This window comes from Sorangium sp. So ce1504, from assembly GCF_051521635.1.
Taxonomy (GTDB): Bacteria; Myxococcota_A; Polyangia; order Polyangiales; family Polyangiaceae; genus Sorangium; species Sorangium cellulosum_B.
This window is the reverse complement of sequence record NZ_CP150365.1, coordinates 9,237,236-9,352,578: the sequence shown is the minus strand read 5'-3', so window position 1 is coordinate 9,352,578 and position 115,343 is coordinate 9,237,236. Positions and strand designations below refer to the sequence as shown.

Here is a 115,343-nt window from a genome sequence, read left to right as displayed (position 1 = left end):
TCGAGATACCGCTCCCGGGTCTCCGGATCCGCGCTGTCGGCCGCCTGGACGAGGGCGACGCCGCCGTAGAAGTGGAACGGCGGGTTGCCCTGCCAGCCGGCGATCCCGATGATGGTGGGGTTCGCCTCCATCGCCAGCGCGGCGGCCCCCGCGTAGTCGCCCTGGAACACGCGCAGGAAGAGGCGGTAGAAGATGGTGAAGAAGAGCGAGGCCTGGTTGTTGACCTGCACCGCGCTGTCGACGAGCTCTTTGATCTGGACCCACTCGCCGGCCAGCTCCGTCGGCCCAGGATCCGGGCTCATGAGGTTCTCGCAGATCTGGCCGACGCAGGAGACCATCCAGGTGATGAAATTCCACCTGTCGAACTTCCTGATGGGCAGCAGCGACTGCGATTCGGCCTTGATCTCGGCGAGGGGGCGGCCGAGCAGGAGGGTCGCCGTGTTCGCGTTGGTCATGCAGTAGAAGGTCCAGACGTACTGTCCTGTCTCCAGGCCGGCATGGATGCCGGAGAACAGGACCTCTCGCCCCTTCTCGTAGCTCGTCTGCCAGTGCATGACGAACGCGCCCCACATGCAGGCGAGGATCGGGTCGTTCCGCTTGTCCGGATAGCGCCGGAGGATCTCGCCCGCGGCTTCGCCGAAGGCGTAGCCGAGCGGGATCCGGCCGCTGACGCACAGGATCTGGCCGAAGACGACGTAGGCGAAGACCGAGCTTTGCGAGACGCCGTATTGCACGGTGTCTCGCAGGATCTTCATCACGCAGAAGCCGAAGTTGTTGCTCGCGAGGAAGTAGCAGGACGAGATCATCTCCTCCAGCACGCTGTGCAGGACGGCGACCTCGGGGTCGGCGAGCCGCGGCAGATCGCAGAGCGACTCCATCGATCGGCCGTCGAGGAACCTGAGCGTCGCTTCGACGTCGCCGGCGACCGCCTCGTCTGACGGGAAGGGCGGGAGATCGATCCCGAAGGCGCGCAGGGCCACGAGCCCCTCCTCGAGGGCGGCGTGCAGATCGGCCTTGAGGATGTGGACCCGCACCTTGAGCCCGTGGGCCCGCGTCTTGTCGAGCCGGCTCCTCGCGTGGACCACGGCCCCTTCCAGCGTGGGGAGGGCGTCGTCCGGGCGGCCGGAGAGCCCCTGCATGAGGCCCATCTTCGTGGTGAGCGCGAAGCTGAGCTCGTACTCCGTCGCCCACGGATCGCCGGGGAGCCTGGCGATGCCCTCGGCCAGGTACTTGAGCGCGGCGTCGAACGCCGCGCTCTCCTCGGCCCGCTCGGCCGCGGCGAGGTTCATCCGCGCGAGATCGACGCGGGCCGCGGGGTCCTGGATCAGGTCGCCGGCGAGGTTCAGGTGGTTCACGACGTCGAAGAGAGAGCGCGCGTCGGACCCGAGCTGCTGCCGCAGGAGCACCCCGATGCGGTGGTGGAGCCCCGGCCGCTCCTCGACGGGGATCATCGCGTAGGCGGCCTCCTGGATCTTGTCGTGGACGAAGCGATGGCACGCGCCGTCGCCCGCGATGAGCTCTTCCCTGAGCGCCGGCTCGACGCGCCCGTAAAACTCGTCGATGGAGCACTCGCTGACGGTCGAGAGCGTGCCCAGATCGAAGCGGTTGCCGAGGGCCGCAGCGAGCCTGAGCGCGTCCTGCGCGGCGGGGGGCAGGCGGCGGATGTTGCTCCCCATGAGGTCGAGGACGTTATCCGTGTACTCGAGGGCGCGTATCGCCGCGAGATCCCACGACCAGCGGCCGGCCTCATCGAAGGACAGCGCGCCGCTGTCGTGGATCGATTTGAGGAAGCGCTTGATGAAGAACGGGTTTCCGCCCGTCTTCTTCAGCACGAGGGCCGCGAGCTGCGCGCAGTCCGAGCGCCCGAGGCTGTCGCTGATGAGCGCCTTGACGTGCGGTAGCTCGAGCGGGGTGAGCACGATGGGCTCGATCTCGACGCCGCTCTTCCGGAGCTCGTCGACGGCGCGGATGAAGGGGTGCGCGGGGCTCACCTCGTTGTCGCGGTAGGCGCCGCAGAAGAAGAAGGCCCCGAGCCCCTCGGCCTCGAGCAGCGCGTTGACGAGGCTCAGGCTCGCGGCGTCGATCCACTGAAGGTCGTCGAGGAAGAGGACGATGGGGCGCCCCTGCCCCGTGAAGGCGGAGACGAAGCGCTGGAAGGTGAGGTTGAGGCGGTTCTGCGCCTCGACGGGGCCGAGGGAGGGCACCGGCGGCTGCTCGCCGATGAGGAACCCGAGCGCGGGGAGGACCTCGCAGATGACCTGCGCGTTGCTCCCCAGCCCCTCGATCATCGCCGCTCGCCAGCGCGCGATGCGCTCCTCGCTCTCGGACAGGATCTGCCGGAGCAGCGCGTCGAACGCCTGGAGCACCGGGCCGAGGGGCCGGTCCCGATTGAACTGGTCGTACTTGCCGGTGATGTAATAGCCCTTCTCGCGCGCGAGGGGCTTCAGGATCTCCTGCACCAGGGACGACTTCCCGATGCCGGAGTAGCCCGAGACGAGGACGATCTTGCGCGTGCCGCCCAGGACTCCGAAGAACGCCTCCGTGAGGCGCTCGATGCTCTCTTCACGACCATAGAGCTTCTGGTGGATCTGCAGCAGGTACGCGGCGTCGCGCTGGCCCAGGTCGAAGCGATCGAGCTCGCCATGGTCGAGGCGCCGCCGACACTCGTGAAGGTCGGCGAGGAGGCCGCTCGCGGATTGATAACGGTTCTCCGCGTTCTTGGAGAGCAGCTTCATGACCACATCGCCGAGCGCGGCGGGCACGGCGGCGCTTCGCGCCGCGGGGTGCTCGGGGATGTGGGCGATGTGGGCGTGGATGAGCTCGAGCGGGTCGCTCGCCTGGAAGGGGACGGCCCCGGTGAGCATGCGATAGTAGAGCACGCCGAGCGAGTACAGATCGGAGCGGTGGTCGACGCTGCGGTTCATCCGGCCGGTCTGCTCGGGCGAGATGTAAGGGAGCACGTCGGAAATGACAGCATCGCTGTAGAGCGACTCGCGCTCCCGCGTGACCGCGGCGTCGACCCCGTAGTTCAGGATCCGGGCCTGACCGTCGCCAGAGACGAGGAAGCTCTTCGGCCTGACGGCGCCGTGCACGATCCCGTGCCCGTGCAGCACGCGCACCGCCTCGGCCATGGAGATGGCGAGCTCAAGGCACCTGTCGACGTCGAGGCTGCCGCACGCCGCGAGGTAGTTCTCGAGCTCGTCGCCGGCGGTGTCCTTGAGGACGAGGACGAGCTCCCCGTCATGCTCCTCCAGGCCGTAGACCTTGACGACGCGCTCGGACTCGATTCGCGCGATGTGCTTGTATTCGTGCTTGACGCGGGCGCGGTCCACGATGCGCGACCCGCCCGCGCCGAGCACCTTGAGCACCACGGGGGCGCCGTCGTTCTCACGGACGGCGCGGTATCGGGCGGAGTCGCCTTTCGGATCGAAATGGCTGACGGAGTGGTAGCTGGGTAGAGTGAGCATCACCGAATCGCAGAGGTGCCGCGCTGGCCGGCAGGTGCTTGGAGGGGAGACAGCGACCCTCCCTCACCGTGCTGGCGGGCGGCAGGGCAGTAGCGGTCTTGCCACGACGAGAGCCGAAGGTGGCTGACGGAACGAAGGCAGGAAATAGCAGAGCCTGCTTCGGCGTTTATCGGAGCCAGTCGACCCCCCCGAACTCCGAGTCATCAAAAAAATTATCACAGCGCCAGCGCGCCGGGCAAGGGCGACGGAGCGAGGGAGGTGCTCGCGAGCGCTCCTGCTCCTAAGGCTCGCCGGGCATGACGGGGCGTCGCGGGCGAGCCGGCCCAGGATTGCGCCGCCGTTTCCCGTGGCAAAGCGCGGTCCTTTTGCCACCATCGCAAATCGGCCGGCGCCTCGGGGCCGCTCCGGCGCTCGACCCTTCCACATATGTCTGATAGCCCACGTTACTGCGTACTGGAAGTGCTCCACCGAGGTGCGGATACGATCCTCTATCACGCGAGACGCGAGGAGGACGGCCTGCCGGTGGTGCTCAAGGCCCTGCGGCGCGACCACGCGAGCCCGCGCGCCCTGGGGCGCCTGCAGCACGAGCTCGAGATCGCCAGGGCGCTCGAGTCGCCGGTCGTCGTCAAGGCTTACGGGATCGAGACGTTCCGCGACCAGGTGACCCTGGTCCTGGAGGACTTCGGTGGCCGCTCGCTCGACCGGGGCCTCGGCGGCCCCATGCCGATCGAGCGCTTCCTGCCCCTGGCCATCGGCTTCGCCGGCGCGCTCGCCGAGCTCCACCGGCGGCACGTCATTCACAAGGACATCAAGCCCCAGAACCTGCTCCACAACCCCGACACCGGCGAGGTGAAGATCACCGATCTCGGCATTGCCTCCCTCTCGCCCCGCGAGGCCGACGAGCTCGCATACGACGGGCTCATCGAGGGCACGCTCGCGTACATGGCGCCCGAGCAGACGGGCCGCATGAACCGCTGGATCGACGAGCGCACCGACCTTTACTCCCTCGGCATCACCTTCTACGAGATGCTGACCGGCACCTTGCCTTTCCATGCAAGCGACCCCGTCGAGTGGGTCCACTGCCACATCGCCCAGGCGCCGCGGCCGCCGCACGCGCTCGTCCCCTTGATTCCCCTGCAGCTGTCCGCGATCGTGCTCAAGCTGCTCGCCAAGGCCGCCGAGGCGCGCTACCAGAGCGCGCTCGGCCTGCGGTACGACCTCGACCGGTGCGTCGGCCGGCTGCGCGCGAGCGGCACCATCGAGGCCTTTCCGCTCGGCCAGCGCGACGTCCCCGCTCGGTTCCAGGTCCCGCAGCGGCTCTACGGCCGCGAGCGCGAGCTCCAGGCCTTGCTCGCCGCGTTCGGGCGCGTGGTCGCGAGCGGCCGGCCCGAGCTCGTGCTCGTGTCGGGCTACTCGGGCATCGGAAAGTCGTCGCTCGTCGCCGAGCTGCGCAGGCCCATCGTGCGCGAGCGGGGCTTCTTCCTCTCCGGCAAGTTCGATCAGCTGAAGCGCGACATCCCCCTCCACGCCTTCATCCAGGCCTTCCGGGCGCTTTCGCGGGAGATCCTGTGCGCGAGCGAGGAGCAGGCCGACCGCTGGCGGCAGCGCCTCCGCGAGGCGCTCGGCCAGAACGGCGGGTTGCTCGCCGACCTGCTCCCCGAGCTCGCGCTGCTCCTCGGCCCCCAGCCGCCCGTGCCCGAGCTCCCGCCCGCCGAGGCGCAGAGCCGGCTGCACGCGACGCTCCAGCGGTTCGTCGCGGCGTGCGCCCAGAAGGAGCACCCCGTCGCGCTGTTCCTCGACGATCTTCAGTGGGCCGACGCGGCCAGCCTCCAGCTGCTCGAGCAGCTCGCCACCCGCGCCGACGCCGCGCACCTGCTGCTGATAGGCGCCTACCGCGACAACGAGGTCGGCCCCGCGCACCCGCTCCGGCTCACGCTGGCCGAGGCGCAGAAGCACGGCGTCCCTGTCGACGACATCGCCCTCGCGCCGCTCTCTCCCCCCCACGTCGGCGCCCTCGTCGCCGAGGCGGTCCACGCCCCGGCCGCGCCGCTCTCCCGGCTCGTCTACGAGAAGACCGGAGGCAACCCGTTCTTCGTGCTCCAGTTCCTCATCACCCTGCACGAAGAGGGGCTCATCACCTTCGACGCCGACGAGGGCGCGTGGCGGTGGGACCTCGCCGCCATCCGCGACCAGGGCTTCACCGACAACATCGTCGAGCTGATGGTGGGCAAGCTGAAGCGGCTCCCCGTTCCCACGCGCGACGCCCTCAAGCTCGCCGCGTGCCTCGGCAGCAGCGCGGACCTCGACGCCCTCGCGATCGTCGCGAGCCGCCCGGCGGAAGAGCTCCGCGAGGCGCTCGAGGAGGCCGTGCGCGAGGGGCTGCTCGTCTGCCGGAGAGGGTCCTCCTACCGCTTCCTCCACGACCGGGTGCAGCAGGCCGCTTATTCGCTCATCCCGGCGGGACAGCTGCCCGAAGTGCACCTCCGGATCGGCCAGCTGCTCCTGAAGGCACGGCGCCCGGAGGAGCGCGAGGACGCGCTCTTCGACATCGTGGACCACCTCAACCGCGGCGCCGTCCTCCTGCGTTCCCAGGCGGAGCGCGACGAGCTCGCCGCCCTCAACCTCCGCGCCGGCAGGAAGGCCAAGGCCGCCGCCGCCTACCAGTCCGCCGCAGCCCTCTTCGCCGCCGGCATGGCCCTCCTCGCGAAAGATCCCCGCGAGCGCTGGGAGACCCGGTACGAGCTGACCTACGACCTGAGCCTCGAGCGTGCGCGCGCCGCGTACGTCACCGGCGGTTTCGAGGAGACCGAGCGGCTCCTCGAGGAGCTCTTGGAGCACGCGAAGACCAAGATCGAGCGCGCCGCCGTCGTGGAGCTCGCGGTCGTCTTCTACCAGACCCGCGGGCGAAGCGACCACGCCGTGGAGATCGGGCTCTCGTGGCTCCGCACCTGGGATATCGATCTTCCGCCCCATCCCACCGAGGCACAGGTCACAGAAGAGATCGAGAGCGTCTGGCAGGCCCTGCGCGACCGTGCGATCGAGGATCTGCTCCACCTGCCCCCCATGGAGCACCGGGCGAGCAAGCTCCTGATGGCCGTGCTGCACGGCGTGGCCGGCCCCGCGATCTTCGTGGACCAGGACCTCCACTGCCTCGCCATCGTTCGCATGGTGAAGCTCAGCCTGCGCCACGGCAACGCCGAGAGCTCCGCCCATGCCTATGCGGCCTTCGCGCGGATGCTCGGCCCGCGGCTCGGGCGATACCGGGAAGCGTACCTGCTCGGAAAGGTCGGCCACGACCTGGCGGACAGGAGCGGCCTCCTCACCCTGAAAGCGCTGGTGTTCACCCTCTTCGGACAGCACGTCGTCTTCTGGACACGCCACTACCGAGAGACAACTCCGTACACGCGCGCCGGTTTCAGCGCCGCGGTCGAGTCCGGCGACCTGAACATGGCGTGTTTCAACTGTATCTGGGCCCCGCTGTTCCAGCTGCTCTCCGGCGGGCCGCTGGAGGACGTGCTCCACGAAGTCGAGGAGCGCCTCGGCTTCGTGCGCAGGACGCGCTACGCGTTCGCGCACGGACCCCTCCTCAGCGGCCACGCCATGATCCAGACGCTGCGAGGGAGGCCGGTCGGCTACGCGACGCTGGACGGCTCTGATCTGGCCCCGTCGGCCTTCGAGGCGCGGCTCGACGAGGGCGAACTGCGGGGCGCTCGCGGCCTCCATTACAGCATGAAGGCCCAGGCGCTCTTCGTGCTCGGCCCTCCCGGAGAGGCGCTCGCCGCGGCGACGCGCGTGATCGTCGACCACCCCCTCAGGACCGAGCCCTCCGCGCTCATCGCCGAGAACTGCTATTATTACGCGCTGGCGCTCGCGGCCGTCTCGTGCGACGCGCGCGCGCCGCACGAGCAACACGGGGCGCGGCCATCCCCGGCAGAGGAGCTCCCCGCGGGTCTACTCGACTGCGAGCGGCAGCTCGGCGAGTGGGCCTCGAGCTGCCCCGACAACTTCTTCCACAAGCACGCCCTGATCCGCGCCGAGATAGCCCGGCTCCGCGGGCAGGAATCGGAGGCGGTGCGGCTTTACGAGCAGGCCATCGGGTCGGCGCGGGAGGGCGGCTTCGTCCAGCACGAGGCCATCGCCTGCGAGCTCGCCGCTGGGTTCTACCGCGCGCGCGGCCTGCCCACGCCCGCCGTCGCCTACCTGCGAGACGCCCGCGCCGCCTACTTTCGCTGGGGCGCCCACGCCAAGGTCGAGCAACTCGACCAGCGCTATCCCCACCTCGTGGAGCGCAGGCCGATCGCGCCCACCGTCACCTTCGCCGTCCGGGCCGAGCAGTTCGACGTCCTGTCCGTCGTCAAGGCCTCTCAGAGCATCTCCGGCGAGCTCAAGCTCCCGCGCCTGCTCGAGATGCTCCTGCGCACGGTGATCGAGCACGCAGGCGCCGACGAAGGCCATGTGCTCCTGATCCGGGAGGATCGCATGTCGACCGCGGCGGCGATCGCCGCGTCCGGGGGCGCGGCGCGCCTGTTCGACGCGGGCGAGGCGCCGGGGGCGCTGCCGCAATCCATCCTCAACTACGTCCTTCGCAGCCACGAGCGCGTGCTGCTCGACGACGCAACGGCCAAGCACACGTTCTCCGAGGACGAGTATTTCACGGAGAAGAGGCCGAGGTCGGTGCTGTGCCTCCCGATCATGCGGCAGGCCCGGCTGCTCGGCGTGCTCTACCTGGAGAACGGGCTCGTGGCCGGCGCGTTCACCCCAGGGCGGCTCAGCGTGCTCGAGCTGCTCACCTCGCAGTCGGCCATCTCGCTCGAGAACGCCATGCTCTATGCCAAGGTCGAGCAGGAGAACGCCGAGCGGCGGCGGGCGGAGCAGGCGCTGAAGGCCAACCAGGCGACGCTGCAGGCCATCGTCGACAACTCCGCCGCGGCCATCTACCTCAAGGATCGCGAGGGCCGGTATCTGCTTGCCAACCGCCAGGCGGGCAACCTTCTCGGCCTGCCGAGCGATGAGCTCCTTGGAAAGACCGACGCCGAGCTCTTTCGCAATGCGTGCGTCGAGGTGCTCCAGACCAACGACCGGCGGGTGCTCGACGCGGGCGAGCCGCTGGAGTTCGAGGAGGAGACGCTGGTAGAAGACGATCAGCGCACCTTCCTGTCGGTCAAGTTCCCTCTCGGCGAGGAGGTCATGCCCGGCGTCCTTTGCGGCATTTCCACCGACATCACCGAGCGCAAGCGGGCCGAGATCGCCGAGCGCTTCCTCGCCGAGGCGAGCCGCAAGCTGATGGCCCTCGGCTACGGCGCGACCCTCGAGAGCGTGGCGCACCTCGCGGTCCCCGAGCTGGCCGACCGGTGCGTCATCGACGTGGACCTCGCCCAGGGCACCCCTGGATCCACGGTCACCGCGGTCACCGCGGGCGTGCCGGCCGAGCTCGCCGGCGCGGTGATCGAGGCGCTGCGGCCCCTGGCAGCGACCGCGCCGGACCGGATCGAGGTGGGCGACGTCCGCGTGGCGCCGCTCCTCGAGCGGCTCGGCGTTCACTCCTTCCTCCGCGTCCCGCTCCTCGCGCGCGACCGGCGCTTCGGGGTCATGACCCTGCTGGCGACCGCGCCCGGGCGCCGCTATCGGCCCGCCGACCTGTGGCTCGCCGAGGAGCTCGGCAGCCGCGCCGCGCTCGCCCTCGACAACGCGCGCCTGTTCGCCGAGGCCCAGCAGGCGATCGAGCGCCGGGACGAGTTCCTCCTCGTCGCCTCGCACGAGCTCAAGACCCCGCTCACCTCGCTGACGATGCAGGCCCACCTCCTCGCCCGGCTATTGCCTCGCTACCGGCGCGCGGAGATCGCCCCGGAGCGCATCGACGCCGCGATCCAGGTCCTCAACCGACAGATCGCGCGGCTCGCCCACCTGGTCAACGAGCTGCTCGACGTCACGCGCCTGAACGCAGGCCGGTTGACCCTCTCGCGAGCGCCGGTCGACCTGGCGGCGGTGGCGCGCGAGGTCGTCGAGCGGATGCACCAGCAGCTCGACGACGCCCGCTGCCGCGCCGAGCTCGATCTGGACGAGCCCGTGGTCGGGCGCTGGGATCCTTCTCGCATGGAGCAGGTCCTCATCAACCTTCTGTCCAACGCGATCAAGTACGGCGCCGGGGGCCCCATTCACGTCGCCGTGCGCCGCGAGGGTGATCGCGCGTTGCTCGTCGTCCGCGATCACGGCATGGGCATCGCCGAGGCCGATCAGGCCCGCATCTTCGAGCGCTTCGAGCGCGCCGTCTCTGTCCGCAACTTCGGCGGCCTCGGCCTCGGCCTCTACATCGTTCGATGGATCATCACGGCCCATGGCGGCGCCATCCGCGTCGAGAGCGCGCCGAGCGCAGGCGCCGCGTTCATCGTCGAGCTCCCTTTGCTCCCGGCAGAGGCCGAATCGGACACGGCGAGAGGATCCACCTCGCCGTGACGGCGTGGGCGGCGATAGGCAGCGGGTCCTTCGCGCTCCTCTTCCGGGTGATTGGCGTCTTCCAGCGATCCCGTTTTTCCGCCCTGCCAGCTCGGAATGGCTGTACGGTGGCGCCCGTGAAAATGCGCCTCGCTGCCATTCTCCTCCCGTGCTGCGCTGCTGCTTCGCTCGTGGCGTGCGGTCAACCGGCTCCGCCGGCGGCCGCCCCGCCCGCGCAGGCGCCCCCTGGTGCGAGCGGCGTGGCGCCTGCTCCGGTCGTGAGCCCGGCGCCCGCCGAGCCCGCGCCGACCGCGGCCCCCGCTCCGGCGAAGACGTGCAGCGAAGCGCAGGACATCGAGACCTGCGAGACCGAGTGCGCGGCGGGCAAGGCGGCCGCGTGCGAGACGCTGGGCGACCTCCACGCGAAGACGGAAGACAAGGCGACCCCGGGGTTCTCGCTCGGGTCTGCGCTGCGGGCGTTCGGCGAGGCGTGCAAGCTCGGCGCGAAGAGCGCGTGTGACAAGCGCGAGGTACACCTGAAGGAGCTCCGCGTCGCGTGCCAGAAGAGCGCGAAGAGCTGCTTCGCGCTCGGCCGTGCGCTCTCGAGTCAGGACGGTCACGACAAGGAGGTCGACGAGAGCTTCGACCGCGCCTGCAACGCAGGAGAAGTCGCCGCTTGCGAGGAGCGCGGCGAGCTGCACATGGACCTCGAGCCCGCGAAGATTCACGCGGCGATCGCCGAGAAGGCGCTGGATCGAGCGTGCGCGAGCGGCTCGGTGAGCGCGTGCTGTTCGCTCGTGAAGGTCTACACGGACACCGACCGCGAGAAGAAGGCCGACGCGGCGAAGGCGCGGCTCGAGGCCGCGAACGGCAGGTCGCAGCAGGGCCGGATCGCGTGCGACGTCTTCCGCCTGGGAGGCAAGCCCAAGGTGCGGGTGATCGCGAAGGCAAACGCGGAGAGCGCGAAGGCCTTGAGCAAGCAGGAGATCGCTTTGCTCGAGGAGGTGCTGTCGCGCCGGGTGCCGTATTGCTACGCCGAGCCGCCGAAGAGCCCCGCCGAGCTCGATATCGAGCTCAGCCCGGATAGCGCCGCCAAGCTGGGCGGCTACACGGGTGTCGACAGCGATCAATGCGTGAGCCGTATTGTGGAGAGAATCCACCTCGCCGGCACGACCCCGCGCCGCGCCCGCTTCGCGCTCAGCTTCGAAGCCGCCAAGTAACGTCCGTTGCCCGCGAGGAGCCGGCGTTTGACCGAGGCCCTCGGGCTGGCTCACGGCGGCCCAAGATGTCGTGCGTTCTCGGGCAGCACGTCACCGACCTCGCGCGTCTGCAGAGGACCACGCTGGCTCCGACCGAGCAGATCGCCTTCGTCGTGATAGGCGCCGTCGAGAGGGCGCGTGCAGGTGTGGGTTCAATCGGAGGCGAGGCGCTGTCAGTCGTCGAAGCCGAGGTTCACCGGCCGCTGCGGGAGCGTCTTGGCCAGCGACAGCTCCGTGGTGGGCACCGTCGTGCCGACCGCGTACGCCTCCGGCTTGCTCCCCGCGAGATTCCAGCCGGCCGGGCTGGCCACCGCGTTCTGCGCTGTCGCCACGGGCTCACTCGCTCGTGCGTCCAGCGGCCCGGCCCCGAACAGCGCGGCTGCGGCGAGGCTGCCGAGAATCGCCTTTTCGATGCGCATAACGATTCCTTTCTGCGCAGACCCCGTCCGCGCGCCCTGCGCCTCATCTTGCGAGGTGCTCGCCGTCGACGAGCGGACGCTTCCCTGCGCGGATACCAAGCATCTCCTGGTGCCCAGCGGAGGACCGGTCAAGTTGCCCAGCGCGCCGACCTTGAGTCGTCGAGCATCACGATTGGATTCATCGGGTTCGTCGAAGCAGGCTCGGGTATGTCGAAGGCGAGAGTCGGGCGGGCGCCTCCAACATGATCAGCCACGCTGCGCGGCCTGCGCTATCGAGCAGACCCCGGCGTCATCGCCCCCTTGCTCGGGCCGCCCCGGCGCTCGAGGTGGCAATTCCGCGGCGGTGCGCCTACCCGAGCGCTGAAGAGCAGACAATAGGCCACCACGCGCGCGCCCGCTGGCCGCGCCTTCGAGGCCGCCTCGACAGGGGGCTGGCTCGCGGCGCTCGCGGGCGCTTTGCGCAGCGCCCGCCGGCTGGAGCAGGGGCAGTCGCCCCCACACGCCTCACCGCGTCTCATCACCTCTGCCCAGGCCATTCGTCGCGCCGCCGCGGCGTTCCCGCATGCCGCGCGACGCCGCCCCCGGCGGTCGAGCCCGCCCCCCCCAGCGCCGGGCCCCGATCCCCGAGCCCATTTGGGAAACGCTCCTGTTACCTTGGGCAGCGCTCCGCAGCGCACTGCGGGCGCAGATTCGACGGAAGCGCCGGCACGCCGGCCCCTTGCTCCACCGCCAGCCGAGGTCCGGATCCACATGCAGCAGGACACGAAGAGCGCGCGCGTCTCGTTCCGTATCGACAACCTCGAAGCCGCGCTCGAGCAGGGGATCGACAACGAAGCGGCCGCGCTCGACGTGCTCGTGGCCGCGGCGGCCAAGGGGAGCCTGCACCCCGAGCTCTGGGCGAAGCTCCACGAGACCTCCGCCCGCCACGACCGGTTCTCCGAGCTCGCGTTCGCCTACGAGCGCCTCGTCGGCGAGCGGCGGTTCGGGATGCTCCCGCAGGCCGCCCAGGCCGAGGTCCTCGTGCGCGCCGCCGAGTTCCTCGCCGACTCCTTCGGCGACCCCGGCGGCGCTCGCCCCTACCTCGAGCGGGCGCTCTCCGTGCTGCCCTCGCACCAGGAGTCCTTCTTCCGGCTCGAGCGCATCCTCCAGGAGGCGAACGAGCCGGCGAAGCTCGCGGACCTCTACGCCCTCGCGGCGGGCCACCGCCCGGACCGCGCCGAGCAGCTGTCGCTGCTCCGCCGCGCGTTCGAGCTCGTCGACGTCAACGGAAACGGCGCGAGCGACGAGGAGCGCGCGATCAAGCTGCTCCAGCAGATCCTCAAGGTCGACCCCGCCGACGCCTCGGCGCGCTGGGAGCTCGAGGCGCGCTACGCGCGCGCCGGGCGGCACCAGGAGATCGCGAGGATGCTCGAGCAGGCGCTCACCGCGGAGGCGCCCCCGCCCGACGCGCTCGAGATCCGCGCGCGGCTCATCGATCTCTACAGCGGCCCGCTCAAGGAGATCGAGCGGGCGCTGCCGCACGTCGAGGAGGTGCTCGCGCAGGACCCGGGCCACGAGGCCGCCCTCCGCGCCGGTGAGGCCCTGCTCGCGCGCAAGACCGTCCTCGTGCGCGCGGCCGCGGCGCTCGAGGCGGCCCACGCGCGCCGCGGGGACGCCCCGGAGGCGGCGCGGATGATGGCCCTCCAGATCGAGAACCTGCGCGGGCCGCGCCGCGTCGAGGTGCAGAAGCGGCTCGTCGAGCTGCAGTTCCAGCGGCTCGGCGATCTCGCGTCGGCGTTCTCGCTGTCGGAGCAGATCCTCGCGGTCGACCCGTCCGACGAGGCGGTGCGCGAGCGCTTCGTCGCGCTCGCGTCGGCGCTCGACCGCCAGGCCGACGCGGCGCGCGTGCTCGTGCGCGCGTCGGCCGGCGCCAAGGACAAGCCGCTCAAGGCCCGCATCGCCGCCGAGCTCGGCGAGCTGTACGAGGGCCTCGGGGACGGCAGGAAGGCGCGCGCGTCGTTCCAGCAGGCGCTCGACGGCGAGCCCGACGACGCGGCCGCGCGGCGCGCGGCCCGCGGGCTCGCGAAGCTCTGCGAGCGCGAGCGCGACGCGCGCGGGCTCGCGGGCGCGCTCGAGCGGCTCGCCGAGGCCGAGCCGGAGGCCGAGGCGCGCGAGGCCGCGGCGGAGCGGCTCGCGCGGCTCTACGAGGAGGAGCTCGGCGACGCCGCGGGCGCGATCGCGGCCTACCGCAGGCTCGCGGAGTCGGGCTCCTCGCGCGAGCCGGGCGCGCTCGCCGCGCTCGAGCGGCTGTACGAGGCCACCTCGGCGCACGAGGGCCTCGCGTGGGTCCTCGAGCGGCGCGCCGAGGCGGAGCCGGACCGCCGCGCGGCGCGGGAGCTCGCCTTCCGCGCGGCCGAGCTGCGCACCCGGCTCGCGGATCTGCCCGCCGCCGTCGCCGCCTGGCGCCGCTACCTCGCGGCGTTCGGGCCGTCGCGCGAGGCGCACGCGCGGCTCGTCCCGCTGCTCGAGCAGGAGCGGCGCTGGGCCGAGCTCGAGGCGCTCCTCGAGGCCGAGGCGGAGCTCGCGGCCGGGCAGGACCGCGCCTCGGTGCTCGCCCGGATCGGCGCGATCCGCATGGCGCGGCTCGACGATCCGGCCGGCGCGATCGCCGCGTACCGCGAGGCGCTCGCGCTCGATCCGACCGACCGACCGAGCCGGCTCGCGGTCGAGAAGATGCTGGGCGCGCCCCCGGGCAACAGCGCCGCCGGCGCGGAATCGTCGCGGCAGAGCTCCCACCTGCTGCTGACCGACGATCAGCGGCTCGCGGCCTGCGCGGTGCTGGAGCCGATCGCGCGCGCAGAGAAAGCGGCGCCGCTGCTCGTGCGCGTGCTCGAGACGAAGGCGGAGCTCGGGCCCGTCGCGTGGGCCCCCGGCGCGTCCGCGCCGACGCCGGCCGACGTGTCGGGCAGGCTCGCGGCGCTCGAGGAGGCCGCCGCCGTGGCCGAGCGCGAGCTCAGGGACCCGAGGAAGGCGCTCGATCTCTCGGCGCGCGGGCTCTCGCTCGCGACCGCGTACGCGCCGGAGCGGCTCGCGCGGTGGGTCGCCGAGGTCGAGCGGCTGACGGAGCACGGCAGCGAGTCCGCGCGCCGCGCGCCGGCGCTCGCGGGGGCGCTCGGGGATCGCGCGGTGGACAGCCCGGCGCTGTCGCACCTCGCGCGGCGCGCGGGCGAGGCGCTGCTCGCGAGCGGCGACGTGACCCAGGCGCTCGCCCTCTACCGCCGCGCGCTCGCCTTCGAGCCCTCGTCGCTCGATCTCATCGCGCGCGTCGACGCGCTCCTGCGCGAGCAGGGCAGCCCCGAGGAGCGGCTCGCGCTCTACCGCGAGGCGCTCGCGCAGCCGTGCGCGCCCGCGCGGCGGCGCGAGCTCCTGCACGCGATCGGCACCATCCAGCGCCGCGACGTCGGCGACCTCGCCGGGGCGGCCGCGACCTACCGCGCGGCCATCGAGGACGACGCGGGCGACGACGCGGCGTACGAGGCGCTGCTCGATACGTACGCGGCGGGCGGCGCGTGGGGCGCGCTCTACGGCGCGCTGGCCGAGCGGCTCCCGGGCGTGGCGCCCGACGCGCGCGTCGCCCACGAGCTGCGCATGGCGGACGCGGCCGCGAGGGGCGGGCAGGTCCCGAGCGCGGTCGCGCACTACCGCGCGAGCCTCTCGAGCGGCGCGGCGCTCGACGGCGCTGCGCTCGCCGCGATGGAGGCGCTCGCGCTGTCCGCGGGCGACCCGGCGCTGCTCCGCGAGGTGCTCGATCGGCGCGTCGCCGCCGCGGGCGATCCCCTGGACGAGGCGCTCTGGCTGGAGCGCCTCGGTGAGCTCGCGGCGTTCGGCATCCGCGCGGCCGACGCACGCGACGCGCCCGACGCCGCGCGCGCGGCGGACGCCCCGGCGGCGCAGGCCGCTCCGGGCGACCTCGACGCCGCGGTGACGGCCTGGCAGCGCGCCGCCGGGCTCGCCGAGGGGCCGCTCGCGGATCCGGAGCGAGCGCAGAAGCTCTACGAGCGCGTGCTCTCCGTCGCGCCGAAGCACCGCGACGCCGCCGCCCGCCTCGCGGCGCTCTACCGCGGGCAGGGGGCCTGGGCCCGGCTCGCGGCCGTCTGCGAGGTCCTGCTCGACACCGCGGCGTCCGACGACGAGGCGCTCGCGGCGCTCGCGGCGCTCGAGGACGCGGCGATCCGGGCGCGCGCGACGTCGCGCTTCGTCGACGCCGCGCTCGATCTCCGCGATCGCATGAGCGCCGAGGGGGAGGGGGGCGCGGCCGCCGGCAGGGCGGCGGCGCGCGCCCGGGCGATCGAGGCGGCGCTCGCGCGCGTGCTCGCCGCCGATCCCGAGCGGCAGGACGACGCCGCGTCCGTCTACCGGCGCCTGCTCTCGCCCCACGACGACGGCGACGCCGCGCTGGGCGCGCTCGACGCCGCCGCCCTGGAGGCGTTCCGCGCGTTCCTCGCGCAGAGCCCCGACACGCTCGCGCGCCGCGTGGACCGGCGCTGGCTCTTCACGCTCCTCGTGGAGCGCGGGCGCGAGGGCGAGCGCCCGAGGGCGCTCTCCGCGTGGGCCGCGTGGGAAGAGGAGATCGGCAACCGCGCGGCGGCCGCGGCGCTCTACGCCCGGCTGCTCGAGGCGGATCCCGAGAACGACGACGCGCTCGCGGCGCGGGGGCGCCTCCTCGCCGAGGTGGGCGATCACGAGGGCGCGGCGGAGGTGCTCGCTGCGCGCCGCGACCGGAGCCAGGGCAGCGCGCGCGTCGCGCTCGACGTCGAGCTCGCGACGCTCCTCTTCGATCGGCTGGATCGGCCGGCGGACGCGCTCGACGCGGTCGCGCCCGCGATCGAGGCCGGGACGATCGAGCCCGCGGTGATCGAGATCGTGCAGCGCGCGCTCGGGCGCCCCGAGACGCAGGCGCGCGCGGCGCTCCTCCTCGAGCGCGCGTGCGACGCGCTCGACGATCCCGAGGCGCGCGTCGCGCTGCTGGAGGCGCTCCTCGCGAGCTCGCCGGCGGACGCCGCGCCGGGCGCCCTGCTCGACGCGGGCAGCCTCGCGGCCGCGCAGCGCGCCGCCGTCCGCCGCGGCTGGTTCGAGCGCCTGCTCGATCACCACGACCACGACGCGCCGCGCGGCCTCGGCGTCGCCCTGCGCGCGGTCTCGGAGCTGCCGGGCGAGCTCGCCCTCTGGGATCGGCTCGAGGAGCTCGGCCGCCGGGCGAAGCAGCCCGAGCGCGTCGCGGCCGCGCACGCCGCGGCGCTCGACGCGGGCGCGGCGCTCCCGCCCGACATCGTCGAGGAGATCGGCCGGCGGGCCGTCGAGCACCACGAGGAGTGGTTCGACGCGCCGGAGGCCGCCCTCGCGCTGCTCCGCCGGCTCGTCGAGCTCGTGCCTGGCTCGCTCTGGGGCTTCGAGCGGCTGAAGCTCGCCTACAACGCGGCCGAGCGCTGGGAGGACCTCTTCGCGCTCTACGACGCGATGCTCGAGCGCACCTCGGCGGCCGACGAGCGCGTCTTCCTCCTGGAGGACGCCGCGGCCGTCGCGCGTGACCTCGCCGGCGACGGCGAGCGCACGATGCGCTACCTTGAGCAGCTCCTCCCGCTCCAGGACGACGCGCGCACCCGCGCCGCGCTCGAGCGGCTCTACGAGCGGCACGGCAGGCACCGCCCGCTCATCGATCTCCTGTCGGCCGAGCTGCCGAGGCTCTCCGGCGACGCCGCGGATCGGCTCCGCGAGCGCGTCGCGCTCCTCTGGATCGAGGGCGTCGGCGACGCCGCGTCGGCGCTCCCCGTGGTCGAGAAGCTCCTCGACGCGCCCCCGGAGCCGCGCGCTGTCCGCGCGGCGCCGCGCCCCGTCGACGCCTTCGCGCTGCTCGAGCGGATCCTCGGGGGGCTGCCGCCCGAGCAGGCGCCCGCCGGCGAGGCCGGCGCGCTCGCCGCGCGGCAGCGGTCGGCCGCGCTGCTCGCGAAGCGCTACCGCGAGGAGGCGAGGCCCACCGACCTCGTGCGCGTGCTCGAGATCCAGCTCGAGGGCGCCGACGCCGGCGACCGCCCGGCGCTGCTGCGCGAGATCGTGCGGCTGCGCCGCGACGCCCTCGGCGACGAGCCGGGCGCGTTCGCGCGGCTCGCCGAGCTCGTCGAGCTCAGGCCGTCGGAGGCCGGCGATCGCGCGGAGCTCGCGGAGCTCGCCGAGCGCCTCGGCCGGCACGACCGCCTCGCCGAGGTCCTCGCCGCGGCCGAGCCGCGCGCCGGCGACGCGCGGCAGGCGCTCTCGCTCGTGCGCGACGCCGCGCTCCTCCGCCGCGACCGGCTCGGCGACGCCGACGGGGCGATCGCGCTCTTCCGCCGGCTCTTCTCGCTCGCCGAGGCGAGCGGCGACGCGGAGTCCGCGCGGGACGCCGCCCGCGCGCTCGATCGGCTCTTCGCGGAGGCCGACCGCGTCGTCGAGCGGTGCGACGTGCTCGACACGCTCGCCGCGATCGAGACGGACCCGGCGGCGCGGCGCGAGGCCCTCGGCGAGCTCGCGCGGCTCGCCTCCTCGCGGCTCGGCGACGAGGCGCGGGCGATCGCGGCGTATTCGGCGCGCCTCGTCGACGACCGCCAGGATCTCGCGGCGCTCGACGGACTCGCGGCGCTGCTCGAGGAGGGCGGGCGGTACCGCGAGCTCACGGCCGTGCTGGAGCGCCGCGCGGCCGTGCGCGGCGGCGCGGGCGGCCGGCGCGATCTCGGGCGCGTCGCGCGGCTCTTCGAGCGCGAGCTCGGCGACGCCGACGAGGCCATCGCCACCTGGCGCCGCATCCGCGAGGAGCTCGCGCCCGACCCGGAGAGCGGGGACGCGCTGGCCGCGCTCTACACGCGCGCGGAGCGCTGGGGCGACCTCGTCGCGCTGCTCGAGGTCGAGGCGTCCGCGGCCGGCGCGCTCCCCGGCGGGGCGGGCGCGGCGCGCAGCGTTGAGCTCTTCCAGCGCCTCGGCGACACGCACCGCGATCGCACGCTCGCGTGGGAGCTCGCCGTGAAGGGCTACCGCCGCGCGCACGAAGCCGAGCGGGACGCGCGCCGCGCGGGCGTCGAGGGCGGGGGCGGGGAGGGCGAGTGGGGGGCGGCCGAAGGGGGCGAGCGGGACGCGCGCTCGCCCGCGCCGCGCGCGGGGCTCGAGGAGCTGCTCCGCCGCATCGACCCGGCGTCGGCCGAGCACCGCGGCGCGCTGGTCGCCGCCGTCGGCGCGTTGCTCGAGATCTGCGCCGACGCGGACGACTGGCGCGGCCAGATCGCGCTGCTCGAGCCGCGGCTCACCGCGGCCGGGACGGACGCCGAGCGGGTCGCCATCCTGAAGGCCTCCGCGGCGCTCCTCGAGGAGCGAGGCGACGATCGGGAGGGCGCCTTCGAGCTCGCCTTCCGCGCGTTCCTCCTGTCGCCCGGCGCCGAGCCGCCCGAGGGCCTCCTGCGGCTCACGGACCTCGCGGGCCGCTGGCACACGATCGCCGACGCGCTGCCCGAGCTCGAGCGCCGCGGCGACGTCCCTGCCGCCACGCTCCGCGACCTCACGGCCCGCGTGGGCCGCTGGCACCGCGACGCGCGCGCCGACGAGGAGGCCGCCGAGCGCGCGTTCGAGCGCGCGCTCCTCCACGACCCGGCGAACCGCGCGATCCTGCTCGATCTCGCGGAGCTCCTGCGGCGGCGGCGCGGGCCCTCGCTCGTCCCGACGCTGCTCCGGCTCGCCGCGGCGACCGGGCACGACCTCGCCCTCTACCGCGAGGCCGTGGAGGCGGCGCGCGACGCGGGCGACGCGGCGCGGGCCCGCGAGATCGCGGCGGAGCTCCTCGATCTCGCCGTGCAGCGCCTCGTCGACGAGGAGGAGCAGCCCCCTGCGCCCGGCGCGTGGCCGGCCTCGCGCGCCGCCCTCTGGGCGATCGACGCGCTCGTCGGCATGCTCGCGGGCGCGGGCGACAGGCCGCAGATCGTCGCGCTGTGCCGGCGCGGCGCCGCGCTCCCGTTCGCGTCGAGCGAGCGGCGCCGGCTGCTGCGCGTCGCCGCCGAGGCGGCGGAGCCCGGCGAGGCGATCGCCCTCTACGGCGGGCTGTTCGCGGACGATCCGACGGACGAGCCGGTCGGCGAGAGCCTCGCCGCGCTGCTCCGTGCGGCCCGGCGGCGCGAGGAGCTCGTGCGCCTGCGCGAGCTGCAGATCGAGGTCTCTGGCGATCTCGATCGCCGCGTCGCGCTCCGCTACGACGCCGCGGAGCTCCTCGCGGACGCCACGCGCGCGTCCGAGGCGATCGCGCTGCTCCGCCGGAACCTCGCGGAGAGCCCGGGGCACGGCGCGTCGATCGACAGGCTCGCCTCGCTCCTCGAGGCGGGCGGGCTGCACCGGGAGCTCATGCTGCTCCGCGAGGAGCAGGCGGCCGCGCGCGGGTCGGCGGACGCCGGCACGGCGGCCGCCGAGCTCTGGCTCCAGGCGGCGTCCCTCGCCGAGCACGAGCTCAACGAGCCCGAGCGCGCGATCGTCAGCTACCGCCGCGCCGCGGACATCGGGTCCGTCGAGGCGCTCGACGCCCTCGCCCGGCTGCTCGCGCGCCGCGGCGAGCACGCGGCCGCCGCCGAGGCGCTCGAGCGGCTCTGCGCCGGCGCGGCGCCCGAGGAGCTGCACCAGGCGGCGCTCCGCCTCGCGGACGCGTACCTCGCCGCCGGCGAGCCCGATCGCGCCCGCGCCGCCCTGGAGCGAGCGCTGCCCCGCGCCGCGCAGCCCGCGCCGCTGCGCGAGCGGCTCGCGTACCTCTACCGCGCGTCGGGCGCGTGGAGCGCCCTGGCCGCGCTCATCGCGGGCGACGCCGCGCGCGCCGACGAGGCGCCGGCCCGGCTCTCGCTCCTCCGCGAGGCCGCGGACCTCTACCTCACGCGCGGCGGCTCGCCCGCCGCCGCGATCCCGCTGTTCGACGAGGCCATCGCGCTCGCGCCGGACGACCTCTCGCTGCGCCTCGCGCGGAGCCGCGCCCTCTCCGCCGCCGGCAGGACCGACGACGCGACCGCGGCCCTGCGCGGGATCATCGCCGACTTCGGCGCCCGCCGCCCCAAGGAGCGCGCGCTCGTCCACTACGAGCTCGCCCGCGTCGCGCTCGCCACCGGCGATCGCGCCCGCGCGATGGCGGAGTTCGACCTCGCGCTGCGCGTCGACCCCGCGCACCCCGACGCGCTCCACGGCCTCGCCGGCCTCGCCCTCGAGGACGGCCAGCTCGAGCGCGCGCACCGCGCCTACCGCGCGCTGCTGCTCGTCGCGCGCCGGCCCCGTGACGAGGGCGAGGGGCTCGTCGGCGCGCGGCGCAGCACGATGCCGCCGATGCGCTCCAGCGTGGGCCTCCCGCCTTCCACCTCGTTCAGCCGGGCCGAGGTCCTGCTCGCGCTCGGCGAGATCGCGCGCCGGCAGGGGGCGCCCGAGCGCGAGGCGGAGTACGTCGAGTCCGCCTTCGAGGCGGCGCGCGAGAGCGACGCCGAGCACGAGAAGCTCCTCGCCGCGCTGCGCGCCCGCGGGCGCCACGACCTGCTCGCGCGCGCCCTCGAGGCGCGGCTCGCCGGCCCTGCCGAGGGGCCCGCCGAGGACGCCGCCGCGGCGCTCGGCGAGCTCGCGTCGCTCTACGAAGGCCCGCTCGATCGCCCGGAGCTCGCGCTCTCGGCCCGCCTGCGCGCCCTCGATCTCACCCCGGGCGCCGGCGCCGCGCACGACGCCGCCCTCGAGCTCGCGCGCCGCTCGGGCCAGACGCAGCGGTACCTCGATCTCGTCGAGCGGCTCGTCGCCCGGGCGGCCTCCGAGCCGTACGAAGTCGCGCTCCTGCTCCGCTTCGGCCGCGCCCTCGAGCTCTCGCCGGCCGATCAGGAGCGCGCCGCTGCCGTCTACCGCCGTGCGGAGGCGAAGATCGCGGCCGGCGCGCCGCCCGCGGGCCGCGACGCGGGCGCCGACATCGAGCAGCTGTGGAGCTCGCTCGAGGCCATCTACGCGCGCCTCGGCGATCGCGCCGCGCAGGCGGACGTGCTCGGCAAGCGCATCGGCCTCGCCGACGCGCCGGCCGCTTCCACGGGCGGCGCGGATCGCGCCGGGCCGCGGTACCGCCTGGCCGCGCTGCTCGCCGCGGACGCGGCGGACGTCGATCAGGCGATCTCGCTCCTCGAAGAGGCGCTCGACCTCCACGCCGATCCGGACCGGGCCGAGGCGATCCTGCGCGACGCGCTCCGCACCGATCCGAGGAACCCGCGCGCGATCCGCCTCTTCGAGCGCCTCGCCCGGCAGAGCGGGCGGCCGCGCGCCCTCGTGGACGCGCTGCTGCTCCTCGCCGAGATCGAGGGCCCCGGCGTCCTCGAGGAGGCCGTCCGCACCGCCCGCGCGCTCGGCGATCGCGGGCTGGCCGAGTCGATCCTGCTGCGCATCGTCGGCTCGGGCGCGCGATCTTCGTCCGGTTCGTCCGGTTCGTCCGATTCGTCCGATCCGTCCGGCTCCGCGTGGGCGCTCGTCGCGCTCGCGGAGCTCCGCGAGGAGGCCGGCGATCTCGCGGCCGCCGCGTCGCTCTGCGAGCGCGCCGCGCGCGCCTCGGCGCCCGAGGAGGAGCGCGCGCTGCTCCTGCACGCCGCGGAGCTCGCCGCCGGCCCGCTCGCCGACCTCTCCCGCGCAGCGCGCCTCTACGAGGAGCTCCGCGCCCGCGAGCCCGCCGAGCGCGAGATCTGGACGCCCCTCGCCGGCGTGTACCGGCGGAGCGGCGACGCGGCGCGCCTCTCCGCGCTGCTCGAGGAGACGGCGCACCTCGTCGACGATCTCTCCGAGCGCTGCGCGCTGCGCCTCGAGCGCGCGCGCCTCCTCGCGCGGGAGTCGCCGGAGGAGGCGGCGGTCCTGCTCCGCGACATCCTCGACGAGGATCCGACCCAGGTGGAGGCCGCCATCCTCCTCGCCACCATGCTCGAGGAGGCCGGCCGCACCGACGAGCTCGGCGAGCTCTTCGCGCTGCAGCTCGACGCCGCCAAGGATCGCGCGGACGTCGCGTTGATCGCGTCGATCTCGATGCGCCTCGGCGCCCTCCTCGAGCAGCGCGGCGACGATCGCGGCGCGCGCGACGTCTACCTCGGGGCCGCGGACTGGGACGGCGCGAACCGCGACCTGCTCCGCGCGCTCGTGCGCCTCAGCCGGAAGCGCGACAACGCGGAAGACCTCATCGACGCGCTCGAGAAGCTCCTGCGCACCGAGCAGGGCGCCGAGGCGGCCCAGCTCGCCCTGGAGCTCTCCGAGCTGCACGGCGCGCGCGGCGACGACGCCGCGGCGGAGGCCGCCCTCAAGGCCGGGTACGCCGTCTACCCCGCGAACGACCGGCTCCGCGAGGAGCTCGCGTCGCGCTACGCGGCCCGCGAGGCCTGGCACGCCCTCGCCGAGCTCCACGTGCTCACGGCGCACGGCGCCGACGGCGACGAGGCGCGCGTCGAGTCGCTCTGCCGCGCCGCCGAGATCCTCCGCGATCGCGCGGGCGACGCCGCGGCGGCGGCCGAGCTCCTCGAGCGCGCCCTCCGCGTCGCGCCCGGGGATCGCGACGTCTTGATCGCGCTCATCGACGCGTGCGGCGCGGTCTCCGATCACGCCCGCGCGGCCCGCGCGCTCACGGCGACGCTCGAGGCGAGCCCGGACGACCCGTGGCTCTACCGCGCGCGGGCCGAGATCCACGGCGCGCTCGGCCAGGGCGACCGCGCCGTCGCCGATCTCGAGCGCGCCTACGCGCTCGGCGGCGCCGAGTACGCCAGCGAGCTCGTCGCCGAGCTCGAGCGGGCGCTCGGGCGCGCGGCGGCGCGGTCCGCCGAGGCCGAGGCCGCGGGCGCGCCAAGCGAGGCCGCGGCGGAGGCGGCGGGCGCCGCCTCGCCGCGCGCGCTCCGGCTGCGCCTCGCCGAGATCCTCGCGCGCTCGGGCGACGTCGAGCGCGCGCGCGCCCACCTCGGCGATCTGCTCCACGCCGACTCCAAGGACCGCGCCGCGCTCAAGGCGCTCGCCGGCCTCGAGGAGTCCGCCGCGCGGTGGGACGCCGCGAGCGCCGTCTACCGCAGGCTCATCGCGCTCGAGGAGGGCGACGCCCTCGTCGCCACGGCGCTCCTCCTGGCCGGCGCCTGCGCGCGCGCGGGCCACCTGGGCGACGCCCGCGGCGGGCTCGAGCGCGCGCTCCGCGCCGCGCCGGGCAACGCCGAGATCCGCGACCGCCTGCGCGCGCTCTACGCCGAGATCGGCGCGAACCGCGAGCTCGCCGCCATCACGCTCGAGGACGCCGCCGCGGCGTCCGACGTGGCCGGCCGCTTCACGCTCCTCGTCGCCGCCGGCCGCCTGCTGCTCGATGTCGGCGACGCCGCGCAAGCGGCCGCGGCGCTCCGGGAGGCGCGCTCCCTGCGCCCCGAGGACAACGAGGTCGCCCTCCTGCTCGTGGACGCGCTGATCGCCGCGGGCGACTCGAGGGAGGCGCGCGCGGTCACCGCCGAGCTCATCGTGGCTGCCAAGGGGCGCCGCTCGCGGCACCTCGGCGCCGTCTACCACCGCGTCGCGCGGATCGAGGACGCCGAGGGGAATCTGCACGAGTCGCTCACGGCGCTCACGAGGGCGCTCGAGAACGATCCTCAGAACGGCGAGATCGCCATGGAGCTCGGCGAGAGCGCGCTCGGGCTGGGGGAGGAGGACATCGCCGCGCGCGCTTACCGCGCGGTCACCCTGATGAAGATTTCCCCCGAGCCCGGCGAGGGAGGCACGACGCCCGCCGCGCGGGCGCTCGCCTATTACCACCTCGGCGCGATGGCGCTCGCGGCCGGCGACCGCCGGAAAGCGCGCCTGATGCTCGACAAGTCCGTCTCGGAGGACGGCTCGCTCGAGGCAGCCCGGGCGCTCCTCGACGAGCTGCGCGCCGGCTGAGGGCCTGTCCGGCGCGTCTCCGCGGGTATGCCCAGGTCGCGGCGGCCGCCTCCGCGGCCGCCCCAGGCGGCGCGCGCAGGACGTGAAGCGCGTAAAACCGCGCGACTCCAGGCGTTTTTTGACGCTCTCCGGACCGCGACGGCGCCGCGCCGCCGCCCTTCCCGGCGGCTGGTTCCCCCTCTGGCGCGCCGCTCCGGCGCGGTCTTTCAGGGGTCCGCGCGATGCCCCGTCTCAGAAATCGCTATTTCTCCCCGCATTTTTGTCTTTTTTTGTCCTGTGCCGTGTGTAAGGTTCACTGAGGCTGTGCGCGGCGAGGTGTCGCGCGCGAGCTCATGTCCGAGGAGAGTGCCATGGCAAGTAAGAAGACGGCCGGGGGCGGCGCGAAGAAGACGTTGAGCAAGAGCGGCCTGATCCAGGCCATCACCGAAGCTGCCGGTGATGAGCTGAGCCGCAAGCAGGTCAAGAACGTTCTCGAGTCCCTCATCACGATCGGTCATCGCGAGCTGAAGAAGTCGGGCGTGTTCACGCTCCCCGGCTTCGCGAAGTTCCGGGTGGTCAAGCGCCCTGCGACGAAGGCGCGCCAGGGGATCAACCCGTTTACCAAGCAGCCGATGACCTTCGCCGCGAAGCCGGCGAGCAAGTCGGTCCGCGCTCGGCCGATCAAGGCCATCAAGGACGCGCTCCTGTAGTCTTACGGGATCTCCCAGCGGAGCGCAGGGCGGCCACGGCGACGTGGCCGTTCTTGCTCCATGGCCCCGGCGCGCCATCGCCGGGGCGGCGGTGGGCGTCCAGCGCGCGCACCGGGGGGGCGCGCGCGGCGCGCCGGCAATGCGCGCTGCCGGGGGGGCCGGGCGGCTCGACGCCGCCGCCGCCCCCGCGGCGAGGTCAGCTCACTTCTTGCGGCTGTAGGCCTGCGCCGCCACCGGTCCCGAGCCGGTGCGCGCCTTGACAACCAGCTTGGCCGTCGCCGCGATGGGGAACGGCCATTGGTAGCAGCTCTGCTTGGCTCCGATGGCGGCAGTCGGGCCGGTGTCGGAGTCGACAGCGAGCACCGGTTTCAGGTTGAACGCAGCGAGCCCTGGCTGTCCTCCGGCGTTCAGGTCGATCTCCAGCTGGATGTCCACCTCGGTGACGGTGGGGAGCGCCTGCGCCAGGAACGTGTAGCAATTGCCCGGCTGGAGCATGAAGGTCTGCCCAGAGGCCGTCTGTCCCTCGGGCACCACGCTGCAGACGGGCGCCCCTTCCGGCTGCATCTTCGGCGCCTCGCCGGCGGCGCGACCCTGGAACATGGTGGTCATCGCGAGCGACTGGACTCCATCGCAGGGCGCCACCGTGGGCACCGCGACCGGGGGCAGGCCGGCGTCCGGGGGCGGCACGGACGCTGTCGGCTGCGGGGGCGGCGGCGTCCCCGCGTCCGGGGCGTCGTCCGCGAACTCCGACTCCTTGCTGCTGCCGCCGCAGCCCAGCGCTGCCACCGACAGCGCCAGGAGCACTGCTGAACCCAACGACCTACCCGTCACCGTCATCTGCGGCCTCCTCGCGCACAGCCCTGCCGCATGCCGCGGCCCCTCGTTGGGACAGCTGTGCTCGCGGCGCTCATACACCCGCCAGGGGGCGGGGGCTATGCGCGAGGCGTCTTGCGCGGCTGCGCCGGCGGCGCAAGCCCGCTGGCAAGCCGGCGCGAGCGTCCGAGTGTTCGCGCCGTCGCGCCGCTCAGCCGCCGGGCTCGCCCACGAACTCGCGCAGGATGCACATGCGCGCAATGAGCAGCGCCTCGGGTCGGATCGCCTGATCGAGGTACGCGGCGGAGTTCGCCTCCACAAGCGACTCGCGCAGCATCCCCTGCTCCAGGAACGTGACCGCGCGTCCGAGGTGCAGCCGCGCCCTGTCGGCCGCGAGCCCCATGCCGGCGCTCGCCAGCATTTCTCGTTCCAGGAACCACTGAGCAAACTCTCCGGGACGATCGAGCTTCGCTCGGGAGCCGTGGTCGGTCATGCCGTAGGCTACCTCACTTTTTGACCCGAGCCAGCCGCGCCTGGCCGCAATAACCCGGGAAATCATGGCAGAAGCAGCATCAATCCGTCGGATGGGCGCGATGAAAGCGAGGGCGTGCCACGTCCAAAGCGACATCCGGCGGACGGACCTGGAGCCCGGTTGAGCGGGCTCCGGGGGGGCGCGCCGGGGAGCTCCCGCGAGCGACCCGTTGCGTCGCGAGCCCGTCAGTGAGATTGAACGCGGCGTTCTGCCGGAAATTCGAGGAGGTTCTTTTGCTCCGTACGATTGGCGTCCTGTCCGCCCTGGTCCTCACCGCCGCCCTCGCTGCTGGTTGTCAACAGCGGGAGGCGTCCACGCCGCCGAGCTACGCGAACCAGCCCCCGCCCGGCTACTACCAGCAGCCCGGGTATCAGCAGCCGGGGTATCAGCAGCCCGGCTACCAGCAGCCGGGGTATCAGCAGCCCGGCTACCAGCAGCCCGGGTACCAGCAGCCGGGGTACCAGCCTGCTCCGACCCAGCCTGCCCCGACGCAGCCCGCCCCCACGCAGCCTGCCCCGACGACGACGCAGCCTGCCCCGACGGCGCAGCCTGGCGGCTTTCCCTGGCCGTTCCCGCTCCCTGGCCAGCAGACCACCGGCGGGCAGCAGCCGGCCCCGAGCGGCGGGAGCAGCTCCGGCAGCGCGTCGGCGATCGATCCGAACCTCGCCTCCGCCGCGACGATCCCGCTGAACAACCTCGCTGCGACCGAGGCGCCCGGCATGACGAAGGAGGGAGGGCCGATCGCGGGGCAGTTCAGCGCCGGACAGACCCTCGAGCAGCAGATCCAGCTGATGCCCGGCAAGTGCTACACGATTGTCGGCGTCGGCGCGGGGATCACCGAGCTCGACATCAGCCTCGTCGCGCTGACCCCGATCCCGATGGGCTCATCGGTGCTGGCGCAGGACAACTCGAGCGGCGCGAACGCCGCGCTCGGCGGTCGGGGCAACTGCTATCGCTGGTCGCTCCCCGTCGGCATCAACGCCAAGTACATCGTGAAGGCCACCTCCGGATCGGGCGTCGCCGCCGCGCAGCTCTACGTGAAGTGACGGCGCCAGGACGCCGAGGACGCCAGGAGATCGCTCTCCCCGGCGTCCTCGGGTATCGGCCACAAAAGCGCCGAGGACGCCAGGAGATCGCTCTCCGTGGCGTCCTCGGTCGCAGCGCCGTGGCTCGCCGCAGGGCCGGCTAGAGCCGGATGCCGGGCGCCGGGAAGCCGCGGCAGAGCTCCGCGACCTCGGCGGCGATGCGCGCGATGCGCGCCTCGTCGTTCACGTTCTGCGCCACTTCATCCATCCACGCCGCGAGGCGCTCCATCTCGGCGACGCCCATCCCGCGCGACGTCACCGCCGGCGTGCCGATGCGGAGCCCCGACGGGTCGAACGGCTTGCGCGGATCGAACGGGATCGAGTTGTAGTTCGCCACGATGCCCGCGCGATCGAGCGCCTGCGCGTACGGCTTGCCCGCGATCCCCTTCGGCGTCATGTCGATCAGCAAGAGGTGGTTGTCGGTCCCGCCGGTGATGAGCCGGAAGCCGCGCGACTCCAGCGCGCGCCCGAGCGCCTGCGCGTTCACCACGATCTGCTTCGCGTAGGCCCGGAACCCTTCCTCCGAGGCCTCCTTCGCCGCGACCGCGATGGCCGCGGTCGTGTGGTTGTGCGGACCGCCCTGGAGGCCGGGGAACACCGCCTTGTCGATCGCGCCCGCGTGCTCCTTCTTGCAGAGGATCATCGCGCCGCGCGGGCCCCGGAAGGTCTTGTGCGTCGTCGACGTCACCACGTCGGCGATGCCCACCGGCGACGGGTGCACCCCCGCGGCCACGAGCCCCGCGATGTGCGCGATGTCCGCCGCCAGGATCGCCCCCACCTCGTCGGCGATCGCCCGGAACGCGGCGAAGTCGAGCGTGCGCGGGTACGCCGTCGTCCCGCACCAGATGAGCTTCGGCCGGTGGGCGCGCGCCAGGTCGCGGACCTGATCCAGGTCGATGCGGTGATCGCTCTCGCGAACCCCGTACGGGACGCTCTTGAAGTACTTCCCGGTGATGCTCACCGACCAGCCGTGGGTCAGGTGCCCGCCCGCCGGCAGGCCGAGGCCCATGATCGTGTCGTTCGCCTGCGCGAACGCGAGGTAGACGGCCAGGTTGGCCGGGCTGCCGGAGTAGGGCTGCACGTTCACGTGGTCGGCCCCGAACAGCTTGGCCACCCGCGTCCGCGCGAGCTCCTCGACCACGTCGACCTGCTGCTGACCCTCGTAATACCGCTTGTGCGGGTACCCCTCGGAGTACTTGTTCGTCAGCACCGAGCCCGTCGCCTCGAGCACCGCCCGAGACACGTAGTTCTCGCTCGCGATGAGCCGGAGCGTGTCCGCTTCCCGCCGCTCTTCCAGGCGGATCAGCTCGGCGATCTCCGGATCGACCTCGTTGAGTGCCCGCAGGCCCTGCACTTCGCTTGTCGCGCTCATACCTCGAACTCCCCGCGTGTGAGGATGTCGGTGACGCGCCAGAGGAACGAGTTCGCCAGCACCCCGTCGATGATGCGGTGGTCGTACGACAGCGCGAGGAACATGACCGGATGGATCGCGATCGAGTCCTCCTTGTCCTTCGTGACCACCACGACGCGCTTCTTGATCTCCCCCATCCGGAGGATGCCCACGTTCGGCTGCGAGATGATCGCGCCGCCGAAGAGGTTCCCCTTGAGGCCGGGGTTCGAGACCGTGAAGGTCGTGTTCGCGAGATCGTCGGCCGTGATCTTGCCGGACTTCGCGCGCCCGGCCAGCTCGTCGATGCTCCTCGCGATGCCCCGCAGCGACAGCTCGTCCGCGTGCTTGATGCTCGGGACGATGAGGCCGCCGGGCGTGTCCACCGCCACGCCGAGGTTGACGTCGCGCAGCACCACGTACGAGTTCTCGAGCACTCGAGCGTTGAACTCCGGGTGCTCGCGCAGCGCGCGGACGGCCGCGGCGCAGATGAAGGACAGGAACGTCAGCGACACGCCCGCCCGCTTGAACTCGTCCTTGTGGAGGTCGCGCAGCTTCGACGTCTCGTGAAGGTCGACCTCGGCGACCGTCACCACGTGCGGCGACGTCACCTTGGAATAGACCATGTGGTCGGCGGTGATGCGGCGGCGCCGGCTGAAGGGCACCACCTTGTCGCCGGGCTTCGGGGAGTAGGGCGGCACCTTGTACGCGCCGTACCCGACGCCGGGCACCGGCGGCACGAACCCGCCGCTCGCCTGGATGAGCTGCGAGAGCTCCGCGGCCGCGCTCGCCGGCTGGGCCGCCGCGCTCGGCTGAGGCGCCGGCTCGGCCGACGCGCCGTGCGCCGCGCGCATCACGTCGTCGCGGGTGATCCGGCCGTGATCGCCTGTCCCGTGCACGTCGCGCAGGTCGACGCCCGACTCGCGCGCGAGCTTCTTCGTCGACGGGCTCGTCAGGGGGCGGGCGCTCTCGTCGTGTCCGTTGCTGCCGGGCGCCGGCGCGGCGGGCCGCGCTTCGGACGCCGCCGGCGCCGGCGGCGCGCTCGCGCGCTGGGCCGTCGCCTGGGCCTCGCCCTGCGCCGTCTCGTCGATCCGACAGAGCAGACCTTCCTTGGCGACGACGGTGCCCTCGGCCACCGCGATCTGCGAGACACGACCCGCGACGGGCGCCGGGATCTCCGTGTCGGCCTTGTCGGTCGCAACCTCGAGCAGCGGCTGCTCGCGCTTGACGAAATCGCCCTCGCGCACGAGCCACCTCGAGACGGTTCCCTCGACCACGCTCTCACCGAGCTGTGGCATGCGGACTTCGACCATCGCTTCTCGCGCCTCCAACGCGCGCCGCCGTGAGCGCCCGTTTCACCTCTCCGGGCAAGGCGGCACGGTCGTATACGCCGCCCGCCCTTCGAGAGCAACGACACAGTGTTCGTCCGGTGTGTATCCTTTTTGTGGGTCGCGTCGGCGCGTCGGCGCGTCGGTTGCGTCGGTTGCGTCGGCTGCGTCGGTCTCGGCCACGGCGAGCCGCCTCCACCGAGGCCAGGGCGGCTGGAATCGTATGTCGACGCACGTAGACGCTGGCGGGCCCCTGCCGGTACAAGGGCCCCGTGCGTGACGCCGCGCCGGATGCGACCGCAGCCCCCGCCCCCCTGGCCCCCTCGAGCGAGAGCGCGCGCGAGCTCCTCGCCGCCGGGCCGCCGCGCGTCGTGGGTGCGCGGGCGATCCGGGCGGCCTCGCTCGGCGTCATCGCGTTCCTGCTGCTGCAGGTGCTGACCTACGGCTACGGCCGCGATCAGGGCATCTACGCCATGGTCGCGCGCGCGGTGCTCGACGGCGGCATGCCTTACCGCGACGCGTTCGACTTCAAGCCGCCCGGCATCTTCCTCATCTACGCGCTCGCCCGCGCCCTCTTCGGCCCCGCGCAGTGGGGCATCCGGGTCCTCGAGGTACTCGGCCTCGCCGGCATGTGCCTCGCGATGGCGTCGCTCGCCGCCCGCCTCTTCGGCGACCGGCGGATCGGGGTCGTCGCCGCGGCGCTCGCCGTGCTGGTGCACGCCCAGCTCGAGTTCTGGCACACGGCGCAGCCCGAGTCGTTCGGCGGCATGCTCACCATCGCCGCGCTGCTCGTGGCCACGCCGCGCGGCCGCGACGGCGCGCCGCGCCCGGCGCCCCGCGGCGCCGCGCTGGTCCTGTCGGGCGCGCTCTTCGGCGCCGCCGGTCTCCTCAAGCCGCCCCTCGCCGGGGGCGGCGTCGTGCTCGCGGTCGCGCTGGCCGCGCCCGCCCTCGCGGAGCTCGCGCGGCGCGCCTCGGAGCGGGCCGCCGTGCAGCGCTGGATCGGCGCCGGTCCGACCGCGCTCCAGGGCGAGCCGGCGCGCTCTGCGCCGCATGCGCCCGGGCCGGTCCGCTCGACGGCGACCGCGCTCCTCTGGGCGGCGCTCCGGCCCGCCTTGCTCATCGCGCTGGGCGGCGTGCTCCCCGTGCTCGCCTGCGCCGCCTGGTTCGCGCTGAGGGGCGCGCTCGGCGATCTGTGGGAGGTCCTCTTCGTCTTCACGCCGCACTACACAGCGCTCGGGTGGCGCGGCGCGAGCGTGCTCGGCATGGCGTGGTACGGCGCCTGCGAGTGGCTCGTCCACTACTCCGGCCCGCTCGCGTTCGGCCTCGCTTGCCTGGTCGCGCTGCACCCCGAACGCCACGAGCGGGCGGGCGTGGCGCTGCTCTCGGGCGTGATCGCCATGCACCTCGTCGGCGTCGTGATGCAGGCGAAGTTCTTCCCCTACCATTACGGCGCGACGTGGCCGCTCACCGCGATGCTCGCCGCGCTCGGCCTCTGGAAGGCGTGGCAGCGGTGCACCCGGTCCGGCGCGAAGGCGGCCGCGGCGGCGCTCCTCGCGGCGCTCGTCGCGACCGCCTTCGCTCGCTCCGCGACCAAGGACGTGGCCGACGACTACATCGAGCGCTGCGCCAAGCGGATCGCGGTGCTCGCCACGGGCGCGAGGGACCAGGCGCGCCTCGATCGCCTCGCGTCGGTCGCCGACGTCAACGCCGCGGCGAACCGGGAGGTCGCCATGTGGCTGCGCGAGCGCGTCGCGCCGGGGCGCCCCGTGTTCGTGTGGGGCTTCGAGCCGGTGATCTACGACCTCGCCGATCGCCCGCCGGCGACGCGCTACCTCTACAACGTCCCGCAGCGCGCGGCGTGGGCCCGGCAGGAGGCGCGCGACGCGCTGATGCGCGACCTCGCCGCGAGCCCGCCGGCCGCGATCGTGGTCGAGCGCCACGACGTCTTCCCCTCGGTGACCGGCGACGTGATCGACTCGCGCGGCACGCTGAACGGGTTCCCTGAGCTCGCGGGGCTCATCGAGGAGCGCTACGAGCTCGCCGCGAGCATCGAGGATTTCGAGATCCACCTCGAGCGCTGAGCCCCGGAGCCCAGCGCCGGGCGGCGGCGGCGCGGCGCGCTGCCAGCTGCGCCGCGCCTTCAGGGGCAGGGGAGGGTGTTGGGCCTGCGAGGGGTGGGCGCCGCCGCCCCGAAGCGGCGGCCGTCGCGGAGGCCGTCGGCGCAGCGCTGGATCGACTGCGCCTGCGACAGCGCGGAGGTCGCGCCCTCGCTGACCTGGACGCGCCCCGGAGCGCTGGAGATCAGTGAGCTCAAGAGCTGCGCGTCCGGCTCGGCCGCCGGTCCGTAGACAAGCGCGTCGATGAGGCGCGCCGCCGTGGCCGGCGTGGACGTGGGGAACTCCGCGGGCAGCCCCTGGTACAAGGCGACCGCGTCCGGGCCGTTCTGCAGGGTGTTGGTCGGGAAGACGAGGGCGGGCGTCGGTTGGACGCCGCTGGTGCCGACGAGCAGGAGCCCGCCCACGTCCGTCGTGCCGTCGAGCTCGATCGCGCGGTAGGAGCCATCGGTGGCCCCGCTGTAGAGCACGAGCGTGTAACCGGCGAGGCTCACGTACCGCCAGCCCGTGCTGATCTCGATGAACTCGAGCACGTCACCGCTGTCCGCCGTGTGGGCGTCGACCTCGTTGATCTGGAGCTGGATCACCGTCACCGGGAACGACGTCCACCGCGCCCCCGGCCGGCTCACGACGATGTCCCCCGGGCCGATCGGCGTCGCGCCCGAGAGCGCGGGGATCGTGATCTGCGTGTCGGAGTCGATCGTGAAGGGCTGCGCCGCGAAGCCCACGGTCACCGTCGTCGCCCCGGTGAAGCCGGAGCCGGTGAGCACGAGCGCGCCGCCGACGGCGATGATCGGATAATCGACGGAGGTCACCCTGGCCGGCGCTCCGCACGCAGGGCAGGCGCTGCCGCCGCAGTCGATGCCGCCCTCGTCGCCGTTTTGCAGGCCGTCCTCGCACGAGGCGGCCTGGCAGACGTAGTCGATGCAGACCTCGGTCGGGCAGTCCGAGCCGACGAGGCACTGCACGCAGACCCCGGCGGGGTTGCACAGCCCGCCGTCGGCCAGGGAGCACCATGTGCCGGTCTCGACCGGGTCGTTGATCGGCGAGCCATCGCGGCAGGAGTCGACCGTGCACTGGCTGTGGTCGTCGCGCAAATCGTCGTCGTCGTCGACCTCCGTGACCGCGCCGTCACCGTCGCAGACGCGTTCGCGACAGTCGCCGGCCATCTGCACCTTCACGGGCGTCCCCGAGGCCACGGGCTCGGTCGCGCATCCACCGTCGATGCACCTCGCGATCGCGCACTCGCTGTCAGGCGCGGGGCAGTCGGCGTCGCCGGTGCACGGGACGCTGCCGCCGCCGCCGGAGCCGTCGATGCCGCCCGCTCCGCCGTCCCCGCCGGCTCCAGCGTCGCCTCCGTTGCCGCCGTTGCCATCGACTCCGCCGGCGCCACCATCGCTCCCGCCGTTGCCACCGCCGGAGCCACCATCGCCACCGCCGGAGCCACCATCGCCACCGCCGGAGCCACCGCCGCCGTCGCTGCTCCCGCCGCCGCCGTCGCTGCTCCCGCCGCCGCCGTCATTGCCGCCGGAGCCACCGCCGCCGCCCCCTCCGCCCGTTCCTCCCTGTCCGCCGCTCCCTCCCGTGTCCTCATTGATGAGGCCGCGATCGGGCATCGTGGCCACCTGGCAGCCCGCGGTGGCCACCAGCGAAATGCTCAACGCGAGCGCGGATCCGTAACGATTCGATCTCGAAGTCATTGACCACCTGTGTGCAGATTGGCAGGGGCGCTCGGGCTCTCGACGCTTCCCGCGCTGCCCCGCGCGCAGGAGCGAGCGGGAGGGCGCATCCTAGACGCATGGGACGCCTGAAGAAAGCGCCGCACCGCCGCGCGCCGGTCCGGATCGCGCTGCCTCGGCGGGCGCCGCGCCGCGCTGCGTCTGCTGCGCAGCAGCTGTCCTCGCGCGCTCCCTCGGCCGGGCAGGTGGGGAGCAGCCCGCTGGCATGCTCGTTGATGGGTCCCGAGTGCGGGTATGCGCTCCGCTGCGAGCGGGGGCGAGCATGGCCCCGGTCGCAGCGCGGCGACCGAGGAGCAACGAGCATGCGGATCGCGATCGTTTCCACCCCGTTCATCCGGGTGCCTCCCTCCGGGTACGGCGGGACCGAGCTGTTCTGTCACGAGCTGGCCGAGGGGCTGTCGGCGCGTGGACACGAGGTCACGCTCTTCGCGACGGGAGATTCGGTGGTCAGCTGCCGTCGCCGGTCCCTTTACGGGAGCCCTAGCTGGCCTCCGGTGCCGGAAGACGAGGTCAACCACGTCGCCTGGGCCTTCTCGGAGATCGCGCGCGAGGACGGGTTCGACGTGATCCACGTGAACAGCCCGATCGCCGTCCCGTTCACCCGCTTCGTCCGCGTCCCGGCAGTGCACACCCTGCACCACGCGCCCTGCGGCGAGAGCTCGCGCATCTACGCGCGCCACCCGGAGGTCGCGTACGTGGCGATCAGCGCGCGGCAGCGCGCCCTGGAGATCCCGCTGCCGCGCTCGTGCGTCATCCATCACGGCGTCACGCCGGCGCGTTATCCGCCGAGCCTGAGCGACGAGGGCTACCTCGCGCACCTGGGCCGTTACGCCGAGGAGAAGGGGACCCACCTGGCGCTCGACATCGCGAGGGCCGCGGGCCTGCCGATCAAGCTCGCGGGCCGCGCGCACCCCAAGGACCGGATCTATTATCTCCAGGAGGTCGCCCCGCGCCTCCGGGAGAGCGGGATACCGGACCTCGGGGAGATGGGCCACGACCGCAAGGTCGCGCTCCTGCGCGGGGCCCGCGCCGTCCTCTGCCCGCTCCAGTGGGAGGAGCCGTTCGGGCTGATCGCCATCGAGGCCATGCTCTGCGGCACCCCGGTGCTCGGCTTTCGCCGCGGCTCCTTCCCCGAGATCGTCGACGAGGGCGTCACCGGCTACCTGGCGCCGCCGGGCGACCTGTCGCGCCTCGCCGCGCTCGCGGCGGGCCTGGCCCGCTTCGATCGCGCCGCCTGCGCGCGCCGCGCGCGCGAGCGCTTCAGCAGCGCCGTGATGGTGGGCAAATACGAGGAGCTCTACCGGACCGTGACCGGCCCGCGGCGCGCCGAGGGCTCCCGGGCGGCGTGACCGCCGCGCGGGAGGTCGAGGGGCTCAGTTGACCTGGGGTGGGATGGCCACCTGGCACTCGTTGGCTGGCGTCATCCATTTGATGGCGTTCAGCCAGAAGCGCTCGACCTGATACTCGGGGTGATCGACCCACTCGGTGTTGTAGGTGATCCACTCGTCGCCCCAGACCAGGACCCGGCCATCGCCGACCTCCAGCGCCTTCAGCACGTCGTTGCCGTCGCCGGTCGCCAGCGTGGCGCCCTCGCCGACCACCGGGTAGCCGGTGTCCACGCCGACAGCCTCGATCCCGTCGAGCACCGGATGCCCTCCGCTCCACTCCGTGATGGGGACCGTGGCGCCGCCTCGCCTCGGGAGGATCTGCGCTTCGTCGTAGCCGACGCCGAGCGGAGCGAGCAGCGTGTTGACGTTCTCGCGCTCCTCGGTCTGGCCGTACCCGATCAACGTCATGAGGCCGCCGCCCTTCGAGAGCCAGTCGCGGAGCGCCTCGACCTCGGCGTCCGAGTACGTGCGCCCGATGTCGCTCACGTCCTGGATGACGATGACCTGGTGCTTTGCGAGCTCCTCCGCGGTGAGCTCGGCGCCGTTCAGGCCCACGGCACCGTTGATGCTGCGCTGGTTCAACCAGGACTCGAAGACGTCGCCGTCGCCCCACCGGCCCGGCTCGCCCAGCGTGGCGATGCGGAGGCAGTCGCAGACGCCGTCGCCGCCGACGTCGACGTCGTCGACGATGCCATTGCCGTCGTTGTCAAGGCCATCGCAGGTGTCCTCGTTGCTGGGCGTGCCGCTCCCCGAGCTGCTGTTGCCGCTGCCGGCGCCCGTGGCCAGGCTGCCGAAGTCGTCTCCGCCGCTGCCCGCGGCCACGCCGCCGAGGTTGTCTCCGCCGCTGCCCGCGCTGCCCGCGCTCCCCGAGCTCCCCGTCGTGCCGCCGCTGTCCCCGGCGCTGCTGGGGCCGTCATCGCTGGAGCACGCGGCCGCTTGCAGCGCCGCAGCGATGCACGCGACCCGCAGCAGATGTCCGACCGGAACCCGACCGAAGGACGACAGGCGAGATCTCGAGTTCATGGCTCTCCCAAGAAGTTAGGCGTTGTGGCGGCGGATCGTGGCGAGCCGCCGAAAGCACCAGAGCGAGGCTTCATGGTGTCTTCCGGGCGGGGCTTTGCGCAACGCGAAATAGCGATTCTCATGACAAACATTGGGTCGACCGTGTGTGCCATGGCCTCTTGGTGTGACGTCGCACCGTGAAGCACTGTAAATTTCAAGCCCGACGCGGCCTTCGAGGGAGCTCGCGCCCAGGACCTCGTCGTCCAGGTTCATTCATGGTCGCGCGTCTCCGGTAGGCCCCCTCCCAGGGGGCCGGGCAGTTCAGCGGGACCTCACGCCCGACCAGGGAGAACCTGGCCTCGCGCCGCCAGGGTTCCCCTCAGGGTTGCACGAGCTCGACGCCGCTGAACTCGATGGGAAAGGTGATGACGGTCGTCATCCCGCCTTGCGGCGAGGGGAACTGCATCTTCTCGAAGGTATCGGCCACGCAGCGATCGACCTGCTGATTCTTCGCCGTCGACCTCACCACGTCAGCTCTGTTCACCCTGCCGGTCGGACCGATGGTCGCCTTGACGGTCACCTTCCCCGTGAACTTCGGCGAGCTCTTGACGCCGATCTTGTAGCACTCGTCGAACAGCTCGCCGTGCTTCTCCACGACGTCGCGGACCTGCGATTCGGAGATGTTGCCCCCCAGCGTGCCGGTCGCGGTGGCCGCGCCGGGCCTCACGTTGCCGTCCGGTCTCGAGGTGGCTGGCGGCGGGGGCGCCTCGACCGGCGTCGCCGCCGCGGGGGCCTGCGCGTCCGGCGGGGGCGCCGCGGGCTTCGGCTCCGGGGGGGCCGAGGTCGTCGGCTCCGGGGACGCCGAGCCGGTCGGCCCCTCCGACGCGGGCTGCGCCGGCGACTGGGCGGCTGGCGGCGGAGCGCCGCAGCCCGCCGCGAGCGCGAGGATCAGAACCAACCCTGTTCGGCGAGAGCTCATGCCCGAAGGTAAAACCCGAACGCGGGGCCGTGTCCACGGGGATAGCGGCGTGTGCTCGCTCAGCGCAGCCGCAGGACCTCGACCTCCGACGCGCCGCCGCGATCCACGAGCTTCGGCGCGCGGCCGCGCCCGCGCGCCGTCATGGACGCCCAGAACACCTCCGTCCCTGGCCGCTTCTGGATCGGCACCGGATCGGCGTAGAGGAAGCCCGTCCTCCAGCGCTGCGGCGAGATCGCCGTCGGCGGTCCGACCTCGCGGACGACCGGGTCCGCCATCGTCGTGGACAGCGGGGCGCGCTCGACGACCCGGGAGCGCACCGCGAGCGCCACGTCGCTCGCCGCCGGGCCCCCCGCGCGCACGAAGATCGTGAGGAGCGAGCGGGCGCCTTCGTGGAACGTCGTCCCGAGCAGCTCCGTGCCGTCGTCGAACCGCGCCTCGATCGGCGCGAGCGCGGCGCGGATCTCCGCGAAGAGCGCCGCCGCGCGCGCGCCGTCGCCCGCGCCGAGCGCCATGTTGTGCGCGATCCGCTTCTGCTCCAGCGTCTCCGGCGGCGCGGCCGGCGGCTCCGCCGGCTGTCCGAAGTGCGCGCGGAGCTCCCACGTGAGGAACGGATCCGGCACGATCTCGCGCTCGGGCTCGGTGCCCGAGACGAGGTACCAGGCGAGGGGCCCCGGCTCTCGCTCGCGGAACGAGAACGCCTCGATGCCGCTCGCCGAGAGGGTGCGCGCCCCGGCGCCCGCGCCGAGCGCCCAGAACGGGCCCACCGCCGTCACGTCGAAGCGCTGCGCGAGGCTCGCCTGATCCCGGTCGAGCATGAACCGCGTGTCCACGAGGTAGGCGCCGCGCGGCGGCGCGTCCTTCGGCGGGGGTCGGTTGGGCGTCACGACGCGCCCGCCGAGCGCCCAGACCTGGGCCCAGGTGGCCTTCATGCTCTCGTGCATCGCGACGGGCGCGTCGGTCGGCGCCCCCGGCAGCCTCGGCGCGAGCCATCGCAGGAACGCCGTCTTCGCCCCGTCGGAGTCGATGAGGTGCCCCCGCTCGTTGAAGCGCCCGCCTGTCTCGCGCGCATAACGCAGCGCCGGGAGCCCGTCGCGCAGGATGGCGGCGAGCGGCACGAGCCACAGCGCGAGCGCCGCGAGCGCCGGCCCGCCCGACGGCGCCGCGACCCGGGCGGCTCGCCGGGCGGCGGCGGCGCGCTCCAGGAGCGCCGCGCCGGTGTCGACGAGGGCGGCGGCGGCGAGGGCGAAGTAGGCCGCGAAGTAGTGCGGCCAGAAGATGTGGATGTCGGCGCCTTGCCGGAAGACGACGTACTGCACCGCCGCGGTCGCGAGGTAGAGCAGCGGCAGCGCGTCGTGCTCGCGCCGGAGCAGGACGAGCCGCGCCGCGCAGACGATCGCGGCGAGCTTTCCGGCGGCGATGGCGATCGGCGTGAACGAGAGCTCGAGCCAGTACCGCCGGCTCTCGAGCACCCTGCCGAGCGGCTCGGCGTTCCCCGAGGAGCGGAGCCCGTAGCTCGTCAGCAGGTCGCCGAGCTTGCCGGCATGCTGGAAGAGGGCCAGGTAGAGCGCGGCCGTCAGCGCGGCGAGCGAGGCGGTGAGCACCCACCACGCGGCGTAGCGCCGCTCGGGGAGCGGGCCGAAGACGCGCCTCGGGAGCAGGTAGGCCCGGAGCGCGCCGAACGCGAGCAGCCCGCCCGTGAGCAGGAACGCGGGCCAGTCGGCGTGCATCCCGAGCGCGAGCCCGAGCGCGCTCACCGCGAGGTAACGGCGCCTGGATGTCTGTAACAGGCGGACGTAGCCGAAGAGCCCGAGCAGCGTCCAGGCCATGACCGGGACCTCGAGCGCGTTGAAGTTCGCGAACGAGAGCGTGATCGGCAGGACGACGAACGACGCCGCCGCGGCGGCCCCTGCGGCGGGCCGGTAGACGCTCCGGCCGAGGGCGTAGAGCAGGGGCGGCGTCGCGGCGCTCAGGAGGACGGCGGGCAGGCGGCAGATCACGTCGTGCCGCCCGAGGACCTTCATGAACGCGGCCGTCGTCCAGAAGATCCCCCACGGGTGGTGGCAGTAGTACATCCCGGGCGCTGGCCGGCTCGCTGTGTATTCCCACACGGGTCCGGGGATCTTCCAGCGGAGCATGTTCTCCGCGATGATCCCGACGCTCGCCGACGACGCGTAATGTCCGGCGAGGACGGGTCCGAACATCTCCCACGCCGCCGCGAGCGCGAACCACGCCGTGGCGAGCGCGGTGACGGCGAGCGCCGCGCGGGCCTCGCGGCGGGACGCGGCGGGGAGGCCGCGCAGGTCGGTCGGATGGGGGGCGAGGCGCGTGGGCAGCAACGTGGGCGCAGCCTATCTCGGCGGCGGCGCCGCGCGGGCAGGCGAAGCGCCGAGGGGCGAGCGCCGCGCCGCTGCGGCGCGGGTCGATGCGCGCGCCCCGGTCGGGTAGGATGGGGCATGTCGACCGAGGCGCACAGGCAGGTCCATCGGCGGGCGCACCGTGACGGCAAGGAGCGTGATCCGACGTTCTATCCCGTGGAGAAGAAGATGGGGGAGGACTCCCTTCAGACGTGGATCGTGGAGCTCCTCCGTCCTCTCATCGAGCGCTGGTACGAGGCGCTCGGTCGGCCGAGGTTCGTGGGGGCGGACCAGTTCATCTATTATCGGCAGTTCGATCCCTCCAAGGTCGTGGCCCCGGACGTGTACGTGCTCCCTGGCGTGCCGCCGGGCCGGCGCGTGCGGAGCTGGAAGGTGTGGGAGACGGGCATCGCCCCGAGCTTCGCGCTCGAGGTCGTCTCGTCCGACGAGCCTTACAAGGACTACGTGGACGCGCCCGAGCGCTACCGGGAGCTCGGGGTGAAGGAGCTCGTGATCTTCGATCCCGACTGGGAGCGGGGCCGCGATCGGGTGCGATGGCAGCGCTACCGGAGGCTGAAGACGCGCGGCTTCGTCCGGGTGGAGACGACGAACGTCGACCGGATCCACGCGCGCGTGCTCGGCTGCTGGCTGCGGGTGATCGGCGCGGGCGAGGAGGCGCGCCTCCGGCTGGCCACGGGGCCCGAGGGCGAGGAGCTCTTCCCGACCGCCGCGGAGGCGGAGCGCGCGGCGAAGGAGGTAGAGCGCGCGGCGAAGGAGGTAGAGCGCGCGGCGAAGGAGGCTGCGCTGGAGCGCGTGGCGGCGCTCGAGGCCCAGATCGCGAGCGCCGCGGGGGCGAGGGGCAAGGGACCCGGGGCGCCGTGAGCCTCGCGCGGCCCGCGGCCGTTCAGGCCCGGAGCAGCGTCACCCGCCGGCCCGACGGCGTCCGGGCCTCCTCGATCCGCGTGCGCGCCTCGACGTCCCCCGCCGCGGCGCGGCGATCGAACAGCACGAGCACGCCCTCGTCGAGGCCGAGCTGGGCGAGGTAGCCGTCGAGCTGCGCGAGCCCCGTCGGCGTGGGATCCTTCTCTCCCTCGCGCCAGACCTTGAGCTCCAGCGCCGCGCGCTGCACGGCGCGTGACCCGTCCGGCGCGCGGTAGGGCCACCGGATCAGGAGGTCGATCCTCCCCCGGCCGAGGCCGTACTCCCGCTCGATCAGCCCGCCGCCGTTCACCACCCGCTGCAGGAAGGCCATCAGCACGAGCTGCGGCGCGACCTCGTGGTAGCCGAGATTGCCGGAGAGCGCCTCGCCGTGCTCCCTCCAGAAGACGGCGAACTCCCGGAGCAGGCGCGCGACGTCGAGCTGGCCGTCGGGCAGCACGAAGCTCCTCGGCTCGGCCAGGATGACGGGCTCCACGTCGCCGGCGAGCACGCGGGCGATGACCTCGCGGTAGATCGGGTTCGCGATGCGCGCGGGGTTGTCCGGCGCCATGAGCCCGAGATCGCGAGCGTACTGGAGATCGTCCTGGTAGGCGTCGCCGACGATCGCGAGCGTGCCTGAGAGGATCGGCTCGAGCACGCGCCGGACGCGCGGCTCGTGCAGGCGGGCGACGAGCGAGTCGAGGTGGGTGGCGCGCGCCAGGATGAGGCGCTCCTTGGCCGTCTCGACGTGCGCTGCGGTGATCGGCTCGCTCGCGGGCACCGCGAGCTTTTCCACGATCTCGCGGGCGAGCGCGTTGACCAGCCACGGCTGCCCGGCCGTGAGCGCAATGGCCCGCTCGACCGCTTCTTCAGCAAAGACCTGGCCGGTGTCGGCGGTGTGCTGGCCATAGAGCTCGCGCACCTCGTCAGGGTCGAAATCGCCGAGCTTGAGGGACTCGAGCTTGACGTTGAACGGGCTGGCCGTGCCGAGGCGGCCCGGGTCGCCGCCGCTCGCCGCCTTGTACTCGCGCACGTCGCGCAGCCCGCAGAGCACCACCGCGGCGGGAAAGTCGGCGGGGCGATCGGGAAAGCCGGCGCGCAGCTGGCGCAGCACGCTGAGGAGGCTCTGGCCTCGCAGGGCGTCGATCTCGTCGAAGAGCAGCGCCAGCGGCCGCGGGCAGGCGCGGGCCCAGGCGCGCAGCGCGATCTCGACGCGGTTGCCCTCCGGGGCGTCGGGGAAGGCAGGCGGATGCAGCGCGGGGGGAAGGGTGAGCTCGGCGCGCGCCCGGAGTGAGCTGAGCAGGATGCGCTCGGCCGCGCCGTAGTCGTCGCCCGCCGCCTCACCCGCCTCGCAGGAGAAGTGCAGCGCCGCCCAGCGGCCGGAGGTGGTGAGCTGATCGGCGAGCGCGCGGAGCGCCGTGGTCTTCCCCGTCTGCCGTGGCGCGTGAACCACGAAATAGGCGCCTTGCTCCACCAGGCCGGGCGCCTCGGGCAGGCGCCGTTCGGCCGGGATCATGTAGTGCAAATCGGGGCGGCAGGGGCCGGCCGTGTTGAAGCGGCGTGCCATGCGCGCAGCTTGCGTCCCGGAGCCGGGTGGCCGCAAGGGCCGCGCGGCGGCGTTGGCCTCGCGGCGCTGGCGTCGCCGAGGTGGAGCCGGCATATCGCGACCTCTGCGTGCAGGTATCCGAGGCCCTCGGACCGGTTCCGGATCGACCGAACCTCCTCGGGGAGGGGGAGCCAGCACATCGCGACCGCTCCCGGCGGGCATCCGAGGCCCCATTTTCGGTTCCAGATCGACCGAACCCCCCTCGGGAGGGGGAGCCGGCACATCGCGACCTCTCCCGGCGGGCATCCGAGGCCTCGGCTCGGTTCCGAGATGATAGCTTCCCGCCACCTTGGGTACCCCGTCTCCTCTGGCGGAGCCTCTGGCGGCGCCCGCTCCCGCGCGCCGCGCGCTCTCCGGCCTGCTCCGCCGCGGCGCGGGCGCCGCGCGCCGCGCGCCGCTCGGCGCGGCGCTCGCCCTCGTCGTCGTCGCCGCGTCCGTCTATGTGATCGCCGTCCCGCTCGCGGTCGTCCGCTATCCGCCGATGACCGATCTCCCGTTCCACGCGGCCGAGACGGCGGCGTTCAGGCACTACCTCGACCCGGCGTGGCACTTCCGCGAGCAGTTCACGCTCCAGCCGCTCGCCGTCCCGTACATGTCCATGTACGCGCTCGGCGCCCTGCTGATGCTCGTCCTCCCTCCCGTGGCCGCGGTGAAGGTCGCGGCGGCGGCGATGCTCGCGCTCCTGCCCGCGGGCCTCGCCGTCCTCTTCCACGGCCTGAAGCGGAGCCCGCTCCTCGGCGTCCTCGGCCTGCTCCTCGTCTGGTGCAACCTCACCCACTGGGGCTTCCTCAACCACATGGGCGCGCTCGGCCTCTTCGCGATGGTCGTCGGCCTGACGCTCCTGCTCCTCGATCGCCCCTCGCGCGGCCGGCAGATCGCGCTCGCGCTCGCGCTCGTCGCCCTGTTCTTCACGCACATCTTCCGCTTCCCGTTCGCGCTCGCCGCCGTGGTCGGCACGGCGATCGTCGTCTTCCCGGCGACGCGGCGGCTCCGCCCCATCGCGCTCCCGCTCGCGCCCTCGCTGGCCCTCTTCGCGGCGTGGCTCGTGGTCCGTACCGACACGCTGCACGCGGCGCCCATCGCGCCCGCGCTCCACTGGGAGCGGCTCCGCGAGATCCCATCGCTCCTCTTCACGAGCTTCACCGATCCCGCCGAGGCGGCAGCGGCCGGCCGGGCAGCGCGCTTCGTGCTCGCCGCGCTGCTCGTTTGCGCCGCTGGCGCCGCCGCACGGCTCGCCGGCGCCGGCGGCGATGCGGCGCGCTCACCCGCAGGCGCCAGCGCCGATGCTGCGTGCTCACCCGCCGGCGCCGGCGCGGCGCCCTCGTCCGCGGTGGACGCGCCGCAGTGGTCCTTCGCGCGCCTCGCCGCCCTCGTCCCGGTCGCCTGCGCGATCGTGTTCCTGGGCCTGTTCCTGAGCCTGCCGCTGCAGATCGGCCTCTGGTGGTACGTCTACCCGCGCGAGATCGTCGCCGCGCTGTTCCTGGCCCTCGGCGCCTTCCCGGACCTGCCGCGATCACCCTGGCTCAAGGTGCCGGCCGTGCTCGCGCTGTCGGCCGCCGCGGTCCTCCTCGGCGCTGTGGTCCGCGACAACTACCGCCGATTCGACCAGAGCACGCGCGACTTCGACGCCATCATCGCCCGCATCCCGCAGGCGCCGAGGCTGCTCTACCTCGTCTTCGATCACGGCGGCTCGACCCGGACGACGACGCCGTTCATCCATCTCCCCGCCTGGGTGCAGGCCACGCGAGGCGGCTGGCTCAGCTTCCACTTCGCCGTCTGGGATGCCTCGCCCGTCGCCTACAGGCCCCGCGAGGAGCCGGGCGCCGTCGTCCCGCCGCCCACGCCGCTCCGATGGGAGTGGACGCCGGAAAAATTCGACGTGCGCCGCCACGGCGCCTTCTTCGACTGGTTCCTCGTCCGCCGGCGAGCGGGGGCGAATCACCTCTTCGCGAAGGACCCGAGCATCGTCGCCGTCGACCACGTCGGAGACTGGTGGCTCTACCAGCGCAGCGGCGCGCCCTAGCGGGCACGCCGGCTCCGACTTTTTGTTACCATGTCGCCCATGCGCACCTCGCCTGCGTCTCCCCTCGTCGCCGCCGGCCTCGCCCTCCTCGCCGTGTGCGCCTGCGGCTCCGAGGACCCCGTGGGCCCTGGCGGCGCGGAGGGCGGCGGGCTCCCCGCCGGGCCCGTCTGCTCGGAGCCCACGCCGGTGCCCTGCGAGGACGAGGTCTTCCAGCAGATGAACCTCCAGGACACCGTGGCGCCCGGGGAGATCCTCAACGAGCAGGACGGCGCCGGCATCCGCTCCATCGTCGACGCCACCGCGGGCGGCCCCTTCGCTTCCGAGCCCGACGCCTACGTCTATGCCCGGTTCACGGACGCCGGCCTCGAGAAGGTCGAGCTCTCCGACGAGGCATCGCTCCAGTCCATGGACTGGGACATCGCCTTCCGGCGCTACATCGTGCGCATCAACAGCGGCCACTCCGGGCCGTCCTGCGTCACGGCGGCGCGGCTCCCGGGCACCCCGGACTACGATGGGATCGCGGAGGCGCCCGGCGAGCCGAGGCTCCGCAGCGACGAGTATTTCACCGAGAGCTGCGAGCTCATCCCCGACGGCTCCGGGCTGGACTCCCCGGCGACGGCGCTCTCCGGCTACTGGACCTACCCCGGGTGCGTGAAGATGACCGGCCTCGTCTACGTGCTCCAGCTCGCCGACGGCCGGAGCCTCAAGCTGACCGTCACGCACTTCTACAACGAGCAGACGCAGGCGCAGTGCCAGGAGACCGGGATGGTCCCGATGGAGGACACCGGCTCCGCCAACTTCCAGATCCGGTGGGCGTTCCTGCCGTGACGCGGACCGCCGGCGCGGTGCCCGCGTGGCGCAGCGGCCTGGCCCGCGCCGCGGCCCCGTGGCGCCGCCTGGGCCGCGCGATGGCCTGGCTCGCGCCGGCGCTCGCGGCCTGGCTCGCGCCGGCGCTCGCCGGCTGCGGCGCGGACGACACGGCCGCGGCGCCGCTCGACGGGCCCGCCGCGGCGCCGCTCGAACGGCCCGACGCGCGCGGCACGAGCCTCCAGTTCCGGTTCGATCCGGACGACGTCGTCGAGACCTTCGCGTCGGCGTCCGGGAGCTTCCTCGTCCATTTCGCGCGCGAGGGGCGCTGCGCGGTGCCCGCCGAGGACGGCGACGCGACGGGCGTCCCCGACTTCGTCGAGGAGGTCGCCGCCGTCTACGACGAGGTCATCACCCACTACCGAGACGTCCTCGGCTTCCGGCCGCCGAGGAGCGACGAGGACCTGCCCGACAACGGCGGCGACGGCCGCTTCGACGTCTACCTCGTCGACTTCGCCGGCGTCGGCGACGGGGCGTTCCGGGTCGACGCCTGCGCCGAGGACGCCGGGGACCGCTGCGCCGGCTTCATGACCCAGGAGAACGACTACAGCGGCTACGGCTATCCGTCGACGCTGACGGCGAACCGGATCCTCGGGAGCCACGAGCTCTTCCACGCGGTGCAGGCGGGCTACGACCACGGCCAGGACACGCTGATCACGGAGGGGACCGCGGTCTGGGCGACCGAGTCGTTCGACCCCTCGCTGAAGGATTTCGAGGGCTTCGTCGACGGCTACCTCGCGAACACGGATCGGTCGCTCGACGTGCCCTTCACCGGCCCTGTGGACCCCTTCAGCTACGGGAGCGCGCTCTTCTTCCAGTTCCTCGAGGAGCGCTTCGGAGACGGCACGGTCCGCGCGCTCTGGGAGCGCCTCGAGGACGGCGCGAACGGCGAGGCGGATCCGGTGTGGTTCGAGCAGCTCGACCCCTTGCTCTCGTCGCGGGCGCAGACGACGTTCGCCGAGGCGTTCGTGGAGTTCGCCGCCTGGAACCTGCTCACCGGATCGGCCGCGGATCCCGAGCGCTCCTACGCCGCCGGGTCCGGCTACCGCGGGCTCGCCCCGGAGGAGGTCGCCGCGCCCTACGCGGACGGGCTGCGCGTCTTCCACGCGTCGGCGCAGTACTTCAGCGTCTCCCCCGCCGGGCGCGCGACCATGACGGCCGCGCTCGCGGCGCCCGCGGACGATCCGGCGCAGCTCTCCGGCCTCGCGCTGCTGCTCGCGGCGCGGCGCGGCCGCGTGTACGGCGAGGTGGTGCGCGCCGGCGACGTCGCCTCCGGCGCGGCGCTGGTCGACACTGCGGGCGCCGATGACCTCGCCGTGATCGTGGTGAACGGCCTGCAAGAAGGCGAATCGCGCAAGCCGACGCTGTGCATCGGCACGCCGGACGAGGTCGCCGCGTGCCGGGCCGCCGCGGAGGGCGCCGGCGGCGGTGGCGGCGGCGCCGGCGGCGAGGCGCCCGCCGAGGGCGCAGCGGGCGGCGTCGACGACGGCGGGTGCGGCTGCCGCGTCGTGGCGCCGGCCGCCGCGGCCGCGAGCTCCGCCGCGTCCTTCGGCTGCGCGCTGGGCGCCTCGCTGCTCGCGCTGGCCGCGCGCCGGCGCAGGCGCTGAGCGGGGGCACACGCGCCGGGCGGCGCGCTCGGCGGCGGCGGCCGGCGCCACGACGCGGCGCTCGGTGAGGCGCGTCACCCGGCGAGCGCTCTCCCGCGCCGTTCTCGCGAGCGCTCGTCGTGCCGTGAGCCGGATGCGCTAGCCTGCGGGAGATGAGCGAGCCCCGTTCCGAGGACGCATGCCCTTTCCTCCGGGAGGACGCCGACGGCATTCTTTGTTTCGCCATCGAGGGCGACATCTCGGACGAGATCGCGCGCTCTCTCTGCGCCGTGTTCCGGCGCGTGTCGGACAGCGGTCGCGAGGTCTTCGTGCTCTCCGACGCCCGCCGCGTCGGGACCCTGACGGCGGCGGCGCGCAGCGCGCTGGCGGAAGAGCTGCGCGGCGTGCGCTTCAGCGGGGTCGCGGTCTTCGGGGCGAGCTTCTCCCTGCGCGTCGTGACCACGCTCGCCTCGAGGAGCGTGCAATTCTTCACGGGCGAGGTCTATCCGCTGGCGTTCTTCGACACGGAGGGCGAGGCGCGCGCGTGGCTGCTCGCCCAGCGAGGCGCGCTCCGGGCCACGCAGCGGCAGGGCGCATGACGCCCGCCGCCCTCCGAGGCGCGCGCCATCGCGCAGCGCCGGCGCGCAGGACGCGCGTCGCGGGGATGGGCTACCATGCCTGGCATGAGCGATCCCCGTCCGGCGGGCGCGCGCTTCGAGCTCCGTGAGGAGCCCGATGGCCTCCTGGTCATCGCGACCGACGGCGATGTCCTGGAGGACAACGCGCGCGCGCTCGTGGACGCCTTCCAGCGCCTGACGGACAGCGGCCGCGAGGTCCTGGTGCTCGCCGACGCGCGTCGCTGCGGGGCGGTCACGCCGGCGGCGCGGAAGGTGTACCTGGACGGGCTGCGCTCGGCGCGCCTCGACGGGATCGCGGTCTTCGGAGCGAGCTTCTCCATCCGCGTCATGGCGACGCTCATCGTGAAGAGCATCCACCTCCTCACGAAGCGGTTCCCCTTGCTCGTGTTCTTCGAGACGGAAGCCGAAGCGCGCGCGTGGCTCCTCCAGCAGCGGGGAGCGCTCCGGGCCGGGCGGCGGATCCAGGCGTGACGTCACCGTCCGCGGCGCGCGGACGACCCGGCACATGCGCGGCCTCGAGCCGCGACCCACGCGCTCGATCGGCCGCTTCGCCGGTCGTCGCGGGTGGCGTCCGTGATCGAGCGAACGTCGTACCGCCGCGCAAACGAGCTACCGTGCAACGCCATGAGCGACCCCCGCATCGACGACGCAAGCCGGGCCCTCCGCGAGGACGCCGAGGGGATCCTGTGCACCGCCATCGAGGGCGATATCTCGGACGACACGGCGCGCGCGATCGCCGCCGCGTGCAGGCGCCTGTCGGAGAGCGGCCGCGCGGTCCTCGTGCTCTCCGATGCGCGCCGCACCGGGACCATCTCGGCGTCGGCGCGCAAGGTGATGGCGGACGAGCTCCGCGGCGTGCGCTTCGACGCGATCGCGCTGTTCGGCGCGAGCTTCGCCGTGCGTGTCGTCTCCACGCTCGCCGCGAAGAGCGTGCAGCTCCTGACGAGACAATCCTATCCGGTCGAGTTCTTCGAGACGGAGGGCGAGGCGCGCGCATGGCTGCTCGCCCGGCGGGATGCGCTCCGGGCCACGCGGCGGATCGGAGCGTGACGTCCCCCTCAGCGGCGCGCGCGGGCCGCGCCGCGCCGGCGCGCCGCCGCGGCCAGGCCGAGGAGCGCCGCCGCCGCGAGGCCTCGCCGCTCGCCTGAGCCCGCGCCGGCCGAGGCGCACGCGCAGCCGGCGCGCTGGTCGTCGGCGCCCTCGCCGCCTCCCGAAAGCGGCGGCGGCTCGTCCCCGAGCACCTCCGTGAGCGCCGCGACAGGGTCGATGATCCCGTGCCCGAAGATGGGATCGTGCCCGCTCTCGTCGGGGACCGCGTAGGGCGCCAGCCGCGCCGTCCGGATCATGACGTCGTAGAGCTCGCCCGCCGTCCGCTCGGGCGCGGCGCTCACCAGCAGCCCCGCGACGCCGGCGGCGACCGGGCACGCCGACGAGGTGCCGCCGAACCGCGAGGTGTAGTCGCTCGCGTCGTCCCCCTCGCTCCCGGCGATGTCGGTGCTCAGCGTCCCCGTGGGCGTGACGAGATCGATGGATCTCCCGCGGTTCGTGAACGGCGTCGCGTCTTCCAGGTGGTTGACGGCGCCCACGGTCAGGACACCCCGCACGGCCTGGAGCTCGTCGTCGAGGATCTCCCGGTCGTCGTTGCCGGCGGCGAACAGGACGAGCGCCCCCTTCCCGTTGCGCCCGGCGTCGAACAGGCGGTTGATCGCGGCCTCGACCACCCTGGGGACGGGCATCGGGTCGGCGTACCCCCAGCTGTTCGACACGACGGCGGCGTTCACCTGCAGGGCGAACTCGAAGGCGTCGACCGAGGCGGAGATCGGCCGCGGCTCGTCGTCGATCAGCCGCACGCACCGCAGCCTGCAGGCGGGGCAGCCGCCCGCGATGCCCACGCCGTTGTTGGTGTCGGCGGCGATCAGGCCCGCGCAGGCCGTCCCGTGGCTCACGCTCTGCTCGCCCGGCTGGTAGGTGGGGTCGTCGTCGTCGTCGATGACGTCCAGGCCTGGATCCATCTTCGCGGCGAGGTCGGGGTGATCGAGGTCGCAGCCGGTGTCGATGACGACGATGGACGTGGCCGCGTCTCCCTGCGTGCGCCCCCAGGCCTCCTGCATCCGGAGGTCGTCGAAGTACCACTGGTCGGGCAGGCGCGGGTCGTCCGGCGCGAACGGCGCGCCGTGCGACTCGAGGCGCACGTGGAGGTCCGGGATCACCTCGCGCACGGAGGCCGGCCGCGCCGCGCCCTGGAGGCGCTGGGCGAGGTCGAGGCCGTCGCCGCCGCCGGTGTCCCTGACGAGCCACAGCCCGATCGAGGGCATCAGCGGCCTCACCAGCTCGACGCCGGCGGCGCCGAGCGCGTCGAGCGCGTCCTGCGCGCCGGGCTCGACCTCCACGATCGCGGTCGCGCCGACGCTCGCCTCGACCGTCCGGCCGCCTGGATAGCGGAGCCGCACCGGCGCGAGCGGCGTCGAGGACGCGCCCAGCGCGGCCGGACCGAGCCGCTCGACGTCGACGCGGCGCCCGCCGTCCATGAACCACGCGTCGCTCGCCGGCCCGCGCACGGCCGCGCGCGGGCTGGCGAGGCCGTCGCCCGCCATGGCGGCGAGGAGGAGCGCCGCCGAGGAGAGCACGACCGAGGGCTTGTGTCGCATCGCTCTCCTGGATCTACCGGACCGCGCGGCGTCCTACCAGGGCCGCCCTGGAGCGGCGCTCGGGCGAGAAAGATGCAGAACGTCAACCGGTGCTCGGACAAGGAGGATACAGACCGTCAAGACGCCAGAAGACGCCCAAAAGAGAGATGTTTTCGGGTCTCTTGGCGTCCTTGCCGCCTCGGCAGTTTCTCGCTTCGAGCGCCAGGGACTCGATCCCTGATTCAGGTCCGCAGCGCGTACGGGGTCGCTCCGGTCGTCGCGAACGTGCCGCAGTCTTCTCCAGAACAGCGGCCGCCTGATAGGCAAAACTTTATGCGGATGAGGCTTCATCGATTGATGTTCGGTACGGTGCTCGGCGTTTCCGTCGGATGCGGCGGGGGCAGCGTCGAGCCCGCTGGAGATAGCGGCGGCGCAACGTTCGGTGAGTTCGAGTGTCGGGTCGGGGCGGATTGCACCCACAACACGTGCAACCGGATCAGCGATGCCGTCTGTTATGAGGTACGAGGTGCCTGGTGTGGATCCGACGAGGACTGCGCCGGCATCGACGGCCAAAGCGGCGGCGCGGGAGCGGGAGGCGGGGGAGCGGGAGGCGGCGGCGCAGGCGCGCCGATCATCTGCGAGCCGCCGCATTTCACGTGCCCCCTGGCTATCCAGCTGCAGCTGCGGAACACCTGCGTCCGCGGCTGCGAGACGGACGCCGACTGCCCTTCGACGCTGGCGTGCGCGCCGGATCATCGGTGTCGGGCGAGGTCGTGCGCCGTCGAAGCGGACTGTCCGAAGAACCACGTGTGCGATACGACCGGCGCGTGCGCCCGCACGGCGTGCTCGAGTGACGCCGATTGCGAGGGCTTCTGCGTGCTCGGGAGATGTGAGGAAAAGCCGGGGATGTGTTTCCTGAACTGACCCGCTTCGACGGAGTCCCAGCGGGGCTCCCGCAGCGCCGTCCCTGATTCCGCGCCGCGCGACGACCCCCTCCCCGGGGGCCGGGCGCATCGGCAAGACCTTCCCCGCAGGACGACCCTGGGCGGCGCGCTGCTACCCCTTCTCCGCGCCTCGGATGACCATCGTCACGAGCAGGTCCATCATCCTCGAGAGGTCTTCCCGGACCGCTCCGTCGGGGAGCGCCGCGAGCCGCGTCGCGACGCGCTCCAGGAACTGCTGCCTCGCCCGCTCGAAGCCCGGCACGTGCTGGTCGTGCAGCGCGCAGGTCACCAGCTCGTGATCGAGCAGCCGCCAGAAGAACTTGCCGTCGACGGTCGTGGCGCCGAGCCTCCCCGTGAAGCCGACCACCGCCCGCGCTCCCGCGTCGAGGAGCCTGTCGAACAGCGGCCCGTTCGCGGTCTCGCCACAGCAGAAATAGAGCACGCGACCCCGCGCCCAGAGCTCGATCTCCTGCGCAGGGCTCTCGTGCGAGAGCAGGATGCCGTCGGGCGACTCGTCGTCCACAACGCAGCTCGTCTTGCCGTGGGACGACACCACGATCGCCCGGAATGAATTGCCGGTGCTTTCGGCGCGCGCGATCTGGCGGAGTATCCTCCTCCGCTCCGCGCTGGCACGTCCGAACGGTACGATGGAGAACTGCTCTCCCATACGCCCGTAGAGCTGCGTGCGTCCGGCCGCGAACCACGCGCTGTCCGGGTCGAAGGATGTGTCAATCGAGAGTACAGGTCGAGCCGTCATCCTACCTCCGTCGCAGATCCCCGGTGAGCGTCGGGCATCGCTCGCTCGTGCGCCAGACTGCGCCCGCTGCGCCGAGCAGCTGGCGTACGCCATCAGGCCCTGCCCATCGGCTTCTTCGCACCATGCTCTCTTCCCGCGGCCATTCCGACCACTGCCACGAGACTCGCAGCAGTCTAGAATAACGACCGTGGGGAAATTCCTACTAGAAAAATCGCATTCGCTCCGACGAATTTTTCAGGTTTCTCTGACTTGTACGGTGGCGCCGGCGCCTGCATGCGGCTCAGGTTTTTACGTCCGGCTTCAGCACGCGCGTGTTGCGTGAGGGTATCTTTTCTAACAGCCGTCGCTTGGCTGCGTGGGCTTGCGTGTGCGGGCGCCGTGTCCGGGCGCTCACGGCGCCGGGGCCATCGGGGAGAGAGTGCTGGAGGGGCATGGCTCAGGGGAGGGGCGCTGCGGCGTCGGTCTGGCCCAGGACGAGCCTGCGGGGCTCCCCCTGCTGCAGCGCGCGCATCCTCGCGTCCATCTGCTGCCCGAGCGCTTCGCGCGCGCCGTCGTCAAGGAGCTTCCTGACCTTGGGGAACAGGTGCTCTTCCTCCTCCTTGTGGTGGTGCTCGAGCTGCTCGGCGAGCACATGGAGCTTGGCCCCGAACGTCTCGTCCGCGGCGTCGAGGGCCACGAGATCGGCCAGCACCCGCTTGATGGACAGGTGCTCCTCCAGCGACTCGAGGAGGATATCCTCGGTGCGGCGCGCCCGGACGGCCGGGTAGAAGTCCTGCTCTTCGATCGTGATGTGGGTGGCGAGGAGGTCGGCGGCAGCGGAGAACTGCGCCGCGGTGACGGAAGAGGCCTCCTTCAGCTCGGAGAATCGCTGCTCGAGCTCGCGGTGGTGGCGTACGAGGAGATCGATGGCGTCCATGAGATCTCTATGGAGCGTATACCGCCGGCGAGCAAGCGGGAGAGACGCGCAAAGCCTGCCAGATCGAGATTCACGGATTCAGCCGCCTCGTGGCGCCGGAACAGCAGCGCGGCGGCGGCATGGCGCGTCTGCGGGGGTCGAGCGAAGAGGGATGACGATCATGGCAGTATGTCGCGCCGCCGCCCGCAAGGTGCCTGTTTGCCCCAGGGAGCTCCCTTGCAGGCGGCAGGCCTCTCCTGACGCCGTGGATCATGGGCGCGATCTCCCGCTGTCTCCTCTGTCTCATCGAGCCGCCGGCGAGCGGAGCGCGCGAGAGCCGCCCCTCAGGCGAGGTCGAACAGCAGCACCTCGCCCGCGCCCTTCCCGACGAGGTGGAGCGACTGACCTGCTCCTCCCGCGCCGGGGGCTCCGATGGCCGCCGCGTCGCCGGCCTCGAGCAGCGTCCCGTTCAGCTCGACGCTCCCGCGCGCGACGTGGACCCAGGCGTTTCGGCCGGCCGGGAGCTCGTAGCGCGCCTCTTCGCCTTGCCCGAAGAGCCCCGCGAACAGGCTCACGTCCTGGTGGACCGTGACCGAGCCCTCGCGCCCGTCCTGCGAGGCGACGAGCCGCAGCTTGCCCTGGCGCTCTTCCTTCGAGAACGCCTTCTGCTCGTAGCTCGGCGCAACCCCGCGCCGATCCGGCACGATCCAGATCTGCAGCAGGTGGGTCGGGCCCGCCTTCGAGGTGTTGTGCTCGCTGTGGTACACGCCCGTCCCCGCCGACATGCGCTGCACCTCGCCTGGGCGGATGATCGACCCGTTCCCCATGCTGTCCTTGTGCGCGAGCTCCCCCTCCAGGACATAGGTGATGATCTCCATGTTCTGGTGCGGGTGCATCCCGAACCCCCGCGACGGGGCGACGCGGTCGTCGTTGATGACCCGCAGCGCACGGAAGCCCATGTGCTCCGGATCCTGGTAGTCGGCGAACGAGAACGTGTGGAACGACTGCAGCCACCCGTGGTCGGCATAGCCCCGCTCGCCAGAGCGCCGGATCACCATCGAAGAAGTGTTGTTGCTCATGGCCTCAACATGCGCCTGCCGATCCATCTTGTGAATCGGCATTGTTCTCATGGGAACCATCTGCAATGTAGATGGATGCCCCTGGGACACCGTTGCGTCAGACGACCTCGAGGTTGGTCGTCTCGGCGTCCAGCCAGGGCCCGCCCTTCGGGTGGATCACGAACGCGTCGAACGTCGCGGCCGTCGCGCGCACGCCGGCCGGCCTGAGCTGATCCTGGGGGACGATCGCCAGGTTCGGCGCGCTCACCGTCGGCGCGGTCGTCTTTCCGCCGAAAGCCTCCGACGCCGCGCGCATCACCGCCGCGAGCCGATCGGCGGTCGGCTCCGGCAGGAAGAGCGCGCCGAGCGTCGCCACGCGGTCGATCCCCCGGGCGGTCGCGATCTCCGACAGGAACACCACCGCGGCGCCGACGGCGCGGCCCGCCTCCTCGACGAGCAGCAGCCGGCGCGGCCGTGGATCGCGGAGGGCGTGCTCGAGGTGCGCCGCGTCGGGCGCCGACCACAGCACGCGCTCGCCGCTGCACGCCGCCATCACGGCGAGCACGTCCTGCACGGCCGATGCCGGCGCGGCCACGGCCCGCGGCGGCGCGGCGCTCGCCCGGGGGAGAAAGCCGTGGTTCCGGCACGCGGTGAGCTGCTTCAGCTCGAGACCCACCGCCGCCACCGCCTTGAAGAGCACGCGCTGCGCGGGCGCGGACCGCGCCTCCACGAACACAGCGATGGGCAGGCGGGTCGCCCGGAGGCCGGCGAGGAGCTCTGTGTACAGCCGGCTCGCCAGCCCTTGCCCCTGGAACTTCGGCCGCACGCTCACGAACGAGAGGACATATCCCTCCGACGTGGCGCCCCGGAACCGGAAGCGGCGCGGCGCGACGCCGATGAAGCCGGCCGGCTCGCCGCCCTTTCGCGCGAGCACGGCCTGCGGCGACGGGCCGGGGAAGCCGAACTGCCATCTCAGGTAGCCGGCCGTGTAATGGAGGGTCGGCGGAGGCCACGCCTCGCGCAGGACGAAGCTGGCCTCCTCCGCCGCCGCGACCGGATCGACGCGCTCGAACTGCATGGACGCGAAGCCTCTCAGATCCCCCGGGAAACAGAACTGCGAGCAAGCGACGAAGCGGCGATGCGCCGCTCTACAGGGTTGCCATTTCGGGAGCGCGCCGCACGACATCGGGCCAGCCGGCCGGATCGTCGCCGTGCTGGGCCAGGAACGCGTAGACCCACCGCTCCAGGCCGAACGCGATGCACACGCTGTGCATCGGGCCCGCGCCCTCGACATCGCAGCTGAACGCGCGGCCGAAGAAGTCGGTATGGTAGTTCAGCGAGCCGGCCGCCACGCGCTCGCCCTCCGGGAGCATCAACGAGATCTCGTATTTCGTCTCGCTGCTGATCTGGAAGTACGTCTTGGCGGCCGCGTCCGGCGCGATGAAGAACGGGTCGCTCGCCGTCCGGATCTCGCCGGCGAGCCGGTGCTCGTCGAGGTAGCGCGCCACGATCTCGTTCCCCTGCTCGCGCAGCGCGAGGACGTCCTCCCGCGACCCGAGGAAGACGATCTCCCGCATCGTGAACTCCCAGAGCCGCCGCAGGTCGACCATCTTGCTCGACTCGTAGCGGAAGCAGCGGCCCGCGAGGGCGTAGCGCGCGCCGCCAGCCGGCAGCACCCGGTCCCGGTTCGCCGCGTACACGTGGTAACAGACCGCCGGCGAGAGGCACACCTCCGGCTGCGCCATGTCGCTCAGCGCGCGCTCGTCGAGCGTGTCCCGGTCCTGATGCCGCGCCCGGAAATCCTCGATGAGCGGCATGTCCTCCGGCAGATGGCACGTGAACGTGACGATGTGAGGGAACGAGCGGAAGTAGTCGCACTTCGCCAGCGTCGCCGCCGGGATCAACGTCGGCACGAGGATCGGGCTCGGCGAGAACGGCGCGCCGAGCGCCTCCAGCGAGCGATCGAAGTAGCGGTAGAGCCGCAGCGGGATGCCCTCGAGGGCGACCTGGCCCTGGCCCATCTGCGTGATCCCGGCGGGGAGCGCGCCGCCCCGGAACTCCACCCGATCGCACGCCGGGCTGCGGTACACGAGCTTCCGCGTGAGCTGGCGCAGGCTGCGCTGCATGGTGCGCGCGATGCCCTCCGCCGCCTTCGCGAGGTCGGCCGCGCGCTCCTCCGGGGCCTCGAACTCCAGCGCGGCGCCCTCGCGGACGAAGCGGATGTTCGCGATCTCCTTCGAGAGGAAGGCGATCTGCTTGGGTATCTCCTCCTGCGCCATCTCGGTCGCAGGCGCCGCGAGCTCGACGGTGACGACCCTCCTCACGGCGCGAGCTCCTGGATGAGGGAGCTCAGCGCGCGCGGCGTGCGGGCGACGCTGAACCGGTCGTCGGGGAGCGCCACGTTGAACAGGTCCTCCAGCTCGGTGAGCAGCTGGAGCGCTCGAACCGAGGAGAACCCCGCGTCGTAGATGTCGTCATCGGGCCTGATCGCGGCGGGCAAGCGGCCGACCGTGACGATGACATCGATCACCTTCTCCACCTCGATCACCATGAAAGAACTCCAGGGTTAAGATGCGTTGTCGGAGCCCGAGCGACGCGCAGCGTCGTCCGAGCCGTGCCTCTTCGCGCTCGCATCGGCGCGGTCCGCCACGGGCCCGATGGGCGGCGGCGGCTCGGTCGCCCGGAGTGATGCCACCCGTCGGGCCGGATTGCCAGCGACGACGGTGTACGGAGGGACATCGGCCATCACGATGGATCCCGCCGACACCACGCTGCCCTCGCCCACCGTGACCCCCGGGAAGATCGTGGACCGGGTCCCGAGCCAGACGTTGTCCTCGATGACGACCGGCCGCACCTCGGCGTCCGAGGGAGGCAGGCCCCGCCTCCGGGCCTCCGGATCGCTCGGGTGGCCGCTCGAGTCGAGGATGAAGACGCCCGCCGCGATCATGCAGTGCTTGCCGATGGTGACCGACTTGCCGACGACGATCCGGCAGCCGTGCCCGATCCCGGTGTTGTCGCCGATCCGCAGCGTGGGGCGGTCGCAGAACCGCGCGGCGAAGATGAAGTCGGTCTTGCCGTCGAGCACCACGTTATCACCGAGGATGATGTCGCCCCGCCCATTGATGAAGTGGATGAAGGTCCCCGTCCGGACACCCTTGCCGTACTGCACGCAGTGGGACTTGAAATGCGGTTCGCAGACGAGCACACGCGCACCGAAATAATACACCTCGCGCGCGGCCTCGAACGCCATGCGCATCGGGACCACGAGCGGCCGCGGCGCGGGCAGGGTGAAGCTGAGGACCTGCCGGCGCACGTGGCGTATGGCGCGCGCGACGTCGTGATCGGAGGAGGCGAGGAAACGAACCAGATTCTTCATAGAGGGTCGCTCGGCGCGGACTGGTCCAGTCTGCGATGTTCAGCGGGTCGCACGCGGCCAGAAGGACGAAACGAACGCCAGGGGGCCGGAGACTATAACCCGAAACTCGCCACGCCGAACCTGCTCTTGGCCGACCTATCTCTCTTTGGCCTCTGCAGGGCCTCTTTGGTCTCTGCTGGGCCTCTTTGGTCTCTGCTGGGCCTCTTTGGTCTCTGCTGGGCCTCTGCTGGGCCGCTCTTCCGCCGCTCTCCGGCTCTATGGCAAACCATGCGCCAATCGACGTTGGCGAGTAGCCTGGTTGCAAGATTCCAAATACCGTGATGGCGAGCCGCGTTACGCCGCGTCATGGCCGGACGGGGGAGCGTCCGCGGGGCGCTTTGCCTCCATATGGGGCAAAACGCCCCGGAGGAGGGCCAGGCCGAGCGCGGCCTCGACGAGGGTGAGCGCCACGGCCCACGTCGTCGTCGAGGCGGCGATCGCGGCCAGGCGTGCGTCGCGCGTCGCGCCGGCCGCGAAGCCCTCGAAGAGCGCGGCGGCGAGCACGTCGCGCGTGCCGAAGCCTTGCGGCGTGATGGGGAGCGTCACCGCCACCATCAGGATCGGGATGTACGTGAGGGCGGCTCCAAGGGGAATGCGCACGTCGAAGAACCAGAAGGGGAGCCAGGTGCCGGCGAACAGGACGAGGAGATGCGGGATGCGCGCGGCGAGGGCGACGAGGTGGCCGCGCACGCCCGCCTCGAAGAGCGGGGCGAGGAGCTTCGCGCGGGCGAGCCGGGCCGGGCGCAGCGCGAGGATCGCAAGGTAGAGCGCGCCCGCCGCGAGGAGCAGGGCGGACCCGGCGAGCGGCCCGCCGTTCGCGGGCACGGCGACGGCGCCGAGGAGGAGCAGGCAGCCGAGCCACGACGCGTACACGACGAGCGTCGCGCCGGCGACGCGCGCGAGCGGCACGGCGTGCACGCGCGCGAGGAAGACCGTGATGAAGGCTTGACCGACGTGGTGGTTGAGCAGCGACGGGAGGTAGGAGGCGCCGCGGAGCACGAGGAAGTCGCGGAAGGCGACGGGCGCGATCAGGCGGCGGTAGACGAGGACGGTCGCGAACGTGTCGGCGCCGAGGAGCGCGAGGACGAAGAGGGCGGCGAAGGCGACGAAGAGCGGGGCGTCGACGCGTGACAGGGCGGCGCGGAAGGCGTCGAAGTCGAGCCGGCCGAGGACGAACGCGACGAGCGCGGCCGCCAGCGCGAAGGGCAGGGCGCGGCGCGCGCGTCCCGCGAGGCGCGGCGCGGGACGCTCCTGCAGGTCGCCGTCGCGCGGGCGCGGTGGCGGAGCGTCGGCGAAGGTTCCAGTGTGGGGCGAGGAGCGCAACGGCGGGACCGTAGCAGAATCCCCGCGCCGGTGGCCGAGCCGAAGCCGGAGGGAGCGGAGCCCGTCGCGCGCGACCGCACGGCGCGCGGCGACCGCGCCCCACATGGGGCATAGTCGTCCGCCATGTCCAAGTACGATTACGATCTGTTCGTCATCGGCGCCGGCTCCGGCGGCGTGCGCGCAGCCCGCATGGCCGCTTCCTACGGCGCCCGGGTCGCCGTCGCCGAGTCGCGCCACCTCGGCGGCACCTGCGTCAACCTGGGGTGCATCCCGAAGAAGCTCCTCGTCTACGCCTCGCACTACGCCGAGGACTTCGAGGACGCCGCCGGCTACGGCTGGACGGTGCCCGGCCACGTCGCCAGCGGGAACGGGCACGCCGGCCCGTCGTTCGACTGGTCGACGCTCCTCCGCAACAAGGACAAGGAGATCGAGCGCCTGAACGGCGTCTACGAGCGGCTCCTGAAGAACTCGGGCGCCGACGTCCGGCGGGGGCACGCCCGGGTCGTCGATCCCCACGCCGTCGAGATCGACGGCGCCAGGATCACCGCCGAGCGGATCCTCGTCGCGACCGGCAGCTATCCCTGGATCCCCGATCTCCCCGGGCGCGAGCTCGCCGTCACCTCCGACGACCTGTTCCACTTCCAGACGATGCCGCGGCGGGCGGTCATCGTCGGGGGCGGCTACATCGCGGTCGAGCTCGCCGGCATCCTGCACGGCCTCGGGGCCAAGGTGTCGCTGATCCACCGCGGCCTGCACCTCCTGCGCGGCTTCGACGACGACATCCGGGCGTTCCTGGCCGCCGAGATCCAGAAGAAGGGGCTCGACCTCCGCCTGGGCGCGAGCGTCGAGAGCATCGCGCGGCAGGGCGACGCGCTCGTCGCGACGCTCGCCGACGGCACCGAGCTCGCGGCCGACTGCGTGCTGTACGCGACGGGGCGCCTGCCGAAGACCAAGGGGCTCGGCCTCGAAGAGGTCGGGGTGAAGCTCGACGAGGAGGGCGCCGTCGTGGTGGACGACGCGTTCCAGACGTCGGTCCCGTCCATCTATGCGCTCGGCGACGTGATCTCGCGCGTGCAGCTCACGCCCGTGGCCATCGCCGAGGCGATGGCGCTGGTGAAGACGCTCTTCCGCGGCGAGCGCGCGCGCGTGGACTACGCCGGCATCCCGACCGCCGTCTTCAGCCAGCCGAACGTCGGCACCGTCGGCCTGTCCGAGGCGCAGGCGCGAGAGCACCACGACGTCGCCATCTACCTCTCGACCTTCCGCGCGCTCAAGCACACCCTCTCCGGGCGCGAGGAGAAGACGATGATGAAGCTCGTCGTCGACCGCGCGACCGACCGGGTGCTCGGCGTCCACATGGTCGGGCCCGACGCCGGCGAGATTGTCCAGGGGTTCGCCGTCGCGCTGAAGTGCGGCGCGACCAAGGCCCAGTTCGACGCGACGATCGGCATCCACCCGACCGCAGCCGAGGAGTTCGTGACCATGCGCGAGCCGCTGCGGAACGCAGATCGCAGCCCCACGCCGATGGGGATCGCGCCGAGCTCCGCGTAGCCCGGGGTCACTCGGGGCGGCTCCGTCCGCGCCCGTCCGCTTCGGTCCGTCTGCGAGCGCTGGCGGTCGTCTCCATCCGCTTCCGTCCGCTTCCGTCCGCTTCCGTTCGCTGATCCGAGGTCGCCCGCTCGCGTTCGCGCTCGGCGCGCTCCTCTGGTATGGACCGCGCGATGTCGTCCCACGCCTCGAGCCACTTGAAGCCGGTCGGCCTGCTCGCCCGCACCAGCGACCGATCGTTCTACGCCTTCAATGCCGTGCTCTCCGCGGCCGCGCTGGCGTTCCTCGCCTACATCCTCATCATCCGGCGGGGCGCGGGCGGCGCGGATCTCCGCTTCATGCCGCCGCTGAACGCCGCCTTGAACGCGACGGCCGCCACGCTCCTCGTCGCGGGCTGGATCGCGATCAAGCGCCGCGCGATGGTCGTGCACAAGTACCTGATGGTCTCGGCGTTCGCCGCCTCGTCGCTGTTCCTCGTCGGCTACCTCGCCTATCACTTCGTCCACGGCGACACGAAGTACCAGGGCACCGGGCCGCTGCGCGCCGTCTACTTCGCCGTCCTCATCTCGCACATCGTGCTCTCGGCGGGCATCGTGCCGCTCGCGCTGACGTCGTTCTACTTCGCCTACAAGGCGAACTTTGCGAAGCACGCCAAGGTCGCGCGGGTGACGCTGCCCCTCTGGCTCTACGTCTCCGTCACCGGGGTGCTCATCTATTTCATGCTCCGCGGGAGCACGCCGGCGGTTCCCTGAGCGCCGCTCACGAAAGTACGCCGCAGCGCGCCGAACGACGCCGCCGAGCCCGCATGCCGAGCAGAGCGGCGGTCTCCCGCACAGGAGACGGGCCCAGATCGGCGTTTTCGGCGCGCAAGCGCACTCCGGTGCGCTGAGCACCGAAAACGTCGAGGTGGGCCCGTATCCGAAGCGGGTGACCGTCGCTCTAGAAGTCCTTGATGCTGCCGCGGCGCCCCTGGAGCCCTCCGAAGACGTACCGGTAGGCCGAGAGCACCGCGTACGAGAGCTCTTCGTACTGGTAGATCTCCTCCATCAGCGGGATCGGATCCTGATAGAGCGTGTCGCTCGCCACGATCCTGGGCCACGGCAGGCGGTCCGGGTCGGCGCCAGGGACGCCGGCCTCCTTCATGACCTTGAGGAACTCGTGGGCGAGGAGGCCCTGGCCGATGACGCTCGGGTGAACGCCGTCGAGGCTGACGATGCCGCCGGCCTTGCGGCGCCCGGCGCGATCGACGTGGTAGAAGCGGGTGTCCATCGGCGGCGCGACGTTGGCCGCGAAGTATGCGGGGAACTCGTACGACGGCTCGCCGCCGGTGCGCCGGTACGCGAGCCGGTCCAGGCCGCCGGAGACGTCGACGAGGTGATACCGGGGCGTGCGGTGGCGGGCGTTCCTCTCCTCGATGAGCCGGACGAGCTGCGCGTTGCAGGCGTCGACCGTCTCGTCGATGCGCCGCGCGTCCGCCGCGGTGAGGTGCGGCGCGCCCGCCTCGATCAGGCGGGTGCCCCGAGCGAGCGGGGGATAGGTGTAATAGGGGTAGTAGCGCGGGAGGCCGGGCAGCGGGTCGCCGACGCCCGTGGCGATCGGCACGATCGTCACGTGAGGCACGTTGGCCACGAACACCCGCCAGCCCGGGCTCTCGTTGCGCCGCATCAGGGTGTCGACCCGGTCGAGCAGCTCGCCGTACTCGGCGACGAAGTCGTCGGGCATCCAGAGGTTCCACTGCGCCCGGGTCCGCTCGTCGAAGCTGAGCGAGGCCGGCCGCCGCTCGGGCCTGTCCTCGGTCGCCGCGACGCTGAGGAGGATCGCCGAGCCGACCGCGTTGTTGGGGCCGAGCCAGAGGAGGAGGTTCTCGACGCCCTCGCCGCGCGCGTGGTGGCCGAGCCAGTCGAGCTGGCTGTACCCGTCGAGGCGCTCGTCCCGGGACGGGTTGAGGACGCGGAGCGCGGTCCGGTAGAACGCCGCGTTGGGCCCCTGGAAAAAGCCGTCCTTGGCGCCGGGCGCCGCCGCGATCCGCTCCCTGCAGAGCCTCGGGGTCACGAGCCACGCGTCGGCCACGTCGAAGCCGTACACCGAGACGTTGTGGAACCAGGGCACGCTCCCGCCGCGGTAGCGGCCGGCCCCCTCGCCGCGCTCGTAGTACTCCTCGGCCACGTCGAGCACGCGGTTGATCTCCAGGAGGACGGCGGCCCACTCGAGCCTGTCGATCGTGGCGCCAAAGGCGAGCTGGAGGCGGCGGAGCACCACCTCCAGATCGAGCAGCAGCCCGTGGGCCGGGTAGTCGGGCACGCGGTACGCCGGGCTCGACAGCGCGTCGCCGACGTCGACGCCGAGCGCATGCGCGATCCACGTGGAGTAGGCGAGCTGGGTGCGCGCCGCGCCGAGCGACATGAAGCCTTGAGAGATGCTGTCCCCGATGGTGAAGAGCCTCATGATGCCGTCCTCACGCGTTCCACGTCGAAGCCCCATGGTATCCGAACGCGCGGAGCCGCGCGGCAGGTTCGTCGCGCGGCGACGGCGCGACGCTGGCGCTCAGCGCCGCGCCGCGCGTCTGCGCAGGATGGCGCTCGCGACGCGCACGGCGAAGAGGAGCGCGAGCAGCGCCGCGTAGATCATCGGCTCTGTCGCGTCCTTCTTCACGCGGAGGAAGAAGTGCACGATCCCGAGGACGGCGGCGGCGTAGGCGAGGCGGTGCAGGCGCTTCCAGCGCGCGGCGCCGAGGCGCTTCAGCATGCGCGCGGTCGACGTGGCCGCGAGCGGGACGAGCACGAGGAGCGCGACGAAGCCGGCGAGGATGAAGGGGCGCTCCGTGATGTCCTCGACGATCGCGCGTACGTCGAGGCCCTGATCGACGATCGCATACGTCAGGAAGTGGGCGCACGCGTAGAAGAACGCGAGCAGCCCGAGCGCCTTGCGGATACGCAGCGGAAAGGTCCAGCCCGACACGAGCTTGAGCGGCGTCGCCGCCAGCGAGGCGACGAGCAGCACGAGCGCGAGCAGGCCGAGCTGGTTCAGCGCCTCGGCGACGGGGTCCGGGCCGAGCGCCCCGGCCCCGGCGCGCAGGCCGAGCACGACCAGCGGGATCAGCCCGCCGGCGACGACCGCGGGCGGGAGCCAGCCGAGCTTCCGACCAGCCGGTACACCGGCGGCGACAGCGCGCGGCGGCGACATCGTCCTCGCTTGCGCGCGCATCGTCAGAAGCTCTCCCGCAGGTCCATCCCGCTGTAGAGGCCGGCGACCTCCTCCGCATAGCCGTTGAATGGCAGCGTGGGACGGCGACGCAGCTCACCGATCCTCCGCTCCGTCGCCTGGCTCCAGCGCGGGTGATCCACCGCGGGGTTCACGTTCGCATAGAACCCGTACTCGTCCGGCGCGGCGCGGCTCCAGCTCGTCGCCGGCTGCCGCTCGGTGAGCTTGATGCTGACGATCGATTTGCACCCCTTGAAGCCGTACTTCCACGGCACCACCAGGCGAATGGGCGCTCCGTTCTGGCCGAGCAGCGATTTGCCGTAGAGGCCCACGGCCAGCATCGTGAGAGGGTGCATGGCCTCGTCGATCCGGAGCCCCTCGACGTAAGGCCACTCGAGCACGTCGCTCCGCTGGCCGGGCAGCTGCTCCCGATCGAGCAGCGTGGTGAACTGGACGTACCGGGCGCGAGAGGTCGGATCGAGGCGCCTGAGCAGCGCGCCCAGCGGGAACCCGAGCCAGGGGATCACCATCGACCACGCTTCGACGCAGCGCATTCGATAGACGCGCTCCTCCAGGGGAAACCATCGGAGGAGGGTGTCGAGGTCGATGACCTCGGGCTTCTTCACCTCTCCCTCGCACGCGATGGCCCAGGGGCGGAGCCTGAGCCGTTCGGCGTTCTGGGCCGGCTCCGACTTGCTCAGGCCGAGCTCGTAGAAATTGTTGTACGAAACGATGTCCTCGTAGGAGGTCCGCGCTTCGTCGGTGACGAACGGGTCTCTCGAGCTCGTCCCGGAGGACGACGCGCCGGCGGCCGGCGGCCCCGGCGGCGCTGCCGCGCTGCCGAGCGGCGTGGCCTCGCCGCCGGGGGCGCCGGCCGCCGAGAGGCGCGCCGCTCCGCCCGTGAGCCAGACGAGGCCGCCGCCGATGGCCGACGCGGTGCCGGCGAAGAGCGCCGCGTTCTTGAGGAGCTCGCGCCGCCGCAGGTAGAGCGCTGGAGGGGTGATCTCGCCGGCGGGCGGTTCCTTGGGCAGCTTGCTCATGCCCCCATTCTACGATCGGGCGGGGCTCCGGTTGCGGTCGGCCGCGATCACGCGGCCCTTGACAGGAGGCGGAGCGCCGTATGCGGCGCCTGGTAAAGCGAGGGCAGCGCGAGCATCTGGGCGATGCGCGTGGAGCGCCGCTCGATCCCGCGGGAGAGCGCCGCCCGCTCGCTCCCGCTGCGCGCGGCGAGGAGCGCCAGGACGTCGTCCCAGACCCGCTCGCGCCACCGCGAGAGCATCTCCATCGACACCCAGACCGCGACCTCCGGCGCGGTCTCCAGGAAGAACGCGCTGAGGGGGCAGCCGTGCCGCGCGGTGAGGCGCGCGAGCGCCTCGATGACCGAGGCGCGGAGCAGCGCATTGATCTGATCGTGATCGTGCTTGAGCCGCGCGAGCATCGCCCGGTCGGCGCCGTGCCCGAACTCGACGATCGTCGCGTGGATCCCGAAGATCAGGTCGTAGTTGATGTGGGCGCTGAAGCCGAGCAGCGCGTTCTGCACGGGGGGCGTGAACCGCGACGCCGTGCTCGCGTACGCGATGTGCCAGGCGCCGCAGTCCTGCGCCGCGCCCCGATCGTACGAGCCGAGCGTCTCGAGGTACCGCTCGCAGAACCGGCCCGCGAGGCGCGAGATCCACGCCGGCTCGAGGAACATGCCATCGCGTCGCTCGACCTGCGCCGCGACCGCGCGCGTGACGATACCGTAGACGTCGGTGAAGGCCGCTCGCCGATCTCCCGCGGCGAGGAGCCGATCCGTCACGGTGTCGAGAACAACGGCAGCATCGTGGACGCTCGTCGGATGCAGATTAAGGCCGTCGATGCAGCACCTCATGAAGTTCCCCTCCTACTTCTTCGCTCGTGCAAGAGACCTGTCTGATGTTCGAACTCCCGCATCCGACCAGCCTCGCAGACCCCGGCGCGCGCCGAAGGCGCGCAGCACGAACGGTGCAGCAGGGCGCCGTCAGGCGATCTGCCCGGCCCCGGTCGGTCTGGTTTGCGGTCCCGGTGCGCGTCGTTCCCGTGTGGAAAGCGGATCTCCTGACCCGCCGGGAGAAAGGTCGCCGCGGCCGTTGCCTCTGGCTTCTCCTCCTGCCGGCCCTCCCCTCGAACCGGCTTCCGCAGAAGAGCGATACTCGATGCGATCCTCGACGCGCTCGCCGCGGGATGCCCCCCCTCGCTGCGGCGCTCTAAGTTCGACCTAGTCTACGACATGGTGTGGGGTGACCACAATTGTCTTATGACGTCTGATCCCGTTCAGGACAATTTCGAGGTTATTCCAACTCGTGACCTCGAACAAGTGCCTGTTGACCCTGACACGTTTCATTGAGGCGCGGGAGAGCGCCACGGCATCTTCGCGGTTGCGCTGCTACTGGAGCGACGGCTCGTCACACTCGGAAAGCCCTCACTGGCATGGGCGCGAGTCGCGACGAGATGTTCTCGAAACATGCCGAGTGCTTATCCCACGTTGACTGTACGGTTGGTGCTCGCGATGTGAAGATTGTTTAGGAAGTACCTGAGTCGATGATCAGGAAACTCCCGAGCTGTTTTCCACAGGTGGCCCGCAAAATCTTGTGTTTTTGGTGAAAAATTGTACGAAAACGGGGGATGACGGCGGTCTCGTGCCACACCTGCGGCGGCCGTCGGGATCGTGCTGGCGCACCCGCGGCACCAGGGCTCGCCTGTCATGCCGCGGGGCCCTGCTCGGGTGAGCCTCGCGCCGAGGCGCTGCAGCCTGCGCCTGCAGGCACCGGGGGCCGGCCGTACGGGCGGTGATGGGCCGAAGGGCCGGCCTGCCCCCGCGGGCCACAGGCGCACCCTCGGCGCGGCGCGTCGGGCGGCGAGCCGGTGGTCCATCCGGGGCGCGCCCGCCCTGGCGGCGGGGTGACGGCGACGGAGCGCCGCCGTTCATGACGTGCGGGAGGAGAGCGTGTGATGTCGAGGAGAGAGGAGGGAGGGGAGGCGCCGCCGGCCTCGGGCGAGGCCGGCGGTGCGGCGCCTCAGCCGGTGCCGCCCTTGGCCTGCACGTCGCGGTGGACCAGCGTCGCGCGCAGGTAGTCGCGGTTCATCTGCGCGATCATGTCGAGGGGGATCTCCTTCGGGCAGACCGCCTCGCACTCGCCGACGTTCGTGCAGTGGCCGAAGCCCTCGACGCGCATCTGGGCGACCATGTTGAGGCTCCGCTGTTCGCGCTCCGGCTGGCCCTGCGGCAGGAGGTTCAGGTGCGTGAGCTTCGCCGCGGTGAAGAGAGAGGCGGACGCGTTCGGACAAGATGCGACACAGGCGCCGCAGCCGATGCACGCCGCCGCGTCCATGGCGCGCTCGGCGACCACCTTCGGCACCGGGATCGCGTTCGCGTCCGGCGCGCTGCCCGTCGACACCGAGACGAAGCCGCCCGACGCGATGATCCGGTCGAACGCGCTGCGGTCCACCGCGAGGTCGCTTACCACCGGGAACGCCTGGGCCCGCCACGGCTCGAGCCACAGCACGTCGCCGTCCTTGTAGTGACGCATGTGCAGCTGACACACGGTCGTCCCACGGAGGGGGCCGTGCGCCTGGCCGTTGATCATGAAGCCGCACATGCCGCAGATGCCCTCGCGACAGTCGTGATCGAACGCGATTGGCTCCTCACCCTTGAGGATGAGCCGCTGATTGAGCACGTCGAGCATCTCGAGGAAGGACATGTGCTCGCTGACGTCGGGCACCTCGTACGTGACGAACCGGCCCGCTTCGTACTTGCCCTTCTGCCGCCAGACATGGAGGGTGAGGCGCATTATTTGTAACTCCGCTGCGTGGGGTGAACCTCGTTGAACTGGAGCGGCTCCTTGTGGAGCTCCTGGGCCTGGCCTTCGCCTCGCCATGCCCAGGCGGCGACATAGGAGAAGCGGTCGTCGTCGCGCTTCGCCTCGCCCTCGGGCGTCTGGTGCTCCTCGCGGAAGTGCCCGCCGCACGACTCCTCCCTGTCGAGCGCGTCACGACACATGAGCTCCGCCAGCTCGAAGAAGTCGGCGACGCGCGCCGCCTTCTCGAGCTCCTGGTTCAGGCCGGTGCCGGTCCCCGAGACGCGGACGTCGCGGTGGAACTGCTCGCGGAGCTCCGGGATCCGCGTGAGCGCGCCCTTGAGCCCGGCCGCGTTGCGCGCCATCCCGCACGCCTCCCACATGATCTTGCCGACCTCGCGATGGAACGAGTCGGCCGTGCGTGAGCCGTTCGCGCCGAGCAGCTTGTTCAGCCGCGCGCTCGCGTCGCGCTCGGCGTCCCTCACGGCGGGGTGGAGGTCGTCGACCCGCTCGAGCTTCGTCGACGCGAGGTAATCGCCGATGGTGTAGGGGATGATGAAGTACCCATCCGCCAGGCCCTGCATCAGCGCGCTCGCCCCGAGCCGGTTCGCGCCGTGGTCGGAGAAGTTCGCCTCGCCGAGCACGTACAGGCCGGGGATCGTGCTCATCAGGTTGTAGTCCACCCAGAGCCCGCCCATCGTGTAGTGGATGGCCGGATAGATGCGCATCGGGACGCTGTACGGGTCGTCGCCGGTGATGCGCTCGTACATGTCGAAGAGGTTGCCATAACGCTCGGCGATGGCCGGCTTGCCGAGGCGCCGGATGGCGTCCGAGAAGTCGAGGTACACGCCGAGCCGCGTCGGCCCCACGCCGCGGCCCTCGTCGCATACCGCCTTCGCCGCCCGCGACGCGACGTCGCGCGGCACGAGGTTGCCGAAGCTCGGATAGCGGCGCTCGAGGTAATAGTCACGCTCGCCATCGGGGATGAGCTCCGGCGGGCGCGTGTCGCCCGCGTTCGCGGGCACCCAGATGCGGCCGTCGTTGCGGAGCGACTCGCTCATGAGCGTCAGCTTCGACTGGTAGTCGCCCGAGACGGGGATGCACGTCGGGTGGATCTGCGTGAAGCAGGGGTTGCCGAAGAGCGCGCCGCGCTTGTGGGCCCGCCAGATGGCCGTGGTGTTCGACCCCTTCGCGTTCGTCGAGAGGAAGAAGACGTTGCCGTAGCCGCCCGACGCGAGGACGACAGCGTCGCCGAGGTGCGTCTCGAGCGCGCCGGTGATCAGGTTGCGGGTGATGACGCCGCGCGCCTTGCCGTCGATGACGATGAGGTCGAGCATCTCGGTGCGCGGGTACATCTTCACCTTGCCGAGGCCGATCTGCCGCTCGAGGGCCTGGTAGGCGCCGAGGAGGAGCTGCTGCCCCGTCTGGCCTCGCGCGTAGAACGTGCGCGACACCTGCGCCCCGCCGAAGGAGCGGTTCGCGAGCACGCCGCCGTACTCGCGCGCGAACGGCACGCCCTGCGCGGCGCACTGGTCGATGATGTTCACGCTGATCTGCGCGAGCCGGTACACGTTGGCCTCGCGCGCGCGGTAGTCGCCGCCCTTCACGGTGTCGTAGAAGAGGCGGTAGATGCTGTCGCCGTCGTTCTGGTAATTCTTCGCGGCGTTGATGCCGCCCTGCGCGGCGATGCTGTGGGCGCGGCGCGGAGAGTCCTGGAAACAGAAGCTCTTCACGTTGTAGCCGAGCTCGGCCAGCGTCGCGCTCGCCGCGCCCCCGGCGAGGCCGGTGCCGACGACGAGGACCGTGTACTTCCGCTTGTTCGCCGGGTTGACGAGCTTCAGGTTGAAGCGGTGCTGGTCCCACTTCTTCTCGATGGGACCTTCGGGGATCTTCGCATTGAGCTGCATGATGACGGAGGCTCCGGGCTCAGCGGACGATGCCGAACAGGACGGCCAGCGGGACGGATGAGAAGCCGGCGAAGAGCAGGATCGACGACGCGGCCGCGAGCTTCTTGAGCGCCGGCGTGTAGCGCGGATGGCTGAAGCCCACCGACTGGAACATGCTCCACGCGCCGTGGTAGAGGTGCAGCGCGAGCAGGCCCATCGCCACGACGTAGGCAATCGCCGCGGGCGCCGAGCTGAAGCCCTTCACGACGTTGTCGTAGGCGTCGAGCGGCACGAAGTCGGGGTGCACGGTGCCCGTCGTCAGGTGGAGCAGGTGATAGACGATGAAGGCGGCGAGGACGCCGCCGCTCAGCAGCATCGTCCGCGCGGCGACGTTCGGGCGCCGCTGCCCCTTCACCTGGTAGGGGACCGGCCGGGCAGCGCGGCTGTGCTGCGCGAGCGTCACGCCCGTGTAGACGTGGACGATGAGGGAGGCGAGGAGGACGATCCGCGTCCCCCAGAGCAGGGAGGGCGTCCCGTGGAGGAAGGCGGCGTAGTCGTTGATCTTCTCCCGGCCGAGGAAGACCTGCAGGTTGCCGGTCATGTGGCCGATCACGAAGCCGAAGAAGATGACGCCGCTCAGCGCCATCGCGATCTTCTTGCCGACGAGGTCCCGGTAGAAGGTCGCGGCGCGCTGGGCCCTGGCGGGGAGAGTCGATGGTGCAGCGGTGGAGCTCATCGCTCCCCTCCTTTAGTGGGGTGCGAATGCGTTCGCCAGAGGGAATCTTGAGCTCGATCGCCGAAGAATTTGCGGGCGCTCGCCGCAGATCTCGGCCCGGACGCGCCGCGCGCGGCCGCGCGCCTCATCATCCTTCCCGCGCGCGCGTCAGGCGGCGCAGGGGCCGAGCGAGCGCCGTACCTTGTGACCGTAAAAGGCGAGCGCGAGCTCAATCGCGAAGATGCCGATGGCCTGCTCCTCCTGGCTGGTGAACGCCGGCAGGCGCTCGTCGCGGAGCACCACGAGGCCGCCAAACGAGCTCTCGCCCAGGCGGAGCGGCGCGACGATGGCGGCGCCGAAGCGATCGCCCTCTGCGGTGCAGAGCAGATCGGGCGCGTCGTCCGCGGACAGGCGGACAGGCGCGAGCGCGCCCTCGATGCGCCCGGCGAGCCGAGCGATGAAGGCCGCGGACACCTCGGCGCCGGAGGCCGCCTGGTACAGGGCGGCCCCTTGATCGAGCGCCAGGGAGAGCGCCGCGCTCGTCGTATAGACGACCTTCGCCGCGAGATCCACGGCGCGCTCGGGGAAGTCGTCCCGCGAGAGGGACGCGACAAGGGCGGCGCTCGCCTGGTGGACGGCCGCGACGGCGTCGAGGTGGGTGCGCAGCATCGCCGCCTCGAGCAGCCGCTTCAGGTCGTCGATGTCGTAGGGCTTCTCCAGCATGTCGTACGCGCCGCGCTCGATGCACTCCACGGCGGCCTGCGCGCTCGAGCACGGGGCGCCGACGATGATCTCGAGGTCCGGGCCGAGCGCCTTGAGCGCGGCGATGGTCCCGGCGCCCTCCATGCCGAGCGCCCCCACATCGGCGACCACGAGGTCGAAGCGGCGCGCCTTGACGAGCTCGATCGCCGCGAGCCCGCTCTCGGCGCAGGTGACGTCGAAGCCGCCCTGGTTCAGCTCGAGCGCGAGCCTGTCGAGGACCCTCTTCTCGGCGTCTACCACCAGCACATGGGGTCGGGCCTGGCTCACTGATGCCTCCTCCTCTCGTCTCCAACGGGTGCGCCGCGCCGCCTCGCCATCCGGCGCTGCCGTGATCGCGTGGCGACCGCGGCGGTCGTGGTGGAAGCCGCTCCGCCCGGCGGAGCCCTCTCCGCCCTCTACCACCCGTCCGAAGTCCGCCTACGGTCCAATAGAACCGGTATTCCAGCGAAACGGAAGTCGAAGCGGCGTTGCCGCTGCCCTCCTCTAACAGGGTACGGCGCCGCGCGCCCGGCGCGGATGTGCTCCGGTATGCCGACTCCTGTGGAGCGTGAGCGCTTCTCGCAGCGGGAGGCGCGCGATAGAGGCCTATTTCGCGGGAGGCGCCGTGGTGGTCGCGCGGCGCATGGCGGAGAGGATGTGGTCAATGATCTCGGGGACTCCTTGGCTCCGGTTGCACTGCGCGAACAGGAACGGCCCGTCGCCCCGCATCCTCCGGGCGTCCCGCTCCATGACGCCGAGGTCGGCGCCGACGTGCGGAGCGAGATCGGTCTTGTTGATGACGAGCAGATCCGACTGCGTGATCCCCGGTCCCCCCTTGCGCGGCACCTTGTCGCCGCCGGCGACGTCGATCACGTAGATCGTGTAGTCGACGAGCTCCCGGCTGTACTGGGCGGCGAGGTTGTCGCCGCCGCTCTCGACGATGAGGAGCGCGGGCGCGACGTGATCCATGAGGTCGTCGAGCGCGACGAGGTTGTGGCTGATGTCCTCGCGGATCGCCGCGTGCGGGCAGCCCCCGGTCTCCACCGCGCGGATGCGCTCCGGCGGCAGCGCCTTGTTGCGGTGCAGGAACTCGGCGTCCTCCTGGGTGAAGATGTCGTTCGTGACGACGCCGAGCGGCATCCTGTCGCGCAGCGCGCGGCAGAGCGCGAGCACGAGCGCCGTCTTGCCGCTGCCGACGGGCCCCCCGATCCCCACCGTGAACGCGCGCGCCGAGAAATCGCGGTCCTTCGGCGCATCCCGCTCGCTGAAGAGCCCCGGATGCGCCCAGTGCTCGTGCGTGTGCCCGTGCGTGTGCTCGTCTCCGTGCCCATGCGCGTGCCCGTGGCCACCCCCGCGAACGTGGTCGTGGTCGTGGTCGTGGTCGTGAACGTGGTCGTGGTCGTGGTCGTGGTCGTGGTCGTGGTCGTGGCCGTTGTGCCCGTGCCCGTGCTCGCCGGGGTCGTGCATGCTGTCACCTCACGATTGAAAGAGGCGCGAGTAGAGCCGATCCTGCGTGGCCCCGAAGAGATCGAGGAGCGGCGCCGGCTGCGCGAGCTCATCGACGCCGTGATCTCCGCACTCATGGAGCACCGCGTCGAGGAGCGGCGCGCTCTCGAGTTGCAGTCGCTGTGCCTCCAGCGGCCCGATGAGCCCGAGGCGCACCGCCGCCGAGACGACGCCGCGGAGCGAGGCGTGCAGGTAGACGGCCTGCGCGTCCTCGCGCGGGACGCCGAGCGCCGCGAGGGTCGCGCCGAACGCCGGCGCGTGGTGGCCCAGCGCCTCCCGCGCCCGCACGGCGGCGTCGAGGCGGCGGATCTCGGCGGAGGGGAAGACGCGCGCGCTCGTCGCGAGGAACGCGCGGCCCTGCGTCCGGCTCGCCCGGTTCGCGACGTGGTTCACGAGGAAGGCGTCGCAGGCGTCGTCGACGGCCGCGATGTCGAGCGGGCGCTCGTGCGCAGCCCGCACGAGCGGCAGCGCGCCGAGGCCCACCTGCCAGAGCGCGCTCGCGACGAACGACGAGAGCGCGCTCCCGGGTCCGACCTCGCCGAGCTGCACCGCCGCCTCCAGGCCCGCGGAGTGCGCGAACCCTCCGACCGGGAACGCGGAGTCGGAGAGCTGGAGGAGGAGCCACCTGTTCATGCGCGCGGATGGAATCAGACAGAAGCAGAGGGGAGCGGACGGGAGCGGACGGAGAGAAGGGTGAACCCGCAGGCGCGGAGCGGCCGAGAGCGGGCTCCCCGCCTCAGAAGAGGCTGTACCTCTGCGCGAGGGGCAGGATCTTCGCGGGGTCGCAGCGGAGGAGCTCGCCGCCGGCCCGCACCTCGTACGTCTCGGGATCGACCGTGATCGGCAGGAGCGTGCTGTTGAGGCGCATGTCGGCCTTGCCGATCTTGCGGCACCGGCGGACCGCCGAGAGGCGCTTCTTCAGGTCGAGTCGGCGGATGCTCCCCTCGTCCATGGCGCGGCTCGACACGAACGCGATGCTCGTCTCGCCGACCGCCGCGCCGAGCGAGCCGAACATCGGGCGCATGTAGTACGGCTGAGGCGTCGGGATCGACGCGTTCGGATCGCCCATCTGCGCCCAGGCGATGAGGCCGCCTTTGATGACGAGCTCCGGGCGCGCGCCGAACATCTGGGGCCGCCACAGCACGAGGTCCGCGAGCTTGCCCGGCTCGACCGACCCGATCTCGTGGGACATGCCGTGCGCGATGGCCGGGTTGATCGTGTACTTGGCCACGTAGCGGCGGATCCGGAAGTTGTCGTTGTCGCCCTGCTCCTCGGGCAGACGGCCGCGCTGATCCCGCATCTTGTGCGCGGTCTGCCAGGTCCTCGTGATCACCTCGCCGACGCGGCCCATCGCCTGGCTGTCGCTCGAGATGATGCTGATCGCGCCGAGGTCGTGCAGGATGTCCTCGGCCGCGATGGTCTCGCCGCGGATGCGGCTCTCGGCGAACGCCACGTCCTCCGGGATGTTCCGGTCGAGGTGGTGGCAGACCATGAGCATATCGAGGTGCTCGTCGAGCGTGTTGACGGTGTACGGGCGCGTCGGGTTCGTCGAGCTCGGGATGACGTTCGGCTCGCCGCAGATGCGCAGGATGTCGGGCGCGTGCCCGCCGCCCGCGCCCTCGGAGTGGTAGGAGTGGATCGTCCTGCCCTTGAACGCCGCGATGGAGTCGTCGACGTAGCCCGACTCGTTCAGCGTGTCGGTGTGGAGCGTGACCTGGATGTCCTCGTGCTCGGCGAAGCTGAGGCAGCAGTCGATGGCGGGCGGGGTCGTCCCCCAGTCCTCGTGCAGCTTCAGCCCGACGGCGCCGGCGCGCACCTGCTCGAGCAGCCCCTCGGGCGACGAGGTGTTCCCCTTGCCCGTGAGGCCGATGTTGAGCGGCAGGACGTCCGTCGCCTGCAGCATCAGCGAGATGTGGCGGGCGCCCGGGGTGCACGTGGTCGCGTTCGTGCCCGTCGCCGGGCCCGTGCCGCCGCCGACGAACGTGGTGACGCCCGACGCGAGCGCCTCGTATCCCTGCTGCGGGCAGATGAAATGGATGTGCGCGTCGACGCCCCCGGCCGTGACGATGTGGCCCTCGCCCGCGATGACCTCCGTCGTCACGCCGACGATCATGCCCGGCGTGACGCCGGCCATCACCTTCGGGTTGCCGGCCTTGCCGATCGCCGCGATGCGGCCGCGCTTGATGCCGATGTCGGCCTTGTAGACGCCGGTCCAGTCGACGATGAGCGCGTTCGTGATGACGCAGTCGAGCGCCTCGTCGTTCGAGACGCCGGGCATCTGCCCCATGCGATCGCGCAGCACCTTGCCGCCGCCGAACTTGCACTCGTCGCCGTAGGACGTGTGATCCCGCTCGACCTCGGCGATGAGGCCGGTGTCGCCGAGCCGCACCCGGTCGCCGACCGTCGGCCCGTAGATATCGACATAGTGCCGCCGCTGCATCCTGTGGCTCATGCCTGCTGCTCCTCCCGCGCGGCGTGCGCCGCCCCGTGCGGGCCGACCTGCACCAGCGTGATCGTCCTCTCGTCGCCCGGCTCGAAGCGGACCGCGGTGCCCGCGGGGATGTCGAGCCGCATCCCCGCCGCCGCCGCCCGGTCGAACTCGAGCGCGCGGTTCGTCTCCGAGAACGGGTAGTGGCTGCCCACCTGGATCGGCCGGTCGCCCAGGTTCTTCACGGGGAGGGAGAGCCGCCGCCGGCCGGGGGAGAGCTCGATCTCGCCGGGCTTCACGAGCACCTCGCCGGGCGTCGGCTCGGCCGTCACCTCTCCCTGACCTGCGGGCTGGAAGAGCGACACGTCGGGCACGGGGAGGAAGCTGCCGTGGAGCGCGAGCGCGAGATCGCCGTGCTCGAGCGCGATCGGGTGGTGGACGGTGACGAGCTTCGTCCCGTCGGGGAAGGTCCCCTCCACCTGGACCTCGGCGACCATCTCGGGGACGCCGGCCATCACCTGCGCGCGCCCGAGCAGGCGGCGGCCGACGTCCATGAGCTCGGCGACGCTGCGGCCGTCGCGGATCAGCTCGAGGATCTGCGTCGCGATGAGCGCGACGGCCTCCGGGTAGTTGAGCCTGACCCCGCGCGCGAGGCGCTTCTGGGCGAGGAAGCCCGCGCCGTGCAGCACGAGCTTGTCGAGATCACGAGGCGCAAGGTGCATGTTCGCCCTCTCTCCGGCGCGGCGACGCCGCGGCTTTGCCAGCGCGGCGCGACGCTACCACTTTCGTGCGAACGGATCATCACCGAGCTCACCCGCGAGGAAGCCGAGCGCGCCGCGGAGGAAGCCGGCCACGCGCTCGACGCTCGTGCCCGCGACGCGCACGACGGCGCCGCCGCCCCGGAGCGGGCTGGCCGACGCGACGAGCTCGGCGCGCCGCTCGGGCGGCGGCCGCGGCGCGAGCAGCGCCTCCGCCGCGCTCGCGGCGCGCGGGCCGAGCGCGACGAGCGTCGCGAGCGCGTCGAAGCGCCCCATGCGCTCGGGCAGCGCGCCGTGCGCGGGATCGAGCCGCGTCGCGTCGAGCAGCACGGCCCGCCCGCCGCGGCTCACCCGGGTGCGCGACGTGTACCGGTCGAACGCCCAGCGCTCGCCCCGCGCGCTCCGGCCCGAGGACAGCGCGTCGACGAGCACGAGCGACGCGTCGTCGGCGAGCGCGACGTCGATGTCCTGCTCGTACCGCGAGCCCGCGAAGCAGACGACCGGATCGGGGATCGCGACGAGGAGCCCGCCTGCTTGAACCTCGGCCTCGAGGCGCTGGCGGCTGACGAGGGGCGAGCGGTAGACCTTGGTCGAGGCCTGGGTGCTGAGCAGCGCGGCGGCACCGCGACCGACGCGCGCGTGGAGGTGGAGCTCGTCGCCGCCGACGAGGCCGCCGCCGAAGCTCGCGACGAACACCCACGCTGCCTGCCCGTGGTTCCTCGGAGCGAGCAGCTTGAGCGGGCTCCTGGCGAGCGCCTTCTCGAGCACGGTGCGCCCCGCGACGCGCGTGAACACGAGCTCACCGCTGCCGGCCTCCCCTGCGCGCCGCGCGGGTGGCGGCGGGTCTCGCAGGGCGGCGGGAGGATCGCTGGGCGTGGTCACGGGCCGGCGTGCGTACCACGGACCGCGCCCCGGCCGCGAGGGAGCACAGGCACGTACCGGGCGCGAGGGGGCGCAGCGCACACAGGGGATGGGTACGTCACGCGACCAGGAACACGACCAGGAAGGTAGGGAGAAATTCGAATCATCTTCCCGATTTCCCTCCTTCGCCTGGAACATGAAACATCCCGGACATGTGAGCATGCTGTCGGGACTCTCCCGAACACCACTACGGTGTTATGAGCGAGCCAGCCACTGCGTTCCTCCTGTCCCTGACGACAGCGCGTGTCCGGGGTGTCCGCCGGCCGCTGTGGGCGTTCCGTGACTCGCTGTGATGTCGTTTGCATGGATGACATGTTGCTTGACGGGAAAGCCCAGCTCGGGTCAGCTCGTCGGGCGGCCGGGGGGCCGCGGAGGGGGTCCGATGTTCATCGTCAGGAAGGGCGAAATGCCGCCGTGGTCTCGTCGGTTCAAGGAAGCGGCGTCCCGCCTGCTGGAGCGCCACGGCGGGACCCCGTTCGAGCTGCGCTTCTGGGGCGGCGAGCGGCTGCGCTTCGGCGCGGGCGCGCCCGAGTTCGCCGTGACGTTCAGGACGCGTCGGTCGCTCTGCGAGACGGCGTTCCGGGGCACGCTCGGCCTCGGTGAGGCGTATGTCCGGCGCGAGGTCACGTTCGAGGGAGATCTCGAGGACTCGCTCGCCGGGCTGTTCCAGCTCGCGCGGTCCGTGGAGGCGCGCCTGCCGCGCCTCGTGCCCGCGTCGTCGTCGTTCGACCGCGGCCTCTCGGGCGTGCTCGACGCGCTCCGGCTCGGGCTGCTCTCCGGGGCGGCGAAGCGCGAGAGGCTCGCCGTCGAGCGTCACTATGGGCTGGGCAACGACTTTTACCCTCTTTACCTGGACAGGCGCCTCCAGACGTCGTGCGGTTACTTCAGCTCTCCGGGCGAGACGCTCGACGACGCGCAGGCGCACAAGATCTCCCTCGTCGCGCGGAAGCTCGCGCTCCGGCGCGGGCAACGGCTCGTGGATCTCGGCTGCGGATGGGGGCACCTCATGTTCCACGCCGCGGAGGCGTACGGGGTGCAGTGCCTCGGTATCACCCTCTGCGAGAACCAGGCGAGGTACATCCGCGAGCAGGCGGCGGCGCGGCGGCTCCCGGTCGAGGTCCGCGTGATGAGCTGCGACGAGCTCGAGGACGAGCCGCGGTGGGATCGTCTCGTCTCCCTGGGCTCGATGTGCCATGCCGGCGAGCGCCGTATCGAGGTGTTCTATGACAGGGTGAAGGCGCTGCTCGCCCCGGGCGGCGTGTGCCTGCTCGAGAGCGTCACCAGAGAGCAGGAGTCGTCGCGGACTGACCCCTTCCTGCAAAAGCACATCTTCCCGGGGTACTGGCCTCCTTCGCTCGAGGGGATGGCGACGCGCGCCTCGGCGCGCGGCCTCGACGTGCTCGACGCGGAGAACCTGCGGCGCCACTCCGCGCTCACGGCGCGCTGCTGGCGCCGTAACTTCCTGGAGAACAGGGAGAAGATCGAGCGGGTCACCGGCTTCGACGGCGCCTTCATGAGGACGTGGGAGTTCTATCTCGCGTGCGCGGCCGCCGCGTTCCGCAGCGGGCACCTCGGCGCCATCCAGATGGTGCTGGCGAACGGGGCTCCACGCGACTACCCCCTCGCACGCGAGCCCCTGTATGCCACGGAGGAGCCCTCGTTGCGGGAACGCGCGCCGATCGTCCCGGCCGTGCAGCTCAGTTCGTGGGGGGCGGCGCTGCCGTCCTGATCTGTCGGGCGCGCCCGCGCGCCCCCCGCGTGCCGGTGGGGCGCGCGGGGCGCGCGTCCATTGCGCGGAAGAGCTTGTTAAGCCCGCGCGGCCAGCTATCAGCTAAGGATGAGCGAAAGGCTTGCGGCCAGCGCCCGTCGCGGCGCCGCGCGCTCGTGGTCCGTGTCGCGCCCTCGCTCCGCGGCGCGCCTGGTCTGCGCCGCCGCGGGGCTCGTCGCGCTCTGTCTCCTGCTCGCATCGTGTACCCAGGTCCGCTACATCGCGCAGGCGGGCGTCGGCCAGCTCTCGATGGCCTGGCGCGCCGAGTCGCTCGAGGACGCCGCCTTCGACGCCCGCAAGCCGTGGCGGACGCGCGCGCTGCTGCGCGAGGTCCCGCACATCAAGCGCTTCGGGGAGCGCCACGGGCTGACCCCGACCGGCAATTACAGGACGTATGTCGAGCTCGATCGCCCAGCCGCGGTCTGGGTGGTGAGCGCGTGTGAGCCGCTGCGGTTCCGCTCGAAGACATGGAGTTTTCCTATCGTGGGTACGGTCCCCTACATGGGGTGGTTCGATCTCCAGGATGCCAAGGCGTTCGCGGCGCCGCTCAAGGCGGCCGGCTGGGACGTCGACGTGCGTCCGGCGGGCGCCTACTCGACGCTCGGCTGGCTCGAGGATCCGGTCCTGTCCACGATGATCTCGGACGGGGACGAGGCGCTCGGCGACCTCGCCAACGTGGTGCTCCACGAGTCGCTGCACGCGACGCTGTACGTGAAGGGGCAGACGAGGTTGAACGAGAGCCTCGCGAGCTTCGTCGGGGACGAGCTCACCAAGCATTACCTGGACGAGCGGGTGGGCCCCTTCTCCGCGGAGAAGACGGCCTACATGAGGGAGATGGAGAGGAGCGAGGTGCGGACGCGCGCGCTGCACGCGGCCTACGTCCACCTCAATCGGCTGTATGCGTCCCCGGCGCCCGACGCCGAGAAGCGGGCGGAGAAGGACGCGGTGCTCGCCCGGCTCAAGGCCGACATCGGGGCGCGGCGTCCGATCAACAACGCGTCGCTCGTGCAGTTCCGTGTCTACAACTCGGGGACTCCGGAGCTCCGGGCGCTGCTCGCGACCTGCGGTGGCAGCTGGCCGAGGTTCCTGGGCGCGTTGCGGAGGCTCGAACGCCACAGATTCTCCGCGCCCCAAGAGAACATCGCCCGGGTGGTGGAGCCGCTGATCGAGGCCGGCTGCAGGTAGTCCAGCGAGCTGCGCTGTGCGCCGCGAGCTGCGCTGTGTGCCGTGCGCTCCGCTATGTGCCATGCGCTGCGCTGTGTGCCATGCGCTGCGCCCATGTGCGGTGAGCTGCGCGCCGCGCTGCGTATTGCGGGCTGCGCCGCGTAGCGCGCTGCGCCTTTGGCGGGGGGAGTACGCCGTCGAGATACGACGCAAAGCGTCGGTGGCAGTCATCCTGCCCTAGTGCACTTCTTCGCTTCCACGGTGCAATGCGGGGCGTCCAGCGGCTCGAGGATGAACATATTCATGTCCAGGTAGTATTTGCGTTCTGGATCTGAACCCATCCCTGGATCGGACCAGTCCCTGCGGAAATGTATGACCGGTGCAGGCCTCCGGGGTCGCGCGCGCGCCTCGGAGGGAGGGTTTCAGCGGCAATTTTGGCTGCTGGGCGCCAGGACCGCGGCCCCTTCGCCGTTGGCCCGCCGGTTGCTCTATGTATCCACCAGATGTCGCCCCTGCTCGTCGTCCTGTTTCATGGGGACTCGAAGGGGGGGACCCCTGGCATAACCTTCGCAGTGCTGCCCCGGTCTTCGGGGGGGACGCCAAGCGAGGTGATCGGCGGCGCTAGCCGAGCGATCGCGACCCCGCCGTCACCCGAATGCCATGGCCCTTGCGGTATCGGGCTCCTTGATTGACTTGTCGCCGGGTGCCGGCGGACAGCTTCGGTTCACGTGACGACAGACGCCTTACGAGGCGATTAAGGAGGGATGGTCGAGGCACGCGCGACGCGCGTCGCCCGTTGCGTTGGCTTAGCATGACCAGCTTGTCAGACCTCGGTCTGAGCTTTTCTTATCTGTTGTGCCGCTCTCGATGTTGACCCTGCTTACCGCTTCGCTTCAGCTTCTCCTCTGCTTCGCTTGAGCTTGCCCGTTCGATTCCGGTTTGCACTTCGCTTCAGCTTCATCTTTCGGTTTGACTGGCTTCTCGGATTGTCTTAGTCTTCCGCCCGTCTTCGCTTTATCTTCGCTCTTTGCTTGATTGCGCTTCGTATTGCTTTCCTGACTTCTCTCTTCTGACTTCTGATCTCTTCTGATCGCGGGCCTCTCCAGGACTCCGGTGGACTCCCCTCCACCGGCGCGCCTGTGCGGTCCCGGTGGGTCCGCGAAAGCGGGCCTCAGGCCGGCGGGTTCTTCCCGACCGGCCTTTCTTTTTTGCTCGTGGCCGGTTGCGCCTCGAGTCTGAGCGCGGTTGTCAGCGGCTCTGAGCGCGGATGTCAGCGGCCGTCGTCGCCGGGGGTGTGCCTGGGGTGGACGGTGGCAGAGACGATCTTTCACTCTCCGTCGATCTTCTCGAGCCGCAGCACCACGGGCAGCTCGTCGCGCCGGACCTCATGCCCATGCCGGGCGCCCGTGACCGTCGCGGTGGCGGTCACCTCCGCCGTCATGCCGGCCGGGTCGACGTGGATCTCCGTGCCACCCAGGCTCACCTCCGCGGTCTGATAGACGACCGCTGCCTGGGTCGCCGCGTTCGCGAGCTCGTCGCGGCCGCGGAGGCTGTCGCCGATCTCGGCGATGCGGGCGCTCGCCTCCTTCGCGAAGATCTCGGCGAACTCACCGCGAATGCGGCCGTGGCGCACCAGCGGGTTCCGCTCGCCGTCGTCGATGCGCACCGCGTTCTCGAGCTGGGTGAGCCGGTCGCGGATCCGTTCCTCCTCGGAGGGCGACAGCAGCAGCGCCGCCGCGCCGAGGACGGCGCCGGCAGCGATGAGCCCGAGCGGGATCCAGCGTTTCATGCTGCAAGTATAGGCGAAGGCGCCGCGCGGGCGCGCGGAACCGCGGAACCGCGGAATCGCGGGACCGATTCCGCTGGCGCCCTCTGTGGGCCATCGCAGCTATCGCCCCACGATCGGCTCGAGGCACCGATCGCGCGCCTCGCGCAGGGCGCGGAGCTCGACGTCGATCCCCTCGCCGCTGCCCGCGTCGATGGTGAGCCGGTCGCCGCCGGTCGTGCCGAGCTCGGTGCAGGGCACACCCGCCGCCTTGGCCTGCCGCGCGACCTCGGCCGCGTCCTCGGGCCGGACGCTCACGATGATCCGGCTCGGCGCCTCGCCGAACAGCGCCTCGGCGAGCGGCTCGGGCGCGCCGCCGTCCGGCGCGCCCGGCAGCCGCACCCGCGCGCCCACCAGCGCCGCGGGATCGTCGGCGGCGGCGCAGCACTCGCCGAGGGCGATCGCCAGCCCGCCCTCCGAGACGTCGTGCGCGCTCCGGAGGAGCTGCGGCCGCGAGCGCGCGAGCGCGAGGCAGAGCCCCTGGAGCCGCGCCTCGCGGTCGAGATCGAGCGCGGGGGGCGGCCCCTTCACCTCGCCCGTGTGGCGCGCGACGTACTCGGAGCCGCCGAGCGGGCCGCCGCGCGGATCGCCGAGCAGCAGCACGGTCAGACCCGCGGCGGGGAACGAGGCCCGCAGCACGTCCCCCGCGTCCGCGATGAGCCCCACCACCGCGACCGTCGGGGTCGGCAGGATCGCGCGGCCGTCGGTCTCGTTGTAGAGCGACACGTTGCCGCTCACGACGGGCACCGACAGCGCGCGGCACGCCGCCGCCATGCCGTCGATGGCGAGCGCGATCTGCCGCATGATCTCCGGCCGCTCCGGGTTGCCGAAGTTGAGGCAATCGGTGAGGCCGATCGGCTCCGCGCCGGCGCACACCACGTTACGGCACGCCTCCGCCACCGCCATCGCCGCGCCCTGGAACGGGTCGAGCTCGCAGAGGCGCCCGTTGCAGTCGCTCGAGAAGGCGAGGAGCTTCTGGTGAAGCTGGCCGTCCTTCTCGCAGGGGACGCGCACCACCGCCGCGTCGCTGCCGGGCCGGACCTCGGTGCCGCCCCGCACGATCTGATCGTACTGCCGCCACACCCACGCGCGCGAGCCGAGGTTCGGCGAGCCCGCCATCTCGAGGAAGAGCGCGGACCACGAGGCCGGCGCCGGGAGGGAGCGCGTGTCGAACGCCCGGCGCGCCGGCAGCGAGGCGTCGTCGCGCTGCGGGCGGTCGTACTTCGGCGCCGCGTCGGTCAGGAAATCCACGGGCAGGTCGCAGACGACGACCGGGTTCCGGGCCACGCCGGCGGCCGCGCCGCCGAGCGGGTCGTAGCCGGGCGTGGCGCGCACGACCCACCGGCCGGTGTCGGTCACCTTGCCGATGATCGCCGCGTCGAGCTCCCACTTCGTGCAGATCTCGATGACGCGCGCCTCGCACCCGGGCTTCGCGACGAGCAGCATGCGCTCCTGCGACTCGCTCAGCAGCATCTCGTACGGCGTGAGCCGGGCCGCGCGCCGCGGCACGAGGTCGAGGTCGAGGTCGAGGCCGCTGCCGCTCCGGCCCGCCATCTCGACCGACGACGAGGTGAGCCCCGCGGCGCCCATGTCCTGGACGCCGACGAGCAGGTCCTCCGCGAAGATCTCGAGGCACGCCTCGAGCAGGAGCTTCTCCATGAAGGGATCGCCGACCTGCACCGTGGGGCGCTGGCTCGGGCCGCCCTCGGAGAACTCGTCGGAGGCCATGGTCGCGCCGTGGATGCCGTCGCGCCCCGTCTTGGCGCCGACGTAGAGCACGTTGTTGCCGACGCCGCTCGCGCGCCCGTAGAAGATGCGATCGGAGCGGACGACGCCGCAGGTGAAGGCGTTGACGAGGATGTTGCCGTCGTAGGCGCGATCGAAGAAGAGCTCGCCGCCCACGGTCGGCACGCCGATGCAGTTGCCGTAGCCGCCGACCCCCGCGACGACGCCGCGCAAGAGCTGAGGCGTGCGCGGGTGCTCCGGCCGGCCGAAGCGGAGCGAGTCGAGGTTCGCGATGGGGCGCGCGCCCATCGTGAAGACGTCGCGCAGGATGCCGCCGACGCCGGTGGCCGCGCCCTGGTAGGGCTCGATGTACGACGGGTGGTTGTGCGACTCCATCTTGAAGACGGCCGCGAACCCGTCGCCGATGTCGACGACGCCCGCGTTCTCGCCGGGCCCCTGGATGACCCGCGGGCCGGTCGTGGGCAGCCGGGCGAGGTGGACGCGCGAGCTCTTGTACGAGCAGTGCTCGCTCCACATCACGCTGAGCACGCCGAGCTCGGTGAACGTCGGCTGCCGCCCGAGGCGCTCGCGCGCGCGCTCCCACTCGCTCGCCGAGAGCTTGTGCGCTTGCGCGAGCGCGGGGTCGACCGGCGGATCGCCGGGGAAGGGGGAGGGGGCGGGAGAGTTCACAGGGGCGACAGCGCTCATCGCGGCCCTAGCTAGCGCAAGGACGAGAGGAGGGGAAGCAGGGGAGCGGGCACCCCCGCTCTAGGCGTCTCGCTTGACGAGGAGGGCGGTGAGGTCGTCGATCTGCTTGGCCGAGCCAGCGAAGCGGCGGACCTCGGCGAGGAGCGCGCCGAGGATGTCGGACGTGGGGCGCGCGTGCAGGCGGTGGATGAGGTCGCCGACGCGCTCCTTGCCGAACACCTGCCCGGCGGCGTCCTGGTACTCGTAGAAGCCGTCGGTCAGCAGCACGAGGAGATCGCCCGGGGCCATCACGAGGGGCGGCGTCGGGGGCAGGTCGAGATCCTTGAACATGCCGAGCGGGACGGTCGACGGATCGCGCCACACGACCTGGCCCTCGGCCGCCCGGTAGTGGAGCAGCGGCCCCTGCCCGGCCGCGTGGAAGCGGAGCTGGTGCGTCGTCGGGTCGAGGACGCCGAGGAACGCCGTGATGAAGCGGTCGTTCGGCAGGTCCTCGAGGAGCTGCTGGTTCACGTGGTGCATGAGCGCGTCCATGTCGGCCGAGAGGCGCAGGCCGATGCGGAGCATCGCCCGGAACTGGGTCACGCTGAGGGCGGGGCCGATGCCGTGGCCGGCCGCGTCGGCGAGCAGCAGGATCATCGGCGACATGTCCGCGCGCTCGTCGAGACGGATGACGTCGTAGATGTCGCCGCCCGTGTCGTCCGCCGGCTTGCTGAACGCCGACAGCGAATAGCCGGGGCAGCGCGGCAGCCGCCGCAGGAGGATGTTCTGCTGGATGTCGCGCGCGATCGTGAGATCGTGCTCGAGCTTCAGCTTGATCAGGCGCTCCTCGAGCAGGAGCGTGCGCTGCACGGCGACGGCCGCCTGCGCCGCGAGCAGCTCCGCCACGTCGCGCTCGTCCGGGCCGAAGTGGTCCGCCTTCGAATTCAGCATCTGGAGCACGCCGACGAGCTTGTCGTCGAGCCCGATGAGCGGCACCGTGATGAGGGATTTCGTGTGATACCCCGTCCGGCGGTCGATCTCCTGATTGAACCGCGGATCGGAATAGCAGTCGTCGACGAGGATGGTCTGGCGCTTGCGCGCGCACTCCCCGGCGATGCCCTTGTCGATGCTGACGCGGATCTGGGCCTCGCCCGTGGCGACACGGGAGTAAAGCTCCTTGGCCTCCTCGTCGTAGAGGAAGACGCTCCCGCGGTCGGCGCCTATCACCTCCCGCCCCGTCTTGATGATGAGCTCGAGCAGCTCCGTGAGATCGCACGGCGCCGCGAGCTTGCGCGAGACGTCCAGGATCAGGATGAGCGACGACGCATCGATCAGGGAGGGAGTGCCGGCGCGCATGCGGCCGGAGAGTTTGGGCTACGTGGAAATAGGGGTCAAGACATGGTCTCGCCCCGGGGGCCCGGGACGACGTCGTCGCCAGCGCGTGCCCCGGCGCGCGTCGGCGTTCCTGACCTCGGCGCGGCCCAATTTTCGAGCGACGACGGTCGCGAGCGCCCCGGCGACGCTGCGAGATCGCCATCGATGCCGTCGGCGCGGGGCTCGGGGTGGTGGAGGTCGGCGCTACCACCTCGGCCCTACCTGTCCTAGAACACGCGACGCACTCTCCTTGAAAGCGAGCTCTTCGATGAACCGCCTCCGCCTCGTCGCCCTCGTCCCGGCCGCTGCCCTGGTCGTGGCGGCCTGCGACGCGCCGCCCGCGCCCGCCGGCGCGGCGCCCGACGCCTCGCCCTCCGCCGCCGCGCCGGCCCAGCCGCAGCCGGTCGACGCGACGCCGCACTCGGTCGACGCGCCGCCGCAGGCGAGCGCCCCCGCGGCGGCTGCCAGCGCGGGCGCTCCGGCGGCGACGGACGCGGCGGGCGGCGGTGCGAAGGCCGACGCGGGCGCGCCGGCGGAGGACGCGGGCCGGAAGCGCGAGGACGCGGGCGCCGCGACGGCGGCGCGCGACGCGGGGATGCCCGTCGGCGACGCGGCGGCGCGCGACGCGGGCGGAGGGCGCGCCGAGGCGCCGGCGGCGACCTCCGCGCCCGCGCCCGGCACGGCGGCGCCGCCCGCGGTGCCGCCCGCCGAGGCGGGATCCGCGGACGCCGTCGCGGCCGAGGTCGACGCGATCTTCGTGGGCAAGAAGACGTACTTCGCCCGCTTCAAGCAGGAGCACACGCAGAAGGTCTCGGGGGCCGTCAAGAAGCAGAGCGGCGCGCTGTCGGTCCAGAAGCCGGACAGGATCTCGTTTCGCTACGATCCGCCGAACCAGAACCGCATCGTCTCCGACGGCGTGTCGCTCAAGGTCTACGTCGCCGAGGACCGGCAGATGTTCGTCACGCCGGTGCAGAACTCGGAGTATCCGGGCGCCCTCTCGTTCCTCATGGGCCACGGGCTCCGCCCGTCGTTCACGTTCACCTTCAACGAGAAGGCGAAGTTCGAGGGCGGCCCCGTGCTCGTCGGCAAGCCGCGTGCGCCGACTCCCCACTACGAATTCGTGATGTTCTATATCGACAAGGCGCTCCTCGCGAAGAAGGACCCTGGCGTCGTGCGCCGCGTCCTCATCGTCGACGCGCAGGGCAACCGGAACCGGTTCGACTTCGAGAACGCGTCGCAGCCCGCGTCGATCGATCCGGCGGAGTTCCAGTTCACGGCGCCGCCCGGCACCGACGTCAAGCAGAACTGATGACCCCGCGCCTCTCGCTCTCGGAGCTCTTTCCCGACATCCATCCGGAGTGGATCCTCGCCGAGGATGCCGATCTCATCGTCGTCGACAAGCCGGCTGGCCTGTCGACGCACGCGCCGGAGGCGGAGCGGATCGACGACATGGTGACGCGCCTCCGCGCCTTCCTCCGCGGTCGGGGCGACGCGGAGGCGTACCTCGGGATCCACCAGCGGCTCGATCGCGACACGTCGGGCGTCCTCCTGTTCACGCGGCGGCGCGAGGCGAACGCCGCCGTCGCGCGGCAGTTCGAGGGGCGCACGGTGCAGAAGACGTACGTCGCCTCGGTCTCCGGCTTCGGCGAGCGCCCGCCGCGCGGCACCCTGCGGCACCGCCTCGTCCCGGCGCCGGGAGGTGCGATGCGCGCGCTCGCCGAGACCGGCGGGGCGCGAGAGGATCGGGCCGCGAAGCGAGAGGATCGGGCCGCGAAGCGGGAGGATCGGGCCGCGAAGCGGGAGGATCGGGCCGCGGGGCGGGAGGATCGGGCCGCGAGCGGCGTGCTGGCGATCACCCGCTACCGCCTCCTCGAGCGCCGCGGCGACCGCGCCCTGCTCGAGCTCCGGCCCGAGACAGGCCGCACGCATCAGCTCCGGGTGCAGCTCGCGGCGATCGGCCTCCCCATCGCCGGCGATCCGCTCTACGGCGGCCCCGAGGCCCCGCGCCTGCTCCTGCACGCCGCCGAGCTCCGCCTCGATCACCCGGCCACGGGCGCGGCCGCGACCTTCCGCTCGCCGCTGCCAGCAGTCTTCGAGGCGTGGCTCGCGGCAGCGCCGGCGGACCCGTACGCGGGCGGCGTCGCGGCCGTCGAGCGCGCCATGCGCGAGGCCGCCGAGCGGCGGTACGGGATCGCGCGCGCCGGTGACACCACGGCGCTCCGGCTCGTCCATGGCGCGGGTGACGGCCTCCCCTCCGTCTCCGTCGATCTTTATGGCGAGCACCTCGTCGTGTCGCTGTTCGGCGCGGGCGAGGGCGAGCCGGGCGCGCCGCCGCGGGACCTCGTGCTCGACGCGGCCCACCGGCTCGGGGCGAAGGGCGTGTACCTCAAGGCGCGCCCGAAGCACGCGAGCGTCATCGTCGACGCGCGGCGCGAGGAGTTCGCGCCGCGGCACGCCGTCCGAGGGGAGGACGCCCCGGAGGAGTTCACCGTCCTCGAGCACGGCTTGCCGTTCAAGGTGCGGCTCGGCGACGGGCTCTCGACCGGCATCTTCCTCGACCAGCGCGAGAACCGGCGGCGGGTGCGGGAGCTGGCCCGGGGGGCCCGGGTGCTGAACCTGTTCGCCTACACGGGGGCGTTCACCGTGGCGGCCGTGGCGGGCGGCGCGCGCGAGAGCGTGACGGTCGACGTGTCCCGGGGCGTGGTCGCCTGGGCGCGCGACAACCTCGCCGCGATCGGCGCGGACCCGGCGGCGCACGTCGTGGTCGAGGCCGACGTGTTTCCGTGGCTGAAGGCCGCCGCCCAGTCCGACCGGCGCTTCGACCTCGTCGTGCTCGATCCGCCGAGCTTCGCGACCACGAAGAAGAGCCGCTTCAGCGCTGCGAGCGATTTCGGCGCGCTCGCCGCGCTCGCCTTCCGCGTGCTCGCCCCGGGCGGCAGGCTGCTCGCCTGCACCAACCACCGCGGCATCGCGCGCGCCAGGTTCCGGCGTCATTTGCACGAGGCCGCGCGTGAAGCAGGATGCGACGTCGTGCAGATGAAAGACCTCCCCGATCCCGTCGATTTTCCCAGCGAACCAGGCGCGGAGCCCCACCTGAAGAGCGTCCTCGCCAGCGTGGGCGCGCCGCCCGCGAGGGCCCGAGAGGGCGCGCCGCCCGCGAAGGCAGGGAAGGCTGCGCCGTTCGCGAAGGCAGGGAAGGCTGCGCCGCCCGCGAAGGCAGGGAAGGCTGCGCCGCCCGCGAAGGCAGGGAAGGCTGCGCCGTTCGCGAGGGCGGCGAAGGCCGCGCCCGCCCGGGGCGCGCGCCGAGGGCCCGCTCCGGCCCGGACGACCCGCCGAGGTGCGCGATGAGCCAGCGGCGCCTGCTCATCACGATCAGCTCGTACAGCTACCTCGAGCCTGCCTTCCTGGCCGCGGGCGACTTCGAGCGCGGCCTCGTCGAGCGCAAGAGCTTCCCCGACGGCGAGCGCTACCTGCGCGTCGCGGTCGACTGCTGGGGGCGCGACGTGGTCCTGCTCGGCGGCGCCCCCCGGGACCTCGACTGGCTGGAGATCTACGACCTCGGCTGCGCCATCTCGCGCGCAGGCGCGCGGTCGCTCTCCATCGTGATGCCTTATTTCGGCTACGCGACCATGGAGAGGGCCGTGAAGCCGGGCGAGGTGGTGACCGCGAAGACGCGGGCGCGGCTCATCTCGGCGATCCCCTCGTGCGACGCGGGCACGCGCATCTTCCTCTTCGATCTGCACACCGATGGCATCGAGTTCTACTTCAGCGACTCGCACGTGACGCGCCACCTGTACGGCGCTCCGCTCATCACGCAGGCGGTCCGCGAGCTGATGGGCGATCGCCCGTACGTGCTGGCGGCGACGGACGCCGGTCGGGCCAAATGGGTGCAGAGCCTCGCCCGCGGCCTCGGCGTCGAGCCGGCGTTCGTGTACAAGGAGCGGAGAGGCGACGGCGTCGGCGTGACCGGCATCAACGCCGATGTCTCGGGCCGCGAGGTCGTCATCTACGATGACATGGTCCGCACCGGCTCATCGCTCGTCCAGGCGGGGCGCGCCTACCTCGCCGCCGGCGCATCCAAGGTCCACGCCGTCGCGAGCCACCTCGTCTTGCCGGGCGACTCGCTCGAGAAGATCAGGAAGGCTTCCGTGTTCACGACGCTGCTCGGGACCGACTCGCACCCTGGCAGCCAGCAGCTCGCCGATGCGCCCGGCGCCCTCCACTCGGTGGCGCCGCTGCTGGTGCGCGCGCTCGAGCGGGAGACCTAGGGCACCTCCGGCCTTACGTGAGGTTCGTGAGCGGCCCGGTGCAGTACTCACGCGTGCCGAACGTGGTCCGGGTGTCGCCGAACAGGTTCAAGATCGAGACGAGCAGGTTGTTGTGCGGGAGGCTCGGGTACCGGACCCAGCGCCCGGTGCGCAGGCCCCCGCCGCCGCCGGCCAGCAGGAACGGCATGTTCGTCTTCCTGTGGGACGGCGGATCCGAGATCTCGGAGCCGAAGAAGACGACGCTCTCGTCGAGCAGCGAGTGCCCGCCCATGTCGACCTTCTCCATCTCCTGCAAGAGATAGAGGTGCTGCTCCGAGTACCAGGTGTAGATGAGCTCGCACTCGGCCGGCCTGAAGCCGCCCATTTCCTGGTAGAAATGGTGGTGCTCGGTCAGGTTCAGCCACGGCAACGTGTACTTCGCCTCGGTGTCGCTCCACTGCAGGGTGCCGACCGCGGTGATGTCACAGGCGAGCGCCATCACCAGCATGTCCGTCATCAGCTTGCCCACCTTGGGGATCGCCGCGTCGGTCGAGCTGTCCACGATCGAGCCGGGGTCGTCCGCGTTGAGCCCCGCGCTCGGGTTGTAGTCGGACGTGTCGACCAACGTCGGGGCCTTGCAAGCGTTCGTCGCAGCCGGCGTGTTGCCGAGGCTCTGCTCGATCTCGCGGATCTTCGTCAGGTGCTGGTCGATCTTCTGCTTGTCGGCCGCGCCGAGCCTCGCGGAGACGGCGGCGTAGCGACGGTCGACGAAGTCGAGGATCGATCGCTTCCGCGCGAGGCGGAGGGCGGCGTCGTTGCTGGCGCCGGGGTTCAGCGTGCCGAAGAGGTCGGTGAAGATCTCCACCGGATCGAGGTGCGGCGGGATGGGGCTGTACGGCGCGGTGTCCTCGAAGTTGGCGATGTTCATCGGCGTCATCCGGCCGTGGGACTTGCCCGTCGCCCAGCGCACCGCGAGCTGGATGCTCGCCTTCGCCGTCCGACCGGCGGAGATCCGGGAGGCGATCACCTGATCGATGGACGGCCCCCTCGCGTAGCCGGTCAAGTCGACCGTCTGATCCGTGCCCGTGAGCCAGGCGATGATCCCGCACTGGTGCTGCTCCCCGCGCGCGCTCTTCATGTCGAGGCCGTCGACGACGAGCAGCCGGTCCTGCACCGGCGCGAGCGGCGCCAGGATGGGGCCCAGCGTGAAGCTCGTCTCGGTGCCGGTCGGACGCCAGCGGTCGATCAGGGTCCCGCCGGGCGTGTAGACGGCGAGGAAGCGCCGTGCGGGGGCGGGTTGCGCGCGCGCCGGGCGCTCGGTTCCCATGATCTCCAGCCACGGGAGCGCGACGGCGATGGCGCCGGCGCCTCGCAGCATGGCACGTCGGCTCAAGCGGAATTTCGACATACCCCTCGCTCCTTTCAGGCAGCCATGTAGAGGAGACCGTCCGTCTTGGTGAGCTCGACGAGGAGCGCAGGTTCGTGACTTGCGGACCCAGACATGGTTCTCCCTCCTCACCCGCATCGGCCAAGCCGAGATCCCCTGATTCAACAACACTCTTTACGAAATGACCAGGGGGATTGTCGTGCGGGGCCCACCACGATGCGGCTCACCACGAGGGCCCATGCCGCCGCGCGCTGGTGCGAGGGGCCACGTCGTCGAGAGCGTAGCGCGCAGCGCGCGGCGCCGAATTCCCTTGCCGGCGCCGATCGGCGCGTGGATGCTCGCCCCGGATGCGCGGCTCGCGCAGAAAGGATGAGCGTCGAGGCCATGGACGAGCTGGTACGACAGGTCGCAGAGAAGGTTGGCATCTCGGAAGACAAGGCCCGCGTGGCCGTGGAGACGGTGGTCGGTTTCCTGAAAGAGAAGCTCCCGGCGCCGCTCGCCGCCCACGTCGACACCGCGCTCGGCGCGGCGGCCCCCGCCATCGCCAACCTCGACGTCGGCAGCCTCGCAGGCTCGCTCGGCGGCCTTTTTGGCAAGAAGTAGCGGCATCTCCGCCGAGCGCGCCGCCGGAGCGCTCTCGACCGAAGTCCATCTCTCCTCTCCTGATCCTGACCTGGACGACGCCGCCTTCGCGCTTTGCGCGGAGGCGCGCTCATGTCCAGGACGTGCTCGCGCTTCGCTGCCTGGCGCGGCGTGAGCATGTGCCGATCGCGCCCCGGCACGTCACGGCTCCGTCCTGGTCCGGCGCGCGCTCGACCCGGCGCCGCGACCGCGGCCTCGATCTGGGTTGAGTCTTCGCATCCCCTCGAGCGCGGACCCTGGAGCGGGCCGTCTCGGGCGCGGCGGCGGGCGACAAGCGTGGAGAACCGCGGGTTTCCTGGACGACGCGCGCGCAGCGACGGATAGCGGCTGCACAGGCGGGCTCCGGCACCGGGCTTGCGAGCATCGAACGCCTGGAGAAGCACCCGCCCACCTCTCTCTTCACGCGGGCGGTCCGCTTCCGCGAGGAGAGGAGCGATATTCCATGGCGTCCGTGATCGGCGGCGAAGCCGCGTTCATCGGGTCCTTGACCGAACTGATCGAGCTCAACTGGTCCACGGTGGACGCGCTCGCAGCAGCGCTCTCGCGGATGAACCGACCAGGCGACAAGAGCCGGCTCGCGAGCTTCCTTCACGATCACGAGCGTCACCTCGAGGTGCTCGCCGCCCTGGCCCACGAGCTCGGCGAGCCGCCGATGGAGAGCGCCGTCCGACCCAAGCTGAAGAGCAAGGCGCTGACGAACGGGATGGTCGGAGATCGCGCGATCCTCGAGGCGATGAGGCATTACGAGGAGGACAGCTGCGCTGCTTACGAGCGGATGATATCCTTCCGCGAAGGCCTCTCCGAGCGCGCGCGCGACGTCCTCCGGCACTCGCTCGCGGTGGAGCGGCGCCACCGGGACTGGTTCTCCGAGCAGCTCGACTCGCGACAAGGGCTTTTGCTGTTGCCGCTGTAGCGCGCGAGCGCCCTTTGGAAGACGCGGCCCTCTTCCGTCGTCTCGTGTATCATCGCGGCGATGATTCGCCCTCTCGTCCTTGCATCCCTTGGCATCGCCCTTCTCCTCCTCGGCTGCGACGAGCCCAAGAAGCCCGTTGCGGGAGCGGCCTCGGCCGCGCCTTCTGCGGCGAAGCCCGCCGACGCGCCTCCTGCCGCGAGCCCCGCGGCCACGGCCAGCGCGCCGCCGAAGAAGCAAGAGGTGGTGTGCACCAAGAGCGATCCGGTGACGTTCTCTCATCCGGCGCTCGAGGCCAAGGTGCGGCAGCAGCTCCAGAAGCCCGAGGGGCCGATCAAGCGCGCCGAGCTCAAGAACATCAAGACGATGAACCTTTCGGACGCCCAGGGGCTCGACGAGCTCGATCCGTGCATTTTCCCCGAGCTCACGGGCGTCAAAGGGCTCTACCTGCCGCCGGGCAAGATCGACGACCTCCGCCCGATCAAGGGCCTGCTCCGGCTGGAGTCGCTGCGCGTCTCGGCGACCCTGGTCAAGGACCTCTCGCCGCTCTCCGGCCTGGTCAAGCTCGACCGGCTCGACATCGGCCGCACGCCCGTCGCCGACCTTTCGCCGCTCGCCGGCCTCACCAGCCTCACCGAGCTCCAGCTCGATGAGACCGAGGTGACCGACGTGAGCCCGCTCGCCGGCCTGAAGAAGCTCGAGATGCTCCAGATGAAGCGGACGCGGGTGAGCGACGTGTCGCCGCTCCGGGAGCTCAAGAGCCTGAAGAACGTCTACCTCGAGGGCTCGCGGGTCGAGGACGCGAGCCCGCTCCGGTCGATCCCCGGGATCAAGATCCACGAAGGCTGAGGCGGCCGGCCCTCGCGCCGCCGCCTGCGGGCCGCGCCGAGCGCCGCCATCGCGAAGAGGCCGAGCTGCCAGCCCGCCCCAGCGGAGCCCGCGGCGCCCGCGCCGGCTGCGCCGCACTCGCAGCGCAGCTGCCCGTGAACGCCGACGTTCATGCCGGGCGCGCCCTCCTCCGCGTCTCCGGTGGCTGGAGCGCCCCCGGAGCCGGCCTCGCCAGCCCCGCCGCCGCCTTCGCCCGGCGGCGGCGGCGCGTCGATGACGTGGAGCGCCGGCCCGGAGCCCTGCACCAGGAACGGGCGCGGCCGCAGCGCCGGCCCGAGCGGCAGCGCGGCGAGCCTCGCTGCCGGCCACACGACGGCCTCGCCCGGATCGAGGTGCCAGGCGGCGGCCACCTCGGCATCCGGCACGGCCCGCCGATCGGCGCCGTCGATCAACCAGAGGGAGGCCGCGCCGTCGTCGCCGCGCACGAGCAGCGGCGACGACGGGAACGCGTCGCCCTCCGGCAGCGCCAGGAGCGCCGCGTCCGGCGCGCTGGCGACGTCCCAGAACCGCGAGAACCCCCAGGCGTCCAGCGCGCCGTCGCCGCCGAGCGGCCGCCTCACGCCGGAGGGCAGATCGAGCGGGCACTCGAGGGCCCTCGGGCTCCCCTCGAGCTCCACCTCCTCGCCGCTCGAGCCGTCGACCCCGTAGGCGTGGACCGCGTGGTCGCCCCCGAGCAGGCTGAGCGGCATCGGCGCCTCGAAGCCGTGCGCGCACGAGCCGAGCGGCTCGCAGAGGTCGTCGCGGCGCACGTCCGCGGGGAAGCTGTAGCCCTCCGCGCCGTCCTCGGTCGCGGGGACGTCGAAGTAGAGCCGCGCGTCGCCCGGCGCGCTCTCCGCGTCCGGGTCGCGGGTCCATCCCGCGATACCGCTGCAGCCGGCGGTCTCGAGGGCGCCCTCGGGGGGCTCGTTGAGCAGCGCCTCGTACGAGGCGACGAGCGATGTGTAGGGCGGCACGTAGACCACGCCGACGCCGCTCACGGACTGCCGCACGTTGAAGTGCAGGTGAATGGTCGTCGGCGTGCTCCCGTAGACGTTGGACACCCGCCCGATGCGCTCTCCCCGCGACACGTCCTGGCCGGGCGAGACCTGGACATCCGACATGTGCAGGTAGTCGTAGCGAGTCCCGTCCTCGCCGGTCAGGTAGACAGAGTAGCCGCCGACGCTCGTGATGGTGCCATCCACCACCGCGACGACCCAGTGTCTCCCCGCCTCGCACGTCGCCGGCCGGATGTCCTGCCCCTGGTGCCCTGTGCCGGAGGGGCAGAGAGGCATCTCCCACGAGCGCAGCTCGCAGTAGTTGTCGCGCCACGGATAGGCGTAGTTGTCCGTATCGCACTGTCCACCGGCCGGGCCCGCGCTACCGCCTTTGCTGTAGACCTGGGAGTTGGCGAACGCCGGGCCCTCCTCGAGCGGAAAGCGCATGGAGGGCGCGTACACGACGTCGTCGGCGCGCCCCTCTCCCGAGCCAGAGAGGAGCTCGCCGGCCGGACGGTACGAGAACGGATCGGCCGCGGCGGCGCTCGGCGGGAGCGCGAGCGTGGCTGTCGCGACCAGCGAGGCCAGCGCGGCGGGGCGAGGGCGCGGCGGGCGGAGCGGCGCGATCATGGCATGTCTCCCGCGGCCCTGGGCTCGTCGCCGCCCACATAAACGAGCTCCGAGGCGAGCTCGAGGACGAGCGCGTCCGAGGCGCAGGCCGGCGCCTCTGGAGAGGCGCACTCGACGTCGAGCGCGTACGAGACGCCGTTCTCGGTCCACGACGCGCTCCAGATACCCTCGTTCGCCGTGACGAACGCAGGCGCCCCGCGCACGGCGCGGGGCCCCCGGAACGGTGGAATGCCCGGATATTTGTGCGCGAGGCGGGTCATCGTGAGCGAGACGGTGATCGCGTCCGTCTTTGCCCAGAACGAGGTCCAGTGCTCCCTGGCAACGAGGACCGGCGCCGCGAGGAGCTCGCGCCGGGACGGCACGAGCACCGGGACCCGCGAGGTCCTGGCGGCGTGGGCCGCCGTCTTGGGGAGCGCCGCGAGCGCGGTCCGGTCGAGCGAGGCGGAAGGGGGCCAGGTAACGGCGGCGATCACCGGGGTTGCCGCCGCGGACAGCGGCTGGGCGGCCGCTGGATCGGGCGGCGTCTCGGACGGGGGCGCGGCCTGGTCGCACGCGGCGACCGCGACAGAGAGGAGGATAACAACAGCAGTGGGCGCGCCGCGCATGAGGCCTCGCGGAAGGGGACCCTCTATTCTAGTCGAAAATCGGCAGGCCTGGCCAAGAGGTGGTGGGGGCGCGCAAGATGTCGCCAGGATGTGACCGGGACGACGTGACGTGCCGCGCGAAGGCTGCGCGTGAGCGGCGCGTCAAAGGACATCAGCCGTTGTCATGCCTGCGTGAGCCCATGGCGTTGGCCGTGCGGCCGCGCTCGGTCGGCGACAGCAAGAGACAGACGTCCATCGACCGCGCGTGAGCCGTGGACGTACCCCGAGATCGTCGAATGGCAGGGACGTGTTTCGATCTGTACAACGAGGCGTGTCGTGGTAGTTCAACTCACGTCCTGCAGGCGCGTCTGCGGTGAGTCGCTGACGCGCGCATGGATTGAGACAGGGGATCGCAGAAAATAACTGATTCCTCGCGGACATCGGAGGAGAGCTCGCTCGGGGCGAGCGGCGCGTGGATCGTCGCGCCGCAGGCGCCATGACCGGCTCTTTTCGTCGTCGTCTCCGCTGTTCACTGCCAACGACACGGCGCGTCGATTTTGGCGACTGGGCACAGCGCCGATCTAGGGATTTTTGACCATGGAATCGAAGGGAGCTCCTATGGGCGTGTATCAACTATCCGGTCGAGTCGTGCGAGCCAAGAACGATCGCGGCGTCGCCGATGTGCGGATCGAGGCGTGGGACAGCGAGGAGGTCACGACGGATCTCCTCGCCGTGGCCGTGACCGACAGCGACGGCGCCTTCTCCATATCGCTCGATCAGGGCTTCCTGGATCGTCATTTCAAGGGACGTGAGCCCGTGCTCGCGCTGCGCGCCTTCACTTCCGGGGGTGCGGAGCTCGTCACCCGCTATTCGTCCTGGAAGGTGTCGCGAGCCCCTGCCTCGGTCCGGATCGAGGTGGATCCCCAGATCACATCGACCAAGCGTGCTCCGGCGCCCTCGATCGTGCGTGGCAAGGTGCGGACCTCCAGCGGAGAGGCCGCTGCAGGGGCGCACGTCACCGCGTACGACGTGGGCGTGTCGGGGGCCTTCGTGATCGGCTATGGCACGGCAGACGCCGCGGGTCAGTACGAGATACAGTACACGAGCCTCCCTTACGCCGGCAAGCAGCGGCCGGATCTGCGGGTGCGCATCCTCAATGGTGAAGCGGAGATCGGCCGCTCTGAAGTCCTCTATAGCGCTCCCCCGACCGCTGTCGTCGACCTGACCATCGGCGCGTTCGCGAGCGATCCTGGCCCCACCGAGCCCTCGCCCGCTGAGCTCTCGCGGCTGCATCGGCAAATTCAAGTCCACGCGTCGGGCGTCTCCCTGAAGGACCTGACGAGCGATCAGAGCGACCGCCTCGTTCGCGCGACCAGGGCGGAGCCCGCGCACGTCGAGGCGCTCGTCGCGGCCGAGTCTCTCCTGTACCAGATCGGCGGCAGCGGGACGCCGGACGTGTTCTACGCCCTCGTCCGCAAGGGCTTGCCAGCCACGCGGCGCAAGCTCCTGGCCTACCCCCGCGCCGCGCTGCGCCGCGAGCTCGTCGATGCGATCGACGAGGGGCTCATCGAGGGCGGGGGCTCCGCTCCAGATGACCGCCTCGCGCCCCTCCTCGCTTCTGCCGTCTCGCTCGCCTTCGACACGCCGCCAGCGGGCGCCACCGGCAATCTCGGCCAGCTCCTCGCCAAGGCGCTGACGACCCAGAGCCTCCAGCAGGAGTTCCTCACGGCGTACTTGGACCACGACGGCACGCCCGAGGCCTTCTGGACCCAGCTCGCGACGCGCCCCTCGTTCCAGGGCGCCGGCGTCATCCCGTCAACCCAGCTCGCGCTGCAGCTCGGGGCGCTCACGCGCTATCACTTCCCGCTGATCGACGAGCTGTGGGCGCGAAAGCAGGGCGGCCAGATCACCGCCCTGAAGGACCTGGCCGCCTACAGCGAGGCCGACTGGGTCGCGACCCTCGGCGTCGTGCGCAACGGATCACCCATCAATTACCCAGCCAATACGCCCGGAGCGACGGTGGCCGAGAAGCGCGCCTCCTTCGCCAAGGTGCTCCAGCGCTCCATGGAAGTGGCGTTCCCGACGAAGGTCGTGGCCTCCGCCGTCGCTGCGGCCGGCGCGAGCGGGTTGACCACGTTCTTCAACAACAACCCTGCGTTCGAGCTCGGCAAGGCCCGCGCCGGCCACTACATCGCATTGAACCCGGGGGCATTCGCGGGGATCGCCAACCCCACGGCCACAGCGCTCGATCTCAAGGCGATCGAGCGGCTCGGCAAGCTCACACCCAGGTACGAGGAGATCAAGGTGCTCCTCGACGCCGGGCTCACGTCGTCGCGGGCGATCCTCCGACGCGGCCGAGCGCGGTTCATCGCCAAGCACGGCGCCGCCCTGGGGGGCGCCAAGATCGCGGCGGGCATCTTCGACAGAGCGGCCGCCGTCGCCGACCACGCCACCGGGCTGTTCCTCAAGTTCGCCGCGCCGCATAACCCGAAGTCGGCCTATGTCGTGCCCGACCAAGGAAGCCGCGCAGGCCAGGCGCCCCAGGCGTTCGCGACGTACGGGGACCTCTTCGGGTCGCCCGACGCCTGCGCGTGCGCGCACTGCGCCTCGGTGTACGGCCCTGCGGCGTACCTCGTCGACCTGCTCGGCTTCCTTTCTCGCCACGACTCGAAGGTCACGAAGAGCGGCAGCGAAAGGTGGACCGCGAAGGATCTGCTCCTCGGCAGCGCGCCGGGGATGACGCCGGCGCTCCCCGGGCGGCGCCCGGACATCGGCCGAATCGACCTCACCTGCGAGAACGCGGACACGCCGCTGCCGTACGTCGACCTGGTGAACGAGATCCTCGTCCACGCCGTCGTGAGCGAGAGCCACGAAGACAACAACCAGGCCCCGCCCGCCTTCCCGGAGCACATCGCGACCACCGGCACCGCCGAGGAGCTCGCGGCCATGCCGAACCCGCCCGCCGGCGAGGCAGCGTGGTACGTCGACGTCTACGAGCACCTGGCCGGCCGCGACTTCCCCTTCGCCTTGCCGTTTTGCTACCGGGAACACGAGGCGGGCGTCTATCTCGAGCACCTCGGCGTGTCGCTGCACACGCTGATGACCGAGATGAGGGCGAGCTGGTCCAGCCCGCAGTCCGTGTATCCCGAGGATTTGGCCGCCCACCGGCTCGGCATGTCGCTACGGCAGCGCGATCTGATCCGCGGCACATGGATCGCGGACGACGTGACCCTGGCGAGCGCCTGGGGCCTCGCCCCGGACGCCCCGCTCCCCGGCGCGTCGTTCCAGGTCCCGGTGCTCCTCGCGCGCTCGGGCCTGTCCTACGACGAGCTGCTCGATCTGCTCGAGACCTCCACGCTCGGTCGCCTGGGCGCGCCGGCGCTCCAGCCCGCGGGGAGCTGCAAGATCGAGGAGCAGACCGTCGGTGGCATGACGGACGCCCTGGCCGCGCTGAGCATGATGCACCGGTTCCTCCGGCTCCGGCAGCGCCTCGGCTGGTCGATCCGCGAGCTCGATCAGGTGCTCGCCGCGTGCGCGCCCAGCGGCACCGACCTCATGAACGACCGCGCGATCCGCGTGATCGCGGTGATCCAGGCGCTGCGCACCGAGCGGGGCATGGCGCTCCCGATCGCGGAGCTCGCGAGCTGGTTCGGGCCGCTCGATACCCGGCGCCGCGACGCCGGCAAGACGCCCTCGTTCTACGAGCAGCTCTTCCAGAACAAGACCGTCACGAACCCGGTCGACGCCGGGCTCGCGCTGCCGGGCGTCGCCAGCCTCTCGACGGCCAATCTGCTCTTGCTCCACACGCCCGCGATCCTCTCCGCGCTCCGCATCAGCCGGGAGGAGCTGTCCGTCCTCATCAAGAACTTGGGGCTCGATCTCCCCGCAGCCGCTGCGGTCCCTGCGCCGGAGAGCCTCGCGAAGCTCCACCGCAGCGTCTCCTTCGCGCGCGCGGCGCGGCTCCCGCTGTCCGATTTCTTCGCGCTCTACCACCTGAGCATCTACAAGCCGTTCGAGGCCGCCGACCCGGAGCGCACGCTGCGCTTCCTGGACACGGTCGATCGCGTCCGGCGCTCGGGGCTGTCGCCCGCCGATCTCGAGTTCCTCTTCTGGTCGCGCCCGTCGCCTCGCGCGCAGATCGCCGTGACGGACGAGGCGATCAACCCGGTGCTCGACGAGCTGTTCGGCGCGCTCCTCGCGCTGCGCGGACAGAACGGCGCCCCGGACAGCGAGGCCGAGGCGGCGCTCGTCGAGCGTATGCTCAGCGCCGCGCTGAAGCTGGACGCGCGGTCCACGCACCTCCTCGTCGCCGGCGTCCTCACGCTCGGCGACCCCGGCAAGACGAAGCTCGGCAGCGTGTTCTCCCTGCTCGCCGAGCTCCCTGCGTCGCCGCCCCCGTCGTTCGAAGACCTCGGCCCGCAGCGTGCTGCCTACCGGCACCTCGCCAAGGCCGCGGCGCTCGTGCGGCGGCTCGGCCTGAGCGCCGACGAGATCGAGGAGATGTTCCTCGCCGGCGCGTCATCGGCGCTCGACCTCGACGCCTTGCCGCGCGCCGAGATCGAGATCGATATCGAGGGCACCGGCTCGGAGCTGTTCGCGGCCTGGGAGCGGCTCGTGGATTTCGTCGAGCTCCGCCCCCACCTCGCCGGGCCGAGCCCGTCGCTCGCGAGCCTGTTCGTGACCGAGCCCGAAGACATCGCCAGCGCCACAGGCTGGCCGCTGGCCGACGTCACGGCGCTGCTCCAAGCAGCGCTCAATCCTGATAACCCCGCGGAGCTGGTCTCGACCCTCACCCTCGTGCGTCGCGGGATGGTGGTGCTGAAGCGCCTCGGCGTCTCGGCCGAACAGGCGTTCGGGTGGATCCAGGCGATATACGCGGACGACGCCTCGCCCATCGACGGCATCGTCCAGGCCGTGAAGGCGAAGTACTCCGAGGCCGACTGGGCGAGGGTGGCGCCGCCCCTGCGCGACGTGCTGCGCGAGCGGCTCCGGTCGGTGATGGTGGCGTACCTCGTGGCGAAGCGGAATCACAAGGACAGCAACGAGCTGTTCGCCGAGCTCCTCGTGGACGTCGAGACAAGCCCCGCGGTGATCACGTCGCGCCTGAAGCAGGCCATCGGCTCGGTGCAGACGTTCGTGCAGCGCGCGCTCTTGAACCTGGAGGCGTCCAAGCTGACGCTCTCGGAGGAGGCGGCGCGGGAGTGGGCGTGGCGGAAGAGCTACCGTGTCTGGGAGGCCAACCGCAAGGTCCTCCTCCAGCCCGAGGCGTACCTCGATCCGTCGCTGCGCGACGACAAATCCCCGTTCTTCAAGGATCTCGAGGCCGAGCTCCGGCAGAAGGACATCACCGACGACGCCGCGGAGCGGGCGTTCGAGCGGTACCTCGACAGGCTCGACGAGGTCGCGAACCTCGAGATCGTGGCGGCGTTCCACCAGAAGGAGGAGGGCGACGAGACGCACCTCCCCATCGACGTGCTCCACGTCGTCGGCCGCACGGCGCTCCAGCCGTACAAGCACTTCTACCGCACGCGGGTGAATGGGCTGTCCTGGACTCCCTGGGAGCCCATCGAGGTCGACATCGAATCGGACAACCTCCTGCTCGCCGTGGAGGACCGACGCCCGCACCTCTTCTGGCCGATCATCGAGGAGCGCGCCGAGCCGGACCAGCGGCTGCCTAACGATACGCGCGACGCGGGCGATGAGGCGGAGACGCGCCGGTACATCCGCCTCGCGTGGAGCGAGCGCCGGAACGGGACGTGGGGCGCGCAGCGCATGAGCAGCGGTCCGGAGGTGTCGATCCCGTCGGGGATGCATCCCTCGTACCTCGCGCTGATGCTCGAGCGAGAGGACGACGACTCGCCCCTCCGGATCGCCGTGAGGTGGGCCCCAACCCTCGCCTATCGTGTCGGGCACTTCACGCGGAGCGCCTGCGGCGTGCTGGAGGGCACCAATTACCGGGTAACCGATGTGGATTCGCCGAACGTCACGAACTTTCTGCCGGCGCGCCCGCACTCCGCGGAGCTACGCCGGCAACTCGTGATTTCCAACGCCTGGGCGGCCGGCCTGACCGTTCCGATCACGCTCGACGACTACCCTCTTCGACTCAAGCTGTTCGGAAGCGCCACCCCGTTCCGCGCCTTCATCCCGCGCGAGATCACGGGCGACACGACGGACAGCGCCGCAGCCGGCGCGCCGTTCTTCTTCTACAAGGACGCGCGCTCGACGTTCTTCGCCGAGCTCGTCCTGTCCGAGCACACTGAATATCACGATGCCTCGAAGATCCAGCCCGGGATCACGCCGTTCAACGACGTCGACAAGGACGACGAGGTGCTCGGCCGGGAAGGCCTGTCGGCCACGCTGCCCCCGTGGGTGAGGAGGGCGCCGGAGGAGACGTCCATCGCGCATGTCTACCAAGACGCGAAGCGATACCGGTTCACGTCCTTCTATCACCCCCACGTCTGCCTGTTCCGGAAGGAGCTGCAGCGCGCCGGCGTGGACGGGCTGCTCCAATGGTCGCTCCGCCCGACCGAGCCGCTCCAGCTCAGCGCCGACGACTTCTTCGCCGAGACGTACCACCCGGACCCCGAAAACGTGCTCAAGCCGTATCCGATCGAGGACGTCGACTTCTCGTTCCGGGGGGCATACTCGGTCTACAACTGGGAGCTGTTCTTCCATGCCCCGTTCCTGATCGCCCTGCGGCTGATGCGGAACGGCCGGCACGCCGAGGCGCAGCGCTGGTTCCACTACATCTTCGACCCGACCACGGGCGACCCCACCCCGGCGCCCGGGCGCTTCTGGAACGTGCGGCCGTTCCGCGAGAACAGGGATCTCGCCTCGATCGAGGACGAGCTCCGGGAGGTGCCAGCGGCGCAGCAGAGCCCGATGGCCAAGCTGTTCGGCTCGCTCTTGACGAACCTGGCCGACCCGCCGGAGAAGGAAGAGCTCTCGGCGCAGATCGAGGCGTGGCGGAGCGACCCGTTCAACCCGCACCTCATCGCGCGGATGCGGCCGATCGCCTACCAGAAGGCGGTGGTGATGAAGTACGTCGAGAACCTGATCGCCTGGGGTGATCAGCTCTTCCGGCGCGAGACGATCGAGGCGATCAACGAGGCGACGCAGCTTTACATCCTCGCCAGCAGCCTCCTCGGCCGGCGCCCGCAGCGCGTCGAGCGGCAGGAGACCGTGGCGCCGCGGAACTACTGGCAGCTCGAGGCGCTCGGGCTCGGCGACCTCTCCGACCCGGTGGTCGGGGCCAGGTCCCGCGTCGAGGCGGAGAGCCTCGTTGTCAGCTCGCTGATGAAGACGCCGAGCAAGGCGATGTTCGAGCCCGTGCCGGACCTCGGCGAGCTGTACTTCTGCGTGCCCCGCGACGAGGCGCTCTCGGCGCTCTGGGACACGGTGGCCGATCGGCTCTTCAAGATCCGGCACTCGATGACCATCGAGGGCGTGGCCCGGGTGCTGCCCCTGTTCGAGCCGCCCATCGATCCGATGCTGCTCGTGCAGGCCAGGGCGCTCGGCGTGGATCTCGCGACGGTGCTCGACGAGCCGAGCTCCGCGCGGCTCCCCTACCGCTTCCAGGTGGTGCTCGCGAAGGCGATGGAGCTCTGCGGCGCGGTGTCTGGGCTGGGCGGCGCGCTCCTCGCCGCGATGGAGAAGAAGGACGGCGAGGCGCTCGCGCGGCTCCGCTCGGGCCACGAGGTCGAGCTCCTCGCGGCGGTTCGGGAGATCAAGGCGCAGCAGGTCGCGGACGCCCAGGCGAGCCTCGCCGCGCTGGAGCGCTCGCACGAGGCGGCGAGGCTCCGCCGCGACCACTACGCGGGCCTGCCGTGGATGAGCGCCGCGGAGGAAAGCGCGCTGGCCCTGAGCGTCGAGGGCATGGAGCTCGGGCTCGTGGCGCAGGGGATCGCCGCCGTCGCCCCCGGCGTCGAGGCCGTCCCGCCGACGACGTTCGGCGCTGCGGGCTCGATGGGGAGCCCGGTGGCCATCACGACGATCGGCGGGCAGGCGTCGGGCGCGCCGATCGAGGCGGCGTCGCACGCGCTCTCCATGGTGGCCGGCGCGCTGCGGGAGGGCGCGTCGCTCGCGGCCACGCTCGCCGGGTACGAGCGGCGCGCCGAGGAGTGGGCGCTGCAAGAGCGGCTCGCGGCGAAGGAGATGCAGGGGCTGGAGAAGCAGATCGCCGGCGCGAAGATCCGCGCCGCGGTCGCGGAGATGGAGCTCAGGAACCACGAGCGCCAGGCCGAGCAGGCGCGCGAGGTGCTGGCGTTCCTCCACGAGAGGAAGCGCACGAACGAGGAGCTGTACGACTGGATGGTGGCGGAGCTCGCGACCGTCCACTACCAGACGTACACGCTGGCCTACGACATGGCGAAGCGGGCGGAGCGGGCGCTCCGGTTCGAGCTCGGCACGCTCGATGGCACGCCCGCCATGGTGCGCTTCGGGGCCTGGGACAGCCTGAAGCAGGGCCTGCTCGCCGGGGAGCGGCTCCAGCACGACCTCCGCCGCCTGGAGGTCGCGTTCCTGGAGAAGACGCCGCGCGAGGCGGAGCTCGTGAAGCACGTCTCGCTCGCCGAGGTCGCGCCCGAGCAGCTGATGCACCTCCGAGAGACCGGCGAGTGCGAGATCGAGCTGCCGGAGGAGGTGTTCGATCTCGATTACCCGGGTCACTACTTCCGGCGCATCAAATCGGTCGCCGTCACGATCCCGACGGTGACCGGCCCGTACGCCGGCGTGAGCTGCACGCTGAGGCTCAGCGGCACGAAGGTGCGCGAGGACAAGGCGGTGACCGGCGGGTCGTACGCGGACGCGGTGAACTTCCGGACGGATCTCTCGCCGCTGACGGAGGTGATCGCGACCAGCGGAGGGGTGAACGACGCGGGCCTGTTCGAGCCGAACCTCCGCGACGAGCGGTATCTGCCCTTCGAGGGAGCGGGCGTCATTGGCTCCTACTGGATCGGGCTCCCTGCGGCGAACAACCGATTCGACATCGGGGCGGTGAGCGACGTGATCCTGCACATCCGTTACACGGCCCGCGCGAACACCACCATTGCGGGCGCGGCGAAGGATTACTATGTCACCAACCCGCCGGTGCGCCGCCGGATCTTCAGCCTGCGGTCCGAGCTGCCGGCCGAGTGGGCTCGCTTCATGGCGGCGCCCTCGGACCCGGTCGTGGCGCAGGAGCTCTCGATCCCGCTCACGCGGGAGATGTTCCCCTATGCGCCGGCGGCCCGGAAGATCGCGCTGACGAGCGTCACGTTCTACGCGCGGTGGAACGGCAAGGTGGCCTACACGAGCGGCACTGCGCTCCAGGTCGGCGTGGCGCCGCCAGGCGCCGCGGCGAGCACGATAGCGCTGCCGGGTTATCCGGACGGCGTCTCGCGCAACACGGGCAAGGGCGCCAGCATGAGCCCGCCCGGCGGCTCGTGGGATCTCGGCACCTGGACGCTCAGCGCGAGCAGCGACAAGGTCGACGATATCGCGGGCGATCTCAGGACGACGAGCAACCGGCTGAACGACACGCTCCAGGACATCTACCTGCTCTGCGAGTACAGCCTCTCGCCGCATTCCCAATCGTAGAGGACGGCGCTGCGATCATTCACCAAGGAGTCAGCATCCATGTCGGACAACATCACTCTTCCTCAGGGAGCGGGCGTGCTCCTCTCCACCGATGAGATCCTCGGCGTCCACGTCCTCCGCGCCAAGGTGCAGACTGGCGCGGACGGCGCGGCCGTCGACGTCTCGCAGAGCAACCCGCTGCCGGTGAGCCTGGTCGGGTCGCTCCCGGCCGGAACCAACACCGTGGGCGCGGTCAACGTGAAGCCGGCCACCTCCGGCGGGCTCTCCATCTACCGCAACGTCGGACTGAGCACCACGGGGCAGAGCGTGAAGAGCTCCGCCGGGCAGGTGTTCGGCTGGTACCTGGCCAACTGGAGCTCGACCGACGCGTTCGTGAAGCTCTACAACACGGCCGGGGCCCCGACGGTCGGCACGACCCAGCCTGCCTTGACGCTCATGGTGCCGGCCGGGCAGGTGGTCTCGACCGAGCACACGAACGGCATCGCGTTCACGAACGGCATCGGTATCGGCGCGAGCGCCACCGCGGCAGACAACAACACCTCCGCGCCCGGAGCGAACACCATTATCGTGAACGTGTTCTACAAGTAACGCTGGCCTCCGAGGGCTTGAGCCGTCGTTCCCGGGGGGGCCGGGCAACGGGAACGGGGCGGTGGAAGATCCGATACGTCCGTGAGCGGCGTCTGGCCCGGCGCCGCTCTCGGACTTGGCGGCCGACGCCGTCGTGCCGGAGCGAGTCGCTCCGGGCGCGTGGGCCGCCCATTGCCATGGGAAGAGGGAGACGGATGAACGCTCGTGAGCCCAAGAAGGAAACCACCGCTGCTCCGGCAGCGTCACCGGCCGCGCCGGACGGCGGAGCCCGCGGCAAGAGCCGAGACCCCGCGTCCCTCGCCCGGGAGGGGTCTGGCAAAAACACCGAGGCTCCGAAGGGCCTCCCCGGCGCGCCCAGGGCGCCGGAGCTGCCCGCTCCCGCGCTGCCGAAGGGCGGCGGCGCGATCCGCGGGGTCGATGAGAAATTCTCCGCGAACCCGGTGACGGGCACCGGATCGTTCTCGATCCCGCTGCCGCTGAGCCCTGGCCGCGCGGGGTTCGGGCCGACGCTGGCGGTGACGTACGACTCCGGGGCTGGCAATGGCCCGTTCGGCGCCGGTTGGCAGCTGTCGATCCCGCGCATCACGCGAAAGACCGACAAGGGCCTTCCCGGCTACGACGACGCGCGCGAGAGCGATGTGTTCGTCCTGTCCGGCGCCGAGGATCTGGTGCCGGCCCGGTCGATCGACGGCGCGGAGCTCGACCGGTACGAGACGGAGAGCGAGCGGGTGATCCGCTACCGTCCCCGCGTGGAGGGCGCGTTCGCGCGGATCGAGCGCCGCGAGGCCAAGGCGAGTGGGAACGTGTACTGGACGGCGACGACGCCGGACAACATAACGAGCGTCTACGGGCGGAGCCCGGAGGCACGGATCGCCGACCCGGCGAGGCCTGCGCGCATCTTCTCGTGGCTGCTGGAGGAGACGCGGGACGACAAGGGCAATGTCGTCGTCTACGACTACAAAGCAGAAGACCTGATGGGTGTGGCACGCGACGAGGCCGCGGAGAGCCACCGCCACGCCGGCCGTGCGGCGGTGGCGAACCGCTATCTGAAGCGCGTCCGTTACGGGAACACGGTGCCGGGCGACGCGGGGAGCTGCGTGTTCGAGGTCGTCTTCGATTATGGGGAGCACGACGAGGTGGCGCCCACGCCCGCGGGGAGCGCCCCGTGGCTGGTCCGCCAGGACCCGTTCTCGGTGTACCGCGCCGGCTTCGAGATCCGCACGTACCGGCTCTGCCGTCGCGTGCTGATGTTTCACCATATGTCCGAGCTCGGCGAGACGCCGTGCCTCGTGCGGTCGCTCGACCTCACGTACGTGGAGAACGCTTACCTGACGCGGCTCGCTACCGCGATCCAGGCCGGATATATCCGTGATCCGCAGACCCAGGCGTACAGCCGCGAGGCACTCCCGCCGATCGCGCTCACGTACAGCGCGCCGGTGATTCACCGCGAGGTGAAGTCGCTCGACCCCGAGAGTCTGCGCGACCTGCCGGGCGGCACGATGGGGACGGGGCGGCGGTGGGTCGATCTCGACGGCGAGGCGCTTCCCGGCGTTCTGATCGAGGAGGGCGAGGTCCTCTATTACAAGCAGAACCTTGGCGGGGGCCTCTTGTCCGCGGCGCGGCCGCTGCAAACTCGCCCGGCCGTTTCCGGCGGGCAGCTGCTCGACATCGACGGAGATGGGCGCAAGGAGAGGGTGGTGTTCGAGCGGCCGGTGGCGGGCTACTTCGACCGCACCGACGCGGGCTGGGCGCCGTTCCGCCCGTTCGCGTCGCAGCCGAACGTCGACTGGAGCGACCCGAACGTCCGCCTCATCGATCTGAACGGCGACGGGCACGAGGACATCCTGATCACGGGGCCCGACACGTTCACGTGGTATCCATCGCTCGCCAAGGGCGGCTTCGACCAGCCGATCACCATCGCGCGCCCGAGCGACGAGGAGCGCGGGCCGTCGCTCGTCTTCGCCGACGCGGCGCAGAGCATCTTCCTGGCCGACATGAGCGGCGACGGGCTGGTGGACCTCGTGCGGATCCGGAACGGCAACGTGTGTTACTGGCCCAACCTCGGACATTGCCGCTTCGGCGCGAAGGTGCAGATGAGCGGCAGCATGCGGTTCGACCACGAGGGCCGCTTCGACCCGAAGCGCATCCGCCTCGCCGACGTGGACGGCTCGGGGACGACCGATATCGTCTACCTGCACCCGGACGGCGTGCGCTTCTATACGAACAACGCCGGAAATACGTTGGCTTCGCCGGTGATCCTGCCGCAGCTTCCCGACGTGAGCGATCTGGCGTCGGTCGAGGTGATCGATCTGCTCGGCTCCGGGACCGGGTGCCTGGTGTGGGCCTCGTCGCTGCCCGGGGCGCGCCCGCGGGTGCGCTACATCGATCTGCTCGGGAGCAAGAAGCCGCACCTCTTGACCTCGATCGCGAACAGCCTCGGAAGGACCACGACGGTGACCTATGCTCCGTCGACGAAGTTCTACCTGGCCGACATGGTCGCTGGTCGACGGTGGGTGACGAGGCTGCCGTTCGTGGTCCATGTCATCGAGCGCGTCGAGGTGTTCGATGCGATCTCGCGCCACCGCTTCGTCACCACGTATGCCTACCACCACGGCGACTACGACGGGGTGGAGCGGGAGATGCGCGGCTTCGGTATGGTCGAGCAGCGGGACACCGAGTCGTTCTCGGCGTTCAGCGGGGCCGGCTTCGCGCCGCCCGCGGTCAACGCCGATCCCGAGCTGCACCTGCCGCCGGTGCTGACGAAGACGTGGTTCCATACCGGCGCCTGGATCGAGGGGGCGAAGATCTCGGCGCAGTACGAGAGGGAGTATTACGCCGGCGACGCGGAGGCGGTCCGTCTGGCGGACACGCTGCTTCCCGAGGGGCTCGGCGCCGTCGAGATGCGCGAGGCGTGCCGGGCGCTCAAGGGGCGGCCCCTCCGCCAGGAGATCTATGCGCTCGACGGCTCGGCGGAGGAGCCGCGGCCGTACGTCGTCACGGAGCACAGCTACGGGATCCGGCGTCTCCAGCCCGCGGTGGGCGATGCGCACGCCGTGTTCTTCGCCCATGCGCGCGAGGCGCTGGAGTACCATTACGAGCGCAGCGAGAGCGATCCGCGCGTGACGCACGCGCTCACGCTGAAGGTCGACGATTACGGCGTGGTCATGCAGGCGGCGCAGATCGGGTATCGCCGGCGGGCGGCGGTGACGGTATTCCCCGAGCAGGGGCAGGGGAAGGCGACGCTGACGGAGAACATGGTGAAGCACCTGACCCCGGACGAGGAGGGTGCTTATCGGATCGGGGTCCCGACCGAGACGCGGACCTACGAGCTGCACGGCCTGCCGCTCGGCTCCGAGGGGGTGCTCGGCTTCCAGGCGGTCTTCGACGCGGCGGCCGCGGCGGAGAACGTGCCGACGCTCGCGTACGACGGGACGCCGAGCGGGGGCTTCCAGAAGCGCCTGTTGCAGCACGCACGCACGACGTACTGGAGCGACGATCTCACGGCGCCGCTGCCGTTCGGCGAGGTCGGGGGCAGGGCGCTCGTTTACGAGAGCTTCGCCAAGGTCCTCACGCCTTCGCTGATCACGTCCGTGTTCGGGACCCGCGTCACGAGCGGCATGCTCGCGGAGGGGGGCTATCTCCAGCTCCCGGACGATCCGGACACCTGGGTGGCCTCGGGGCGCGCGGTGCCTTCGGCGGCTCACTTCTACTTGCCGACGACGTTCGTCGATCCGTTCGGCAATGCGTCGCAGGTCGCCTACGACCCGTATTGCCTGCTCGTGACGGCGGTGACCGATCCGCTGAGCAATCTCGTGGAAGCCGTCCCCGAGTACCGCATCCTCGCCCCGCAGAAGCTGACGGACGCGAATGACAACGTGAGCGAGGTGCGCTTCGACGCGCTGGGGAGGGTCACGCTGTTGGCCGTGATGGGCAAGCCGGGTGCCGGCGAGGGCGACACGCCCGAGGACCCGACGGTCACCTTCACCTACGATCTGGAGCGATTCCAGCTCACCGGCAAGCCGAACGTGGTGCACGCCCGCGCCCGCGAGCAGCACGGACCGGGCAACCTGCGCTGGCTGGACACGTACAGCTACTCGGACGGCTCGGGCAACGAGGTGCTGCGCAAGGTGAAGGCGGAGCCGGGGCTCGCGCCCGAGCGCGACGCGAACGGCGCGCTGGTGCATGACGCGCAGGGCGACCTGGTCTTTTCGCACACGACGTCGCGCTGGGTCGGGACCGGGCGCACGGTGCTGGACAACAAGGGCAATCCGGTCAAGCAATACGAGCCGTTCTTCAGCGCGACGAACGAGTACGAGGACGAAGCGGAGCTCGTGGAGTGGGGGGGCACGCCGATCCTGCGGTACGATCCGCTCGGCCGGCTCATCCGGACCGACCTGCCCAATGGCACGTTCTCCCGGGTGGTGTTCGATGCGTGGAAGCAGACGTCGCACGATCCGAACGACACGGTGCTGGAGAGCGCGTGGTACGCGGCGCGGCAGGCTCTGCCGGCGGGCGATCCGGAGCGCCGCGCGGCCGACCTTGCGGCCGCGCATTCCGGGACGCCGGCGGTGAGCCACCTGGACGCGCTGGGGCGGGTGTTCCGCGCGGTGGCGAACAACGGGGCCGAGGGGGAGTACATTACCCAGACGACGCTCGATATCGAGGGCCAGCCGCTCCTGATCACGGACGCGAGTGACAACGAGGCGATGCAGCATCGCTTCGGGCTGGGCGGGCAGCTACTCTATCAGAAGAGCAACGACAGCGGCGAGCGATGGATGCTGGCGGGCGCGACCGGACAGCGGCTGCGGGCCTGGAACGGGCGTGGGTTCGTCTACCGCCCGTCGTACGATGCGCTGCGCCGGCCGACGCACGAGCAGGTGCAGCTGGGCTCGGGCAGCGAGCGGCTGGCGCGCCGTTACGTCTACGGCGAAGCGCATCCGCAGGCGACGGCGCTGAACCTGCGCGGCAGGGCGTACCAGGTGTATGATGGCGCGGGTGTGGTGACGAGCCAGGCGTACGACTTCAAGGGCAACGTGCTGCAGGCGTCGCGCCGGCTGCGCAGCGACGTGCACGCGGACGCCGACTGGTCGGTGCTGGCGGCGCTGACGGATGTGGCCGCCATCGCGACGGCGGCCGAGCCGCTGCTGGAGACGGAGAGCTTCGGCACGCAGACGGCGTACGACGCGCTCAACCGGCCGACGAGCGTGACGGCGCCGGATGGCCTGACCGCCTCGGATGCTAGCGAGATCAAGCCCACGTACAACGAGGCGGGCCTGCTCGAGCGGGTCGAGGCGCGGGTTCGAGGCGCGGTGGCGTGGACGATGTTCGTCGACAACATCGATTACGACGCGAAGGGGCAGCGCGAGCGGATCGAGTATGGCAACGGCACCTCGACGGCGTACACGTATGACCCATTGACGTTCCGGCTCTCGCGCCTGAAGACGACGCGGAGCTCGGACAGCGCGGTGCTGCAGAACCTGACGTATGTGTACGACCCCGTCGGGAACATCGTGGAGATCGGGGACAGCGCGCAGCAGACGGTGTTCTTCAACAACGCGGTGGTGTCGCCGAGCGCGCAGTACGTGTACGACGCGGTCTACCGGCTGATCGAAGCGACGGGGCGGGAGCACGCGGGCGGGCTGTCGGACGCACCGCGCGACCAGAACGACCTTCCGATCCAGTCGCTGCCGCACGCGAACGACGCGCAGGCGCTGAGGAACTATACGGAGCAGTATGTCTATGACGCGGTGGGCAACCTGCGGAGGATGGTCCACCAGGCGGGCACGGGGAGCTGGACGCGGTGGTATGCGTACGAGGAGACGGCGAACAACCGGCTGACGAGCACGACCGGGGACCCGGAGAACGGGCCGTTCCGCACCTATGCGCATGACGCGCACGGCAACATGACGTCGATGCCGCACATCTTGGCGCTGACCTGGGACGAGAACGACCAGGTGCGGAGCACGGATCTCGACGGCGGCGGCGATGTCTATTACGACTACGATGCTGCGGGCCAGCGCGTGCGCAAGGTCTGGGAGCACAACGGGCTTGTGGACGAGCGCATCTACCTCGGCGGCTACGAGGTGTACCGGAGGCGCAGCGGGTCGGGGCTGGTGCTGGAGCGGCAGACGCTTCACGTGATGGATGGCGCACGGCGGGTGGCGATGGTGGAGACGAAGACGGTGGACACGTCGGGGCCGTTCACGGTGACGCCGCGGGTGCGCTACCAGCTCGACAACCACCTCGGGTCGGCGTCGCTGGAGGTCGACGGGGCGGGGCTGGTGATCGGCTACGAGGAGTATCACCCGTATGGGACGACGGCGTACTGGTCGACCAGCAGCGCGGTGGAGGTGAGCCAGAGGCGGTACCGGTACACGGGCAAGGAGAAGGACGAGGAGACGGGGCTGTACTACCACGGGGCGCGGTACTACGCGCCGTGGTTGGGGAGGTGGACGAGCGCGGATCCCGCAGGGCTCGTGGATGGGCCAAATCTCTACGGTTATGTCGCGGGGAATCCGCTAAAACGTATCGATTCCACGGGGCTGGAGAGTGAGCCGCACGAAATTCGTGTCCGAGCTAGACCTCCGGGACTCTCTTCCCGCGTTGAACGATGGGCCTATTCGGAGGACGGGAGTCGATTGGTCACCTCGAGCGCCGAAGATTTTGCGGAGAAGACCCGCGGACTTCAGGTGTTTGTTTATGACAAGGACGCGGATGAGAGTAATACGGCTTTGGAGCGCAAGGCAGCAGAGCTTCATAAGGCGCGTTCAATGGCCGCTGGGCTCATCGACGCTTGGAATCAGGCGGGAAGTCACGTAGGTCAACCGGGAAAACACGCGGACGTAGAGGCCAACGGCGGCGCGGGCCAGAGCGCGCAGGGTGAGTCGACAGGTAATCAGCTGACGCAGGAGATGGCGCTTGCAGCGGGCATCGTGAACGGGATGCTCAACGAGGACATCAAGCCACGCGAAGGGGCCAGTCCTCATGGAATCGTGGGTGGACGAAGGGAGGGAGCTGAGTCCACGCCATTGCTGCAGGCAGCCGCAAGCGGTGTCATGTTGGGAGCGTCCCTTCTTTCCCAAGCCATGATGAAAGCAATCAGGGCGGCTAGGCGGTTGGCGAGCAGTGTCAAGATGCTACCGTCGAAGGGGACACTGCTTGAGGGGGGTGGGGTTGGCCTCAAGGGGAAAGAATTTGAAGAATTCCTGACCGAGCGCTTGGGTGGTTCTGGATCGTTCAGTAGAGGCGGACGAGATTTCGATGGTGGGATCGGAAATCGTTGGTGGGAAGCGAAATCTGGTAACTATTGGAAGATGTTAGAAGCAAATCCGCGCAAATTGCATAAATTTCAGTCTGATATGGCTGCAAGGCTACGTATTGCTCAGGATAGTAGTCCGTCTGCGTCTTACGAGATTTTTTCCAATACTCCGATTCCTGAGCGCATAAAGTCATGGCTCACCGAAAAGGGTATTCCGTATACCGAGATCCTGAAGTGAGCTGCGGAGGTTTGGATGGGTCGCTCTGCATCCATTGTTGTTGGTATTCCGAAGCTCGGATTGAATGTTTATAGTGTCGTGAGCTCGCTGCTTGCGGCTGGATGGTCCTATGATGATCATGGGCATATAAGCTATTTGCCAGTGGGAGATCGGGGGGAGTTTGATTGGCAGTGGGCGGAGCTTGATCGGTGGCCAGAGGTGGCCGCCGTAATCAAGAGCAAGGAGGGTGAGGGTGAGCTGGTTGGCGTTTCCTTGGTGTATGAGGATACGGGGTCCGGTGGGGAATTTCTTTTGAATCCAAGTGATGATAGTCTTTTGTTTAGTCTTACTATCAATATGCGCGATGTGCAGGGGGTTTCTGGTGTCGTTGATTTTACATGGTATCTCGAGCGTCTCATTCCTGCGATTTTGCGTGTAGGGCTCTCTATTGAGTATTTGGAGTGCAATCAGCTCTGATATAGAGGTATACGTGTGCCGCCGGAGGTTCCTACCGAAGGCGGTGCGCGGTCAACTCCTGGGCCGCGCGGCGAGCCCGGCGGCCGCGCACGACGGCATGCGGGCCGTTTTTCACCTGGACGCGCCGGGGCGTCACGCAGAGCACGCTGGACAGCGAGGGTCAGGCGCTCCTGATCACCGACGCGCGTGACAACCAGGCGATGCAGCATCGCTTCGGGCTGGGCGGGCAGCTGCTCTATCAGAAGAGCAACGACAGCGGCGAGCGGTGGATGCTGGCGGGCGCGACAGGACAGCGGCTGCGGGCCTGGAACGGGCGTGGGTTCGTCTACCGCTCGTCGTACGATGGGCTGCGCCGGCCGACGCACGAGCAGGTGCAGCTGGGCTCGGGCAGCGAGCGGCTGGCGCGCCGTTACGTCTACGGCGAAGCGCATCCGCAGGCGACGGCGCTGAACCTGCGCGGCAGGGCGTACCAGGTGTATGATGGCGCGGGCGTGGTGACGAGCCAGGCGTACGACTTCAAGGGCAACGTGCTGCAGGCGTCGCGCCGGCTGCGCAGCGACGTGCACGCGGACGCCGACTGGTCGGTGCTGGCGGCGCTGACGGATGTGTCCGCCATCGCGACGGCGGCCGAGCCGCTGCTGGAGACCGAGAGCTTCGGCACGCAGACGGCGTACGACGCGCTGAACCGCCCAACCAGCCTGACCGCTCCGGATGGTCTGACCGCCTCGGATGCGAGCGAGGTCAAGCCGACGTACAACGAGGCGGGGCTGCTGGAGCGGGTGGAGGCGCGGATTCGAGGCGCGGCGACGTGGACGACGTTCGTCGACAACATCGATTACGACGCGAAGGGGCAGCGCGAGCGGATCGAGTACGGCAACGGTACCTCGACGGCGTACACGTATGACCCGCTGACGTTTCGGCTCGCGCGCCTGAAGACGACGCGCAGCGCTGACAGCGCGGTGCTGCAGAACCTCACGTATGTGTACGACCCCGTCGGGAACATCGTGGAGATCGGGGACAGCGCGCAGCAGACGGTGTTCTTCAACAACGCGGTGGTGTCGCCGAGCGCGCAGTACGTGTACGACGCGGTCTACCGGCTGATCGAAGCGACGGGGCGGGAGCATGCGGGCGGGCTGTCGGACGCACCGCGCGACCAGAACGACCTTCCGATCCAGTCGCTGCCGCACGCGAACGACGCGCAGGCGCTGAGGAACTATACCGAGCAGTATGTCTATGATGCGGTGGGCAACCTGCGGAGGATGGTGCACCAGGCGGGCACGGGAAGCTGGACGCGGTGGTATGCGTACGAGCAGACGGCGAACAACCGGCTGACGAGCACGACCGGGGACCCGGAGAACGGGCCGTTCCGCACCTATGCGCATGACGCGCACGGCAACATGACGTCGATGCCGCACATCTTGGCGCTGACCTGGGACGAGAACGACCAGGTGCGGAGCACGGATCTCGACGGCGGCGGCGATGTCTATTACGACTACGACGCTGCGGGGCAGCGCGTGCGCAAGGTCTGGGAGCACAACGGGCTTGTGGACGAGCGCATCTACCTCGGCGGCTACGAGGTGTACCGCAGGCGCAACAACTCGGGGCTGGTGCTGGAGCGGCAGACGCTGCACGTGATGGATGGCGCGCGGCGGGTGGCGATGGTGGAGACCAAGACGGTCGACACCTCGGGGCCGTTCACGGTGACGCCGCGGGTGCGCTACCAGCTCGACAACCACCTTGGGTCGGCGTCGCTGGAGGTCGACGGCGCGGGGCTGGTGATCGGGTACGAGGAGTATCACCCGTATGGGACGACGGCGTATTGGTCGGCCGCGTCGGGGATCGAGGTCTCGCAGAGGAGATACAGGTACACGGGCAAAGAGAGGGACGAGGAGACGGGGCTCTACTACCATGGGGCGCGGTACTATGCGCCGTGGCTCGGACGGTGGACGAGCGCGGATCCAGCGGGAATGGTGGATGGACCGAACCTGTATGAGTACGTGCGGGGGAATCCCGTTGGGATGATTGATCCGAGTGGCATGGCCGGCGATGAGCCGAGCAGTGGGCGTGAAGCGCTCCAGCGCATCAGCGCAGTGAACGCGGCGAAACTGGGCCTTAAGTTCGCGACGGAAGAAGAAAAGAAGGCACAGTTGGCGGAGGCCAAGAAGACCCCCGTAAAGGTAACGAAAGCGCCCGCTCTCCCGGTCCAGGAGATCCGGCCGGAGCACCCGCTTGCCGGCGACATGGAGAAAGTCCGACGGGCGGCAGAGCTGTCGTCCATTCCACCCGACCAGAGAGAGCTTCGAGAGGATGCTGCGCAGTACCTTCGATATGG

General features: G+C 71.5%; 68 protein-coding genes (2 of these 68 running past the window's edge). 29 read left to right on the top strand and 39 right to left on the bottom strand.

Features of this window, described 5'->3' with window-relative positions; translation table 11 throughout:
- Positions 1 to 3,467 carry the 5' portion of an AAA family ATPase gene (locus tag WMF39_RS35210; protein ID WP_437740852.1) on the bottom strand. It extends 1,399 nt beyond the left edge of the window, so only the first 3,467 of its 4,866 coding nucleotides appear in the window; it begins with the start codon at positions 3,465 to 3,467; the stop codon falls past the left edge of the window.
- A gap of 426 nt (positions 3,468 to 3,893) precedes the next feature.
- On the opposite strand from WMF39_RS35210, the gene WMF39_RS35205 reads away from it, so the two are divergent.
- Both WMF39_RS35205 and WMF39_RS35200 read left to right on the top strand, forming a co-directional pair.
- The gene (locus tag WMF39_RS35205) at positions 3,894 to 9,920 is read left to right on the top strand and encodes an AAA family ATPase (protein WP_437740851.1); all 6,027 of its coding nucleotides are present in this window, start codon (positions 3,894 to 3,896) and stop codon (positions 9,918 to 9,920) included.
- A gap of 239 nt (positions 9,921 to 10,159) precedes the next feature.
- Complete coding sequence (locus WMF39_RS35200; protein ID WP_437740850.1) at positions 10,160 to 11,119, top strand: hypothetical protein; 960 nt, start codon at positions 10,160 to 10,162, stop codon at positions 11,117 to 11,119.
- Between the two features lie 212 nt (positions 11,120 to 11,331).
- Here the strand turns inward: WMF39_RS35200 and WMF39_RS35195 are convergent, their stop codons facing one another.
- Positions 11,332 to 11,577: a hypothetical protein gene (locus tag WMF39_RS35195; RefSeq protein WP_437740849.1), complete on the bottom strand. Its 246-nt coding sequence runs from the start codon at positions 11,575 to 11,577 to the stop codon at positions 11,332 to 11,334.
- Positions 11,578 to 12,327: 750 nt separating this feature from the next.
- Here WMF39_RS35195 and WMF39_RS35190 point away from each other — a divergent pair.
- Together WMF39_RS35190 and WMF39_RS35185 are read left to right on the top strand one after the other, a co-directional pair.
- Positions 12,328 to 24,504, top strand: a complete 12,177-nt coding sequence (locus WMF39_RS35190) for a tetratricopeptide repeat protein (RefSeq protein ID WP_437740848.1) — start codon at positions 12,328 to 12,330, stop codon at positions 24,502 to 24,504.
- 350 nt (positions 24,505 to 24,854) lie between these two features.
- The gene (locus WMF39_RS35185) at positions 24,855 to 25,193 is read left to right on the top strand and encodes an HU family DNA-binding protein (protein WP_012239209.1); all 339 of its coding nucleotides are present in this window, start codon (positions 24,855 to 24,857) and stop codon (positions 25,191 to 25,193) included.
- Positions 25,194 to 25,394: 201 nt separating this feature from the next.
- On the opposite strand, the gene WMF39_RS35180 is transcribed toward WMF39_RS35185, so the two are convergent.
- Together WMF39_RS35180 and WMF39_RS35175 are read right to left on the bottom strand one after the other, a co-directional pair.
- Positions 25,395 to 26,030 (bottom strand): hypothetical protein, encoded by a 636-nt coding sequence (locus WMF39_RS35180; RefSeq protein WP_437740847.1) that lies wholly within the window; start codon positions 26,028 to 26,030, stop codon positions 25,395 to 25,397.
- Positions 26,031 to 26,217: 187 nt separating this feature from the next.
- A complete protein-coding gene (locus tag WMF39_RS35175; protein ID WP_437740846.1) occupies positions 26,218 to 26,634 on the bottom strand; it encodes a hypothetical protein in 417 nt (138 codons plus the stop codon).
- Positions 26,635 to 26,771: 137 nt separating this feature from the next.
- On the opposite strand from WMF39_RS35175, the gene WMF39_RS35170 reads away from it, so the two are divergent.
- Positions 26,772 to 27,584, top strand: coding sequence for a hypothetical protein (locus WMF39_RS35170; protein WP_437740845.1), 813 nt, complete (start codon positions 26,772 to 26,774; stop codon positions 27,582 to 27,584).
- 139 nt (positions 27,585 to 27,723) lie between these two features.
- Here WMF39_RS35170 and glyA read toward each other — a convergent pair whose 3' ends face one another.
- Positions 27,724 to 28,995, bottom strand: coding sequence for a serine hydroxymethyltransferase (gene glyA, locus WMF39_RS35165; RefSeq protein ID WP_437740844.1), 1,272 nt, complete (start codon positions 28,993 to 28,995; stop codon positions 27,724 to 27,726).
- On the bottom strand, positions 28,992 to 30,323 hold the full coding sequence (locus WMF39_RS35160; protein WP_437740843.1) for a dihydrolipoamide acetyltransferase family protein: 1,332 nt from the start codon (positions 30,321 to 30,323) through the stop codon (positions 28,992 to 28,994). Before WMF39_RS35160 ends, glyA begins: the two co-directional genes overlap by 4 nt.
- Before the next feature lie 287 nt (positions 30,324 to 30,610).
- Between WMF39_RS35160 and WMF39_RS35155 the strand changes: the two genes are divergently transcribed.
- Positions 30,611 to 32,419 carry a glycosyltransferase family 39 protein gene (locus WMF39_RS35155; protein WP_437740842.1) on the top strand — a complete coding sequence of 603 codons (1,809 nt, stop codon included), beginning with the start codon at positions 30,611 to 30,613 and terminating at the stop codon, positions 32,417 to 32,419.
- Positions 32,420 to 32,478: 59 nt separating this feature from the next.
- On the opposite strand, the gene WMF39_RS35150 is transcribed toward WMF39_RS35155, so the two are convergent.
- Positions 32,479 to 34,113 (bottom strand): hypothetical protein, encoded by a 1,635-nt coding sequence (locus tag WMF39_RS35150; RefSeq protein WP_437740841.1) that lies wholly within the window; start codon positions 34,111 to 34,113, stop codon positions 32,479 to 32,481.
- 380 nt (positions 34,114 to 34,493) lie between these two features.
- Between WMF39_RS35150 and WMF39_RS35145 the strand changes: the two genes are divergently transcribed.
- The gene (locus tag WMF39_RS35145) at positions 34,494 to 35,540 is read left to right on the top strand and encodes a glycosyltransferase family 4 protein (protein ID WP_437740840.1); all 1,047 of its coding nucleotides are present in this window, start codon (positions 34,494 to 34,496) and stop codon (positions 35,538 to 35,540) included.
- A gap of 24 nt (positions 35,541 to 35,564) precedes the next feature.
- On the opposite strand, the gene WMF39_RS35140 is transcribed toward WMF39_RS35145, so the two are convergent.
- From WMF39_RS35140 to WMF39_RS35130, 3 genes are all read right to left on the bottom strand, one after another.
- Positions 35,565 to 36,602 carry a hypothetical protein gene (locus tag WMF39_RS35140; RefSeq protein WP_437740839.1) on the bottom strand — a complete coding sequence of 346 codons (1,038 nt, stop codon included), beginning with the start codon at positions 36,600 to 36,602 and terminating at the stop codon, positions 35,565 to 35,567.
- Positions 36,603 to 36,960: 358 nt separating this feature from the next.
- Entirely contained in the window at positions 36,961 to 37,560 is a 600-nt protein-coding gene (locus tag WMF39_RS35135; protein ID WP_437740838.1) for a TonB family protein, read from the bottom strand.
- Positions 37,561 to 37,619: 59 nt separating this feature from the next.
- The gene (locus WMF39_RS35130) at positions 37,620 to 39,896 is read right to left on the bottom strand and encodes an ArnT family glycosyltransferase (RefSeq protein WP_437740837.1); all 2,277 of its coding nucleotides are present in this window, start codon (positions 39,894 to 39,896) and stop codon (positions 37,620 to 37,622) included.
- A 117-nt stretch (positions 39,897 to 40,013) separates the two neighbouring features.
- Between WMF39_RS35130 and WMF39_RS35125 the strand changes: the two genes are divergently transcribed.
- A complete protein-coding gene (locus WMF39_RS35125) occupies positions 40,014 to 40,796 on the top strand; it encodes a Uma2 family endonuclease (RefSeq protein WP_437740836.1) in 783 nt (260 codons plus the stop codon).
- A gap of 22 nt (positions 40,797 to 40,818) precedes the next feature.
- On the opposite strand, the gene WMF39_RS35120 is transcribed toward WMF39_RS35125, so the two are convergent.
- Positions 40,819 to 42,399 (bottom strand): ATP-binding protein, encoded by a 1,581-nt coding sequence (locus tag WMF39_RS35120; RefSeq protein ID WP_437740835.1) that lies wholly within the window; start codon positions 42,397 to 42,399, stop codon positions 40,819 to 40,821.
- Between the two features lie 328 nt (positions 42,400 to 42,727).
- Here WMF39_RS35120 and WMF39_RS35115 point away from each other — a divergent pair, with 328 nt between their 5' ends.
- From WMF39_RS35115 to WMF39_RS35090, 6 genes are all read left to right on the top strand, one after another.
- Entirely contained in the window at positions 42,728 to 44,461 is a 1,734-nt protein-coding gene (locus WMF39_RS35115) for a hypothetical protein (RefSeq protein ID WP_437740834.1), read from the top strand.
- 39 nt (positions 44,462 to 44,500) lie between these two features.
- Complete coding sequence (locus WMF39_RS35110) at positions 44,501 to 45,289, top strand: HmuY family protein (protein ID WP_437740833.1); 789 nt, start codon at positions 44,501 to 44,503, stop codon at positions 45,287 to 45,289.
- Entirely contained in the window at positions 45,286 to 46,935 is a 1,650-nt protein-coding gene (locus tag WMF39_RS35105; RefSeq protein WP_437740832.1) for an MXAN_6640 family putative metalloprotease, read from the top strand. Before WMF39_RS35110 ends, WMF39_RS35105 begins: the two co-directional genes overlap by 4 nt.
- Before the next feature lie 152 nt (positions 46,936 to 47,087).
- The gene (locus WMF39_RS35100; RefSeq protein WP_437740831.1) at positions 47,088 to 47,513 is read left to right on the top strand and encodes an STAS/SEC14 domain-containing protein; all 426 of its coding nucleotides are present in this window, start codon (positions 47,088 to 47,090) and stop codon (positions 47,511 to 47,513) included.
- Between the two features lie 84 nt (positions 47,514 to 47,597).
- On the top strand, positions 47,598 to 48,023 hold the full coding sequence (locus WMF39_RS35095; protein WP_437740830.1) for an STAS/SEC14 domain-containing protein: 426 nt from the start codon (positions 47,598 to 47,600) through the stop codon (positions 48,021 to 48,023).
- Between the two features lie 153 nt (positions 48,024 to 48,176).
- Positions 48,177 to 48,602, top strand: coding sequence for an STAS/SEC14 domain-containing protein (locus WMF39_RS35090; RefSeq protein ID WP_437740829.1), 426 nt, complete (start codon positions 48,177 to 48,179; stop codon positions 48,600 to 48,602).
- A gap of 8 nt (positions 48,603 to 48,610) precedes the next feature.
- On the opposite strand, the gene WMF39_RS35085 is transcribed toward WMF39_RS35090, so the two are convergent.
- The 9 genes from WMF39_RS35085 to WMF39_RS35045 all read right to left on the bottom strand — a co-directional run bounded on the left by WMF39_RS35085 (position 48,611) and on the right by WMF39_RS35045 (position 58,571).
- The gene (locus tag WMF39_RS35085) at positions 48,611 to 50,200 is read right to left on the bottom strand and encodes a S8 family peptidase (RefSeq protein ID WP_437740828.1); all 1,590 of its coding nucleotides are present in this window, start codon (positions 50,198 to 50,200) and stop codon (positions 48,611 to 48,613) included.
- Between the two features lie 1,035 nt (positions 50,201 to 51,235).
- Positions 51,236 to 51,880: a hypothetical protein gene (locus WMF39_RS35080; protein ID WP_437740827.1), complete on the bottom strand. Its 645-nt coding sequence runs from the start codon at positions 51,878 to 51,880 to the stop codon at positions 51,236 to 51,238.
- 436 nt (positions 51,881 to 52,316) lie between these two features.
- Positions 52,317 to 52,796, bottom strand: a complete 480-nt coding sequence (locus WMF39_RS35075) for a hemerythrin domain-containing protein (RefSeq protein ID WP_437740826.1) — start codon at positions 52,794 to 52,796, stop codon at positions 52,317 to 52,319.
- Positions 52,797 to 53,119: 323 nt separating this feature from the next.
- Positions 53,120 to 53,833: a pirin family protein gene (locus WMF39_RS35070; protein WP_437748067.1), complete on the bottom strand. Its 714-nt coding sequence runs from the start codon at positions 53,831 to 53,833 to the stop codon at positions 53,120 to 53,122.
- A 118-nt stretch (positions 53,834 to 53,951) separates the two neighbouring features.
- Positions 53,952 to 54,911 carry a GNAT family N-acetyltransferase gene (locus WMF39_RS35065; protein WP_437740825.1) on the bottom strand — a complete coding sequence of 320 codons (960 nt, stop codon included), beginning with the start codon at positions 54,909 to 54,911 and terminating at the stop codon, positions 53,952 to 53,954.
- Between the two features lie 70 nt (positions 54,912 to 54,981).
- The gene (locus WMF39_RS35060) at positions 54,982 to 56,157 is read right to left on the bottom strand and encodes a hypothetical protein (RefSeq protein WP_437740824.1); all 1,176 of its coding nucleotides are present in this window, start codon (positions 56,155 to 56,157) and stop codon (positions 54,982 to 54,984) included.
- Complete coding sequence (locus tag WMF39_RS35055; RefSeq protein ID WP_437740823.1) at positions 56,154 to 56,384, bottom strand: acyl carrier protein; 231 nt, start codon at positions 56,382 to 56,384, stop codon at positions 56,154 to 56,156. Before WMF39_RS35055 ends, WMF39_RS35060 begins: the two co-directional genes overlap by 4 nt.
- A 15-nt stretch (positions 56,385 to 56,399) precedes the next feature.
- Positions 56,400 to 57,209 (bottom strand): acyltransferase, encoded by an 810-nt coding sequence (locus tag WMF39_RS35050; RefSeq protein WP_437740822.1) that lies wholly within the window; start codon positions 57,207 to 57,209, stop codon positions 56,400 to 56,402.
- Between the two features lie 333 nt (positions 57,210 to 57,542).
- On the bottom strand, positions 57,543 to 58,571 hold the full coding sequence (locus tag WMF39_RS35045) for a lysylphosphatidylglycerol synthase domain-containing protein (RefSeq protein WP_437740821.1): 1,029 nt from the start codon (positions 58,569 to 58,571) through the stop codon (positions 57,543 to 57,545).
- A gap of 123 nt (positions 58,572 to 58,694) precedes the next feature.
- On the opposite strand from WMF39_RS35045, the gene gor reads away from it, so the two are divergent.
- The gene (gor, locus tag WMF39_RS35040) at positions 58,695 to 60,122 is read left to right on the top strand and encodes a glutathione-disulfide reductase (RefSeq protein ID WP_437740820.1); all 1,428 of its coding nucleotides are present in this window, start codon (positions 58,695 to 58,697) and stop codon (positions 60,120 to 60,122) included.
- Between the two features lie 158 nt (positions 60,123 to 60,280).
- The gene (locus WMF39_RS35035) at positions 60,281 to 60,871 is read left to right on the top strand and encodes a DUF420 domain-containing protein (RefSeq protein ID WP_437544022.1); all 591 of its coding nucleotides are present in this window, start codon (positions 60,281 to 60,283) and stop codon (positions 60,869 to 60,871) included.
- Between the two features lie 187 nt (positions 60,872 to 61,058).
- Here WMF39_RS35035 and WMF39_RS35030 read toward each other — a convergent pair whose 3' ends face one another.
- From WMF39_RS35030 to WMF39_RS34970, 13 genes are all read right to left on the bottom strand, one after another.
- Complete coding sequence (locus WMF39_RS35030) at positions 61,059 to 62,564, bottom strand: hypothetical protein (protein WP_437740819.1); 1,506 nt, start codon at positions 62,562 to 62,564, stop codon at positions 61,059 to 61,061.
- A 99-nt stretch (positions 62,565 to 62,663) separates the two neighbouring features.
- Positions 62,664 to 63,323 (bottom strand): sulfite oxidase heme-binding subunit YedZ, encoded by a 660-nt coding sequence (locus WMF39_RS35025; RefSeq protein WP_437740818.1) that lies wholly within the window; start codon positions 63,321 to 63,323, stop codon positions 62,664 to 62,666.
- Between the two features lie 2 nt (positions 63,324 to 63,325).
- Positions 63,326 to 64,360, bottom strand: a complete 1,035-nt coding sequence (gene msrP / locus WMF39_RS35020) for a protein-methionine-sulfoxide reductase catalytic subunit MsrP (RefSeq protein ID WP_437740817.1) — start codon at positions 64,358 to 64,360, stop codon at positions 63,326 to 63,328.
- Between the two features lie 47 nt (positions 64,361 to 64,407).
- Positions 64,408 to 65,190, bottom strand: coding sequence for a DUF5995 family protein (locus WMF39_RS35015; protein WP_437740816.1), 783 nt, complete (start codon positions 65,188 to 65,190; stop codon positions 64,408 to 64,410).
- A gap of 1,165 nt (positions 65,191 to 66,355) precedes the next feature.
- Complete coding sequence (locus WMF39_RS35010; protein ID WP_437740815.1) at positions 66,356 to 67,129, bottom strand: succinate dehydrogenase/fumarate reductase iron-sulfur subunit; 774 nt, start codon at positions 67,127 to 67,129, stop codon at positions 66,356 to 66,358.
- Positions 67,129 to 69,042: a fumarate reductase/succinate dehydrogenase flavoprotein subunit gene (locus WMF39_RS35005; protein WP_437740814.1), complete on the bottom strand. Its 1,914-nt coding sequence runs from the start codon at positions 69,040 to 69,042 to the stop codon at positions 67,129 to 67,131. Before WMF39_RS35005 ends, WMF39_RS35010 begins: the two co-directional genes overlap by 1 nt.
- Before the next feature lie 19 nt (positions 69,043 to 69,061).
- Complete coding sequence (locus tag WMF39_RS35000) at positions 69,062 to 69,757, bottom strand: succinate dehydrogenase cytochrome b subunit (RefSeq protein WP_437740813.1); 696 nt, start codon at positions 69,755 to 69,757, stop codon at positions 69,062 to 69,064.
- Between the two features lie 147 nt (positions 69,758 to 69,904).
- On the bottom strand, positions 69,905 to 70,765 hold the full coding sequence (locus tag WMF39_RS34995; RefSeq protein ID WP_437740812.1) for a response regulator: 861 nt from the start codon (positions 70,763 to 70,765) through the stop codon (positions 69,905 to 69,907).
- A 318-nt stretch (positions 70,766 to 71,083) separates the two neighbouring features.
- The gene (gene ureG, locus WMF39_RS34990; RefSeq protein ID WP_437740811.1) at positions 71,084 to 71,944 is read right to left on the bottom strand and encodes an urease accessory protein UreG; all 861 of its coding nucleotides are present in this window, start codon (positions 71,942 to 71,944) and stop codon (positions 71,084 to 71,086) included.
- 9 nt (positions 71,945 to 71,953) lie between these two features.
- A complete protein-coding gene (locus tag WMF39_RS34985; protein WP_437740810.1) occupies positions 71,954 to 72,616 on the bottom strand; it encodes an urease accessory protein UreF in 663 nt (220 codons plus the stop codon).
- A gap of 103 nt (positions 72,617 to 72,719) precedes the next feature.
- Positions 72,720 to 74,435 carry an urease subunit alpha gene (ureC, locus tag WMF39_RS34980; protein WP_437740809.1) on the bottom strand — a complete coding sequence of 572 codons (1,716 nt, stop codon included), beginning with the start codon at positions 74,433 to 74,435 and terminating at the stop codon, positions 72,720 to 72,722.
- Positions 74,432 to 75,133, bottom strand: a complete 702-nt coding sequence (gene ureA / locus WMF39_RS34975) for an urease subunit gamma (protein WP_437740808.1) — start codon at positions 75,131 to 75,133, stop codon at positions 74,432 to 74,434. Before ureA ends, ureC begins: the two co-directional genes overlap by 4 nt.
- A 54-nt stretch (positions 75,134 to 75,187) precedes the next feature.
- Positions 75,188 to 76,051, bottom strand: a complete 864-nt coding sequence (locus tag WMF39_RS34970) for an urease accessory protein UreD (RefSeq protein ID WP_437740807.1) — start codon at positions 76,049 to 76,051, stop codon at positions 75,188 to 75,190.
- Positions 76,052 to 76,472: 421 nt separating this feature from the next.
- Between WMF39_RS34970 and WMF39_RS34965 the strand changes: the two genes are divergently transcribed.
- Both WMF39_RS34965 and WMF39_RS34960 read left to right on the top strand, forming a co-directional pair.
- Positions 76,473 to 77,819 (top strand): class I SAM-dependent methyltransferase, encoded by a 1,347-nt coding sequence (locus WMF39_RS34965; protein WP_437740806.1) that lies wholly within the window; start codon positions 76,473 to 76,475, stop codon positions 77,817 to 77,819.
- A 108-nt stretch (positions 77,820 to 77,927) separates the two neighbouring features.
- Entirely contained in the window at positions 77,928 to 79,043 is a 1,116-nt protein-coding gene (locus tag WMF39_RS34960) for an aminopeptidase (RefSeq protein ID WP_437740805.1), read from the top strand.
- Between the two features lie 1,306 nt (positions 79,044 to 80,349).
- Here WMF39_RS34960 and WMF39_RS34955 read toward each other — a convergent pair.
- From WMF39_RS34955 to WMF39_RS34945, 3 genes are all read right to left on the bottom strand, one after another.
- Positions 80,350 to 80,811, bottom strand: a complete 462-nt coding sequence (locus WMF39_RS34955) for a nuclear transport factor 2 family protein (RefSeq protein ID WP_437740804.1) — start codon at positions 80,809 to 80,811, stop codon at positions 80,350 to 80,352.
- A 99-nt stretch (positions 80,812 to 80,910) separates the two neighbouring features.
- Positions 80,911 to 83,280, bottom strand: a complete 2,370-nt coding sequence (gene purL, locus WMF39_RS34950; protein WP_437740803.1) for a phosphoribosylformylglycinamidine synthase subunit PurL — start codon at positions 83,278 to 83,280, stop codon at positions 80,911 to 80,913.
- Positions 83,281 to 83,340: 60 nt separating this feature from the next.
- Positions 83,341 to 84,615, bottom strand: a complete 1,275-nt coding sequence (locus WMF39_RS34945) for a SpoIIE family protein phosphatase (RefSeq protein ID WP_437740802.1) — start codon at positions 84,613 to 84,615, stop codon at positions 83,341 to 83,343.
- A 286-nt stretch (positions 84,616 to 84,901) separates the two neighbouring features.
- Here WMF39_RS34945 and WMF39_RS34940 point away from each other — a divergent pair, with 286 nt between their 5' ends.
- The 3 genes from WMF39_RS34940 to prs are packed head-to-tail and all read left to right on the top strand — an operon-like array spanning position 84,902 to position 88,901.
- Positions 84,902 to 85,942 carry a LolA family protein gene (locus WMF39_RS34940; protein WP_437740801.1) on the top strand — a complete coding sequence of 347 codons (1,041 nt, stop codon included), beginning with the start codon at positions 84,902 to 84,904 and terminating at the stop codon, positions 85,940 to 85,942.
- Entirely contained in the window at positions 85,942 to 87,981 is a 2,040-nt protein-coding gene (locus tag WMF39_RS34935) for a class I SAM-dependent methyltransferase (RefSeq protein ID WP_437740800.1), read from the top strand. The genes WMF39_RS34940 and WMF39_RS34935 overlap by 1 nt, the downstream gene beginning before the upstream one ends.
- Positions 87,978 to 88,901: a ribose-phosphate diphosphokinase gene (gene prs / locus WMF39_RS34930; protein WP_437524274.1), complete on the top strand. Its 924-nt coding sequence runs from the start codon at positions 87,978 to 87,980 to the stop codon at positions 88,899 to 88,901. Before WMF39_RS34935 ends, prs begins: the two co-directional genes overlap by 4 nt.
- A 13-nt stretch (positions 88,902 to 88,914) precedes the next feature.
- On the opposite strand, the gene WMF39_RS34925 is transcribed toward prs, so the two are convergent.
- Positions 88,915 to 90,258, bottom strand: a complete 1,344-nt coding sequence (locus tag WMF39_RS34925; protein ID WP_437740799.1) for a DUF1552 domain-containing protein — start codon at positions 90,256 to 90,258, stop codon at positions 88,915 to 88,917.
- Positions 90,259 to 90,636: 378 nt separating this feature from the next.
- Between WMF39_RS34925 and WMF39_RS34920 the strand changes: the two genes are divergently transcribed.
- The 3 genes from WMF39_RS34920 (at position 90,637) to WMF39_RS34910 (ending at position 92,668) form a co-directional block, all read left to right on the top strand.
- Positions 90,637 to 90,870 (top strand): hypothetical protein, encoded by a 234-nt coding sequence (locus tag WMF39_RS34920; RefSeq protein WP_437740798.1) that lies wholly within the window; start codon positions 90,637 to 90,639, stop codon positions 90,868 to 90,870.
- Between the two features lie 481 nt (positions 90,871 to 91,351).
- Positions 91,352 to 91,822: a ferritin-like domain-containing protein gene (locus WMF39_RS34915; protein WP_437740797.1), complete on the top strand. Its 471-nt coding sequence runs from the start codon at positions 91,352 to 91,354 to the stop codon at positions 91,820 to 91,822.
- 60 nt (positions 91,823 to 91,882) lie between these two features.
- Positions 91,883 to 92,668 (top strand): leucine-rich repeat domain-containing protein, encoded by a 786-nt coding sequence (locus WMF39_RS34910; protein ID WP_437740796.1) that lies wholly within the window; start codon positions 91,883 to 91,885, stop codon positions 92,666 to 92,668.
- Here the strand turns inward: WMF39_RS34910 and WMF39_RS34905 are convergent.
- On the bottom strand, positions 92,593 to 94,311 hold the full coding sequence (locus WMF39_RS34905; protein ID WP_437740795.1) for a M23 family metallopeptidase: 1,719 nt from the start codon (positions 94,309 to 94,311) through the stop codon (positions 92,593 to 92,595). The two genes, WMF39_RS34910 and WMF39_RS34905, sit on opposite strands and share 76 nt — an antisense overlap.
- Positions 94,308 to 94,916 carry a hypothetical protein gene (locus tag WMF39_RS34900; protein ID WP_437740794.1) on the bottom strand — a complete coding sequence of 203 codons (609 nt, stop codon included), beginning with the start codon at positions 94,914 to 94,916 and terminating at the stop codon, positions 94,308 to 94,310. Before WMF39_RS34900 ends, WMF39_RS34905 begins: the two co-directional genes overlap by 4 nt.
- Positions 94,917 to 95,543: 627 nt before the next feature.
- Here WMF39_RS34900 and WMF39_RS34895 point away from each other — a divergent pair.
- From WMF39_RS34895 to WMF39_RS34875, 5 genes are all read left to right on the top strand, one after another.
- Positions 95,544 to 104,471 (top strand): neuraminidase-like domain-containing protein, encoded by an 8,928-nt coding sequence (locus WMF39_RS34895; protein WP_437740793.1) that lies wholly within the window; start codon positions 95,544 to 95,546, stop codon positions 104,469 to 104,471.
- 39 nt (positions 104,472 to 104,510) lie between these two features.
- A complete protein-coding gene (locus WMF39_RS34890; RefSeq protein ID WP_437740792.1) occupies positions 104,511 to 105,059 on the top strand; it encodes a hypothetical protein in 549 nt (182 codons plus the stop codon).
- Positions 105,060 to 105,253: 194 nt separating this feature from the next.
- Complete coding sequence (locus tag WMF39_RS34885) at positions 105,254 to 112,555, top strand: SpvB/TcaC N-terminal domain-containing protein (protein ID WP_437740791.1); 7,302 nt, start codon at positions 105,254 to 105,256, stop codon at positions 112,553 to 112,555.
- Between the two features lie 15 nt (positions 112,556 to 112,570).
- Positions 112,571 to 113,011, top strand: a complete 441-nt coding sequence (locus tag WMF39_RS34880) for a hypothetical protein (protein ID WP_437740790.1) — start codon at positions 112,571 to 112,573, stop codon at positions 113,009 to 113,011.
- A 200-nt stretch (positions 113,012 to 113,211) separates the two neighbouring features.
- Positions 113,212 to 115,343: the 5' portion of an RHS repeat-associated core domain-containing protein gene (locus WMF39_RS34875; protein ID WP_437740789.1), read on the top strand. 655 nt of this gene lie beyond the right edge of the window; the window shows 2,132 of its 2,787 coding nt (coding positions 1-2,132); the start codon lies at positions 113,212 to 113,214; its stop codon lies beyond the right edge, outside the window.

Bases quoted from the DNA above. Each gene is read 5' to 3' on its own strand.
- WMF39_RS35125 (WP_437740836.1), top strand. From the start codon at position 40,014: ATGTCGACCGAGGCGCACAGGCAGGTCCATCGGCGGGCGCACCGTGAC.
- WMF39_RS35095 (WP_437740830.1), top strand. From the start codon at position 47,598: ATGAGCGATCCCCGTCCGGCGGGCGCGCGCTTCGAGCTCCGTGAGGAG.
- WMF39_RS35015 (WP_437740816.1), bottom strand. From the start codon at position 65,190: ATGAGGTGCTGCATCGACGGCCTTAATCTGCATCCGACGAGCGTCCAC.
- WMF39_RS35120 (WP_437740835.1), bottom strand. From the start codon at position 42,399: ATGGCACGCCGCTTCAACACGGCCGGCCCCTGCCGCCCCGATTTGCAC.
- WMF39_RS35160 (WP_437740843.1), bottom strand. From the start codon at position 30,323: ATGGTCGAAGTCCGCATGCCACAGCTCGGTGAGAGCGTGGTCGAGGGA.
- WMF39_RS34985 (WP_437740810.1), bottom strand. From the start codon at position 72,616: ATGAACAGGTGGCTCCTCCTCCAGCTCTCCGACTCCGCGTTCCCGGTC.
- WMF39_RS34880 (WP_437740790.1), top strand. From the start codon at position 112,571: ATGGGTCGCTCTGCATCCATTGTTGTTGGTATTCCGAAGCTCGGATTG.
- WMF39_RS35005 (WP_437740814.1), bottom strand. From the start codon at position 69,042: ATGCAGCTCAATGCGAAGATCCCCGAAGGTCCCATCGAGAAGAAGTGG.
- WMF39_RS35195 (WP_437740849.1), bottom strand. From the start codon at position 11,577: ATGCGCATCGAAAAGGCGATTCTCGGCAGCCTCGCCGCAGCCGCGCTG.
- WMF39_RS34940 (WP_437740801.1), top strand. From the start codon at position 84,902: ATGAACCGCCTCCGCCTCGTCGCCCTCGTCCCGGCCGCTGCCCTGGTC.
- purL (WP_437740803.1), bottom strand. From the start codon at position 83,280: ATGAGCGCTGTCGCCCCTGTGAACTCTCCCGCCCCCTCCCCCTTCCCC.
- WMF39_RS34920 (WP_437740798.1), top strand. From the start codon at position 90,637: ATGAGCGTCGAGGCCATGGACGAGCTGGTACGACAGGTCGCAGAGAAG.
- WMF39_RS34910 (WP_437740796.1), top strand. From the start codon at position 91,883: ATGATTCGCCCTCTCGTCCTTGCATCCCTTGGCATCGCCCTTCTCCTC.
- WMF39_RS35180 (WP_437740847.1), bottom strand. From the start codon at position 26,030: ATGACGGTGACGGGTAGGTCGTTGGGTTCAGCAGTGCTCCTGGCGCTG.
- WMF39_RS35000 (WP_437740813.1), bottom strand. From the start codon at position 69,757: ATGAGCTCCACCGCTGCACCATCGACTCTCCCCGCCAGGGCCCAGCGC.
- WMF39_RS34945 (WP_437740802.1), bottom strand. From the start codon at position 84,615: ATGCGCGCCGGCACTCCCTCCCTGATCGATGCGTCGTCGCTCATCCTG.
- WMF39_RS35010 (WP_437740815.1), bottom strand. From the start codon at position 67,129: ATGCGCCTCACCCTCCATGTCTGGCGGCAGAAGGGCAAGTACGAAGCG.
- ureC (WP_437740809.1), bottom strand. From the start codon at position 74,435: ATGAGCCACAGGATGCAGCGGCGGCACTATGTCGATATCTACGGGCCG.
- WMF39_RS35185 (WP_012239209.1), top strand. From the start codon at position 24,855: ATGGCAAGTAAGAAGACGGCCGGGGGCGGCGCGAAGAAGACGTTGAGC.
- ureG (WP_437740811.1), bottom strand. From the start codon at position 71,944: ATGCACGACCCCGGCGAGCACGGGCACGGGCACAACGGCCACGACCAC.
- WMF39_RS34955 (WP_437740804.1), bottom strand. From the start codon at position 80,811: ATGAAACGCTGGATCCCGCTCGGGCTCATCGCTGCCGGCGCCGTCCTC.
- WMF39_RS35085 (WP_437740828.1), bottom strand. From the start codon at position 50,200: ATGCGACACAAGCCCTCGGTCGTGCTCTCCTCGGCGGCGCTCCTCCTC.
- WMF39_RS35050 (WP_437740822.1), bottom strand. From the start codon at position 57,209: ATGAAGAATCTGGTTCGTTTCCTCGCCTCCTCCGATCACGACGTCGCG.
- WMF39_RS35140 (WP_437740839.1), bottom strand. From the start codon at position 36,602: ATGAACTCGAGATCTCGCCTGTCGTCCTTCGGTCGGGTTCCGGTCGGA.
- WMF39_RS34915 (WP_437740797.1), top strand. From the start codon at position 91,352: ATGGCGTCCGTGATCGGCGGCGAAGCCGCGTTCATCGGGTCCTTGACC.
- WMF39_RS34925 (WP_437740799.1), bottom strand. From the start codon at position 90,258: ATGCTGCGAGGCGCCGGCGCCATCGCCGTCGCGCTCCCGTGGCTGGAG.
- WMF39_RS35055 (WP_437740823.1), bottom strand. From the start codon at position 56,384: ATGGTGATCGAGGTGGAGAAGGTGATCGATGTCATCGTCACGGTCGGC.
- msrP (WP_437740817.1), bottom strand. From the start codon at position 64,360: ATGAGCAAGCTGCCCAAGGAACCGCCCGCCGGCGAGATCACCCCTCCA.
- WMF39_RS35190 (WP_437740848.1), top strand. From the start codon at position 12,328: ATGCAGCAGGACACGAAGAGCGCGCGCGTCTCGTTCCGTATCGACAAC.
- WMF39_RS35090 (WP_437740829.1), top strand. From the start codon at position 48,177: ATGAGCGACCCCCGCATCGACGACGCAAGCCGGGCCCTCCGCGAGGAC.
- WMF39_RS34935 (WP_437740800.1), top strand. From the start codon at position 85,942: ATGACCCCGCGCCTCTCGCTCTCGGAGCTCTTTCCCGACATCCATCCG.
- WMF39_RS35030 (WP_437740819.1), bottom strand. From the start codon at position 62,564: ATGAGGCTCTTCACCATCGGGGACAGCATCTCTCAAGGCTTCATGTCG.
- WMF39_RS35065 (WP_437740825.1), bottom strand. From the start codon at position 54,911: ATGCAGTTCGAGCGCGTCGATCCGGTCGCGGCGGCGGAGGAGGCCAGC.
- WMF39_RS34905 (WP_437740795.1), bottom strand. From the start codon at position 94,311: ATGATCGCGCCGCTCCGCCCGCCGCGCCCTCGCCCCGCCGCGCTGGCC.
- WMF39_RS35075 (WP_437740826.1), bottom strand. From the start codon at position 52,796: ATGGACGCCATCGATCTCCTCGTACGCCACCACCGCGAGCTCGAGCAG.
- WMF39_RS34890 (WP_437740792.1), top strand. From the start codon at position 104,511: ATGTCGGACAACATCACTCTTCCTCAGGGAGCGGGCGTGCTCCTCTCC.
- WMF39_RS34900 (WP_437740794.1), bottom strand. From the start codon at position 94,916: ATGCGCGGCGCGCCCACTGCTGTTGTTATCCTCCTCTCTGTCGCGGTC.
- WMF39_RS34965 (WP_437740806.1), top strand. From the start codon at position 76,473: ATGTTCATCGTCAGGAAGGGCGAAATGCCGCCGTGGTCTCGTCGGTTC.
- WMF39_RS35110 (WP_437740833.1), top strand. From the start codon at position 44,501: ATGCGCACCTCGCCTGCGTCTCCCCTCGTCGCCGCCGGCCTCGCCCTC.
- glyA (WP_437740844.1), bottom strand. From the start codon at position 28,995: ATGAGCGCGACAAGCGAAGTGCAGGGCCTGCGGGCACTCAACGAGGTC.
- WMF39_RS35070 (WP_437748067.1), bottom strand. From the start codon at position 53,833: ATGGTGATCCGGCGCTCTGGCGAGCGGGGCTATGCCGACCACGGGTGG.
- WMF39_RS35100 (WP_437740831.1), top strand. From the start codon at position 47,088: ATGAGCGAGCCCCGTTCCGAGGACGCATGCCCTTTCCTCCGGGAGGAC.
- gor (WP_437740820.1), top strand. From the start codon at position 58,695: ATGTCCAAGTACGATTACGATCTGTTCGTCATCGGCGCCGGCTCCGGC.
- WMF39_RS35025 (WP_437740818.1), bottom strand. From the start codon at position 63,323: ATGCGCGCGCAAGCGAGGACGATGTCGCCGCCGCGCGCTGTCGCCGCC.
- ureA (WP_437740808.1), bottom strand. From the start codon at position 75,133: ATGCACCTTGCGCCTCGTGATCTCGACAAGCTCGTGCTGCACGGCGCG.
- WMF39_RS35135 (WP_437740838.1), bottom strand. From the start codon at position 37,560: ATGAGCTCTCGCCGAACAGGGTTGGTTCTGATCCTCGCGCTCGCGGCG.
- WMF39_RS35175 (WP_437740846.1), bottom strand. From the start codon at position 26,634: ATGTCGCTTTGGACGTGGCACGCCCTCGCTTTCATCGCGCCCATCCGA.
- WMF39_RS35080 (WP_437740827.1), bottom strand. From the start codon at position 51,880: ATGACGGCTCGACCTGTACTCTCGATTGACACATCCTTCGACCCGGAC.
- WMF39_RS35145 (WP_437740840.1), top strand. From the start codon at position 34,494: ATGCGGATCGCGATCGTTTCCACCCCGTTCATCCGGGTGCCTCCCTCC.
- prs (WP_437524274.1), top strand. From the start codon at position 87,978: ATGAGCCAGCGGCGCCTGCTCATCACGATCAGCTCGTACAGCTACCTC.
- WMF39_RS35205 (WP_437740851.1), top strand. From the start codon at position 3,894: ATGTCTGATAGCCCACGTTACTGCGTACTGGAAGTGCTCCACCGAGGT.
- WMF39_RS34960 (WP_437740805.1), top strand. From the start codon at position 77,928: ATGAGCGAAAGGCTTGCGGCCAGCGCCCGTCGCGGCGCCGCGCGCTCG.
- WMF39_RS34885 (WP_437740791.1), top strand. From the start codon at position 105,254: ATGAACGCTCGTGAGCCCAAGAAGGAAACCACCGCTGCTCCGGCAGCG.
- WMF39_RS35035 (WP_437544022.1), top strand. From the start codon at position 60,281: ATGGACCGCGCGATGTCGTCCCACGCCTCGAGCCACTTGAAGCCGGTC.